The 115343-nt window shown below is 52.4% G+C and carries 109 protein-coding genes, 3 tRNA genes and 1 pseudogene (1 of these 113 running past the window's edge); 53 read left to right on the forward strand and 60 right to left on the reverse strand.

The window, feature by feature from the left end:
- Positions 1-817, reverse strand: a pseudogene (locus PSCS_RS16005) (transposase); the annotation flags it as partial.
- A gap of 34 nt (positions 818-851) precedes the next feature.
- Here PSCS_RS16005 and PSCS_RS00015 point away from each other — a divergent pair.
- Entirely contained in the window at positions 852-1658 is an 807-nt protein-coding gene (locus PSCS_RS00015; protein WP_068809751.1) for a substrate binding domain-containing protein, read from the forward strand.
- A 37-nt stretch (positions 1659-1695) separates the two neighbouring features.
- Here the strand turns inward: PSCS_RS00015 and hslO are convergent, their stop codons facing one another.
- Positions 1696-2562 (reverse strand): Hsp33 family molecular chaperone HslO, encoded by an 867-nt coding sequence (gene hslO / locus PSCS_RS00020; RefSeq protein WP_068809752.1) that lies wholly within the window; start codon positions 2560-2562, stop codon positions 1696-1698.
- A 32-nt stretch (positions 2563-2594) separates the two neighbouring features.
- Complete coding sequence (locus PSCS_RS00025) at positions 2595-4919, reverse strand: anthranilate synthase component I (RefSeq protein ID WP_068809753.1); 2325 nt, start codon at positions 4917-4919, stop codon at positions 2595-2597.
- A 387-nt stretch (positions 4920-5306) separates the two neighbouring features.
- Here PSCS_RS00025 and PSCS_RS00030 point away from each other — a divergent pair, with 387 nt between their 5' ends.
- Positions 5307-6557 carry an epoxide hydrolase family protein gene (locus PSCS_RS00030; RefSeq protein WP_229694586.1) on the forward strand — a complete coding sequence of 417 codons (1251 nt, stop codon included), beginning with the start codon at positions 5307-5309 and terminating at the stop codon, positions 6555-6557.
- Positions 6558-6576: 19 nt separating this feature from the next.
- On the opposite strand, the gene PSCS_RS00035 is transcribed toward PSCS_RS00030, so the two are convergent.
- The gene (locus PSCS_RS00035; RefSeq protein WP_068809754.1) at positions 6577-7266 is read right to left on the reverse strand and encodes an SDR family oxidoreductase; all 690 of its coding nucleotides are present in this window, start codon (positions 7264-7266) and stop codon (positions 6577-6579) included.
- A 229-nt stretch (positions 7267-7495) separates the two neighbouring features.
- On the opposite strand from PSCS_RS00035, the gene PSCS_RS00040 reads away from it, so the two are divergent.
- Positions 7496-7750 carry a hypothetical protein gene (locus tag PSCS_RS00040; protein WP_068809755.1) on the forward strand — a complete coding sequence of 85 codons (255 nt, stop codon included), beginning with the start codon at positions 7496-7498 and terminating at the stop codon, positions 7748-7750.
- 16 nt (positions 7751-7766) lie between these two features.
- Here the strand turns inward: PSCS_RS00040 and PSCS_RS00045 are convergent, their stop codons facing one another.
- The 4 genes from PSCS_RS00045 to PSCS_RS00060 form a co-directional block, all read right to left on the reverse strand.
- The gene (locus PSCS_RS00045; RefSeq protein WP_068809756.1) at positions 7767-8657 is read right to left on the reverse strand and encodes a DMT family transporter; all 891 of its coding nucleotides are present in this window, start codon (positions 8655-8657) and stop codon (positions 7767-7769) included.
- A gap of 229 nt (positions 8658-8886) precedes the next feature.
- On the reverse strand, positions 8887-9927 hold the full coding sequence (locus tag PSCS_RS00050; protein ID WP_068809757.1) for an alcohol dehydrogenase: 1041 nt from the start codon (positions 9925-9927) through the stop codon (positions 8887-8889).
- The gene (locus tag PSCS_RS00055) at positions 9924-12029 is read right to left on the reverse strand and encodes a 3-hydroxyacyl-CoA dehydrogenase NAD-binding domain-containing protein (RefSeq protein WP_068809758.1); all 2106 of its coding nucleotides are present in this window, start codon (positions 12027-12029) and stop codon (positions 9924-9926) included. The genes PSCS_RS00050 and PSCS_RS00055 overlap by 4 nt, the downstream gene beginning before the upstream one ends.
- Positions 12030-12095: 66 nt before the next feature.
- Positions 12096-13310 carry a 3-oxoadipyl-CoA thiolase gene (locus PSCS_RS00060; RefSeq protein WP_068809759.1) on the reverse strand — a complete coding sequence of 405 codons (1215 nt, stop codon included), beginning with the start codon at positions 13308-13310 and terminating at the stop codon, positions 12096-12098.
- A 270-nt stretch (positions 13311-13580) separates the two neighbouring features.
- On the opposite strand from PSCS_RS00060, the gene PSCS_RS00065 reads away from it, so the two are divergent.
- From PSCS_RS00065 to fnr, 8 genes are all read left to right on the forward strand, one after another.
- On the forward strand, positions 13581-14729 hold the full coding sequence (locus tag PSCS_RS00065) for an acyl-CoA dehydrogenase family protein (RefSeq protein ID WP_068809989.1): 1149 nt from the start codon (positions 13581-13583) through the stop codon (positions 14727-14729).
- Between the two features lie 269 nt (positions 14730-14998).
- Positions 14999-15493, forward strand: coding sequence for an adenosylmethionine decarboxylase (speD, locus tag PSCS_RS00070; RefSeq protein ID WP_068809760.1), 495 nt, complete (start codon positions 14999-15001; stop codon positions 15491-15493).
- Between the two features lie 9 nt (positions 15494-15502).
- Positions 15503-16360, forward strand: a complete 858-nt coding sequence (gene speE / locus PSCS_RS00075; RefSeq protein ID WP_068809761.1) for a polyamine aminopropyltransferase — start codon at positions 15503-15505, stop codon at positions 16358-16360.
- Between the two features lie 171 nt (positions 16361-16531).
- A complete protein-coding gene (locus PSCS_RS00080; RefSeq protein ID WP_158662883.1) occupies positions 16532-17455 on the forward strand; it encodes a universal stress protein in 924 nt (307 codons plus the stop codon).
- Complete coding sequence (locus PSCS_RS00085; RefSeq protein ID WP_068809763.1) at positions 17452-18198, forward strand: endonuclease/exonuclease/phosphatase family protein; 747 nt, start codon at positions 17452-17454, stop codon at positions 18196-18198. Before PSCS_RS00080 ends, PSCS_RS00085 begins: the two co-directional genes overlap by 4 nt.
- A 53-nt stretch (positions 18199-18251) precedes the next feature.
- The gene (locus PSCS_RS00090) at positions 18252-19673 is read left to right on the forward strand and encodes a phospholipase D-like domain-containing protein (RefSeq protein WP_068809764.1); all 1422 of its coding nucleotides are present in this window, start codon (positions 18252-18254) and stop codon (positions 19671-19673) included.
- Positions 19674-19816: 143 nt separating this feature from the next.
- Entirely contained in the window at positions 19817-20254 is a 438-nt protein-coding gene (locus PSCS_RS00095) for a universal stress protein (RefSeq protein WP_068809765.1), read from the forward strand.
- A 34-nt stretch (positions 20255-20288) separates the two neighbouring features.
- Positions 20289-21083 (forward strand): fumarate/nitrate reduction transcriptional regulator Fnr, encoded by a 795-nt coding sequence (fnr, locus tag PSCS_RS00100; RefSeq protein WP_082866712.1) that lies wholly within the window; start codon positions 20289-20291, stop codon positions 21081-21083.
- On the opposite strand, the gene PSCS_RS16190 is transcribed toward fnr, so the two are convergent.
- Positions 21080-21973, reverse strand: coding sequence for a spermidine synthase (locus PSCS_RS16190; protein WP_068809766.1), 894 nt, complete (start codon positions 21971-21973; stop codon positions 21080-21082). The genes fnr and PSCS_RS16190 overlap by 4 nt on opposite strands.
- Positions 21970-22674: a fused MFS/spermidine synthase gene (locus tag PSCS_RS16195; protein ID WP_068809767.1), complete on the reverse strand. Its 705-nt coding sequence runs from the start codon at positions 22672-22674 to the stop codon at positions 21970-21972. Before PSCS_RS16195 ends, PSCS_RS16190 begins: the two co-directional genes overlap by 4 nt.
- Positions 22675-22878: 204 nt before the next feature.
- Here PSCS_RS16195 and PSCS_RS00115 point away from each other — a divergent pair, with 204 nt between their 5' ends.
- Positions 22879-24258: an MATE family efflux transporter gene (locus PSCS_RS00115; protein WP_068809768.1), complete on the forward strand. Its 1380-nt coding sequence runs from the start codon at positions 22879-22881 to the stop codon at positions 24256-24258.
- Here the strand turns inward: PSCS_RS00115 and PSCS_RS00120 are convergent.
- The 4 genes from PSCS_RS00120 to PSCS_RS00135 form a co-directional block, all read right to left on the reverse strand.
- Positions 24239-25318, reverse strand: a complete 1080-nt coding sequence (locus PSCS_RS00120; RefSeq protein ID WP_068809769.1) for a phosphotransferase family protein — start codon at positions 25316-25318, stop codon at positions 24239-24241. The genes PSCS_RS00115 and PSCS_RS00120 overlap by 20 nt on opposite strands.
- A 13-nt stretch (positions 25319-25331) precedes the next feature.
- Complete coding sequence (locus PSCS_RS00125) at positions 25332-26036, reverse strand: histidine phosphatase family protein (protein ID WP_068809770.1); 705 nt, start codon at positions 26034-26036, stop codon at positions 25332-25334.
- A gap of 221 nt (positions 26037-26257) precedes the next feature.
- Positions 26258-27394 carry an acyl-CoA dehydrogenase family protein gene (locus PSCS_RS00130; protein ID WP_068809771.1) on the reverse strand — a complete coding sequence of 379 codons (1137 nt, stop codon included), beginning with the start codon at positions 27392-27394 and terminating at the stop codon, positions 26258-26260.
- Between the two features lie 41 nt (positions 27395-27435).
- Complete coding sequence (locus tag PSCS_RS00135) at positions 27436-28635, reverse strand: acyl-CoA dehydrogenase family protein (protein ID WP_068809772.1); 1200 nt, start codon at positions 28633-28635, stop codon at positions 27436-27438.
- 234 nt (positions 28636-28869) lie between these two features.
- Between PSCS_RS00135 and PSCS_RS00140 the strand changes: the two genes are divergently transcribed.
- Positions 28870-29667, forward strand: a complete 798-nt coding sequence (locus PSCS_RS00140; RefSeq protein ID WP_068809773.1) for an undecaprenyl-diphosphate phosphatase — start codon at positions 28870-28872, stop codon at positions 29665-29667.
- Between the two features lie 42 nt (positions 29668-29709).
- Here PSCS_RS00140 and PSCS_RS00145 read toward each other — a convergent pair whose 3' ends face one another.
- Positions 29710-31050 carry a lipoprotein N-acyltransferase Lnb domain-containing protein gene (locus PSCS_RS00145; protein ID WP_068809774.1) on the reverse strand — a complete coding sequence of 447 codons (1341 nt, stop codon included), beginning with the start codon at positions 31048-31050 and terminating at the stop codon, positions 29710-29712.
- Positions 31051-31356: 306 nt separating this feature from the next.
- Between PSCS_RS00145 and PSCS_RS00150 the strand changes: the two genes are divergently transcribed.
- The 3 genes from PSCS_RS00150 (at position 31357) to PSCS_RS00160 (ending at position 34425) form a co-directional block, all read left to right on the forward strand.
- Positions 31357-32910 carry an acetolactate synthase large subunit gene (locus tag PSCS_RS00150; RefSeq protein WP_068809775.1) on the forward strand — a complete coding sequence of 518 codons (1554 nt, stop codon included), beginning with the start codon at positions 31357-31359 and terminating at the stop codon, positions 32908-32910.
- Positions 32911-33094: 184 nt separating this feature from the next.
- Entirely contained in the window at positions 33095-33370 is a 276-nt protein-coding gene (locus tag PSCS_RS00155; RefSeq protein WP_068809776.1) for a PLDc N-terminal domain-containing protein, read from the forward strand.
- Between the two features lie 26 nt (positions 33371-33396).
- Complete coding sequence (locus PSCS_RS00160; RefSeq protein WP_068809777.1) at positions 33397-34425, forward strand: amidohydrolase family protein; 1029 nt, start codon at positions 33397-33399, stop codon at positions 34423-34425.
- 15 nt (positions 34426-34440) lie between these two features.
- Here PSCS_RS00160 and PSCS_RS00165 read toward each other — a convergent pair whose 3' ends face one another.
- The 3 genes from PSCS_RS00165 to PSCS_RS00175 are packed head-to-tail and all read right to left on the reverse strand — an operon-like array spanning position 34441 to position 36251.
- Complete coding sequence (locus PSCS_RS00165) at positions 34441-34863, reverse strand: PaaI family thioesterase (RefSeq protein WP_068809778.1); 423 nt, start codon at positions 34861-34863, stop codon at positions 34441-34443.
- A 25-nt stretch (positions 34864-34888) separates the two neighbouring features.
- Complete coding sequence (locus PSCS_RS00170) at positions 34889-35113, reverse strand: NF038104 family lipoprotein (protein ID WP_068809779.1); 225 nt, start codon at positions 35111-35113, stop codon at positions 34889-34891.
- Positions 35106-36251 (reverse strand): patatin-like phospholipase family protein, encoded by a 1146-nt coding sequence (locus PSCS_RS00175; RefSeq protein WP_068809780.1) that lies wholly within the window; start codon positions 36249-36251, stop codon positions 35106-35108. The genes PSCS_RS00170 and PSCS_RS00175 overlap by 8 nt, the downstream gene beginning before the upstream one ends.
- Before the next feature lie 253 nt (positions 36252-36504).
- Here PSCS_RS00175 and PSCS_RS00180 point away from each other — a divergent pair, with 253 nt between their 5' ends.
- Positions 36505-37245 carry a tetratricopeptide repeat protein gene (locus PSCS_RS00180; protein ID WP_068809781.1) on the forward strand — a complete coding sequence of 247 codons (741 nt, stop codon included), beginning with the start codon at positions 36505-36507 and terminating at the stop codon, positions 37243-37245.
- Here the strand turns inward: PSCS_RS00180 and PSCS_RS00185 are convergent.
- Together PSCS_RS00185 and PSCS_RS00190 are read right to left on the reverse strand one after the other, a co-directional pair.
- Positions 37242-38270 (reverse strand): aminopeptidase, encoded by a 1029-nt coding sequence (locus tag PSCS_RS00185; RefSeq protein ID WP_068809782.1) that lies wholly within the window; start codon positions 38268-38270, stop codon positions 37242-37244. The genes PSCS_RS00180 and PSCS_RS00185 overlap by 4 nt on opposite strands.
- Positions 38267-39094 carry a glutaminyl-peptide cyclotransferase gene (locus tag PSCS_RS00190; protein ID WP_229694587.1) on the reverse strand — a complete coding sequence of 276 codons (828 nt, stop codon included), beginning with the start codon at positions 39092-39094 and terminating at the stop codon, positions 38267-38269. Before PSCS_RS00190 ends, PSCS_RS00185 begins: the two co-directional genes overlap by 4 nt.
- Before the next feature lie 175 nt (positions 39095-39269).
- On the opposite strand from PSCS_RS00190, the gene PSCS_RS00195 reads away from it, so the two are divergent.
- Positions 39270-39617, forward strand: a complete 348-nt coding sequence (locus PSCS_RS00195) for a histidine triad nucleotide-binding protein (protein ID WP_068809783.1) — start codon at positions 39270-39272, stop codon at positions 39615-39617.
- Between the two features lie 15 nt (positions 39618-39632).
- Here PSCS_RS00195 and mtnA read toward each other — a convergent pair whose 3' ends face one another.
- The 11 genes from mtnA to PSCS_RS00250 all read right to left on the reverse strand — a co-directional run bounded on the left by mtnA (position 39633) and on the right by PSCS_RS00250 (position 52891).
- Positions 39633-40760 (reverse strand): S-methyl-5-thioribose-1-phosphate isomerase, encoded by a 1128-nt coding sequence (mtnA, locus tag PSCS_RS00200; RefSeq protein WP_229694588.1) that lies wholly within the window; start codon positions 40758-40760, stop codon positions 39633-39635.
- A gap of 213 nt (positions 40761-40973) precedes the next feature.
- Positions 40974-41390 (reverse strand): ExbD/TolR family protein, encoded by a 417-nt coding sequence (locus PSCS_RS00205; RefSeq protein WP_068809784.1) that lies wholly within the window; start codon positions 41388-41390, stop codon positions 40974-40976.
- A gap of 179 nt (positions 41391-41569) precedes the next feature.
- Entirely contained in the window at positions 41570-42154 is a 585-nt protein-coding gene (locus PSCS_RS00210; RefSeq protein WP_068809785.1) for a TetR/AcrR family transcriptional regulator, read from the reverse strand.
- A gap of 213 nt (positions 42155-42367) precedes the next feature.
- On the reverse strand, positions 42368-43108 hold the full coding sequence (locus tag PSCS_RS00215) for a hypothetical protein (protein WP_068809786.1): 741 nt from the start codon (positions 43106-43108) through the stop codon (positions 42368-42370).
- 58 nt (positions 43109-43166) lie between these two features.
- Positions 43167-44042 (reverse strand): carbon-nitrogen hydrolase family protein, encoded by an 876-nt coding sequence (locus tag PSCS_RS00220; RefSeq protein WP_068809787.1) that lies wholly within the window; start codon positions 44040-44042, stop codon positions 43167-43169.
- A gap of 10 nt (positions 44043-44052) precedes the next feature.
- The gene (locus PSCS_RS00225) at positions 44053-48174 is read right to left on the reverse strand and encodes a YhdP family protein (RefSeq protein ID WP_068809788.1); all 4122 of its coding nucleotides are present in this window, start codon (positions 48172-48174) and stop codon (positions 44053-44055) included.
- A 20-nt stretch (positions 48175-48194) separates the two neighbouring features.
- Positions 48195-49673 carry a ribonuclease G gene (gene rng / locus PSCS_RS00230; protein ID WP_068809789.1) on the reverse strand — a complete coding sequence of 493 codons (1479 nt, stop codon included), beginning with the start codon at positions 49671-49673 and terminating at the stop codon, positions 48195-48197.
- 21 nt (positions 49674-49694) lie between these two features.
- Positions 49695-50306, reverse strand: coding sequence for a Maf family protein (locus PSCS_RS00235; RefSeq protein ID WP_068809790.1), 612 nt, complete (start codon positions 50304-50306; stop codon positions 49695-49697).
- 6 nt (positions 50307-50312) lie between these two features.
- Positions 50313-50801, reverse strand: coding sequence for a rod shape-determining protein MreD (gene mreD, locus PSCS_RS00240; protein ID WP_068809791.1), 489 nt, complete (start codon positions 50799-50801; stop codon positions 50313-50315).
- A 2-nt stretch (positions 50802-50803) separates the two neighbouring features.
- Entirely contained in the window at positions 50804-51826 is a 1023-nt protein-coding gene (gene mreC, locus PSCS_RS00245) for a rod shape-determining protein MreC (RefSeq protein ID WP_082866708.1), read from the reverse strand.
- 24 nt (positions 51827-51850) lie between these two features.
- Complete coding sequence (locus PSCS_RS00250; protein ID WP_068809793.1) at positions 51851-52891, reverse strand: rod shape-determining protein; 1041 nt, start codon at positions 52889-52891, stop codon at positions 51851-51853.
- A 342-nt stretch (positions 52892-53233) separates the two neighbouring features.
- On the opposite strand from PSCS_RS00250, the gene gatC reads away from it, so the two are divergent.
- From gatC to PSCS_RS00270, 4 genes are all read left to right on the forward strand, one after another.
- Positions 53234-53521 (forward strand): Asp-tRNA(Asn)/Glu-tRNA(Gln) amidotransferase subunit GatC, encoded by a 288-nt coding sequence (gene gatC, locus PSCS_RS00255; RefSeq protein ID WP_068809794.1) that lies wholly within the window; start codon positions 53234-53236, stop codon positions 53519-53521.
- An 11-nt stretch (positions 53522-53532) separates the two neighbouring features.
- Complete coding sequence (gene gatA / locus PSCS_RS00260; RefSeq protein ID WP_068809795.1) at positions 53533-54981, forward strand: Asp-tRNA(Asn)/Glu-tRNA(Gln) amidotransferase subunit GatA; 1449 nt, start codon at positions 53533-53535, stop codon at positions 54979-54981.
- 4 nt (positions 54982-54985) lie between these two features.
- Entirely contained in the window at positions 54986-56422 is a 1437-nt protein-coding gene (gene gatB, locus PSCS_RS00265) for an Asp-tRNA(Asn)/Glu-tRNA(Gln) amidotransferase subunit GatB (protein ID WP_068809796.1), read from the forward strand.
- 72 nt (positions 56423-56494) lie between these two features.
- Entirely contained in the window at positions 56495-56821 is a 327-nt protein-coding gene (locus PSCS_RS00270; protein WP_068809797.1) for a PA4642 family protein, read from the forward strand.
- 148 nt (positions 56822-56969) lie between these two features.
- Here the strand turns inward: PSCS_RS00270 and rhlB are convergent, their stop codons facing one another.
- From rhlB to hemA, 5 genes are all read right to left on the reverse strand, one after another.
- A complete protein-coding gene (rhlB, locus tag PSCS_RS00275) occupies positions 56970-58697 on the reverse strand; it encodes an ATP-dependent RNA helicase RhlB (RefSeq protein WP_068893809.1) in 1728 nt (575 codons plus the stop codon).
- Between the two features lie 66 nt (positions 58698-58763).
- A complete protein-coding gene (locus tag PSCS_RS00280) occupies positions 58764-59561 on the reverse strand; it encodes a HesA/MoeB/ThiF family protein (RefSeq protein WP_068809799.1) in 798 nt (265 codons plus the stop codon).
- A 9-nt stretch (positions 59562-59570) separates the two neighbouring features.
- Positions 59571-60431, reverse strand: a complete 861-nt coding sequence (gene prmC / locus PSCS_RS00285; protein ID WP_068809800.1) for a peptide chain release factor N(5)-glutamine methyltransferase — start codon at positions 60429-60431, stop codon at positions 59571-59573.
- Position 60432: 1 nt separating this feature from the next.
- The gene (gene prfA / locus PSCS_RS00290) at positions 60433-61515 is read right to left on the reverse strand and encodes a peptide chain release factor 1 (protein WP_068809801.1); all 1083 of its coding nucleotides are present in this window, start codon (positions 61513-61515) and stop codon (positions 60433-60435) included.
- The gene (gene hemA, locus PSCS_RS00295; protein WP_068809802.1) at positions 61512-62822 is read right to left on the reverse strand and encodes a glutamyl-tRNA reductase; all 1311 of its coding nucleotides are present in this window, start codon (positions 62820-62822) and stop codon (positions 61512-61514) included. Before hemA ends, prfA begins: the two co-directional genes overlap by 4 nt.
- A gap of 130 nt (positions 62823-62952) precedes the next feature.
- Between hemA and PSCS_RS00300 the strand changes: the two genes are divergently transcribed.
- The 8 genes from PSCS_RS00300 (at position 62953) to ychF (ending at position 70088) form a co-directional block, all read left to right on the forward strand.
- Positions 62953-64731 (forward strand): tetratricopeptide repeat protein, encoded by a 1779-nt coding sequence (locus PSCS_RS00300; RefSeq protein ID WP_068809803.1) that lies wholly within the window; start codon positions 62953-62955, stop codon positions 64729-64731.
- Positions 64728-65348, forward strand: a complete 621-nt coding sequence (gene lolB / locus PSCS_RS00305; RefSeq protein WP_068809804.1) for a lipoprotein insertase outer membrane protein LolB — start codon at positions 64728-64730, stop codon at positions 65346-65348. The genes PSCS_RS00300 and lolB overlap by 4 nt, the downstream gene beginning before the upstream one ends.
- The gene (ispE, locus tag PSCS_RS00310) at positions 65341-66213 is read left to right on the forward strand and encodes a 4-(cytidine 5'-diphospho)-2-C-methyl-D-erythritol kinase (RefSeq protein ID WP_068809993.1); all 873 of its coding nucleotides are present in this window, start codon (positions 65341-65343) and stop codon (positions 66211-66213) included. Before lolB ends, ispE begins: the two co-directional genes overlap by 8 nt.
- Positions 66214-66319: 106 nt before the next feature.
- A tRNA-Gln gene (locus PSCS_RS00315) sits at positions 66320-66395 on the forward strand.
- 246 nt (positions 66396-66641) lie between these two features.
- The gene (locus tag PSCS_RS00320; protein WP_229694590.1) at positions 66642-67598 is read left to right on the forward strand and encodes a ribose-phosphate pyrophosphokinase; all 957 of its coding nucleotides are present in this window, start codon (positions 66642-66644) and stop codon (positions 67596-67598) included.
- Between the two features lie 100 nt (positions 67599-67698).
- Positions 67699-68346, forward strand: coding sequence for a 50S ribosomal protein L25/general stress protein Ctc (locus tag PSCS_RS00325; protein ID WP_068809806.1), 648 nt, complete (start codon positions 67699-67701; stop codon positions 68344-68346).
- A 12-nt stretch (positions 68347-68358) separates the two neighbouring features.
- Complete coding sequence (gene pth, locus PSCS_RS00330; protein WP_068809807.1) at positions 68359-68946, forward strand: aminoacyl-tRNA hydrolase; 588 nt, start codon at positions 68359-68361, stop codon at positions 68944-68946.
- A gap of 50 nt (positions 68947-68996) precedes the next feature.
- Positions 68997-70088: a redox-regulated ATPase YchF gene (gene ychF, locus PSCS_RS00335; RefSeq protein WP_068809808.1), complete on the forward strand. Its 1092-nt coding sequence runs from the start codon at positions 68997-68999 to the stop codon at positions 70086-70088.
- A gap of 82 nt (positions 70089-70170) precedes the next feature.
- On the opposite strand, the gene PSCS_RS00340 is transcribed toward ychF, so the two are convergent.
- Positions 70171-72234 (reverse strand): TonB-dependent receptor domain-containing protein, encoded by a 2064-nt coding sequence (locus PSCS_RS00340; protein ID WP_068809809.1) that lies wholly within the window; start codon positions 72232-72234, stop codon positions 70171-70173.
- A 198-nt stretch (positions 72235-72432) separates the two neighbouring features.
- On the opposite strand from PSCS_RS00340, the gene PSCS_RS00345 reads away from it, so the two are divergent.
- Positions 72433-72509, forward strand: a tRNA-Met gene (locus PSCS_RS00345).
- Between the two features lie 118 nt (positions 72510-72627).
- Complete coding sequence (locus tag PSCS_RS00350) at positions 72628-73698, forward strand: DUF748 domain-containing protein (protein WP_068809810.1); 1071 nt, start codon at positions 72628-72630, stop codon at positions 73696-73698.
- 15 nt (positions 73699-73713) lie between these two features.
- Here PSCS_RS00350 and PSCS_RS00355 read toward each other — a convergent pair whose 3' ends face one another.
- The 4 genes from PSCS_RS00355 to PSCS_RS00370 all read right to left on the reverse strand — a co-directional run bounded on the left by PSCS_RS00355 (position 73714) and on the right by PSCS_RS00370 (position 78415).
- Positions 73714-74178: a hypothetical protein gene (locus tag PSCS_RS00355; protein ID WP_068809811.1), complete on the reverse strand. Its 465-nt coding sequence runs from the start codon at positions 74176-74178 to the stop codon at positions 73714-73716.
- A 90-nt stretch (positions 74179-74268) separates the two neighbouring features.
- Positions 74269-74730: an MgtC/SapB family protein gene (locus PSCS_RS00360; protein WP_068809812.1), complete on the reverse strand. Its 462-nt coding sequence runs from the start codon at positions 74728-74730 to the stop codon at positions 74269-74271.
- Positions 74731-74879: 149 nt separating this feature from the next.
- Positions 74880-75521: a ShlB/FhaC/HecB family hemolysin secretion/activation protein gene (locus tag PSCS_RS00365; RefSeq protein ID WP_157885571.1), complete on the reverse strand. Its 642-nt coding sequence runs from the start codon at positions 75519-75521 to the stop codon at positions 74880-74882.
- 20 nt (positions 75522-75541) lie between these two features.
- On the reverse strand, positions 75542-78415 hold the full coding sequence (locus PSCS_RS00370; protein ID WP_068893808.1) for an MBG domain-containing protein: 2874 nt from the start codon (positions 78413-78415) through the stop codon (positions 75542-75544).
- A gap of 145 nt (positions 78416-78560) precedes the next feature.
- On the opposite strand from PSCS_RS00370, the gene PSCS_RS00375 reads away from it, so the two are divergent.
- Genes PSCS_RS00375 through PSCS_RS00380 form a run of 3 tightly spaced genes read left to right on the forward strand, consistent with a single transcriptional unit; the run spans position 78561 to position 80314 of the window.
- Positions 78561-79439 carry a helix-turn-helix domain-containing protein gene (locus PSCS_RS00375; protein WP_157885572.1) on the forward strand — a complete coding sequence of 293 codons (879 nt, stop codon included), beginning with the start codon at positions 78561-78563 and terminating at the stop codon, positions 79437-79439.
- On the forward strand, positions 79424-79528 hold the full coding sequence (locus tag PSCS_RS16370) for a hypothetical protein (protein ID WP_397387137.1): 105 nt from the start codon (positions 79424-79426) through the stop codon (positions 79526-79528). The genes PSCS_RS00375 and PSCS_RS16370 overlap by 16 nt, the downstream gene beginning before the upstream one ends.
- Before the next feature lie 24 nt (positions 79529-79552).
- A complete protein-coding gene (locus PSCS_RS00380) occupies positions 79553-80314 on the forward strand; it encodes a VC0807 family protein (protein ID WP_229694591.1) in 762 nt (253 codons plus the stop codon).
- Between the two features lie 10 nt (positions 80315-80324).
- Here PSCS_RS00380 and PSCS_RS00385 read toward each other — a convergent pair whose 3' ends face one another.
- Genes PSCS_RS00385 through PSCS_RS00395 form a run of 3 tightly spaced genes read right to left on the reverse strand, consistent with a single transcriptional unit; the run spans position 80325 to position 84150 of the window.
- A complete protein-coding gene (locus PSCS_RS00385) occupies positions 80325-81392 on the reverse strand; it encodes an ABC transporter ATP-binding protein (RefSeq protein ID WP_397387138.1) in 1068 nt (355 codons plus the stop codon).
- On the reverse strand, positions 81385-83103 hold the full coding sequence (locus tag PSCS_RS00390; protein ID WP_317621766.1) for an ABC transporter permease: 1719 nt from the start codon (positions 83101-83103) through the stop codon (positions 81385-81387). The genes PSCS_RS00385 and PSCS_RS00390 overlap by 8 nt, the downstream gene beginning before the upstream one ends.
- An 18-nt stretch (positions 83104-83121) precedes the next feature.
- Entirely contained in the window at positions 83122-84150 is a 1029-nt protein-coding gene (locus PSCS_RS00395; protein WP_068809817.1) for a Fe(3+) ABC transporter substrate-binding protein, read from the reverse strand.
- Positions 84151-84370: 220 nt separating this feature from the next.
- Between PSCS_RS00395 and PSCS_RS00400 the strand changes: the two genes are divergently transcribed.
- The 3 genes from PSCS_RS00400 to PSCS_RS00410 are packed head-to-tail and all read left to right on the forward strand — an operon-like array spanning position 84371 to position 86255.
- Positions 84371-84880: a hypothetical protein gene (locus PSCS_RS00400; protein ID WP_068809818.1), complete on the forward strand. Its 510-nt coding sequence runs from the start codon at positions 84371-84373 to the stop codon at positions 84878-84880.
- A 27-nt stretch (positions 84881-84907) separates the two neighbouring features.
- The gene (locus tag PSCS_RS00405; protein WP_082866706.1) at positions 84908-85645 is read left to right on the forward strand and encodes a HupE/UreJ family protein; all 738 of its coding nucleotides are present in this window, start codon (positions 84908-84910) and stop codon (positions 85643-85645) included.
- 31 nt (positions 85646-85676) lie between these two features.
- Complete coding sequence (locus PSCS_RS00410) at positions 85677-86255, forward strand: hypothetical protein (RefSeq protein ID WP_068809819.1); 579 nt, start codon at positions 85677-85679, stop codon at positions 86253-86255.
- Positions 86256-86627: 372 nt separating this feature from the next.
- Here the strand turns inward: PSCS_RS00410 and PSCS_RS00415 are convergent, their stop codons facing one another.
- From PSCS_RS00415 to PSCS_RS00430, 4 genes are all read right to left on the reverse strand, one after another.
- The gene (locus PSCS_RS00415) at positions 86628-87074 is read right to left on the reverse strand and encodes a DUF6152 family protein (RefSeq protein WP_068809820.1); all 447 of its coding nucleotides are present in this window, start codon (positions 87072-87074) and stop codon (positions 86628-86630) included.
- Between the two features lie 164 nt (positions 87075-87238).
- Positions 87239-88198, reverse strand: a complete 960-nt coding sequence (locus PSCS_RS00420; protein WP_068809821.1) for a hypothetical protein — start codon at positions 88196-88198, stop codon at positions 87239-87241.
- 124 nt (positions 88199-88322) lie between these two features.
- Entirely contained in the window at positions 88323-89018 is a 696-nt protein-coding gene (locus tag PSCS_RS00425; RefSeq protein ID WP_068809822.1) for a 2OG-Fe(II) oxygenase, read from the reverse strand.
- 60 nt (positions 89019-89078) lie between these two features.
- Positions 89079-90179 carry a glycosyltransferase family protein gene (locus PSCS_RS00430; protein ID WP_068809823.1) on the reverse strand — a complete coding sequence of 367 codons (1101 nt, stop codon included), beginning with the start codon at positions 90177-90179 and terminating at the stop codon, positions 89079-89081.
- Between the two features lie 193 nt (positions 90180-90372).
- Between PSCS_RS00430 and PSCS_RS00435 the strand changes: the two genes are divergently transcribed.
- The 5 genes from PSCS_RS00435 (at position 90373) to PSCS_RS00455 (ending at position 95105) form a co-directional block, all read left to right on the forward strand.
- Positions 90373-90618 carry an exodeoxyribonuclease VII small subunit gene (locus PSCS_RS00435; protein ID WP_068809824.1) on the forward strand — a complete coding sequence of 82 codons (246 nt, stop codon included), beginning with the start codon at positions 90373-90375 and terminating at the stop codon, positions 90616-90618.
- Positions 90619-90667: 49 nt separating this feature from the next.
- Positions 90668-91570, forward strand: coding sequence for a (2E,6E)-farnesyl diphosphate synthase (gene ispA / locus PSCS_RS00440; RefSeq protein WP_068809825.1), 903 nt, complete (start codon positions 90668-90670; stop codon positions 91568-91570).
- 68 nt (positions 91571-91638) lie between these two features.
- Positions 91639-93540, forward strand: a complete 1902-nt coding sequence (gene dxs / locus PSCS_RS00445) for a 1-deoxy-D-xylulose-5-phosphate synthase (RefSeq protein WP_068809826.1) — start codon at positions 91639-91641, stop codon at positions 93538-93540.
- A 21-nt stretch (positions 93541-93561) separates the two neighbouring features.
- Positions 93562-94173 carry a cob(I)yrinic acid a,c-diamide adenosyltransferase gene (cobO, locus tag PSCS_RS00450; protein WP_068809827.1) on the forward strand — a complete coding sequence of 204 codons (612 nt, stop codon included), beginning with the start codon at positions 93562-93564 and terminating at the stop codon, positions 94171-94173.
- Positions 94174-94187: 14 nt separating this feature from the next.
- Entirely contained in the window at positions 94188-95105 is a 918-nt protein-coding gene (locus tag PSCS_RS00455) for a cobalamin-binding protein (protein WP_082866704.1), read from the forward strand.
- Positions 95106-95108: 3 nt separating this feature from the next.
- Here PSCS_RS00455 and ribA read toward each other — a convergent pair whose 3' ends face one another.
- The 10 genes from ribA to glyA form a co-directional block, all read right to left on the reverse strand.
- Positions 95109-95699 carry a GTP cyclohydrolase II gene (ribA, locus tag PSCS_RS00460; RefSeq protein ID WP_068809828.1) on the reverse strand — a complete coding sequence of 197 codons (591 nt, stop codon included), beginning with the start codon at positions 95697-95699 and terminating at the stop codon, positions 95109-95111.
- An 89-nt stretch (positions 95700-95788) separates the two neighbouring features.
- Positions 95789-96262, reverse strand: a complete 474-nt coding sequence (locus tag PSCS_RS00465; protein WP_068809829.1) for a phosphatidylglycerophosphatase A family protein — start codon at positions 96260-96262, stop codon at positions 95789-95791.
- A gap of 27 nt (positions 96263-96289) precedes the next feature.
- Positions 96290-97297, reverse strand: a complete 1008-nt coding sequence (gene thiL / locus PSCS_RS00470; RefSeq protein WP_068809830.1) for a thiamine-phosphate kinase — start codon at positions 97295-97297, stop codon at positions 96290-96292.
- Complete coding sequence (gene nusB / locus PSCS_RS00475) at positions 97284-97799, reverse strand: transcription antitermination factor NusB (protein WP_308426183.1); 516 nt, start codon at positions 97797-97799, stop codon at positions 97284-97286. Before nusB ends, thiL begins: the two co-directional genes overlap by 14 nt.
- A gap of 3 nt (positions 97800-97802) precedes the next feature.
- Positions 97803-98270, reverse strand: coding sequence for a 6,7-dimethyl-8-ribityllumazine synthase (gene ribH, locus PSCS_RS00480; protein ID WP_082866717.1), 468 nt, complete (start codon positions 98268-98270; stop codon positions 97803-97805).
- A 48-nt stretch (positions 98271-98318) separates the two neighbouring features.
- Complete coding sequence (ribBA, locus tag PSCS_RS00485) at positions 98319-99446, reverse strand: bifunctional 3,4-dihydroxy-2-butanone-4-phosphate synthase/GTP cyclohydrolase II (protein ID WP_068809832.1); 1128 nt, start codon at positions 99444-99446, stop codon at positions 98319-98321.
- A 58-nt stretch (positions 99447-99504) separates the two neighbouring features.
- Positions 99505-100158, reverse strand: coding sequence for a riboflavin synthase (locus PSCS_RS00490; RefSeq protein WP_068809833.1), 654 nt, complete (start codon positions 100156-100158; stop codon positions 99505-99507).
- A gap of 65 nt (positions 100159-100223) precedes the next feature.
- Positions 100224-101321, reverse strand: a complete 1098-nt coding sequence (ribD, locus tag PSCS_RS00495) for a bifunctional diaminohydroxyphosphoribosylaminopyrimidine deaminase/5-amino-6-(5-phosphoribosylamino)uracil reductase RibD (protein WP_317621773.1) — start codon at positions 101319-101321, stop codon at positions 100224-100226.
- Between the two features lie 114 nt (positions 101322-101435).
- Entirely contained in the window at positions 101436-101888 is a 453-nt protein-coding gene (gene nrdR, locus PSCS_RS00500) for a transcriptional regulator NrdR (protein WP_068809835.1), read from the reverse strand.
- A 33-nt stretch (positions 101889-101921) separates the two neighbouring features.
- Entirely contained in the window at positions 101922-103181 is a 1260-nt protein-coding gene (glyA, locus tag PSCS_RS00505) for a serine hydroxymethyltransferase (protein ID WP_068809836.1), read from the reverse strand.
- A 163-nt stretch (positions 103182-103344) separates the two neighbouring features.
- Here glyA and ettA point away from each other — a divergent pair, with 163 nt between their 5' ends.
- Both ettA and PSCS_RS00515 read left to right on the forward strand, forming a co-directional pair.
- On the forward strand, positions 103345-105021 hold the full coding sequence (ettA, locus tag PSCS_RS00510; protein ID WP_068809837.1) for an energy-dependent translational throttle protein EttA: 1677 nt from the start codon (positions 103345-103347) through the stop codon (positions 105019-105021).
- A gap of 153 nt (positions 105022-105174) precedes the next feature.
- Positions 105175-105567 (forward strand): PilZ domain-containing protein, encoded by a 393-nt coding sequence (locus PSCS_RS00515; protein WP_068809838.1) that lies wholly within the window; start codon positions 105175-105177, stop codon positions 105565-105567.
- A gap of 93 nt (positions 105568-105660) precedes the next feature.
- Here PSCS_RS00515 and PSCS_RS00520 read toward each other — a convergent pair whose 3' ends face one another.
- Positions 105661-106302 carry a replication protein P gene (locus PSCS_RS00520; protein WP_157885573.1) on the reverse strand — a complete coding sequence of 214 codons (642 nt, stop codon included), beginning with the start codon at positions 106300-106302 and terminating at the stop codon, positions 105661-105663.
- Entirely contained in the window at positions 106256-107431 is a 1176-nt protein-coding gene (locus PSCS_RS00525) for a DnaT-like ssDNA-binding domain-containing protein (RefSeq protein ID WP_068810000.1), read from the reverse strand. The genes PSCS_RS00520 and PSCS_RS00525 overlap by 47 nt, the downstream gene beginning before the upstream one ends.
- Positions 107432-107770: 339 nt before the next feature.
- Between PSCS_RS00525 and PSCS_RS00530 the strand changes: the two genes are divergently transcribed.
- From PSCS_RS00530 to PSCS_RS00565, 8 genes are all read left to right on the forward strand, one after another.
- Positions 107771-108733 carry a hypothetical protein gene (locus tag PSCS_RS00530; protein WP_068893806.1) on the forward strand — a complete coding sequence of 321 codons (963 nt, stop codon included), beginning with the start codon at positions 107771-107773 and terminating at the stop codon, positions 108731-108733.
- Positions 108730-109629: an HAD-IIB family hydrolase gene (locus PSCS_RS00535; RefSeq protein WP_082866701.1), complete on the forward strand. Its 900-nt coding sequence runs from the start codon at positions 108730-108732 to the stop codon at positions 109627-109629. Before PSCS_RS00530 ends, PSCS_RS00535 begins: the two co-directional genes overlap by 4 nt.
- Position 109630: 1 nt before the next feature.
- On the forward strand, positions 109631-110854 hold the full coding sequence (locus PSCS_RS00540; protein ID WP_068809840.1) for a glycosyltransferase family protein: 1224 nt from the start codon (positions 109631-109633) through the stop codon (positions 110852-110854).
- Entirely contained in the window at positions 110851-112632 is a 1782-nt protein-coding gene (locus PSCS_RS00545; RefSeq protein WP_068809841.1) for a sugar phosphorylase, read from the forward strand. Before PSCS_RS00540 ends, PSCS_RS00545 begins: the two co-directional genes overlap by 4 nt.
- Before the next feature lie 106 nt (positions 112633-112738).
- Positions 112739-112815: transfer RNA gene (locus tag PSCS_RS00550), tRNA-Pro, on the forward strand.
- A gap of 69 nt (positions 112816-112884) precedes the next feature.
- Positions 112885-114108: an RNA polymerase sigma factor gene (locus PSCS_RS00555; protein WP_106387061.1), complete on the forward strand. Its 1224-nt coding sequence runs from the start codon at positions 112885-112887 to the stop codon at positions 114106-114108.
- Positions 114109-114214: 106 nt separating this feature from the next.
- Positions 114215-114598, forward strand: coding sequence for a DUF1428 domain-containing protein (locus tag PSCS_RS00560; RefSeq protein WP_068810002.1), 384 nt, complete (start codon positions 114215-114217; stop codon positions 114596-114598).
- Positions 114588-115343: the 5' portion of a VOC family protein gene (locus PSCS_RS00565; protein WP_068809843.1), read on the forward strand. 45 nt of this gene lie beyond the right edge of the window; the window shows 756 of its 801 coding nt (coding positions 1-756); it begins with the start codon at positions 114588-114590; the stop codon falls past the right edge of the window. The genes PSCS_RS00560 and PSCS_RS00565 overlap by 11 nt, the downstream gene beginning before the upstream one ends.

The following is a 115343-nucleotide window of genomic DNA, read 5'->3' on the forward strand; positions in this document are numbered from 1 at the left end:
AACGAGGACTCCGATGCCACATATACGCCCTGGTCCATCAATGCCGGTACGATCTGCGTCGGTGCCAGGTCTACAAAGGCCGTCAGGTTGCACAAATTTACGATCTGCTCTTTTTCCTGGTCACTGAGCTTGTTCGTCGGCGCTGGCCTCATGGCTTCGGGGCGCTGATCGGCCTGAACCTGACCGTCCTGATACCAGCGTCGGTAGGTACGAAGGCCGATCTGCGCCTCAGCACAGGCCTTGTGCAGTCGCGCGCCGCTGCCTACTGCTTCGTGTATCAATTCTATAATAATCAGGCGCTCTGGCAGCGCGGTCAGTCGTCCGCGTCGTTGTTCTCCCAGAGCGCATCCAGCTTTTTTCGCAGCACCAGCAGCGCCGCGGTTTCTGCCAGTGCTTTCTCTTTACGGCGCAGCTCCTTCTCAAGCTTTTTGATCTGCTGCTTATCCGCCTTTGACTGCTGCTTGAGCGTTTTATCCTGCTGCTCGGCACTTTGGAACCCGGCCAGCGAAGCTTCTTTCCAGGCCTTTACCTGCTCGACGAACAGACCTTTCTGGCGACAATACTCATTAAGCTGAGCCTCGCTCATCGTGGCTGTTTCTATCACCGTGGCCAGCTTTGCTTCAGCTGACCACTGGTCTGTGTTATTTGGTTTGGGCCCCGGCACGGCGCGTCCTCTTAATCTGGCTTGCTTGCGCCAATTATAAAGGGTTGCTTCGCTGATGCCTTCAACTTTTGCCAGATCCGATACCGTCATGTTGTACGGCGGCAGTAACCGGCTCAAAACTGCTTCCTTACGCTCCTGTGAAAATCGCGCCACTCATATTCTCAATCCGCCCATCTGGTAAAAGTAGATGGTGTCAACTATCCTGCCAGAGCGGGACCGTAATACGCGGAAAATTGCACTGACAGAAGCCGGCGAGGTTTTCTATCAGGGCTGCAAGGACACTCTGGCGACGCTGGAAAAGACGCAGCAGCAACTCAATGACCTGAAGCGTACTTCCACCGGCGATCTGCGTATTGCCAGCCCGGCCGGGATTTCCTGCTGTGGCATGCTCGGTGCTCCTTTGAAAGGACTGATCGAATCCAACCCGACGTTAAATGTACAGCTGATCGTCAAGGATGAGCCGGTCGACCTGGTCAGTGAAAGAATTGACCTGGCATTGGTGGTTAGAATCGGGTCCCTGCCTGACTCCAGACTCATCGCCAGAAAACTGGTGAACTGGCAGCAGTCCCTGGTGGCAACACCTGAATTTCTTGAGCGAAACGGACTGGATCCGGCAGTGGCCATCAATGACCCGGCAGCGCTGGCGCCATTGAACTATCTTTGTCATGAAATCCTGCTCAGCGAAAACTATCTGATCAGTCGTGGAGACACACAAGCGAAACTGTCATTGTCACCAAGACTAGTGGTCAATAACATGCAAACGCTGATTGGTCTGGTCAAGGAAAGTGTGGGCATGGCACGTCTGCCCCAACCTGAAATTCATCAGGAGTTGCGCACAGGCAGATTGATTGCCCTGTTGCCGGATTGGGATATGCCGCCGGCAACCGTGTACGCAGTCACCAGTCAACGTGAGTCGCAACCGCTGAAAGTACGCGCGGCGCTGGAAGCATTGAGCCAGGCTTTCCAGGACCATGTTGCACGAACGGCCAGCTAGTGCTGGCTATTGCTATTGCCTGCCTGAAAACTGCCAGTCAGTGAACCGTATTGTTTTCCGGATTCAGTAACAGATTCGCTTCAGAGGCATCAAACTGATACTCGGTTCCACAGAACTCACAGGCGACATTTACAGCCCCGTGCTCGGCAATAATCGAGTCTACTTCTTCCTTGCCAATAGAGACCAGTGCCTGTGCCGTGCGCTCGCGTGAACAGCTGCAGCGATAGACAAATTCCTTGGGCTCAAACAGTGACACCTGTTCCTGGTGAAACAGGCGATGCAACAGCTCTTCAGCCGGCAAGTCCAGCAGTTCCTGTTGGGTCAATGTTTTCGCCAGGACCATCAGGTGCTGCCAGGTGTCAGCCCGTTCTTCGGTTGTCTGCTTATTGGCTGGCAGTTGCTGCAGCATGATACCGCAGGCTTTTTGCCCATCCACGGCAAACAGGAACCAGCTCTGCAATTGCTCGGACTGTTCAAAATAGCCTTCCAGTGACTTGCCCAGGCTCTCCTCGGAAAGTTGTACAACACCTTGGTAAGGCTCACTGCGACGCGAGTCCACGGTAATGGTCAACACACCCTGCCCGGTCAGCTCACTGAACTTGTCACTGGCGGGTGGTTCCTCGAAGCGGGCAATTCCTCTGACCTCTCCTTCGCTGGTGCACTCCGCCATGATCAGGCTCAATTCACCATCACCACGAACCTGTAACACTAACCGGCCCTCGTACTTGATGCCCGATGCCAGCAGCACTGAAGCGGCGAGAAACTCACCCAGTTGCTCTTTTACAACGGCTGGGTACTCATGATTACCGACGGTTTGCTGATAACTGTCTGTCAGATTGACAATTTCGCCACGCACATCCACATCGGCGAACAGAAATCGCTGGCATTGATCGGTATTAGACATGAGACTCTCCACTATCGGTTTGAATGGCTATTTTACGCTGCCCCTCGTCGGATTGCATCACTGCCGCTGTCATTCCTTATATAGCTGTTTTTGCATCCTGTTCTGGATTGCGAGTCCAGCGACGACGCCAGGCTGCGCAAAAGATTCGCCACTACCTTTTGTACAAAGGCATTGCCATCAGCCGCCACATCACTACTGCTGCTCAGGATCGACTCAGGGTGAAACTGCACTGCTGTCCATGGCAGCGCCCGGTGCCGTATGCTCATGGGAATACCTTCCGCCAGAGTACGCGAGGTCACTTCAAGTACTTCAGGTACCTGGCTGGCAATCAGAGAATGATATCGCCCTGCCAGAAACACGCTCTCCACGTCCGTAAACAAACTGTCGCCCTGATGACAGACTTGCGAGCTGGCGCCATGCACAGGGCGTGGCAGCACTGTTAACGAACCTCCACAATAGCTCACCATGGCCTGCATGCCCAGACAAACACCGAACACCGGCAGCCCATACAGCTCACACAATGCCAGCGTCTCATGACAGGAAAAATCTTCCGGTGTACCCGGGCCTGGGGACATCACCACCAGATCAAATTCATGCTGCTGTAATGCTCGTCTTGCCGAGTCGGGACGACGCGTTTCCACCGTCATTCCCAGGGCACGAAAAGCGGCTGACAGGGAATGAATAAAGGAGTCTTCGTGATCAACCACGAGAACCCGCCCAGCAAACTGATTGTTAGTTGTCGTGAGTTTATTGCGCTGCTGACTTTCCAGACCTGCTCCCGAGGCATTGACGCCATGGCTGTCAGGCGTCAATGCTGACAGCAAGGCCAAGGCTTTCAGCCGGGTCTCTGCTTCTTCTTCCTCAGGCGAAGAATGCGCCAGCAGCGTGGCACCGGCTCTGACATGAGCCAGCCCGTCCTTAACCTGAACTGTGCGAATCGTCAGTCCGGTATCAACATCGCCATTGGCCGAGAGAAAGCCAAAACAGCCGCCATACCATCCTCTGGCACTGTGCTCATGTTGTTCAATAAATGACATCGCCGCACGTTTCGGTGCGCCCGTTACCGTGACAGCCCAGCAGTGTGATAACAACGCATCCAGGCCATCCAGGTCGTCTCGCAGCTGACCTTCGACATGATCCACGGTATGAATCAGCCGTGAATAGGTTTCAATCTGACGCCTGCCCAGCAATTTCACACTGCCCGCTTCGCAGACCCGGTTCTTGTCATTGCGATCCACATCGGTACACATGGTCAGCTCGACTTCATCCTTGTGCGAGTTCAACAGTCGCTTGATCTGTTCAGCATCCTCGATGGGTGTGTTACCGCGCTCGATTGTCCCTGAAATCGGACAACTTTCAACCCGCTTGCCTGACACACGCACAAACATTTCCGGGGAAGCTGAAATCAGAAACTCGCCAGCACCGAAGTTAATCAGTGCCGCATAAGGGGAAGGGTTCTCTGTGAGAAGTTTCTGGAAGACAGTGGAAGGTTTGACACGCAATGATTGCGTAAATGTTCGAGATGGCACAACCTCAAACAGATTGCCTTTGGCAATCTCTGACAAAGCAGATTTTACGACATCCTGATAAGCCATTGCGGTGTGATCATTGATAATCCCATCTTCACCAGACAAAGCACCCTCTTGCACCGCTGGTTTCTGCCTGGCTGTTTGCCGACGCAATCCGCCTGTAGTCTCTTGCCGCCCTGTTTTATCCGTAACAATAAAATCATACTGATAAATTTTGCCCTGCCCGGTGACAGGGTCGACCTGCAAAATTTCATCAGGCAAATAAAAGGTGAGATCCTGTTGTTTGTCACTTCGTTGCAGGTGGCGTTGAATGGCATCAAACTGAAAGGCCATGTCATAGGCGAAAGCGCCATAAAGCCCCAGGCAGCTTTCTTCAGGATGCTGAAACAACGCTAGCAAATGTCTTAACAGTGGCACTGCGCCGGCCGTTTTGCTTCGCTCCTCTTCAATCACATCCTGTTTGAGCTGTGGTTTGATGGCACAACGAAGGGAATCACTCCGAACCTCTAGCTGATCTACATGCGCCGCCAATACCATCTGGATAGCGGGCAGCAACACGACACCGCGTTTGTTCAGTGCTGCTACGGTCAGCGTTTCCGCATTGGCAGTCACCATCAGCGGCGGGTTGATAAAGGCGAGATCGCGTTTTCGGTATCGCCCGGGGAATTCCATGGCGCAGGTAAAACGCATGCCACGCTCATGATCGAGCTGTTTTGTTAGTTGTGAAATTTTTTGCTGCCCATCGCAGACCTGTATCCGGCGCTCGACCTGCAAACACGGGTGGGATCGATAGCGAAAACAGTCTGATTGATGGTTTGAAACATTCATGATCAAAATCTCCAGTCTCGGCTGCACCGAATCTCGGAAAGCGTTCTGATCAATGACTGTCTGGGAGGTGTTGCGAAGGTTTTTCAGACATGAAGCAGGCCGCCTACCGGATGCGGGCAGCCTGAAAAATGTGTGTTCAGGTTTTTAAAAGATCTGTCGCTGAGTCAGCAAGCAGACATCAACCTGATGTTGTTTACATGTTTTCTGACGGCCCTAGTTGAAGTACCACCAGAAAAACACGGTATTTAGTCTGTTCATGGGGCGCGATTTTGCGCCTGCAATGTCAAGCTGTCAAGTGTCATGGATCACCTGCTGCATTGCTCTGAGCTCAAAGATCGATTTAAATAGACAGCTCATAACAAGAACAAACTGTCAAAAGGTAATGCCATGCCATCGTTCAAGTCCATGCTAATCCTGCTTGTCACAGTCATGCCTGTCCTGGCCCCAGGCACTGACGCGCAAGCTCAGTCCGCCGCTGGCACAACGATTACTCCCTTCGAGATTGCAATTCCAGAACAAGCTATCACGGACTTGCACCGGCGCCTGGAGATGGCACGCCTGCCCGCACAGATTCCTGATACCGGCTGGGAATACGGGACGAATTCGCAATACCTTAAAGAGCTTGTTGAATATTGGCGTAACGAGTTCGATTGGCGGCAACAGGAAGAAGAGCTCAATGCTTTTGATCAATACATGACCATCATTGATGGTGTGGCGATTCATTTTATCCATCAGCGCTCCTCTAATCCGGATGCCACTCCATTGATGATCACCCATGGTTGGCCCGGCTCCATCGCCGAGTTTCGTCATATCATCGGCCCTTTAACGGAGCCGCAAAATTATGGTGGTAACGCTGAAGACGCCTTTCACGTCATCGCACCCAGCCTGCCCGGATTTGGTTTCTCCGGTGCCCCACAGGAACGTGGCTACAACCCCGAGCGCATGGCGCAAACACTGGCCGCATTGATGCAGCGACTGGGCTATGAACGCTACGGGTTGCAAGGCGGAGACTGGGGAGCCATTATCAATCGCATACATGCCGACCAGTTTGCTGAGCACGTGATCGGTCTGCACTCCAATTTTGTTCTGGCCAGCCCACCGGAAGATCCGGCCGTCCGTGACGCGGCTACTGAAGCCGAAATGACAGCCCGCACCGCCCGTCAGGCCTACATGGCCAACGAAGTCGGTTATCAGCAGATCCAGGGGACGAAACCACAAACCCTGGGCGTCGGGCTGAACGACTCTCCCGCCGGACTGGCTGCCTGGATCGTTGAGAAATTTCACGGTTGGAGTGATATTGACCAGCAAAGCGTGCATGGCCTGGACGCCAAATTCAGCAAGGACGACATGCTCACCGACATCAGCCTGTACTGGTTTACTGCCAGCATCACCTCCTCGGCGCGCATTTACTACGAAAGCCGGCACGTCGCCATGCAGGAGCCGCTCGGTTATGTTGATGTTCCCACCGCCGGTGCCATTTTTCCGAAGGAGATCTATCTCACTCCCCGGCGCTGGGCAGAGGAGCAATACAATATCGTTCGCTGGACACCGATGCCCCGAGGCGGCCACTTCGCGGCCATGGAAGAACCCGAATTGTTACTGGAAGATATTCGGGCTTTCTATCGCAGCCTGCGCTAGCAGGCTCAGGATAGGTGACCTACCAGGGGATGCGTTTGCCATCGTAGGCAATGAACTGACCACTGTCGCTTGGCACTGCCTCAGCGATCACATTGAGCAACCCTGCCGCGCTTGTTGCCGTATCAATCAAACCGTTCGGCCCGCCCATTTCGGTACGTACCCAACCCGGATGCAGGCTCAGGGCAATAATATTCTGTTCACGCAAGTCCATCGCCAATGATTTGATTGCCTGATTGAGTGCAGCCTTGGCGGTTCGGTACATATACGAACCACCACTGCTGTTATCAGCAATTGAGCCCATTTTGGAACTGAGGAAAGCAATGTGCTTGCCCTCTCCGGCCAGCACGAACGGCAGCAATGCCTGTGTCAGCATCATGGGCGCCAGCAAATCAATTTCCATGACTTCGCGCCAGGGCTCTCTGCTCAAATTGCCCAGGACCGCATCGCGAGGCCCGTAAATTCCGGCATTATTGATCAGGACATCGATCGTACTGCCATGCAGGCTCTCTACCAGCGCAGCAATATCATCTGGTTTACCAATATCACACTGCACGACCTGTAGCTCACCCGCATTAGTCAGCGTATTCAGTTCACCCGCCTCGCCAGGATTGCGGCAGGTCGCGACGACCTGGTGACCTTGCGCCAGTATCTGGCGCGTTAACTCCAGACCAATGCCGCGATTCGCGCCTGTGATCAGATATCTGGACATGTAATAACTCCCCTCGCCTTAAAACCGTTGGTATTCCGTTTGTTCGTTTAACGGAATCGTCTCAAATCAGCGTGATATTGCAAGTCTGATATATGAACTTGCTCGCCTGATGCGGATGCTCAGATCGGCTGAAATTGCAAAAATGCGTAATAATTACTTTACGTTTTAAATGGTAATGATTATCATTACCATAAAATAAAGCCATCATCATTAACCAGGAGTCCTGATTATGTCCGGATATTTTATCTACGCCAGCCTGCACCAGGGTCGCCCTGCACTGGAAATTGTTGATGCGGACTCTCGTCAGGTTTGTTTGCAATGGGAGTATGGCCATTCCGCTTCCCAGCAGACCCTCCCTGAGCGTGACAACCCAGCAGTAGATGAACTCAGCGAGTCCGAAATACAGCGCCTGTTTCGACGACTACTGTTGCTGAGCTGCCGCCAGTCATTGCACGGTCAGGATGAGCCTGAACAGAACAGCTAGGGTCTGATAACAGGCCCTAACGCATCTGCCACCCCAGCAGTCGGGGCAGTCGACCGTCAATGAAGGTCAGCCCCACAAAAATGATCGCCATACCCAGCAAGTGAGATGGCAAAATCACCTCGTCCAGAAAGACGGTACCCAAGATGATCGCCGAGACCGGTGCGATAAGTGTTGTGGTAGAAAAATTGGTGGCCCCCACCCGCGGTAGAAGCCGGTACATGACCTGAAACGTAAAAGCGGTAGATACCAGACCTATCGCCAGCGCAGCCAGCCAGGTAGAACCCAGCTGAATCTGAGGCAGCCCCTCAAATATAAACGCAACAGGGATGGCAGCAACCGCCGACCCGGTCAGGGCAATGGATGTCAGGGCAGTGGCTTCAACCTCGCGAAACTGTCTGGCCACATTCAACGCCAGGGCATAGCACAGCGTGGCCAACAGGCAGGCCGCGATGGCCCAGACCTGACTGTCACCGCCGCCAGTTAAGGCGGGTAATGCCAGCACGGTAACACCAGAAAAACCGGCCACCACACCGACTGATTTGCTCCAGCTTATGCGCTCTCCGCCGCGCCAGAAATGGCTGACAATCACCGTCATAATGGGGGTCAGCGCATTGACAATGGCAGCCACGCCACTGGCCAGGCTTTTCTGCGCCATGGGAAACAGTGCAAAGGGAATGGCGTAGTTCAGTACGCCCAGCAATCCCAGTGCTAGCCAGAGCTTCCAGTGAGTGGGCACTTTTTTACCCCGGGCGAACAGAAACACCCAGCAGCCCAGGGCACCAATGCCAACCCGTATGGCTGTCACCCACAAGGGACCCAATTCTCTGATCAGCAACGCATTGAAGATAAATGAGCCGCCCCAGACAGTGCCTAACAGAATAATCCAAAACCATTCACGTAACGTCATTACTACTTACTCAACTTAAATTTATTCAGCGCAACGCTTAATCGCAGGAACTCCCGCCAACACCTACAACGCAGGGCATCATAGACCCGATTTGTGTGCTAAGCGTGGCCTGACTGCCTGCAATCGGGTCTATGATGCCCTGCTCATGAGCCTTGTCAGCTGGGTTTTAGACACTCCCAACAAAAAAGAGCGCCAATCGGCGCTCTTTTTATGAACGGCTGAGCGTTGCTTAGCTTGCTTTCAGTACCACGCGCCCCGTCACATTACCAGATTTCAGGTCTGCCAGCGCCTGGCTGACCTGCTCCAGTGGACGTTCCTCAATCCGGATCGGCGCAATCTTGCCTGCACGCACCAGCTCCATTAATTCACCCATTTCAGCCAGACTGCCCACATAGGTTCCCTGGATAATCCGGGCACTCATGGGGATAAATGGCAACGGCATGTTCAGTGCGCCACCATAGAGCCCGACGATAATGAGTTTACCGCCTTTTCGTAAGCAACCCAGACCAAAGCCAGTCGATGCCTCTGAACCTACAAAGTCGATAACGGCAAAGGCACCGCCTTCACTTTGTTGTTTGATGGCTTTGACTGAAGCACGATCACTGGCATTGTAGACTGCTTTGGCACCCAGTTCTTTGGCCAACGCCAATTTGCTTTCGTCCACATCTACCACAATCGGCGAAAACCCTTGTGCGAGCGCAATCTGTAAAGCCATGGAACCGACTCCACCAGCGCCTATCAGAATCACTTCATCTCCGCTGGTCAGTTCGCCAACTTTTTTCAGCGCACTGTAAGCCGTCAAACCGGAACAGGCATAAGTGGATGCCAGGGAGTCATCGACATCACCTTTATCAAACAGGTAGCGGCTGTGTGGCACCATCACATGATCGGCGAAACCACCCTGGGTAACAGTCCCCAGCCCGCGACCTGGCGTGCAAAGGTGTTCTTCCCCGCGACGGCAACTGGCACACTCGCCGCAACCGATCCAGGGGTAAACTACGCGTCGATCACCGACACTGACGTCTTTGGCATCCGGCCCGATGGCCACTACCTCACCAAATATCTCATGTCCCAACACCAGGCCAGGACGACCCACATCCAGCGTTTTGTCATTGCCCAGGTTGAACTCGCCATCATGCAGATGAATATCTGAATGACAGACGCCACAGGCCACCATACGCACCAGCACCTCGGTTCCCTGAGGCGCTGGGGTGGCAGACTCAACCCGTTCCAGTGGTGCACCAGGATCGGCAGTCTGATAGGAAATCATGCGTTCTCCTGCGCCCAGTCAGCGAAGGTCTTGCCTTCTTTGGCCAGTTTTTCCAGCAACGGCGCTGGTTGCCAGGAATCTGCATCCAGGGTATCGCGGAATTCGCAGATACGATCATAAACGCGCTGCAGACCAACCTGGTCGGCATAGAACATGGGTCCGCCCTTGGCAACCGGGAAACCGTAACCGTACAGGTACACGATATCGATATCTCCCGGGCGCTGGGCAATGCCTTCTTCCAGAATACGGGCGCCTTCATTGATCAGCGGGAAGAACAGACGATCCAGGATTTCTTCGTCGCTTATCTCTCGCTGCTCTACGCCAAGTTCCGCCGCTTTCTGCTTAATCAGTGCCTCTACTTCAGGGTCAGACTGACGAGCACGCGTTTCCGGATCATATTTGTAATACCCGGCACCTGACTTCTGTCCCAGGCGGTCCATTTCCACCAGCGCTGTCGCGACACAATGGTTTCTGGGGTCATGTTTTATGTCGGTTCGAGCCTGACGCGCTTTGTAGCCCACGTCCAGGCCAGCCAGATCACCCACTGCCAGTGGCCCCATGGCCATGCCGAACTTCTCTGCCACTGCATCCACCTGTGCTGGTGTTGCGCCGTCGAGTAGCAGTCTGTGTGCCTGACGCCCGTAACCTTGCAACATGCGGTTACCAATAAAGCCGTAGCAGACGCGAGACAGTGCGCAGACTTTGCCAATTTTCTTGCCCAACTTCATGACTGTGGCCAGGACATCGTCAGCCGTCTTGTCACCGCGAACCACTTCCAGCAGTTTCATCACGTTAGCTGGACTGAAGAAATGCATACCGACAACGTCTTGCGGACGTTTAGTGGCTTCTGCAATCAGGTTCACATCCTGATAGGAGGTATTCGTGGCCAAAATGGCACCGGGTTTACACACACTGTCCAGTTTGCCAAAGACTTCGAGTTTGATATCCGGGTTTTCAAAGACAGCCTCGATAACCAGGTCCACACTGGACAGGTCATCGTAGCTGGTCGTGCCGCTGATCAGCTCCAGGCGTTTGGCCATGTCAGCTTCTGACATGCGGCCTTTCTTGACGGTGATGGAGTAATTCTTGCGAATAATACCCAGACCACGCTCCAGCGCTTCGTCACTGATTTCCAGCAGTTTTACCGGAATACCAACATTGGCAAAGCACATGGCAATACCGCCCCCCATGGTGCCGCCACCAATGATGGCCACTTCGTTGATATCACGTAGTGGCGTATCTTTGGGCAGCCCCTTGATCTTGGCTGCTTCGCGCTCAGCAAAGAATGCGTGGCGCATGGCTTTGGACTCTGGCGAGCTGATCAGCTTGGTGAATTCCTCACGCTCAACGGCCAGGCCTTCATCAATAGGCTTGTTCACCGCTGCTTCAACGCAAGTCACAATCGCATCAGGGGCAATCTGGCCGCGGGCGCGACGTGCCAGCTTCTTGCGGTACTGTTCAAAAAAGCCCGGCTCCACACTGGCTGGGTCGATACTGATGTCGCGAATGCGCTTCAACAGCGCACCGGACTCAACCAGGTCTTTGGCATAGGTCAGTGCAGCTGATTTCAGATCATCTCCGGAGAGGACTTCATCGATCAGGCCCATGTCACTGGCCGCAGCAGCCGGGACCGGATTGCCAGCCGTGATCATATCCAGGGCAGCTTTGACGCCCGCAATTCGAGGCACTCGCTGCGTACCCCCGGCACCTGGCAGAATGCCCAGTTTCACTTCCGGCAAACCGACTTTGGCACTGGGTACGGCGCAACGGTAATGACAGGCCAGCGCGGTTTCCAGACCACCGCCCAGTGCGGTGCCATGAATGGCCGCAACAACCAGCTTGTTGGAACTTTCGATCGCTGCAATCACCTCTGGCAGCGAAGGAGACAGTGGCGGCTTACCAAATTCGGTAATGTCTGCACCGGCGATAAACGTGCGGCCTGCGCAAAGCAGCACAACCGCTTCAGAGTCATCGTTTTGTGCCGTGGTTACTGCATTGAGTATCCCTTCGCGAACAGCCTGAGACAGTGCATTGACCGGGGGACTGTCGACTGTGATAACACCGATTTTATCGACAACTTCATAACTGACTACATTAGACATGATTGCATCCTTTTCTGTTCTCGTCTTAATTGTTCTGATTGCTGGTACCAGCGACTGGCACCGGGATTAGTCCAGCCGTTCAATGACGGCGGCAACACCCTGACCGATACCAATGCATAAACTGATCACGGCATAACGTGCCCCTGTGCGCTCCAGTTGGCGCAACGTCGTCAACGCGATACGTGCACCCGAAGCACCCAGAGGGTGCCCCACGGCGATTGCACCACCATTGGGATTCACACGCGGATCCTGGAAGTCGACTTCCAGCATTTTCAAACAACCCAGTACCTGTGTGGCAAACGCCTCGTTAATCTCAATGACATCCATCTGATCGAGCGTCATACCGGCCCGGGCCAGTGCCTTGCGAATGGCAAATACCGGCCCCAGTCCCATAACACGCGGTTCAACACCAGCAACGGCGCCGGCAATGATACGGGCACGCGGTTTCACACTGTATTTTTCACCGACCGCGGCATCACCAATAATCAATGCCGCAGCGCCATCGTTAATGCCCGAAGCGTTGCCTGCGGTGACGACACCCCCTGCAAACAGCGGTCGCAGACCTGACAGTACATCCTCAGTGGATGTCGGCCGGGGATGCTCATCGGCATCCACCAGGCGCGGTGGCTTCTTGCGCCCCTGTGGCACTTCAATCGGGATAATCTCGTCGGTAAAAAATCCGGCTTCACGGGCCGCTTCATATTTGGCCTGCGAGCCAGCGGCAAAACGATCGCTGTCGTCCCGACCGATACCCAGGTCAGAAGCGATGTTATCAGCCGTTTGTGGCATTGAGTCGTCACCGAAATGACTGGAAATCTGCGGGTTCGTGAACCGGGCACCGAGCGTGCTGTCGGCTATTTGCTGGCCACGATCAAAAGCGGACTGGGCCTTGGATAGAATTAAAGGTGCACGACTCATGGATTCGACACCACCGGCCAGGAATAAATTCCCCTCGCCCGCTTTTACGGCTCGACTGGCATCCAGCACAGCCGCAAGACCTGAGCCGCACAACCGGTTCACAGTCAGGCCTGCGACCGACGTGGGCAATCCGGCCAGCAATGCAGCAAAACGGCCTACGTTGCGACAGTCTTCACCCGCCTGGTTGGTGTTGCCCATGACGACGTCTTCGTAATCGTCCGGACTGAAAACATTTCGCCCCACCACGGTTCGAATCACGTGTGCCAGCAAATCGTCTGGCCGCACCGGCGATAAAGCGCCACCATGACGCCCGAACGCACTGCGGCCGCCATCATATATATAGGCTTGATGTAACTCACTCATAAGTCCAGTCCTTATACTCTGGTTATCTGGTTCCCTGTTCCCCATTACATTGTGACCTGCCCGGGCAGATTTTCTGATACCGTATCTGCCAGGCGTGCCTCGATGTCATCTGATCGCCAACAGTGGGTGACATTGTCGACGCCGGACGAACGTTCGGGTTATTATGTCGAACTATCGCTCGATAATAAAATCCTTTTCGTTTTACAGGCTATTATCCCGGCATGCAACAGGGTGTTCAAAACCGGGAATATACTTACCAAGAGGTTCAGCATGATCCGAGACCAGGAAACCCTCAATCAACTGATCGATATCGTTGATCGTTTTGTCCGTGAACGCCTGATGCCCATAGAGCAGCAGGTGGCCGAGAACCATGAAGTCCCCGAAGAGGTCATTCAGGAAATGAAAGACCTGGGCTTGTTCGGCATGACAATACCAGAGGAGTATGGCGGCCTCGGCCTGACCATGGAAGAAGAAATTCACGTCGCCATGGCGCTGGGGCGCACCTCGCCGGCATTCCGCTCCATTCTTGGAACTAATAACGGTATCGGTTCTGCCGCCGTTGTCTTTGATGGCACGGAGGAGCAAAAACAACGTTTCCTGCCCAAATATGCCAGTGGCGAGTGGGTGGGCTGTTTCTGTCTGACCGAGCCCGATGTCGGTTCTGATGCCGGGTCATTGAAAGCGACAGCGGTCAAAGATGGCGACCATTACATTATCAATGGCACCAAACGCTATATTACAAACGGCCCGGTCGCGGATACGTTCAATGTCATGGCGCGCACCAACCCTGACATCAAAGGCGCTCGTGGTATTTCTGCCTTCATTGTCGAAAAGGGCACGCCCGGCATCACACTGGGTCCGGTCGACAAGAAGATGGGGCAGGCCGGCTCGCTGACCTGCGACGTCATATTTGAGGATTGCCGGGTGCCAGCCAGCAACCTGATCGGTAAAGAAGGCGACGGTTTCATCACCGCGATGAAGGTACTGGACCGGGGGAGACTGCACATTGCCGGATTCAGTGCCGGCGTTGCCGAACGCTTAATCGACGATGCCCTGCACTATGCCATCGAGCGCAAGCAGTTTGGCAAGCCCATTGCCGAACATCAGTTAATTCAGGCCATGCTGGCCGATTCCAAAACAGAAGCCTATGCGGCCAAATGTATGGTGCTGGATGCCGCACGCAAGCGGGACAATGGTGATAACGTCAGCACTGAATCAGCCGCCTGTAAACTATTTGCGACAGAAATGGTTGGCAGGGTGGCTGATCGTGCGGTACAAATACATGGTGGGGCCGGTTATATATCAGAATATGCCGTGGAGCGATTTTACCGCGATGTCCGGTTATTCCGCCTCTATGAAGGTACGTCGCAAATCCAGCAAATTATCATTGCTCGCAATATGATTCGCGAAGCGCAATAAACGGCATTGATACCTGATGAACCGGCACTGATTTGGTGCTGGTTCAGCATGGTAAAAAAGTCGAAAAAATGCTTGTATTTCCAAAAAAAATCACTAAACTGCGTGCCTCTGTCGCTTCATGCGCCTGATTCCACTGGCGCCGCATCAGAATTCATCCTTTTTCGTCAACCACGCGTGGTGTGGAGGCTTATAGTCCAGACGGCATCTGATTTTCCAATCTGACCGAACAGCTATGAGTTCACCGCCATCTTTTTTTAGGACCGGGAATTATGAGTACAATCTCCTCCTTTAAAAAAGAGTCACTCAATCCGATCGACACTAGTGCGAATGAGAGTGAATGGCCGACTTTTACAGCAGAGGCTGATGCCGAAGCCAAAGATCACTTCATTCAGCGAAACGGGCTGGAATTTGCCGGCACTCACCTGTTGATTGATTTTTGGGGTGCCGAGCATCTGACTGATCTGGAGCTAATGGAAACCAAGTTCCGCGAATGCGTGGAAGCCTGTGGTGCCACTCTGCTTCACATCCATCTGCATCACTTTACACCGAATGGCGGTATTTCCGGCGTCGCCGTCCTGGCGGAATCGCATATTAGTGTACACACCTGGCCAGAGCGCGGTTATGCAGCATTCGACATCTTCATGTGTGGTGATGCCGCTCCCGAGAAAGCCGTGCCGATTCTGAAAAAAGCATTCCGCCCAACCCGCGTCACAGTAGGTGAGCAACTGCGTGGCCTCACGCAGCCGGAAGAAACAGAAGAATAACTGCCTGCCATGAGTGAACAACGCTGGATTGAAACGCTGTACCAGGGCTATGGTCAGTCATTTACCGTCGACAAACTGCTGTTCGAGTATAAAACCGACCATCAGCACCTGATGATCTTCGAGAACCAGCAGTTTGGCCGGGTCATGGTGCTGGACGGCGTGGTTCAGACCACCGAACGCGACGAATTCGTCTATCATGAAATGCTGACCCACGTTCCGGTCATCGCCCACGGCAATGCCAAACGGGTATTGATTATTGGCGGCGGCGATGGCGGCATCTTGCGCGAAGTCTGCCGGCACTCATCAGTGGAACACATCACCCAGGTTGAAATCGACCAGTCAGTGATCGACATGGCCAAGGAGCACTTGCCCGGTCACAGCGATGGCGCTTACGACGATCCGCGAGCCAATATCGTTATTGGTGATGGTTTCGACTTTGTGCAGCAATGTCAGGAAACGTTTGATGTGATCATTTCCGACTCCACCGACCCGATGGGGCCAGGGGAAGTTCTGTTCACCAAAGATTTCTATGCCGGTTGCCAGCGCTGTCTCAATCCCGGCGGCGTGCTGGTTACACAAAACGGTGTGGCCTTTATGCAGACCGATGAAGCAGCCAACACAGCCAAACGGCTAACGCCATTGTTCAAAGACTGGCATTTCTACAGCGCTGCCGTACCCACCTATGTCGGTGGCATTATGGCATTTGCCTGGGCCAGCGACTCCGCTCAGCTGCGCCAGCAGTCGCTGGAGGTCATTCGCCAGCGCTGGCAGGCTACAGGCATTAAAGCCCGTTTCTATACCCCAGAGCTGCACCTCGCAGCATTTTCGCTGCCTCAGTACTTACTCGAAGCGATAGGAAAAGCCTGAAACCGAGCCTTAACAACGCTTGTTAACAGGCCCCCTGCTTGTTAAATCCCCCCTGATTCCCTGTTGCCCCTGCCCGCGCCTTGACAAGGCGCCCTGTCTTTACCGAATATGACCAGCGTAGCCAGGGCACTGGATATCCAGACGAGGCAGAAAAAAGGGACTATCTTAATCGTGCAAACTTTCAAGCGGCTGCTGGTCATTGTCGACCCTGACAATGAAGCAGACTATTCCGTCGAACGCGCCATACTGCTGGCATTCTATTACAAAGCTTCAGTGCGTCTGATTATGCATAAACCCAATGCGCAGACGCAGCAGGATATGCTGGTCAGAGAAAGAACCCGACAGTTGCTGGCAGAGCAACATCAGCGCGTTGACGAATACTACCAGTCGCAGTTAGACAAGTGCCTGAATCGCTTCTCCACCCAGGGCATCGAAGCCCAAGCAAGACTTGGGCATGATAAAAACGGCGACGCCTGGATGCAGGCGCAAATTCAGGACTACCAGCCTGACCTGGTGATCAAAAGCATTCAGGACCAGAGCCGTCTGTCGAGAATTCTGATTACCAGCACTGACTGGAAACTGGTCACCAGCTGCCCTTGCCCATTACTGCTGGTGAAAGCACAACCCTGGCATGACAGTGGCTGCATCATGGCAGCTGTCGATCCAATGCATAGCAAAGCCCAGCAGAGTCAGTTGGACCACTTGCTGCTAAACACGACGGTTAACCTCGCCAACCGGGTCCAGCTTAATGCCAAAGTCTTCCATAGTTACTTACCCGACATCAGCAATATGTTCCCGAAAGTCATCAATGCCGATGAATACATCCAGGAAATTCGACAGCAGCATTTGCAATCATTACGACCATTGCTCGCAGAGCACGGGCTGCAAGAAGATGCACTGTGTTTAAAAAGAGGCAACCTGATAAGAACACTGAGCCAGGTCATTCGCCAGGAAAAAGTGAATATTCTGGTGCTTGGTGCGCTGTCTCGAAACTTTGTGGAAAAAGCCATCATAGGCAGCACCGCTGAAAAGATCCTGCACGACACCAGTTGTGATGTCCTGGTCATGAAACACATTACTGGCAGCAAGGCATGACTCACGAGTTCCGTGTCTTAACCCTGAACATTCACAAAGGCTTTTCGATGTCGTCGCGACGCCTGGTTCTGGCCCAGATCAGGGAGCAGTTACGAGCAAGCCGGGCAAACCTGGTGTTTTTGCAGGAAGTCGTCGGTGACAATGAGAGGCATCGTCGCCGACATAAGCACTGGCCAGCAGATACGCAACTGGAGTTTCTGGCTGACACAGTCTGGACACACCATGCATATGGCAAAAATGCGATCTATCAACATGGCCATCATGGCAACGCCATCCTCAGTGAACAGCCCTTCGTTGCCTGGGATAATATTAATGTCTCTGTGCATCATTTCTCTCAGCGCGGTTTTTTGCACGGTGAGCTGGCCGGAGGCATTCATCTGGTCTGCCTGCACCTGGGGTTATTGGAGAATGAACGCAAACGCCAGACAGAACAGCTTGTTCACTATCTGCAACACAATATCGACGAACAGGCACCTCTGATTATTGCTGGTGACCTGAACGACTGGCGCAAACGCTGTCACCGCCGCCTCACTGAAGGACTGGGTCTGCAGGAAGCTCACGAGGTCATTCACGGTCAATGTGCGCGGACTTACCCCTTGATCTATCCTGTGCTGCCTATGGACAGGATTTATTTACGAGGCTTTAAAGTCAGGCATTGTGAACGTTTACATGGTGCCGGATGGCGCCAGTTCAGTGACCATTGTGGTTTGATGACAGACTTGACGCTAAAACATGCTATCTGAGAACCCGCTGCCGGTTTTCATGACAACAGCACGGATTGAGCGAGGATAACGATATGTGGCAAATACAGAATACCCTGTTCGGGTTGCTACCACTGCTGGTCCTGGTATGGGGTCTGCTGACAGCCAGCCATGCTTTGTTGCACAAACAGGACTCCAAAGCAGCATTTGGCTGGATCGCCTTGTGCATTATCCTGCCTGTCGCCGGACCAATCCTGTACCTGTTATTCGGTATTAACCGGGTGCGCTCCAAGGCGCAGCGCGACTACATCACCAAGATGAACCGTGATGCCCTGGACACGCTCTCTATGCCACCGGGCAAAAACTTTGTCCCACATGCCATGATTGGCCAACGCCTGACCCGCAAAGGGCTGACTTCCTGCCATGAGATCCAGATCTACGAGAATGGCGAAGCGCTGTATCCAGCCATGCTGGAAGCTATCGAGCAGGCAGAAAAGCGTATTTTGCTCGCTTCTTATATTTTTGACAGCAAGAAAACCGGCAAAAGCATTGCTGCCGCGCTCGACAGGGCTCAACGACGCGGCGTTGAAGTCAAAGTGATCCTGGACGGTCTGGGCGAATATATGTACGTGCCCAGAATCGGACATACGTTAAAGCGCCTGGGTATTGATTTCGTGCGTTTTAATCCAATATCAATTTTGCCGCCCTCCCTGAACATTAATATGCGAAATCACCGCAAAATGATGATAGTGGATAGTAAAGTTGGGTTTACCGGCGGACAGAATATTGGCGACCATCACCTGGCCGATGCACCTGAAAATTTACACTCAGTGAGGGATGTACACTTCTCCCTGACAGGCCAGATAGTTGATGAACTGGAGTGGGCATTCTGGAAAGACTGGCACTATTGCACCGGGGATAATCAAACGCTTGCCTTTGAAGGCAATCACCAACTGGACCTGGAGAGTGAGACCTGGACGCGCTTGATTGTCGACGGCCCCAACAAGGACCTGGACAAGCTCAACCATTTGATTCTTGGTCAGATATCTGCGGCCAGCAAACGCGTCTTTATTATGACACCGTATTTTCTGCCGACACTGGATCTGATGGGCGCCCTGATTGCCGCAGAGCTTCGCGGTGTTGAGATCACCGTGTTACTGCCTCGCAACAACAATATCAAGCTCGCCGACTGGGCTTCACGCAGTATTATTCGCGAACTGCTGGAGGCGGATGTCGACATCCGCTATATCGAAGGTAAATTCGTCCATTCCAAACTGTTATTGATTGATGACCAGTACAGCTTGATTGGTACCGCCAATATTGACCCTCGCAGCCTGCGACTTAATTACGAACTTGCTGTCGAAGTGTTTTCCGCGGATTTCAATGCACGCATGGAGCGCTATTTTCTGTCTTTTTGCAAAGATGCCAAACCTTGTACGCTGTCGCAGCTGAACAGCCGCTCTTTGCCGATCAGATTGCGTGATTCTCTGGCCTGGCTGTTCAGTCCTTACCTGTAACACCGCCCTGACCACTGCCACTACCTGATGGCAAACACCTGCTACAGCGGTAGCATGAGCCTTTCTCTCTGGTCGCTTCTCATTTATACCTGTCTCGGTTACACTGAAATCACAGGTGTCTAATACCATTCGGAGGCTTTACCATGGCTTACAAAACCATTTTGGTCGCAGTAGATTTATCCAATGAGTCTGACAAGGTCATAGAGAAAGCACTTGCCCTGGCAGGGAGCGACACAGCACGCATTTGGCTGTCACACGTTGTCGAGCCTGTCGCTGCTGCGTACCCGATTGATGCCTACGCAATTAACATGACCAAGCTTCAGGAAGAAGCTATGGCAATCGCTGCCGAGCGGCTTGGCAATATTGCCAGCAAGTTCAATATTCCGGAAGACCACCAACTGGTGCTGGCAGGAGCTGCGGCGGCAGAAGTCAGAAATAAGGCTGAGGAGCTGGAATCTGACCTGATCGTGATCGGCAGTCACGGCCGCTCTGGCTGGAAACTACTGCTCGGATCAACAGCCAACAAGGTGTTGCACGGCGCAACTTGCGATATCATGACAGTACGAGTTGGTGACGAATAACCCTTCACCAGATACGAATACCGGAAACTATTAAATGACTCATCAGGCATATCGCGATCACACAGACATTCTTGCTGCGTCTCCTGGTACAGAAGATAAAAGCGGCGAAGCAGTTCGCCCCTGTCCGCAAAACCCGGCCATCAGCTGCAGTGGTTGCCGCCTGAGTGATCTGTGCCTGCCCATTTCCCTGAACAAGGGTGAGATTCGCCAGCTTGATGACATCATTGAACGTAGCCGCCCGATGCGCAAAGGGGAGCACCTCTATCGCCAGAAAGATAACTTCCGCTCCATCTTTGCGATCCGAACCGGCAGTTTCAAGTCCTACGTCCTTGGCCCTGATGGCCAAAGCCGTGTTACCGGGTTTTACATGCCAGGGGAAATCATGGGGATGGATGGTATCGCTGATCGCCACCATAGTGTCTCCACGGTTGCTCTGGAGCATGCATCAGTGTGTGAGATTCCATTTTCACAGCTGGAAAAGCTGGGGCAGCAACTGACTAACCTGCAAAGCCGTTTCATTGCCATCATGGGTAATGAGATTGTCAAAGATCAACATATCCACACCCTGCTGAGCAGCTATTCAGCAGAGCAGCGGCTATCATCGTTTCTGCTCAGCCTTTCAGCCCGCTACGCAAGATGTCAGCTGTCACCTGACCGCTTCATTCTGCATATGACCCGCAGTGACATTGGCGAATATCTGGGACTGACACTGGAAACCGTCAGCCGGATTTTCTCAGCCATGCAGAAAAAAGGCCTGATCAATGTCCGCAACCGGGAAATCGACATCCTGGACATGGCACGATTGAAGGCGATTGTGGGTGAGTCCTAGTTCAACAAATTGGCTGGGGAGTACTGATCTGTCAGCACTCGCGCCTCTGTGTCCCAGTCAGGTTCATCACTGAGCCGGGGCGGAAACTCAAGTATGTTGATACCGTAAGGTTCGAGCCGGTCATACAAATCCCTGGCCGGGGCCCGCAAATCGCCGACATGCGGCAATGTATCACCCGGCGTGGCCAGAATGATGCGGTTACCACTATCGGGTAGTTTGAAGTTATAAAATGGCCCAAATACATCGCGATAGGTGACTGACTCGTGATCGTACAAACGGCTGGATGAAAACGTATTCGCCACCAGTATGCCATCGTCGGTAAGCAATGTTTTCACTTCCTGCAAAAATTCCCGACTCAGCAGATGCTCAGGGATGTACTCTCCTGAAAACGCATCCAGCATGATGAAATCGTATTTCACACCCCGAAGCCCGGCACGCTTAATAAATACCCGCGCATCAACAACATGCACCTCATGTTTGTCGTCTTCCTGATAGTTGAACCAGTCTTTGGCAACAGTCACTACCGCTGGGTCAATTTCAACCACATCCATCTCGGCGTCCGGGTATAACTCTCTCAGCGTCATCGGGATAGTGCCGCCCCCCAGACCGGCAATGAGGATACGCTCAGGCTGCGGATTGAACAGCAAACCGGCAAAACTCATCTTGGTATAGGTAAATATCAACCGCTCGGGATCACTCAAGTCCATGCAGGTCTGATTCATATCTCCCCGAACAACATTGAAAAGCATGCAGCGCTGACCGTTGAATTCGGTCACTACGACATCCCGGTACTGGGACCTTTCTTCATGCACGACATTTCGTTGTGCACTTGCCTGCTGAGTACCAGTGGTCACAAGCAGCAAACTAATTAGCCATGTGGCGAACCTCATGAATGACCTCCACGTGCGTCAACCGCTGCTGAAGCAGGCGCTGGCGCTGTTGTATCTTTGTCTTTTCCGGAGCCAAGCTGTTCTCGAAAGGCAATGGCTACCACCGTCCCCGACAATAACTGCGCCAGAATACATACCCAGATTATCTGGTTAATCTCAAACCAGACGACAAAATAAAATGACGTTCCCAAGGTACCGAGGGCACTGCCCAATGTCGACACAAAGTAGAGTTCACCGGCTATACCACCACTGTGTGACTGCCTGGCAACCAGCATCCTGACGGAGTAAGGCGATACCATGCCCATTAGACAAATAGGCAGAAAGTACAGCAGAATGGCGGAAAGCAAAGAACCGTAGCGCGGATCCTCTATCACCAGAAAGACTTCCGTCATCAACGGATCAGCAAAGAAAATGATAGGCAGACATAAGACAGCTGAGCCAAAAAAGAACAACACGAAAGTCCTGGGACCTGGGTTATTCAGCGACAGTCTGCCGCCCCAGAGGTAACCAAAAGACAGGGAAAGCATAAACACCGTAATGATGCTGCCCCAGACATAAACGCTGCTACCAAAATACGGCGCCATAACGCGCCCGCCCAGCAGCTCAATCGACATGATGACAAAACCGTTGACGAATGCAGCCAGCAGGATGATCCAGCGTTTTGCTGCTGTTGGCGATAAGGATTGGTATTCGTTCTGCAAGGTAGCCTCCCGGCCATCTGTCGTGAAAGTGCGACAAGAGTATCACAGCGCTCCGAATATTTGCCAAATCCTGTCAACAGGGGTATTCTCATCGCCCTTCCTGTCCCGCCAGTTTTGAGTCAACGCAGCCATAACAAAAAGCGAAATACTGAGACGCCTCAACTCACTGGCACTTCTTTGATCTTGATTGCTACCGGAAATTGCATGGCAACTTCTCTTGCTCAGCCTCCTAAACGCCTTAGCCTGCTCAAGCTCGCCGGCCCGACTATCGTCGGGAACCTGCTACTGTCCCTGGTTCACCTGGCAGCCATCAAAATTGTCTCGGCACTTGGCGCAGAGGCTGTTACGGCGGTTATCGCCGCTGACCGAATCTACATGGCGGTGCAACTGGTGATCATCGCCATCACCGCGGGTACCACAACAATGGTGGCCTATGCCTGGGGAGCGCAGACGCCAGAGGAAGCTGACAGGGCGGTAAAACTCTCAGCTACGTTATGTGCCGCTGTGTCTTTGCTGCTCTGTGTTGCCATACAGTGGCTGGCCACGCCATTAGTTGCCATTTTCGGACTCAGTGGAGACACCTTGCAGGAAGCCGCTACCTATCTGAAGGTACTCATCTACTTCAATGTCTTCTTTTCCTTCCTGGCCGTCATCAGTGCTGGCTTAAGGGCCGCTGGAGATGCCATGACACCTGTGCTGATCGCAGCAGTTGGTAATGTCATCAATGTCGCATTGGCCTATGCCCTGGTCTACGGCTATATGGGTATGCCGTCACTTGGCATACTGGGTGCGGCCATCGCTACCGGCATTTCCTACATGCTGGTGGCAATCATTTTCATGCTGCTGTGGAAACGTCAGCATTTACTGCTAAAACCCCTGCCTCAGGCTTTCTGGAGTGTTGAGCGAGTCCGGCGCCTGGTCAGAATTGCAGTCCCTGCCGGCATCGAGCAAGGCATTCAGAATTTCTCGATCATTTCTTTTATGTGGGTTGTCTCCCTGTTCGGCACAGAAGCCTTTACCGCCTATGGCATCGGCGTGAACATACTCTCGGCCTCTATCGTGATTGGTGTCGGTTTCGCCATCGCGACAGCAACCATGGCCGGTCAGAACCTTGGTGCCGGTCAGCCCGAGGAAGCTGAAAAAGCTGCCTGGCGCAACTTGCGCATTGCTTTCGTCATTATGGCGGCTATCGGACTGACCATCGGGCTGAATGCCAGAACGATTGGCAGCTTCTTCATTAGCGACAGCCAGGTACTGGATTACCTGACGGCATTGACCATTATGGTCGCAATCGTTCAGCCATTAATGGCCATTGAGTTTACGCTGGGAGGGGCTTTGAGAGGTGCAGGTGATACCAAAGCGCCAGCGAAGATCTCCTTTTCAGGGTTCCTGTTTGGCCGGGTTCTGCTAACGGGTATCTTTTTTGCGTTGGGGCTGAACGTGTATTGGGTCTACGCAGCCCTGATCGCCGATTACGTAATAAAGTGCAGCCTGTATATCCGCACATTCCGGCGAGGAAAATGGAAAACAGCCATGTCTGCCCCGCCGAAACCGACCACCAATATTACAGCGACGACTGAGTGATCACTCGCTCACACATTTTGCGCAAACTGTAAGTCTTGTCGATCAATGCAGCAAAGCGGGTATCTTTGGTCAGTCCCTGAACGTAGCGATAATAAATCTGCTGCCCAATGACCGCGAGGCGAAACAGACCGAAGCAGAAATAGAAGTCGATATTGTTGACGTCGATGCCAGTCTGCTGACTGAAACGCGCTACAATTTCTTCGCGGGTCGGAGCGCCCTTTGCGTCGCTGGGCATGTTTCTGAACTGACGGAAATAGTCCGGGTCTCCTGCTTCTGCCCAGTACCCCAGTGTGCATCCCAGATCCATCAGCGGGTCACCCACCGTTGTCATTTCCCAGTCGAGCACACCAATCAGTTTCATTGGGTCATCAGGAGACCAAATGACATTATCCATTTTGTAATCATTGTGGATGATTCCCACCACACCGCTCTCGCCAGGCATTTTATTCAGCAACCACTCCATGACGGGATCAAAATCGGCAGCATCATCAGTCATGGCTGCCCGATAACGCTTGCTCCAGCCTTCAACCTGCCGGGTCACATACCCCGCAGGACGACCAAAATCTGTGAGCCCGGCTTTTACAAGATCCACTGAATGCAGCTCTCCGAGCACATCAAACAAGGTAAAGAACTGTTGCCTGACTTCTTCCGGTGAGAGGTTCATTCCATCCGGATACTGTTTGCGAATCACCAACCCCTCAATATAGGACATCAGGTAAAAGTCACACCCCATCACGTCATGATCCTGGCAAAAATGCACAGGTTGCGGCGCATAGGGGAATATCCCGTCCAGGGCGCTGAGTACTTTGTACTCGCGACCCATGTCATGAGCTGACTTTACTTTACTGCCAAACGGGGGGCGCCGCATAACCCACTTTTCATCACCACTGCTCAGCAAGTAGGTCAGATTGGAATAGCCACCGGGAAACTGTTTAATCTCAAGGTCGTCCGCCGCACTACCCAGCACAGGCTGAAGGTAGCTGCGTAATCGATCCATATCAGGCAACTCACCTTCCCTTACCTGTTGAGGTTTATCGATTAAGGCTTCTTGCTTGCTCATAAGGGAAGTCTCCTTAACGGAACGTGATCAACGAACGCAGCTGCGGGGTATCCAGATGCGCCAGGTTATTGAATGCGCCCATGGAAACACGACTACCAGAGTAAACCAGACGTGTCACCGAGCTGTTATGAATCATCCAGTTACAGGCAATGACCTGCTCATCAGGCAAGGATAGAGCGCGTTGCAATGCCACGGCAATAACACCACCCGAGGTTGAGAGAACCACACGGCTGCCGCTGGTATGCGTTTGCATGATCTCTTCGAGTGCAGACATGACGCGATAGCGATATGTCCTCCATGATTCAAACGTGGTGTCGGAGTCGTTTGCTTCCAACTTGCCTTTAATCCAGCGCTCACAGGTCTTTTCAAGCGTGCGCTGAAAGGCTTTCCTGTCATTCCTGACAGAGGCTCGTTCCTGCGCCATACCATCATTGGCAGCATGGTCTCGCCAATAGATATTCAGCAACGCATCAGCGTTATATTCGTTAAGACCCGGATGGATGTGGGTAATCTGGTCGGCTATATTGGGGAGTAAAATTTCAGCAGTTTCCTGTTGGCGCTGGAGTGTGCCGCTGTAGATAGCATCAAAGCGATCACCCAGTTTTTCCCAGTGTTTGGCAAGGCAGGTAACTTGCTGACACCCTTGTTCGCTTAATTTATCGTAATTGTCTTGCCCGAACGAGGCTTGACCGTGCCGAACCAGAATCAGTTCACTCACAAACTTACTTCCTCCCGCAATCCTTTGCTGATGTTATTGTTGCTTTCACGAAGCCCTTACTGCCAGGCCCCTTGTCCACTAGGTCTTTGTCACCAGGCCTCTGTCACTAGGCCCGTGTCATTATGCATACAGAATATGACAAAGCAAAAGGATAAAAAGAAACGGGGCCCAGGCCCCGTTATCCCCCCCTTAGCACTGTCATTACCTGCGCTGTGCAGGTATCAGGCTAATCTTGCATATCGTCGTGTATGGTAATCGGTGGTACCAAACTGGTGCTCGATAGCAGTGACACGCTTAAAATAATGTCCGACATCAAGCTCATCAGTCACAGCAATACCGCCGTGGATTTGCACGGCTTCCTGCCCCACTTTACGAATGGCACGGCCAACCTGGCTCTTCGCTGCCGAAACCGCTTTGGCTTTTTGTTCTGCAGACTCATTACTGTCCAGCTTCATCGCTGCCATGATCACAATAGAGCGTGCTAACTGACAGTCAATAAACATTTCTGCCATGCGGTGCTGCAATGCCTGGAATGTGCCAATTGGCACACCAAACTGCTTGCGCGTTTTGGCATATTCCACAGTTTTGCTCAGCAGACTGTCCATTGCCCCAACAGCTTCCGAGCAAATGGCAACGGTTGCCTGGTCTATTGTCTGTTCCAGCGCAGGTAGCGCCTTTCCTTCCTCACCCAGCAGGTTGGCGGAAGTCACTTTTACGTCCTTCAGGTGAACTTCGGCGGCCTGTTGTCCGTCTACCGTCGCATAACTTCGTAACGTCACTCCGGCAGCCTGGCTATCCACCAGGAATGCAGATATGCCGTCCCGGTCACCGGATTCACCCGATGTTCTGGCAGTCACAATTATTTGTGCAGCGTTAGGTGCATTGAGCACAACCACCTTGTCGCCATTGAGCACAAACTCTTCACCCTGCCTGACTGCTGTCGTTTTTACCGAGGCCAGGTTATAACGGCTGTCTGGTTCAGCGTAAGCTGTTGCCAACTGTGCTTTACCCTCCATGATCGTCGCAAGCAGTTCGCTCTTTTGTGCATCTGATCCCAGTGCTGAAATCAAGCCGCCAGCGAGCACCGCTGTGGCAAGGAAGGGTTCAACTACCAGTCCGCGCCCGAACTCTTCCATTACGACCATCAGGTCAACAGCAGAACCACTGAAACCGCCATCTTCTTCTCTGAATGGCACAGTCAACCAACCCAGTTCTGCAAACAGCTCCCAGTTAGCTTTGTCATAGCCACCTTCTTTCTCTAAAACCTTGCAACGGGTTTCAAAGTCGTACTGGCTGGCCACAAATTTCTGGACACTGTCCTGCAGCATCTGCTGCTCTTCACTGTAAGAAAAATCCACTTTCTTGTCCTCGCAATCTGTTCAATTCAACCGACCAGCCCTTAAAGGCCCAGCACCGCTTTACTGATAATATTTTTCTGAACCTCATTGGAACCACCGTAAATCGACTTTTTTCGGTGATTGAAATATTTATCCGCGCTTGCTGCCAATGAACCCGTGCCGACATGTTCACCCGAGAAACCCTCTGTGAACTGATCTTTAACATGAGGCATGCTGTGGTATGCCGCGACTTCCATATACAGCTCATCGATGAACTGGGAAGCCTCGGTACCAACAACTTTCAGGATAGATGATTCAGGGCCAGGTGCTTTACCCACACTCACTGCCGCCAGGGTTCGCAGTTCGGCAAATTCCAACGCCGTAATCTGAATTTCCACTTCGGCCAGCTTGCCGGCAAAGACAGGATCATCCAGCAAGTTTCCACCGAAGCCATCAGCTGTTTCGCTGGCTATTTTACGTAAACGACGCAGACGCAGTTTGGAGTTAGGCACCTGCGCAATATTGGTCCGTTCATGAGTCAACAATACCTTGGCGTATGTCCAGCCTTTGTTCTCTTCACCAATCAGGTTCTCTGCCGGTACGCGCACATCATCAAAATGCACCTCGTTCACTTCCGGCTCACCATCAAGCAGGACAATCGGAGAGACAGTGATTCCCGGGGTTTTCATATCAATCAACAGGAAACTGATGCCTTCCTGTTTTTTCACGGTGGAGTCTGTTCGCACCAGGCAGAATATCCAGTCGGCATGTTGTCCCAGAGTCGTCCAGGTTTTTGTGCCGTTGACTACATAATGATCACCATCCCGAACAGCCGTGGTTTTCAGTGACGCCAGATCAGAACCGGCATTGGGTTCCGAGTAGCCCTGACACCACCAGACATTACTGGCCAGGATATCAGGCAAAAAACGCTGTTTTTGCTCTTCACTGCCAAAGGAGTAAATGACCGGAGCAACCATTTTCATGCCAAACGCAACTGGCTCCATGGCTCCGTACAGGCCCATTTCCATGGCAAAAATATACTTCTGAGTCGGCGTCCAGCCAGTACCACCATATTCAACCGGCCAGTTGGGCGCAGCCCAGCCTTTGTTGTTCAGAATTTTCTGCCAGCGGACGTAGTCATCCTTTTCCAGCGCAATGCCATTGTCGACCTTGTGCTTGATATCAGATGGAAATTCAGATTCGAGAAAGGCTTTTACGTCCTTCTGAAAGGTGAGTTCTTCGGCGGTAAAATCGGCGTTCACTTTTGTTCTCCTGCTAGGACCTGCTAACACTATGCGGGTCATCGCTATTCGGCTCTGATTTCAGGGACTTTATCACTTTTATTTTACCTTGAGAATCATTTTCGAGCAGTTGTTCTATAAAATTCAAACCTGCGCTCTATCCTGCCGGGAACGAATAGTCAGCTTGCCCCTGTCAGCCCGATACCTGATAATGCCTGCCACCTCATGGCCTGAGATACATGGACTTTTATCGCGATGGACTGGTTGCAAATAGTTGTTCTCTCCCTGATTCAGGGGCTGACTGAGTTCCTTCCCATCTCCAGCTCAGCCCACCTGATCCTTGTGCCCGCCCTGACTGACTGGGATGATCAGGGGCTCGCCTTTGATGTGGCATTGCACTTCGGGAGTCTGTTGGCAGTTATCTGGTACTTTCGCTCCGCACTGTCAGCGATGGTGGTGAGCTGGCTGAATTCGATTCGTTTCCGGAAACTGGATGACGATGCTCGCCTGGCCTGGGGCGTTGGTTTGGCTACCATTCCGGTTGGTCTGGCAGGGCTTCTGCTGAACGACTGGATATCCACCACAATGCGCTCGCCACTTTACCTCGCCGCGGGCCTGATCGTGTTTGGAGTTGTGCTGGCCTGGGCTGACTGGCGCCCACACGGTCAACGTAGTGAGTACCAACTGAACTGGCGGGATGTCGCTTTAATTGGCCTGGCACAGGCACTGGCATTATTTCCCGGCACGTCACGCTCCGGAATCACTATCACTGCGGCTCTATTGCTGGGTTTCAACCGTGAAGCTGCCGCTCGTTTTTCGTTCCTGCTTTCCATCCCGGTTATTGTTCTGGCTACCGGGCTGGAGTCGGTCGAGTTGCTGGGCAGCGGGAATGCTTTCGATTGGCAGGCCATGCTGGCGGGGACGGTTTTATCGGGAATCACCGCCTATGTCTGTATTTACTTTTTCCTGGCCTTTATCCAGCGCATCGGCATGCAACCTTTTGTTGCCTACCGGCTGATACTTGGGATCATTCTCCTGCTGATTTACTTGTAACGACCCACCAGTTTACTCGTCACGGCCCACCGGTCGGGCCAATCAGTAAAAGCGCATACCCCGCACCGGCCGCATGCCGGAAATCATGGTTAGCAGGAAAAACAGTAACATGGTGGGCAAGGCGGTAAGCAACAGCATATTGGTCTGCTGACTACTCACATTAAACAGACAAACCACCAGGTAGGCCAGCAGGCTCAGGATGCGTAACAGAAAATAAAATGTCCAAAGCTGGTGGCGCCCTGGCGTCATATCTTTCACCCGGCCTTTCCAGAACCAGGTAAACACCATACCAAGCAGCAATAAATCCGTTGGCCAGAACAACAGCAAATTGATATTTCCATGCAGGTCAGCATGACCTGACAACCACCAGCCCAACGCCATGATCATACCCAGACCACCACTTACCAGAACCACGCATAACGCAAGCAATCCCAGCAACCGATAACTGAAACCCGAGACAGCAAATGAGAAACCAGGCTGACTGCCAAACGCAGCTATAGGTGATTGACGCACCAATGCCGTCAACAACACAAGCGGCACCAGAAAGCCAGCCAGCACCCAGTATGGATTGACTTTATCCGCAGGTGGCGCGAACTCCATCAGCGTCTCCGGGTCTGCCAGCAGCCCTTTGCGTTGCAGCTCGCTGCGCAGGTTTGCTGGTAGAAACAGCGACTCCCAGCGCGTCATACGCTGGTCAATACGCTCGCTCATCATGACATCCAGGCCAAATGCTATCACTGGCCTGGAGCGATAATGTTCAAATACCTCATCTCGGAAGGTTTCCGGCATGAGTGAACCACTATTTTCACTGAGCTCTCCCTGAAGCGCCTCATCCAGGTAGTCACGTAACCGGGTTGTGCAGTTATCAAAGAAGTAATCGTAATCGTAATCGATATTTTCTGCGCCCAGGTTCCAGGCCAGCCGGGTATAAAGTCGAGCCTTCTGCTGACTGTTTAACACCAGCCGGTCTTGCCAGACGGTGCGCTGCTCTCGTCGATAGCGGTTGAACTCCCAGGCTGGCGGCACCACGCCAAGCTGATACACCATTTGACCACGAACAAAGTTTCTGGCGAAACGGATATTGCCGCCACTGGTATCAAACACACCCCAGTTAAATATCAGGTCAGTATCAGAAGATGAGTCCACCACGCGCAGAGCCGTATGGCCAAAATTATCCCAGACATGATTACCGGTATCGACGGTGATGAGGTAAAACTCAACCCCTTCCATATTGGCAGGCATTTCCACCTCGGGTGCATCCGGCAATGCATCTGACAGGGCAGGCTGCGCCAGTAACAGTGGTGCCGTCAATAAAAGTAATACAATACAGAGCAATAGCCTGAGAACCAGGCTGGTCAAGGCCTTACGTTTCGGTATGGCCATTCTTGTCGCGTCACCTGAATGAGTAACGGATTGAGTCAATGAGGAGTTCAAGGATGCCAGGTCTATTCTGTTGTTGCTGAAAGCGTTGCAGGCCCGAACGGCGACGACGCTATAAAAGAGCATCATAACAGAGTGATACATTCGTTCAAGCGCAAGGAGTGAACGAACACTCGCAATCTGTCTTGCTCAGAAGATTTTGACTGCCTATGATAAACAATAAACTGATAAACCAAAGTCCAGGCACGGGCACAACGACTGACAAGGCAGGTCCGGGCAAACACAAAATCACAAACATGGGGATGAAGCATGAATGGTGCACAGGCGTTAATCGAATCACTGGCCGATTGTGGCGTGGAGCTGTGTTTGGCCAATCCGGGAACGTCAGAAATGCACCTGGTCCAGGCCCTGGACCAGGTCCCCCGGATGCGCAGCGTACTCGCCCTGTTTGAAGGAGTCTGCACCGGTGCCGCTGATGGCTACGCGCGCATGTCAGGCAAACCAGCAGCCACATTGCTACACCTGGGGCCGGGCCTGGCCAACGGTATCGCCAACCTGCACAATGCCCGCAAAGCGGGCTCACCCATTATCAACCTGGTCGGCAATCATCCTCATTATCATATGGGGTACGACGCTCCCCTGACGTCTGACGTTGATACATTGGCACGAAATTTTTCCTGCTGGATCAAATCCAGCAGTACCGCACAAAGCCTGGCCGGTGACGGTGTCAATGCCTGGACAGCCAGCATGCGCGCCAATCCCGATTCGCAAGGGCAAATATCTACTCTGATCCTGGGCGCTGACGCGGCCTGGGGTGAGAGCAAAGGCAAAGTCAGCCCTCCAGCCATACCCAAACGTGCCACTGTAGACGAAGCCGCTATTCGCGACGTTGCAAATGTACTGGCTCTGGGTGAACCCACATTATTCCTGATGGAACAACAGGCCCTGTCAGCGGATGCCCTGGAGTTTGCCGGCAAGCTTGCTGCACAGCATGGCTGCCGGATTATGAGTGGAACCTTCCCTGGCCGTGTCGATGGCGGCGCAGGTCGCGTCAAGCTGGAAAGGCTGCCCTATTTCCCGGAACAGGTTGAAGCTTCTTTAGCCGGTATCAAACACCTCGTTCTGGTCGGCGCCAAACCACCCGCAAGTTTCTTTGCTTACCAGGGCTCATCGAGTTTGCTGGTGCCGGACGGGTGTCAGGTTCATACGCTCGCCCGTGTCGAAGAGGACGCTGTCGATGCACTGGCGCGACTCAGTGACCTGAGCGGCGCTGATAACGCAACAATCTCCCGATTTGAATTGGGCGACATGAGCCTGCCAACCGGTCCGTTAAAATCACGTCACATGCTGCAGGTGATTGCCGCTTCACTACCGGAAAATGTGATCGTTGCCACTGATTCCGGCGCGGGGAATGCGGCCCACCCGGTTTGTCAGTCCGCCGCACCGCACAGTTGGTTAAGTCTGACCGGCGGATCTATCGGCCAAGGCGGCCCGGTATCCACCGGTGCTGCACTCGCCTGTCCGGACCGGCCCGTATTGGCCTTGTTGGGAGATGGTGGCGCAGCGTATACCATTCAGAGCTTGTGGACTCAGGCACGTGAACAGCTCAACGTAACGACAGTAATTTTCGCCAACCGCAAGTACAATATTCTCAATGTGGAATATGCACGCTTAGGCGTAACAGAAGTCGGCCCGATCGCGGAAAGCCTGTTTGATATTGGCAACCCGAATATAGATTGGGCCAGCCTGGCCCGCGGCTTTGGAGTCGAAGCTATCACCGTGGACAGCTGCGAGTCCCTGGCGGATGCCTTGCAGCAATCCTGGAAGACCCCGGGCCCGGTGTTGATTGAGGTACTGTGTTAGCAGGACACAGGTGGTGAATTTCACCAAACAATCGCCAAAGCCGTTATCCTTTTCTCATCAGAGGCCTTATCAAAAAAATAAGCTACTGAAAAACAACAATAATTTTTATGGCATGGTTTTCGCTTTAACATAAGTAGTTAAGCAGCGTTGTTTCATTATTATTGATATGCAAGGAAACCTGTATATGGACCTGATCAAAAACCTTTGTACCATTGTTGTTTTCATTGTGCTGGCTTGCCTGGCATTACCACTGCTGGGTTTAGGGTTCGGACTAATTGTGATGTTGGCAGCCGCTCTGATCTGGTTGCTGCCAATATTGATTATTCTGAATTCAGATAAAACCACCGGCGGTGAGAAGCTGGTCTGGATTCTGGCCATTATTTTTCTATCCTGGTTCGCCTGGATCTTCTACTTTCTGCTGGCCCCGATCAAACCAAAGCGTGACTACTGGTATCAGTAAGTTAAATGTAAATGCCAGGGAGGTATATGAAGACAGTAACCGCCAAACCGGACTCATGGCTGCATCAGCAAAACGAAGCAGTGGTAGAACCCGAACGGCGAATTATTGATCCTCACCATCACCTGTGGCGCAAACGCTTTGGCCAGGATTACCTGCTCCCCGAGCTGTGGCGGGACACTGATAGCGGTCACTGCATTGAGCAGACTGTGTTCATTGAATGCCATGCTTTTTATGACAAAGGGGCCACACCGGAGCGCCGCTCTTTGGGTGAAACCACCGTCATAGCCGACCTTGTTCGCTCAAGCCATGACTCGGGAAACACTCCGGTTGGCGGCATGGTCATCAATGTTGACCTGCGCCTGGGTAACGATCGGGAGCAATTGCTGGACCTGATACATGCGCACCAGGAGATTGCCGGGCAATGGATAAAAGGCGTTCGCTTCGCCAGCGCCCATGATCCCACCCCTGACAACCTGGTCATACAGTTACAGGCGGATCCGGATCTTTACCACCAGCCAGGTTTTCAAAAAGGTGTGCGCTTGCTGGGAGAGTTAGGACTTACTTACGATACCTGGCACTACCACCACCAGATGGCTGATTTTATCAGTCTGGCTCGAGCTGTACCGGATACCATACTGGTGCTTGATCACTTTGGTACGCCTCTGGGGATCGGCGCCTACCGCTCGCAACGCCAGCAAATATTCCACCGTTGGCAACAGGACATCGCCAAGCTTGCCGAGTATGACAATGTCTACCTGAAACTGGGTGGCCTGGCGATGCCTGATAACGGCTTTGACTGGCATCATCAGGATGCTCCTGCTGATGCATCGCAACTGATTCGCGAACAAGGTAAATATTACCTGCATGCCATCGAATGCTTTGGCCCGCAACGCTGCATGTTTGAAAGCAACTTTCCGGTAGACCGTCTTTCGATCAGCTACCGATCGCTTTGGAATGGCTATAAAAGACTGGTCGCTGATTTTTCCAATGCCGACAAAGACGCCCTGTTTTATGGAACTGCTGCTAATGTTTACCGGCTGAGTGCAATTGACTGAAGCCTGGGCAAGGAATCAGTCTTTACGTGTCACCCGCTTTAATACCGCACTACTGGTCAAAATCACCTCTTCGCCAACCAGAAGCTCAGCTCGGACAAACACCAGTGACCGGGTTTTGCGGATGATTCGACCCACTCCCGTTACCAGATCCCCGGCCCTGGCTGGTGCCAGAAACTCATTATTGCAACTCACTGTCACTACCGCTTCGCGTCCACCACCGATGGCCGTGACGCATAGCGTGTAATCAGCAAACATCATAGATATACCACCGTGCACTGTCAGGTGGGAGTTGCAGTGTTCAGGTCGCACACGAAAGGCAGTTTGTATTTCATGTGCATTTTCAACCCGAAAGAAAAAGGGGCCGACGAAATTTTCCGCTTCATCCCCAGGCCAGTGTTGAAATGTCTTCGCTATACCGTAATCCACAGGATCTGGCATCAAGACTACTCCTGTATTTTTGTTCTCAGTCCTCATCCTCGTCATCGCCTGCGGCAATATCCACTACCGCGCCACCAACCTTGAACGGGACTTTGGCCACCTCAATTGTCGTATCCACGGCAGTGCCAACAATGGTACCCAGGCAACCGGGTAGTAACCCCATAAGCAACAGCAATGTCAGCAGTCGCCATTGAGTTGGTCGTTGGGTGTGATGTTTGACATGACCAGACTGGGATTGCGGGTTAAACATGGGACGCTCTCGTTATTTGAAAAGGTTGCACATACTGGCTGATTGCAGGGCCAGCGTCTACCAGCGTTGCCAGATCATCAGCCAGCCACTGACTGTCTTCCAGCGACTTTTGCCAATACTTTACACGATCATCGTCACTCATACGGCGAAAATCGTTCCGATCCGGAATTTTCCCATAAGGCAGACGACTGACAAAATCGCGGTTCGGCGCCAGCAAAATCACATTATCAAACCAGCCTGGATTCGCATGCCGCCAGGGCGTAAAGCGATCAAACCAGCCGGGCGTCACCCGGGAATAAAAATGCGGATACAGAACCAACCCTTGCTGCGTATGATAGGGAAGGTTCAAGTGATAATCGGTCATGCCGCCATCTCTGAGCACCTGCCCCAGCAACTCACCCTCACCCTGCACTCCTTCCATGACACCAGGAATTGAACCGCTGGCCATCAGGGCCGAGGTCAATGTTTCGGGCTGCAATGTCTGATAACGGGTAGGCAGATCCGTGAGTGCCAGCGCCGACTTTTTATCTGCAGCACTATGGAAAACAACACGCTCAAAGAACCAGCGCAGGTTTCGTCTAGAGGCCAGATTGCCCAGTGCCGCCGCGACCAGCATACTGTTACGGGGTAACTTCTTCTCTGAACGCAACCAGCCTCGCATTCTGTCTGCAATGATATAAAGCCGGCGCTGGCTGTGACGGGTCATGCTCGAGGCAATACCGGATAAGTGCGACTGCGATGACGCTGATGCACCGGGCTCACCGTTAAGCATATACGCAAGCATTTTTCGTGCCTCTGTACTGATCTCTCTCGCCCTTGGCTGAGCAGAATAAACCTGGGTACTGTATCGTTCTGCCAGCCTCTGCAAGGCCTGCAAAGGCTCAGGGTGAGCATAACAGGCCATTCGCCAGGCACCTGCTGAACTGCCCAGCAATCGCAATGGCTCCTGCTTATGTCGAAAAAAATCGCCGGCCAGGTATTGGTCCAGACCATATAAGACAAACCACTTCGGTCCACCCGAGGCACCCACCAGCCAGCTCACATCACGAGCGTTCAGGCCGCGCTCTGCCAGAATAGAGCGGGCAGCCGGGCCTGCCATAATGTTCAGGTGCCTCAAAGGGACCAGCGGTTGCGTCATTTAAACGTCCTCGAAATGCGGCTGATCGCATTCATATGTCGATGAGCTGTCTTGTGAATACGGTTCTCTTCATAATGCCAACAGACACTATCAATACCAGTGATATTGAGCACCGAACACCTTGTCACAATTTATCACAGCTTACCTGCGCCTCAACATAGTTCTGATAGCGCAGGCTGGTTAACATACCAGTACTATTATTTTTCATCACTGCATAATGATCATTTGCAACAAGCACAGAGAGAGACAGATCGTGAACGTAAAAAAAGTTAACCTGCCTATCATGCTTTCCTGCCTTTTAGGTGTGTTTGTACTGGCACAAACACCGATCACTGTGGCACAGCCGGCAAGCACGCAGCAAGGACAGGCGATCGCCTCTACCTCATCTGAGCTGGCTCAGCGACACTATCGGCGTGGCAACACCTATAGCAACCTTGAGCGTTTTGATGAGGCTGCGGAAGAGTATCGACTGGCAGTCGCCGCCGATCCCAACCTGGCTGACGCCTACCGCAACCTGGCTAATATTTATCTCTCCCAGGAGAATACCCAGGAAGCGATTCCCATGCTGGTCCGGTTCATCGATTTACATCAGGGCCCTGTCACCACACCGCTGGTGGTATCTTTGAAAACTGCCGGCCAGCTGCTTCGTGGGGCCGAGCGCTTCAATGAAGCCATCACTTATGACCTGCGTGCGATTGATGCCGACCCTGAGGACGACTCCCAGGTCCATATTATGGGTAACACCTATAACAATGCAGGCGAGACTGACAAAGCCATCATGATCTACGAAAAAGCCGTTGAAGTGATGCCGCAAAATGCTTTCATGTACCGCACACTGGGTCGCTTGTATGAAGATGAAAACCGCCTGGAAGACGCCCTGGCCCTGTACCGTAAAGCTGCAGAAATAGATTTAAGCTCGCAGTTCTATCGTGAGCTGGTGCAAAATCTGGAAGCCCGCATCAACGGCACCATGGAACCGGTGCGTAACGGCTAATCAGCCTTTAATTGCATCAACTCATTCAGCGCCTGCCTGCGTTTATCATCGGGCAGGCGCATGAGATGCTCCACACGCGCATAAAATCGTCTTAAACTGCCACTTTCCTCGGCCAGCAATTGCTCAAAAGCTGGCACCCAGTCGAAGTAAGATCCAACTGTTGAAAGCTGGGCATTATTCAACGGCCCTGCAAAGAAACCCTGATAACCTGCTGATTCGCCCCGACCTAGCCATTCTTCTCGCATCTCAGTCTGCAACGCCTGTTTTCTGGCCGCACTGGGTGCATCAGAGGCGTACATCTCAGCAAACCGGTTCCGGTAGCCCAGCACGAAGTCAATGAATTCTCGTTGCCGCTGCTCCTGCGCTTGATACTGTGTCATCGCCGAAGGTTCACCCCTGGCTTCGTGCCATCGGTACAACCCCTGCTGCTCAATAAAACTTGCCAGGCTTTCATTAAAAGCAGTATCACCCGGTAAATAATAGTGCTGATGAACCAGTTCATGAAACACCAGGGCACGTAACTGATTATTATCGCGCCACAGAACGGCCGATGTTAACGGATCGTTGAACCAGCCCAGTGTAGAATAAGCTTCCGCTCCAGCGACAAAAACATCATAACCATCGCTGGCCAGTTGCCCGGCAAAACCGGTTGCCGCTTCTTGCGAAAAATACCCCCGGTAGCTCACGCAACCTGCAACGGGAAAACACCAGCTCAACGGCGTCAGTGAGTAGCGCGGCGCGGCAAATACGTTCCAGACAGGAAAGGGCTGATCAAGTGACACATAGGAAGTAAAACTGCCATTAGCAGGGAGGAACAGATTGGCTTCAGCAAACTCTCGCGCCTGGGACACCACCTGGAGTTGTTGCGCAAGTTGAGGGTCGAGTGTGGGGCTGGCCAGAATCTCCGGTATCGGCTCCCTGCTGGCCATCAATCGAGCATGCCCCAGTGCCGCCTGACCGACATAACCCAACGTCTGGCAACCACTCATCATCAAGAGGGCAAAAATGACCCACAGTCGCTTCATTGCCCGATAGCATCCATCCCGGGAATGCGAATCTCAAAGAGTTTTGGCCAGAGTTTTCCGGTGACGAACAAGCGATTGTTATCTTCATCCCAGGCAATGCCGTTCAGCACCCCGTCTCGCTGACGAATGCCAGCCTCTTCACGTAAACCGCGCAGGTCGATGACGGCGGTCACCTGCCCGGATTCAGGGTGGATGGTGACGATTTGCTCAGACATCCAGACATTGGCCCAGACCTCACCATTAATAAACTCAAGTTCGTTGAGATTGCGAACTGGCTGGCCGTTTAGCCTGACGGGTTGAACCCGCTCCGGCACCAGGGTATCCGGATCAAGGAAGAACAGCCGATCCGAACCATCACTGACAATCAGGTGCTGACCATCCCAGGTAGCGCCCCAACCCTCGGTCGCCAGATAATGACTGTTGACCCGCTCCAGCGAAGCCACGTCGTATTCAAAAATAGTATTCTCTCGCCATGTCAGCTGGAATAACCTCTCGCCAGCAACAGCAATGCCTTCACCAAAAAAACGGGCCGACAAAGGAATACGCTGCTTCACCTCACCACTATCCAGGTCGAGTTTCATCAGCGCAGACTCACCATAGCGACCGGTGCCTTCATACAACTCCCCCTTATGCCAGAGCAACCCCTGAGTGAAGAATGCAGGATTGTGAGCATAAGATGCCACCACTTCATACCCGTACACAGCCACCTCGGCTCGCGGAGCCGTGCCAGCAGCCGAACTTTCACCACTCTGCGCCCGGGCAATCACTGCACAAAGCAACATTGGCAACATCCACAAAAGCGCTTTTACAATCGCGCCCGGCATACACTGTGACCTTCTATTACTTCGCGTCTGACATCTGTATGCTCGCACATGATTCATAGCTGATAACTTCCTGACATGACTATGCTGAATTACCCTCATCGACGGGCCTGGCAAGCACTGTTAAGATGATATCAGTGCATTGCGAATTGATTGAGTTTAGGGAGGATGCCCTGCCATGACAAGTGACTGTCTTTTTTGCCGCATCATTGCCGGCGAGATACCATCAACCTCAGTTTACCAGGACGAGGATGTTTACGCGTTCAGGGACATTAATCCTGCCGCCCCGACTCATGTTCTGGTGATTCCCCGTGAGCACATTAGCGGCATCAGTGCTGCAGAAGATGCTCAACAGGCGTTGCTCGGCAAACTGATGGTAAGCGCAAAGCACATTGCCAAAACATTGGGGCTAGAGGACAACGGTTATCGACTGGTTATCAATAACGGTGAACAGGGAGGTCAGACTGTCTATCACCTGCACCTGCATATTCTGGGTGGCCGGCAAATGACCTGGCCCCCAGGCTAGGGCATTCAGGGCATGTTAACCCTGGTCAGCAGCCATGGCCTCGGCTATTTTTGCCACCCCCTCTACATTCGCCGGATAAACTCCCAGCTCAGTAATCAACCCGGAAACCAGTCGTGCAGGTGTCACGTCAAAGCCGTAATTACTGACCCCGGTTGCTGGCGGGCTGATACGCACCCTCTTTACAGTGCCATCATCCGCTAAGCCCGACACATAATTCACCTCATCAGCACTTCGGGTTTCAATTGGTATCTCCCTGACTCCATCATTGACGGCAAAATCGATGGTTGAAGCGGGTAAGGCCACATAAAACGGCACGTCATTATCGAACGCCGCAAGCGCCTTGAGATATGTCCCTATCTTGTTACAGACATCACCCTGGCGAGTCGTGCGATCACTTCCGACAATACAGACATCTACCATACCGTGCTGCATCAAATGGCCACCGGCATTATCGGTTATCAGCGTATGAGGAACACCGCTACGCGCTAGTTCCCAGGCCGTCAGAGACGCCCCCTGGTTTCTCGGACGCGTTTCATCCACCCACACGTGCACAGGCAAGCCAGCCTGATGCGCTTTATAGATGGGGGCCAGCGCTGTCCCCCACCCACCTGTAGCAAGCCAACCGGCATTACAATGGGTTAATATATTCAGGCAGGCGTTCTCACCCGACTGCTCCGATGGCTGGGACTGCTGTTTTTGCTTAAGCAAGGCTTTGAGAATCTGCAAGCCATTATCACCGATAGCGCTACAAGCACCGGCATCATCGGCTAGCAGTTGCCGTGCCAGGCTTAGCGCTGAACCAATCTGATCAGCTGTATCCAAGGCTTGCAGCTCTTGCTGTATTTGCGTTAATGCCCATTGCAGATTAATGGCTGTCGGGCGCGTAGCGGCCAATTGCTGACAGGCGGACAATAAACATTGGGGATTTTGTTTCAGACTGAGATAAACACCAAAAGCAGCTGTAATACCAATCAGCGGTGCTCCGCGAACCTGCATGTCAGTAATAGCCCGACAGGCATCTGCCAGTGTTTCCAGCGTGATGATTTGTAGCGCATGCGGCAACTGCGTCTGATCGATAATGCAGACCTTGTCACCTTCAGTTTCGTACCAGATAGTTCGCATGCTTTCGGCATGTTCGCTCACAACGCTTCCCCAGCCCTAACTACGCAGCCGAACAAAACCATTCAGCTGATACAGATATAAAAAAACGCACTGGACGTGTCGTCTGTCTATAGTTGCCATTTCTGGCGCCGACAGGAATCACATGCAGTGCGTTTCGTTTTCACTACCCTTTTACAAGACCAAGTAACAAGACTGTGTCGCTGAAGGGTATTATGTTGTGCCTAGTTTAAGCGCTTATGGCTCTACGACTGAAATATCGTAAATACCTGCCTGACGCGCAGAATCCATTACCATCACCATCGTTTCAACGCTGGAACGTGGGTTTGGTCGGATAATAACAGACGCAGCAGGGTTCTCTGCTTTCAAACGGTCAATGTTTGCCCGGATCTGGCTTTGAATGACAGGGCGCGGCTCACCATTAAATGTAATCTCATTGTTCTGGCTGAGCTCAATCAGAATATTCTTCTGCTCATCATCCGTTTCCGGCGGGGTTTCATTGTTGCTATCGTTACTCGCTGCATCAATCGCCTGCTCAGACAGGAATGTTGCAGTGACGACGAAGAAAATCAACAGAATGAATACCACGTCGAGCATTGGGGTTAAGTCGACGTTGGTTTCCTCGTCTTTTCTTTGACCTGCCAGCTTTTTCATTTCGTATACACCAACTTATGCTTTAATTATTAATTAAATATCTGTTTTTATTAGATATTTTGCAAAAATCCAGTTATGCACCAGAAGCCTGTATGACTGCCACCTAAGCAACAGTCAAGGCAATTCGTCTCAAGTATACCTGATATGAACGGAACCTCAATAGCCCCGCTGGAACATTTTTAACGCAAGGATTTGATGGTCAGATCAGTGATGGCTGCCAGCTGTTTGCCCGGCTTACCTTCACGGGAATGAACCCGCAGTCCGCTCAGCAGATTCATCAACGCATCCGTGGCCAATTCTGCCGAGACGTCTTTGTTAAGCTGTCCCGCTTTTTCGGCTTCTTTCATCCGTTTCAGGAAAGCTTTGCGAATATTGTTGTAATACCCTTTGACCAGCTTCTGAATGTCTTTGTTGTAGTTAATGCTCTCACAGAATGAGTTCACGAACAGGCAGCCAAGGCTGCGCTTCTTGTTGGTCAGGCCCAGAACAGACACTTGAAAATATTTTTCCACAGACTCCCAGGCAGATAATGACTCATCATTCAGAGAGGCCTCCAGGTCTGCGTTAACAGTCTGGTTATAGTACTCCAGGCAAGTCTTGAAAAACGTATCCTTGTCACCAAAAGAGTTATACAGCGTACCGCGATTGATGCCCGTCACGTCCAGCAGCTTTTGTACCGAGCTGGCTTCAAATCCTTCTCGCCAAAATTGCTCAGTCGCATTAGACAGGACATCTTCGTATACAAATTCAACAGGTCTGGCCATAATAAATCGCTTACCTTTAATGCTTGATAAGAAAAGAAGTAATCGAGAAGCTTACTCGATTGAGAACCTGCGCGATTCTATTGCAAGGCCAGCACCTTTTACATCTAATGATACAAAATGCCACAATTACACAAAGAAATACCGACACTTACAGCAGCTATTGCAAAAAGTGTCGGTAATATTCAGATAAAACGGCTTAATATTGACTGTTCATTAAAACAAAAACGAATCTCGCAGTGCAGCCACCAGTAAGCCTAACAGCCCACCAAAGACACCACCCCAAACAACCAGCCAGCCCAAATGCCGACGCATCATCGTCTGCACGATAGACTTGACCTGTTGCGGTGTTAATTCGGCCAACCTGGCATCGACCAATCTCTCAACCATTTCACTTAATGCATTTGGATCATCCAGCTCAGCCTGTTTTTTTAGCAGGGCTTGAAACTCTTCAGAGGTTAGATAGGTTTTGAGATAACTTCGCATCCGCTCTGCGAATGGCTCACGCAAGCTGTCCAGCGCTTTCACACCACCAACGAGCCCCAGCATACTCCCCATGGATGAAGTCATGATGGCATCGGTGAGTGAATCAAATGCTTTGTCGAAGTTCATATCATCGACCACCGATGTCAGTCGCTGTGACAAGGAGGCCGCAAGACCGCTATCACCCGAGGACATCACGCCAGCCAGCGCCTGGCCTGAAAAAAACTGCTCCATGATCACTTCACGGATCGCAATCTTAATCTCTTCGAAGTAAATAACAACGACACCCGACCCGTACAAACCCGGGACACGCTCAAACAGCATATGGATTGCCAGTGCATTGGTGATGGTTCCTGACAAGGCAAACAAACCTGCATTCAAAAAATAGGGGGCAGCAGCATGAGACCCCGCCAACCCAATCACAACAAACAGTGCTGCCAACAGATGACTGACAAGAGCTTTATCAACTTTCACAAATTTATCTCAACAACTTATTCAAATACTTAATTCATTTTTTTAAAATAACTTAACATTAACCGGGCATCTTGCGACGATGATCCCTGACCGGCATCTTGCTGCGAATCTCATTCAATAATGAAAGGTTAGCATCGGCCACTACAACACCTTCGCCTTGCGCCTGACTGGCCAGCACCCTCCCCCAGGGATCAATAATCATTGAATGCCCAAAGGTTTCCCGTCGCTCATTGTGTACCCCGCCCTGGCCTGCACCAATCACAAAGCACTGGTTCTCTATTGCTCGGGCCCGCAACAACACTTCCCAGTGCGCCTCCCCTGTGACCCGGGTGAAAGCCGCGGGTACTGTAATAAAGCTGACCTGCTGCTCAAAAAGATACCGATACAGCTCTGGAAAACGAACGTCATAACAAATCGTCATGCCGACCTTACCCAATGGCGTATCAACTGCAACCGGCTGCTCCCCCGCTTCAAAACTGTCGGACTCAGCGTAGCGGACCTGACGATCACTGACCTCCACATCAAACAGATGCATTTTGTCGTAGCGGGCCTTGATCTGACCGTCACTACCAAACATCAGCGATGCGGGCCGAACACGGCCGTCCGTTAACCGTGAGTCCGGGTCACCAGGACGGGAAATCAGTGGGATCGTGCCGGCCACGATGATCATATTCAGCGACTTCGCTTTCTCGGAGAGCATCCCTTGTAGCGGCGCAGTCAGATCGCCTTCCACCTCTGCCACTTCCGCTTGCGGCCCGCCATCCAGAACTGCAAAATTTTCTGGAAGCACGGCCATTTCAGCACCATTGGCAGCAGCCATATCCAGTAAGAAAGCGGCACGTTCCCGATTCACATCAGGGTTTGCCCCGCTTACCATTTGCACAGCTGCCAGGCGACAGCTGGTTCGCCCTGTATCTTGATTGTTGCTACTCATTTCTTGCCTCCTAGCTTCCACTGCTGAAAACCTGGTTCAACTCAGGCTCCAGACCATCCCAAGGGCCGTCCAGTTTATAATGCGCACTGGTCAGGTCATCAACCTGATCACCAAATATCTGGTCCACCAGGAAAACACCCACGGCCAATTGCCAGTTAATTAAATTGTTAAGCACCGCAAATCCACTTAGCCAGGGGATATTGTCACTGACCGGAAGTGTAATATAGAGATCACCGTCGATGGTCTGATTTGCCAGATCTATCTGACCGGCAATCTGAAACAGGCTGGCAGCACCAATAATCTGCAACCTGTCTTCTATCGTAACAATACCCTGACTGAGATTAATACGACCGCTGATCTCATCATACGAAAGCCCGGTTCTCACCAGATCATCGCTAAATCGCAAACGCCGCACCAGCGCGTCAAAATTGATAAAACTGATCAGACGCAAGGCACTGTTGGCCACACCTGCCCGTTGCCGGAAACGACCATCCTGAATATTGATGTCGATATCACCACTCATGGCCAGCGCGGAAAAATAAGCCGGGCTGCCATCCCAGTGCAGACGCGTATCAAAACGTGCTTCACTGCTTTCAAGGCTGGGGGCATAACCAAAATTGCTGAGTACCGGAGCCAAATCCCCTGCCAGAATAATACCGTTTAGCGCGCTGCGGTGCGTATTGCCATCATACACCCAGCGAAATTCAGCCGGCTCTTCTTCGCTGCCGATTTGTAAACCCCGCAATTGCATCCGCAGGTCGCGAAAAAGCGCACCGGAACCGTCAGCAGTGACATTGAAACGCCAGTTGCCGAAATCTGCCCCGGCCACATTCACCTGATCAATTTGCAAATTCATGTCCGGAATAATGCGCGGGTCAAAACTGGCCAGCGGGTCCTCCGGTGGCAATTCATACTCAACCGTAGGCAACTCATCCAAGGCCAACTGCTGCGCCTGGGACTCTGCCGCGGCGGCTTCCAGCCCAGCAGCCAGACCTGGCGGCTCAGCATCGTTCTGCTCTGCCTCATCTGCACGCAGGATCAAATGATCCAGATCCACCTGCCAGGGTTCACTGCCCGAGGTGGGGATAGCGATATCGCCCTCGATAACCTCGCTGACCATCCCCAGGTTCCAGCGCATAGGCAGTTTTTCCACTGAAAGGCTGAGATCAGTGATCTCTTCTCCATAGATATCCAGCGTACCGATGGTTAACGCTGCCGAACCAACCAGTGATTCAACACGCGATTGCGCCGAATCAACTGAAGCGGAAGCGCCCGGCAAGGACTGAATGGCGTCAGCCCAGGCTTCATACTCCAGATGTTCAACGTGACCGATAACATCAAGACCTGGCTCATCAGGATTCAGGCGGCGCACCCGCATATCAGTCGACGGTACCCCCAGATACAGCAGTCCACCATAGGGTGTTTCAGCATCGCTGTCTGTCTCGACAGAAAGGTTCAACTGCGCCAGCTCCGCCAGCCTTGCCTGTATTTGAGTCTCTGCACCGTCAAAGGTCATGTTTAACTGCAACGGCCAGCTTTCTTCCCGACGCTTCTGGAATGGTGGTGGAAAATCCACTGACAACCCTTGCAATTCTGACGTTATCGCCAACTCCGGTGTACCGCCAAGTGTTAGCGACAATTCATAGGGAAACTCACCTTCGGCCCGCCCAAGAGCGGTACGCACCACGTCAGGCATTCCGCTCCATTCGCGCAAGGAGGCATCATCCACCATGCCTGTCGCCTCCAGTCGCGTTTGCGTTGACGGTTGCGATGGCTGGGCTTCTCCCTCGCCCACATTACTGGGCACCGGCAGCACATCCGAGCTGACTGCCAGATCAACCTCTCGGCCCCAGACATTAGCTGTCAGGTTATTGCTGCTAAGACCCGTTGCTGCGGAGTATCGCATAGTGCCGTTGACGTCAGCCGCCTGCAGATCAAAATCAGGAATATACAGTTGATGGTTTTCAAAGTTCATGTCCAGAACGACATCAGGGCTCGCTGAGGCAATGCCCAGTGGTAATGACAGAGACAGTGTAAATTTGGTTTCCCCTTCGGCCTGCCAATCGTTCAAATATTCTGAAACATCCCGGGTCACTGGTGTTTGCTGCAAATACAACAAACCCTGCGCAGCACTACCCTGCCCCTCACCACTCACTGTGAGCCATTGTCCTCCGCCCGGGTTTTCGCGAACAGTGGCACGCGCCTGCTCAAAGGCAATATCCAGACTCTCTCCCGCATTGGCAAACACATCGACTTCACCATTTCGAATGGTCAGATAACCATCTATGTTCTCCAGCACCGGCCAGGCAGGGTCAAACTCCAGTTGCCCGTCGTTAACATGGAAAAACATCTGCAGATTACGATCAGTATGGGAGGAGCCCGACTGCACTTCACCCCGAAAGATAAAGCCGCTATTGGCAATGTTGCCCGATTGAACCGACCTGGCTACCCAGCTTAGCGCAGCCTGAGCCAATTGTGGTGCTTTGGGGCCAGTGGGCAGATATTGTGATTTATGACTGGCATCGCCGGAAAGTGCTCCGATCATCAGATCAAGCACAATTTTACGTTCATCACCATTCTGGATATCGACAGCAAACTGTCCGCGAGCGTTGATCTGATCGGATTCTGCCGATATGACTGAACTGGATAGTCGCACCTGCAAATCCTGCGAAAAGTCAGCTTTAAACCCGACCCGTCCATTGGCTTTATCATACTCCCAGATATCTTCGAAGAGATCCGGAAACTGAACTGCCAGGGACTGGCTGTCCAATTCAAAAAAACCACTAGCCTGCTCTGTCACCATGTCCAGGTCAAACTGCAGGTAGCCATCCAGTCCCCACAGTGAGGGTGCATTTCGATGCGCACTCATGGCGCCTTCTTGAACATTGGCTTTCAGGCTGGCAGATTGCAATTCCCGCTCATTCAGAGCGGCATTGAAGACCAGATCCTGATACTGCCCCCGAACATTGAAACCATCCACTTCAGCCCGGGCAGCACCACCAGGGAGAAAAGCAGTCAGCAACCGGGTCACCAGTCCCGCATCTATCACATCAACGCGAGCATCCAACTGTCCCTGGTCACTGTAACGCAGGCTCATCCCACCTTCTGGCCAACTGACTCCGTTGTATTGAAAACCGACTTCTTCAGCGTCCAGCTCCCAGCCAGACTGAGACTCGTTGCGACTTAACTGCAACCAGCCTATCTGCACCTCATTAAGTTCCACATCGTCATTAGTGCCACTATCGCCATCACTGACCTGCAGGTCACTGCGCCCCCCGGCGCGTAGCGTCAACTCTTGCAGACTGCCACCCTGTAAGGTTAACCAGAATTCGCCAAAGGCTGATAACGATTGCGTCTGAACCCGGCCTTCCTGCAACGCTGGTACCAGTGATTGCAGCACGTCGTTATAACTGCCCGGCGGTAAACTTAAATAGGCGTCACCTGCCAGGGTTTCCAGAGACTGCCCTGCAAGATCTGCTTCCAATATTAACGGCAACTCAACATCATCCTGCTCGCCTCGCAGGCGCAGGGTATAAATATCGTTGTCACTGCGAAAATCCAGGGCGACCTGTCGCAAGGTTCGGCTTTCACCCGTTCTGGAGGTAATGTGAACGGTCGCCTCCCGCAAGCTGACATCAGCTACCCCCCGGGCGAGATCAAAAAGCTCAGCCAGTGTCGGGGGATTATTGCCCGGGGAAAAGCCTGAGAGATGCCAGCGACCATTATCGTGCTGTGACAATTGCAGAGACAGGTCATGAATCGTCAGGTTGCGAATGACAGGCTGCTGCTGCCAGAGTGATTGCAGGATATCGGGTTCCAGCGACACGCGTGAAAATGCCAGGGATGTGGTCGTTTCAGGTCCTTCTGGCGCCCCTGTCTCAGCCTGGGTCTGTACCTGTAGATCCGTGACTTCAAAGCGTGGATGAAACCTGGCCCAGAACCCTTCTATCTCACGGGAAGTAACAGAGGCATCCAGTTGCTGAGATAACCAGTCGTTGATAGGTTCGCGATATTCACTGACGCGCGGCACTATCTGCCGCCCTACACTGACATAGAGAGCAGTGACAATCAGCAGCACCAGCAACAGCCAGAATGTGACCTGTAATACTGTGCGCAACAATCTGCGAGCCATCAGCAGCCTTTAAATAATAATTAAAACAGCACGACATCGTACTGTTCTTGAGTATACATGGGTTCGACCTCAAATCGGATCGTTTTACCTGTCAGCACCTCAAGATCGGCCAGGGTACTGGACTCTTCGTCCAGCAAACGGTCAACAACGCCTTGCGATGCCATTACCAGCAACTCATCATTCTCGTAGGCCCGGGCGACTCGAACAATCTCGCGGAAGATTTCATAGCAGATGGTTTCAGACGTTTTGACACGCCCTCGCCCAGAACAGACCGGACAGGGGCAGCACAGAATTTGCCCCAGGCTCTCGCGGGTCCGTTTGCGGGTCATTTCTACCAGACCCAGTTCTGAAATTGAGGTTACCATGGTTCGCGCATGGTCTTTTTCCAGCGCTTTATTCAGCGTGCGCAGTACTTGTCGCTGATGCTCTGGATCTATCATGTCAATGAAGTCCAGAATAATAATACCGCCCAGGTTACGGATACGAAGCTGACGCGCGATAGCCGTTGCCGCCTCAAGGTTGGTTTTCAGCACCGTTTCAGCGTGATTTTTACTGCCCAGGTAAGCACCGGTATTCACATCAATGGTGGTCATCGCTTCGGTCTGATCGATAATCAGGTCCCCGCCTGACTTAAGCTTGACCTGACGACCCAGTGCTTTCTCTATTTCGTCATCAATGCCATAGACATCGAATATAGGCCTCTCACCCTGGTAAAGTTCGACACGGGTCTGGCAATCAGGGATAAAGTCCCGCATGAACAGTTCAACTTCATCAAAAGCCTCCTGGGTATCCAGGCGGATTTTTTCGATCTGAGGGGTAATCAGGTCACGTACTGCCCGCAAATACAGGGGTAAATCGCGATACAGCACCCTGACTTCTTCACTTTTCTCGATACGGCGCTCTACCGCAGCCCACAGCTTGTGCAGGAAGCGAACATCCTCCTTCAGTTCATCCGAAGATGCACCTTCTGCCGCTGTGCGGATAATAAAACCGCCCTGATCCTGGCGAGCATCCTCCTCCAGGCATTTGTGTAACAATTGCTCCAGCCGCGCTCTCTCTGCTTCATCTTCCAGTCGCTGCGATATACCGATATGGCTGTTTCTGGGCAAATACACCAGGTGCCGGGAAGGCAGTGTCAGATGTGTCGTCAGCCTCGCCCCCTTGGTGCCGATCGGGTCTTTGGCGACCTGTACAACGATAAACTGGCCTTCACGCAGTTGACGCTGAATATCAACCGGTGTTTCTGAACGCACCTCCATTCCATCGGCATCAATCGGCAAAATGTCAGTGTTGTGCAAGAACGCTGCACGCTCCAGGCCAATATCGACAAACGCCGCTTCCATGCCCGGCATGACCCGGACAACTTTGCCAAGATAGATGTCACCAACATGGCCGCTACGGCTCCGGCGCTCCAGAAATATCTCCTGCAGCAAACCGTTTTCAATCAACGCCAACCGGGTTTCCCGGGGCGTGACATTAATCAGTATTTCTTCACTCATCTTCGGTTCCGTTGAGTTCACCTAGCGCGGACGCAGGCGAGTGGGCACAGCAAAGGACTTAAGCAATTGATCCGTTTGATACAGCGGCAGGCCGACTATGCCGCTGTAACTCCCTTTCATGGCGCTGACAAATGTCGCTCCGAGACCCTGTATCGCGTAAGCACCTGCTTTCCCCTCAGGCTCTCCGCTTTGCCAGTAGGCTGAGATCTCAGCCTCAGTCAGCTCACGAAATGTTACATCACTCACCACGACAACCACTTCATGACGTTCTCTGTTTCTTACGCAAACAGCAGTCATGACCTGATGCTCTCTGCCAGACAGCGCGGTCAGCATACGCGTGGCATCAGCCTCATCAACAGGTTTCCCAAGCAACTCACTCTGACTGACGACGATGGTGTCGGACCCCAGAACCGGAATATCACCACCGACCTCAGCCATCACAGCTGATGATTTAGCCTCTGCCAGGCGAGCGACATAAGCCGCTGGGGATTCTTGCTGAAAGGGCGTTTCATCAATGTCACTGGCGTGCACATGGAAATTAACACCCAGTTGTGCCAGCAGTTCCTGCCGACGGGGAGAAGCGGAGCCCAGAATCAGGTCGTGATCTGATTGTGTTGTTGTCGCTTGTTTCATTCGCGGCTACTGCACGTCAAAGCCACGTCGCAACTGACGGAGCACTACAAACAACCATGGCCAGATGAAGGCACTGGACACGGCACTGAGCAGGTAAAGCATGCCGACCGGGTCCGACTGTTCAGTACCCACTTTAATCCAGTGCACCAGAATCAGACTCAGACCAACCATGACAAGAACAAGGGCACTTTGCTGCAAATACGAGAACATTCGCAACCGATGATGGATATTTAACGTCAGATATGCGATCAACGTATAGGCCAGAGCATTCAGTCCGAGCATTGAGCCTTCCAGAATATCGACGAATGCTCCAACCACCCAGGCTGTGCCCATGCCAACGCGGTAAGGCAGTGCAATCATCCAGTAGATCAGCACCAATGCAACCCATTGTGGCCGGTAGTGCATGGCCCAGTCAGGAAACGGTACGATTGCCAGCAGGAATGCCAGCAAAAAGCTAAGCACAATGACCCAGATACCATTAGCTTTCGGTGTCATGGTTATTGTTCTCCTGCTGCATCATTCACAGTCTCGACTGCAGTATCACTCGCTTCGCCAGCTGTCGCTTCCACAACGTCCGGCGATGCCTCATTGTCAGAAACAGCGGGATTTTCTTCGCTGCCAATACCTGCTGACACTTCTTCAACTGGCTGCGGCTCACCATCGCTTTGCGTATCAGGCAATCGTTCAGGTGTTTCAGGCAATTCCGGCTCCACCAGCATCACCAGTCGTGTTCTATCCAGTTGCGCCATAGGTCGTGCAGAAATGATAGCAAATGCCTGTCCCGGGTCATGAACAACATCAGTCACTTCAGCCACCGGGTAGTCTTTAGGGAAACGTTGCCCCAGGCCAGAACTGACCAACAGGTCACCGATCTGGATATCAGCCGTATCAGGCACGAACTCAAGCACCAAACCCGGTACCTGGCCGCGCTGACCTCGTGCAATTGCCCGCTCACCATTGCGATTGACCTGCACTGGCGTGCCATGACGCGAATCAGTAATCAGCATCACCCAACTGGTAAACGGGAGCGCCTCGACAACCTGCCCCATTAAGCCGTGTGCATCCAGGACAGCATAGCCTTCACGCACACCGTCGTGCACCCCCTTATTAATGAGGACACGGCGCGACCCGGGGTCATTGGATACATTGATGATTTCAGCCGTTTCGACTTCGCCCTGAATACCTTGCGCCGCAGCCTGAAGCTCTCGCAAGCGATTGTTTTCACTGGCAAGACCAGCCAGCAATTGCAATTCACGCTGAGCAAACAGGAGCTGCTGACGCAGCTCTGCATTTTCTTCAATCAGGTCACGATGAGAGACGAAGACATCATCCATCCAGGAAGATGTACGCGCAGGAATATCCGCCACCCAATAAACAGGCGTCGTCAGGTAAGCGACTGTAAAGCGCACCCGATCCATGTAATCGAACTGGCGATCGGCAAACATCAACAGAATTGACAGAACTACGTAGCCAATCAGACGATACTCGAGTGATGCACCTTTAATAAATAAGGTTTTAATACCGGCACCTCTGTCTGTTCAGCGTCAGTCGAGGGTCAGCGCATCCATCTCGTTAAGATCCATGAGTTCCATTGCCTTGCCGCCACCACGGGCCACACAGGTCAAAGGATCGTCAGCAACAATCACCGGCAGCCCGGTTTCTTCTGCCAGCAGTTTGTCCAGATCTTTCAACAATGCACCACCACCAGTAAGCACCATACCACTTTCGGCGATATCAGATGCCAGCTCCGGTGGAGACTGCTCCAAAGCACTTTTCACTGCCTGCACAATCGCAGACAACGGCTCTTGCAGTGCTTCAAGGATTTCATCACTGTTCAGCGTAAAACTGCGAGGCACACCTTCGGCCAGGTTGCGACCACGTACATCAATTTCGCGTAGCACGCCGTCTGCCGGATAGGCACAACCGATTTCTTTCTTGATCCGCTCAGCTGTAGCGTCACCGATCAAGCTGCCGTAGTTACGGCGCACATGAGTGATAATGGCCTCATCAAAGCGGTCACCGCCAATACGCACAGACTCGGCGTAGACAACACCATTCAGTGAAATAATGGCAATTTCTGTTGTACCACCACCGATATCAACCACCATGGAACCATTGGGCTTTTCAACCGGCAACCCGGCACCGATAGCGGCGGCCATAGGCTCTTCGATCAAGCTGACTTCTCGTGCCCCGGCACTGATGACCGACTCGCGAATCGCACGGCGCTCCACCTGGGTGGATTTGCAGGGTACGCAAACCAGCACACGCGGGCTCGGCGGGAAGAAACTGTTTTCATGCACTTTGGAAATAAAGTGCTGTAGCATTTTTTCTGTTACCTGGAAGTCGGCGATCACGCCGTCTTTCATAGGACGAATTGCGGTGATGTTGCCTGGGGTTCGACCCAGCATTCTTTTAGCATCAGCACCGACTGCAGTCACTGTTTTCTGTCCGTTATGATTACGAATGGCAACCACCGACGGCTCATTCAGGACAATCCCCTCTCCCCTGACGTAAATCAGAGTATTGGCTGTTCCCAAATCGATGGATAAATCGTTGGAGAACATTCCTCTTATTTTTTTGAACATTGAATTCCTGCTAACCTCAATATACTAATATATCCACGACCCGCACGCCCTGGAACAGCGGGTCTGCAACGCCGTCATTTATCAGCAGACAGATAAATCGACCGACAGTTCCTGTCTTAAACTGACGTTTTTAGCCAGTGCGACAGGGCTCGAGCGGAAACCTGGAAGGAAACTGTTGCCTCAGACCGGTTATAATCCCGTATAATCACGGCTTCTCCAGCAAATCAGATACGCACTCTAGCAACGCTCATACGCTAGAGCAAGTGTCATTAACATTCCGGCCACGAAACATGCTCAGCGTTCTGAGCAACCGGTATTATTGCACAACAAAGAGGTTCATGAATGGCTTTGGACAAATCAGATGTCGAAAAAATTGCCCATCTGGCCAGACTCGAGATAAACCAGGCTGACACACAAGAAGTCACTCAGCGTATTTCCAATATTCTGGCCATGATCGACCAGATGCAGTCTATTGATACGGACTCGGTCGACCCGATGGCACACCCTTTTGATGCGACACAACGACTGCGCGAAGATGAGGTAACCGAGACCAATCAACGCGAGCGACTGCAGCGCATCTCACCAGCGACCGAACAAGGTCTGTTCCTGGTCCCCAAAGTAATAGAGTAAGGATCCACTCCATGTTAAGCAAAACCGTGACCGAGCTGGCCAGCGCGCTGGACCGCAAGGAAACTTCTGCCGTTGAACTGACACAGGCCTTTCTCGACCGCATCCAACAGCTCAACCCATCGATCAACGCGTATATCACTGTGACCGCCGAGCAGGCCCTGGCGCAGGCGGCCAAAGCCGATGCGATCCGTGCTGACGGAAATGCCGGCCCTCTGACCGGCATACCAATCGCTCACAAAGACATTTTTTGTACCACTGATGTATTAACTACCTGTGGCTCCAAAATGCTGCACAATTTCATATCGCCCTACTCGGCTACTGTGGTTGAGCGACTGGAAGCGGCTGGCGCGGTCATGCTGGGTAAAACCAACATGGATGAATTCGCCATGGGCTCCTCCAATGAAACCAGTCATTACGGCGCAGTCCGTAACCCCTGGGATCAGGAACGCGTTCCGGGCGGCTCTTCCGGCGGCTCGGCTGCAGCGGTAGCTGCCGACCTGTGCGCCATGGCCACTGGCACCGATACTGGCGGTTCGATTCGCCAGCCAGCCTCTTTTTGCGGCATCACTGGACTGAAACCGACTTACGGGCGCGTTTCTCGTTTTGGCATGATCGCCTTTGCCTCCAGTCTGGACCAGGCTGGGCCGCTCACCAAGAGCGCCGAAGACGCCGCCTTGATGATGAATGCCATAGCTGGCACTGACCAGCGTGACTCAACCAGCCTTGACCTTCCGGCCGAAGACTTCACAGCGATGCTTGGTGACAGCCTGCAGGGCCTGAAAGTGGGCTTGCCAAAGCAGCATTTCAGCAAGGACCTCAACCCGGCAGTCAGTGATTTACTCCAGGGTGCCATCAAGGTGCTGGAAAGTCTGGGCGCAACGGTTAAAGAAGTCGATCTGCCAAACAACCATTTGTCAGTCCCGTCTTATTACGTTATCGCACCAGCAGAAGCCTCAGCCAACCTGTCTCGCTATGACGGCGTGCGTTACGGATACCGTTGCGAAGACCCGGTCAACCTGGAAGATCTCTACAAACGCAGTCGCAGCGAAGGTTTTGGCGACGAAGTGAAGCGACGCATTCTGGTTGGCACCTACGCACTTTCTGCTGGCTACTATGACGCCTATTACAAGAAGGCACAAAAAATTCGCCGCCTGATCAAACAGGATTTTGATGCTGCATTTGAAGATGTTGACGTCATTCTTGGCCCAACATCACCGCACACTGCTTTCAAACTGGGCGAGAAAAACAGCGACCCGGTGACCATGTATCTGGAAGACATTTACACCATTGCGGTTAACCTAGCCGGCCTGCCTGGCATGTCTCTGCCAATCGGACAGATCAATAACCTGCCAATTGGCATGCAGTTGATCGGCCCTTCATTTGGTGAAGCCCGATTGCTCAATGTTGCCCACCAGTACCAGTTGAACACTGACTGGCACCAACAGCGACCGGAGGTATAACGACATGACATGGGAAACTGTTATCGGGCTGGAAGTTCACGTACAGCTGGCCACTCAAAGCAAACTGTTTTCAGGCAGCCCCACTAAATTCGGGGCAGAGCCAAACACCCAGGCCAACATATATGACCTGGCGCTTCCTGGAACTTTGCCAGTCATGAACAAGGAAGTGCTGCGCATGGCTGTCTCATTCGGCCTGGCCATTGATGCCGAAATCGGCAAGCGCTCCGTGTTTGACCGGAAAAACTATTTTTACCCTGACCTTCCCAAAGGGTACCAGGTCAGTCAGTTGGACTTTCCGACCGTGGGCAAGGGGTCACTGACCATCGAAATGGAAGACGGCACGGAGAAAGTCATTGGCGTGACTCGTGCTCACATCGAAGAAGATGCAGGCAAGTCATTGCACGAAGACTTTCAGGGCATGACAGGCATCGATCTGAACCGTGCCGGCACACCTTTGCTGGAGATTGTCTCCGAGCCGGACCTGCGCAGTGCCAAGGAAGCCGTTGCCTACCTGAAAAAACTGCATTCGATCATACTCTACCTGGGCATTTCTGATGGCAATATGGCACAGGGTTCGATGCGCTGTGACGCCAACGTCTCGGTTCGCAAAAAAGGCGAAACAGAATTTGGCACTCGCGCTGAAATCAAGAACATCAACTCTTTCCGCTTCGTGGAAAAGGCCATCAATCATGAAGTGGAAAGACAGATAGACTTGATTGAAGACGGTGGCAGGGTTGTTCAGGAAACCCGCCTCTACGATTCCGAGCTCAATGAAACCCGCTCCATGCGCAGCAAGGAAGTCGCCAATGACTACCGCTACTTCCCTGAGCCTGACCTGTTGCCTGTTGTCATCGACGATGACTATATTGCGGCTGTCCAGGCAACCATGCCGGAACTACCCAATGCAAAACGGGCCCGTTTTGTCAGCGAACACGGACTCAGCGATTATGATGCCGGCGTACTGACAGCAGACAGAGCCATGGCGGAATATTTTGAAACTGTCGTAACCACATGCGGCGATGCCAAACTGGCCGCCAACTGGGTCAGTGTGGATCTGCTTGGCCTGCTCAACAAGGCTGACAAGGGCATTGCTGAGTCTCCTGTTTCGCCTGAGCAACTGGGCACGCTGATTGCCCGCATCAAGGACAACACCATATCCGGCAAGATTGCCAAAACTGTGTTTGAAGCCATGGCAGAGGGCGAAGGTGATGTTGACCAGATCATTGAGAACAAAGGTCTGAAACAGGTCACCGACACTGGCGCTCTGGAATCCCTGGTTGATGAAGTAATTACCTCTAATCCGGACCAGGTCGAACAGTTCCGCAGCGGCAAAGAGCAGGTATTTGGTTATCTGGTTGGACAGGCGATGAAACTATCTAAAGGTAAAGCCAACCCCGGCCAGGTCAATAAACTATTACGCGAGAAGCTGAACAACGGCTAACACTGCCTGTCACTCTCGTCACGCCTGACCAGCAGCATTTGCTGGTCAGGACTACATAATGGAAGAGATACTATGATTGAAGAGAAGAAAACCGGCAAAGACCGTGTCCAGCCGGCAACGCGAAATGAAGAATGGTCAGATGAACGCGTAAAAGCCTTTCTGGACCTGGAAGCCCCAGAGGGCACGCCTGCTGATTACCATGTACTAAAGAAAGCCTACCGCAGCATGCTGCCGGAACAGTTCAGCCGGTTCATCCCGTTCTTTGTGGAAGCCGGTCGCGATATTAATGTGAAACTGGAAAACGGACAGACTTTCCTGGATCACCTGAAGCAGCATCGCAAAGCCGCTCCTTATATCAAAGTGATGCAAAACAATGGCGCGGAAACCAGCCAAAGCTAATAGCCTGGTTTAATAGTTATCATTGTTCCGCAGTGTGACTTACAACTGAAACCGCATATTATCGCCACAAAAAAAGGGAGACAGGTATATCACTTGTCTCCCTTTTTTGTGCTTCATCTGTATGTTTCAGTGTTAAGTTTGAGGCTTATTAGCTACGACGACTCCTTGAGCGTGAACCGGAACGGCTACGCGGAGCGCCCTTGCCTGATGATCGCCCTGATTTCCCTGCTTTATCGTCTTCTTTAAAATGAGAAGCGCGGCTATACTCAGGCGCATCCGCCAGCAAACGATGATCAGGGTGAACACAGCGAAGCTTCTCTCCCAACTTTTCTTCAATATTGGGCAGAAGGAAAGAATCCTCTTCACAGGCAAAACTGATCGATGTGCCACTGGCACCCGCACGACCAGTACGACCGATACGATGAACGTAATCTTCAGCTTCTTCCGGCAGGGTATAGTTGATCACGTGGGTGACATCATCGATGTGCAGCCCCCGACCAGCGACATCGGTCGCGACCAGCACTTTCGTTTTACCGGTACGGAAATCTTCCAGTGTTTTGATGCGTTTTTTCTGCGCGACCTCACCAGACAACATACCGCACTCAATACCATTGCGGTAGAGGCTATCGGCGAGCTTACGGACCTGGTCACGCCGGTTGCTGAAAATAATCACTTTTTCTGAGCCCTGCAGACTGACCAGATTGTAGAGCAGTTTGTACTTGTCCTCTGACGTGACCAGATAAACAATTTGCTCAACCATGTCAGTCGCAACACGTTCCGGTTCGATTTCGATCATCACCGGATCCATCGCCCAACGCGATGTCAGCTCAAGGATCTCTGGTGTAAATGTGGCACTGAACAGCAGCGTCTGACGACAGTCTTTATGTGGCGTTCGTGCCACGATATTCCTGACCTGAGGGATAAAGCCCATATCCAGCATACGATCCGCTTCATCAATGACCAGCAACTCAACCAGCCCCAGATAAAGGTGTTCATGTTGCAGAAAATCAATCAGCCGTCCCGGTGTGGCAACAACAATGTCCACTGGGCCTTTATCAACCGCCTTTAGCTGCTTGGCATAATCCTCACCACCCACCATGGTAATGACATTCAGTCCACTGCCATGACAAAGCAAATCTGCATCACTGGCAATCTGAATCACCAGTTCACGTGTTGGCGCCAGAACAATGGCTCGCGGCTCACCGGAATAGCGCTGCTCCTGGATCGGATTTTTAAGCATGTCATTAATCAGCGTAATCAGAAATGCGGCTGTTTTCCCCGTTCCCGTTTGCGCCTTGCCTGTGACATCGTACCCTCGCAGTGTGTAACGAAGGCTTTGTGCCTGGATCGGGGTACAGTGAGTGAACCCCATTTTTTCGATTGCCTTGGCCAGCTCCGGCTGCAAATCAAATTCACTGAATGCCACTTTTGGGGCTATGACTTTTTCTTCAAATGCTGGCTCAAGCTCGCTGGCACTGACTGTTGCTTCAATATTTTGCTCGGGCTGCGCATCAACTTGAACGGCGGGTTTAGCCACAGCGACTTCTTCTTTATTCACATCAGCAGTTGCATTCACATCTGCAGCTTCATCCGCCACCTCAGCGGCAGAATCTGCCACAATGGGTTGTTCCGGTTGTTCCGGTTGTTCCGGTTGTTCCGGTTGTTCCGGTTGCTCTGTTTTCTCTGCAACCGGCTCACTATCAACGACAGGTTCTTCTGCCCCGGCTTCTGGTTGCGGAGCTTCAGGCGGGGCCTGTTCCTGGATTTCGTCTTGCTGTTGTGGCTGCTGGGTTTGCTGAGTCTCTTCCTGCAAGTCCTGTTTCACGCTCTTGTCTTGAGCGTCATTATTACTCGAATCATTATCTGAATTTGGCATTGAGATTAACCTTGTCGGTTTAGCAATAGGCCGCATCATATCGTCAGGCTGAGCGGCCATTCAAGCTTATAAATTCTGTCCGGACACCGGACGATTGGCGCATGCCGGGCAAGCCGGATCACGCGATAATTTCAGTTCCCGCCACTGCGAGGTCATCCCATCAAATAACTGCAGGCGCCCACAGAGACTTTTTCCTACACCAGCCAGAACCTTGATCGCTTCCAGAGCCTGATAACTTCCAATCAGGCCAACCAGTGGTGACATCACACCATTTCTGGCGCAGCTCATTTGCTCATCATCTCCTTCCTGGTACAGACACTGATAGCAGGGGCTTTGAGCGTGCCGTGTATCAAACACAGCAACTTGGCCCTCCATCCGTATGGCGGCACCGGAGACCAGTGGCAGTCCGGCTGCAATACATGCACGATTAATCATGAATCGTGTACTGAAATTGTCGCAGGCATCTATTACCAGGTCGATTGCCGTGTTTTCATTGCCACTATCATCCACACTATGCAGTATTGACTGCAGATTGTCTTCCGTCAGACGTATCGTATGTGTTTCGACCTCTATATCACTATTCAATGATCTCAGCGAGTCACGGGCTGATATCACCTTATCCCGGCCAATATCAGACTCCTGATGCAGTATCTGGCGTTGCAGATTGCTTAATTCCACCTGGTCATCGTCGACAAGAATCAGTTTGCCCACACCTGCGGCGGCCAGGTACATTGCAGCAGGACATCCCAGCCCGCCAGCCCCAATAATCAGTACGGTAGCATTCAGCAATGCCTGCTGGCCCGCCACATCAAATGCCGGCAGCATGATTTGTCGACTGTATCGCAACAACTGCTCATCATTCATGGAGACACCTTAATTCTTTCCGCTGCCTGGCATTTTTCCGACCGTTACACGATCCAGGCCAGCCAGGTCCTGAATGGTCCTAATGTCTGCAAATTTTGCCTGGTCAAACAATGTTCTCACCGCACTGCCCTGCTCACAACCGTGTTCGACCAGTAACTGCCCACCATTGACAAGATAACCTGGCGCTGTGCCAATAATGGTTTTGAAATCACCCAGACCCGCATCAGTAGCCACCAATGCGGAAACAGGCTCAAATGGCAAAGCACCCATCCCAAGGTGCGAATCATCATCGGCAAGGTAAGGCGGGTTACTCAGTATAAGATCAAACCTGTCACTGCTAGCAACTGGATCAAACCAGTTACCGGCTATCCATGTGACCCTGTCTGACAAACCATACTTTTTTGCATTCTGATTAGCCACTGCCAGGGCTCTAGCACTGGCATCAGTGGCACAGACAGTCCAGGCAGGGCGCTCACTGGCTAACGACAACGCAATAGCACCGGAGCCTGTGCCCAGATCCAGCACCCGACATTGCCGATCGGCGGGCAACGCGTCTAACGCAATTTCAACCAATAGCTCTGTTTCAGGTCGCGGTACCAGCACATCTGGCGTGACGGTCAGCTCAAGTGTCCAAAAACCCTGTTTACCGGTAATGTAAGCCAGAGGCTCACCCTTCACTCTACGATCAATCAAGCTAAGAAAGCGCCCCTGCTGCTCATCAGACAACACCTTCTCCGGGTACATCATGATGTGGGTACGCGTCACACCCAGCACTTCGGCGAGCAACAGCTCTGAATCCAGCAACGCCGTATCAGAACTTCGCAGCAAAGCCGCTGAAGACTGAATGAGTTGCTTGACTGTGCAAGCCATATCAGGCGGCAAGCTCCGCGAGCAAGTCAGCCTGGTACTCGTTGATCAGGGGTTCTACCACCAGTCCCAACTGGCCACCGGTGATTTCTGACAGCTTGTACAACGTCAGGTTGATGCGATGATCAGTGACCCGCCCCTGAGGGTAATTGTATGTCCGGATCCGTTCGGAGCGGTCACCCGACCCCACTAACACCCGGCGTGTGTCAGACTGTTCTTTTTCAGCGGCGGCCTGGGCCATATCATTGAGGCGCGCGCTTAGCAGTGACATCGCACGAGCGCGGTTTTTATGCTGTGACCTTTCGTCCTGGCACTCCACCACAATGCCGGAAGGCAAATGCGTAATGCGGATAGCAGAGTCCGTTTTGTTAACATGCTGACCACCTGCACCACTGGCGCGAAAGGTATCAATTCTCAAATCTGCCTTGTTAAGCTCAATATCCCCTGCCTCATCAGCTGCCGGCAATATGGCAACTGTACAGGCCGACGTATGTATTCGCCCCTGGGTCTCCGTTTCAGGGACCCGCTGCACACGGTGAGCGCCTGATTCAAATTTCAAATGACCATAGACCTGGCGCCCTTCAACACGGGTAATGATTTCTTTATAACCACCGTGCTCACCGTGCCGAGCACTGAGCACCTCAACCTTCCAGCCTTTCGACTCAGCGTAAAGCGAATACATACGGAACAAGTCTCCCGCAAACAGTGCCGCCTCATCACCACCGGTACCTGCCCGGATCTCAAGAAAAACATCCATGGTGTCTTTCTCATCTTTGGGCAACAACAGTTTTTGCAGAGACAGTTCAAGATCTGCCAGCTGCGTTTTCAGTGTTTCGCTTTCTTCGCGAGCCATTTCCCGCATATCAGGATCACTGTCTTTAAGCATGCCCTGTGCTGAATCCAGATCCTGCTGTGCGCCCTGGTATTGCGCAAACTCCAGTGCAATAGGCTCCAGTTCAGCAAACTCCTTTGACAATGCGCGAAACCGATCCTGGTCGGCAATAATTTCAGCATCACTCAGCAGAGCCTGGACTTCCTGGTAGCGGTCACTGAGATGCTCCAGTTTTTGCATTATCGACGCTTTCATGAATCACCATTCAGATCAAACAGCTCACGTGCCAGTTGAACAACATCATCACGCCCATCGGCACTGGCCTGTTTCATTTTAACACTGGGGGCATGTATCAACTTATTCGTCACACCTCTGGCCAGCGAAGCCAGCACTGCTTCAGGCTCAGCTCCCTTGGCAAGCATCTTCATGGCTTTCTCCAGTTCGGCCTCGCGAATCGTATCAGCATGCTCACGGTATTCCCGCAAGGTTGCCACCGCATTGCGCTCACGCTGCTGACGCAGATAATCTTCCACGCCACGTTCAATAATAGCAGCAGCCTGCTCAGCCGCCTGGGCCCGGCTTTTTACGCCATCCTCGATGACATCCCGGATGTCATCGACACTATATAAATAGGCATCGGCAATTTGCCCGACTTCCGGCTCAATATCTCTTGGCACCGCCAGATCGACCAGCAGCATGGGTTTATGACGACGAACCTTCAAGGCCCGTTCAACAGCCCCCTTGCCTAACAGAGGTAACTGGCTGTTAGTCGAAGACACCACGATATCAGCAGTTTCCAGTTCTTCCGGAATATCTGATAACAGCACGCCGCGCGCGCCAAACTTTTCGCCCAGGTTAACGGCGTTGCCCAGTGTACGGTTGGCAATGACGATTTGACTCAGGCCACGCTCCGTCAAATGCCTGGCCACCAGCTCAATGGTATGGCCGGCACCTATCAACAGGGCATTCAGGCTGCCAAAATCTGAAAAAATCTGTTCCGCCAACGTGACAGATGCATAAGCAACAGAAACCGGGTTTTCACCGATGGCAGTATCCGTCCTGACTTCCTTGGCGATTGAGAAGGCTTCCTGAAAGGCACGTCCCAGCTGGCCTTTGGCAGCACCCAGCTCTTTGCCCACCGCATAAGCGGACTTTATCTGACCCAGTATCTGCGGTTCACCCAGTACCATCGAGTCAAGGCCACAAGCCACTCTCATCAAATGGCGGATGACATCCTCATACCAGGAAAAATAGCTACACCCGGACAGCTCTTCAAAGTTGACATCATGAAAATCACTCAGCCAGCTCAACAGTTGCTGCTGATGGGCATGCTGACTGGCATCGGACACAGCGGTATCCTGCGCCTGAACTTCGTCATTGCAGTCAACATCCACATACAGTTCGGTTCGGTTGCAGGTTGAGACAATGACGGCCTCATTAACCCCCGCCAGTGCTTCCACCTGGCGCAAGGCGTCATTGAGCCGCTCAGGTGGAAACGCCACCTGCTCCCGCAGTGATACATTTGCTGTGTTGTGGTTTATGCCAAGCAGAACCAGCGCCATAGCCAACCTTGAATGGAAAAAGTGCGCTATATTACTAGAATTCGCCAATGTTTTCCTGCCCAATTATGTATCATGGCCGACACTTGCTACAATCCGGCAATACTCGTGGGACTTGGACCACCCAATTATCATGATGAAGTACAGAAATTTCACACTCAGCATTGCCTGCCTTGTGCTATGGCAATGCACCAGCACAGCAACAGATGCCCCTCAAGAAACTGCTTCCGAAGCGTCTGACAGCGCCTCTGTCGTTGTCGCAGACGATCAAACCGCGGCCGAAACCACACCTCCCGAACCAGAGGAGAATTACGGCAATTTCACCCGCGACGAGTTGGAAACGGCACTACTCGGGGAGATTGGCGGCATGCGCGGCTATATGCCACAGGCAGCCGAATCCTACTATCATCTGGGTATGGAGACCGGTGACCCCGGCATTCTTGGCCGCGCTCTCGAGTTCGCCTCTGCTGTTGGCAACGCCCGGGCGATGCAGGAAATCGCCAACCGCTGGCTTGAAGTGGAACCCAATGCCCGCAACCCCCACCTGGTGATTGGCTACCAATATATTGAACAAGGCCAGTTTATCCGTGCGATACCGCATCTTGAGCAGGTACTGGAACTGGGCGGCGATATTGATTTTGCACTGATATCTGCCCGCACATTTAACCTGGAGGATCGCCAGCGAAACATTATTATTGAACGGCTGACAGCGATCCAGAGCCGTTATCCCGAACAAACATCGCTATACCTGGCCCTGGCTCAGCTTCATGATCAAAGTGGCAAAACCGAATCCGCACAGGCACAACTGGACCAGGCCCGCGAGCGTTTTGGCGACTCACCGCGGATATTGCTGATCGAGGCACAGATACTGCAAAACTCTGACCGTAATGAGGAAGCAGAGAGTTTGCTGGCACTAGGGGTCGAGAGATACCCGCGCCACCGCTTACTACGCTACAGCTTTGCCCAGTTACTGGTCGAGAACAGTAAGCTGGAGGCCGCTGCCGAGCAATTCGACGCACTCATGGCCGCTCGCCCCGGCGACGTTGAAACCCTGTATTCGCTTGCCCTCATCAACCTTGAACTGGAACGCCTGACTGTGGCCGAGAGCCAGTTCCGCGAACTGATACAGGCACGTCACCGCAGCGATGAAGCTCACTATTACCTGGCATCCATTCTTCAGGACAGAGGGGCGACCGATGAAGCACTGCGCCATTTTGGACAGATCAACAGGCAATCTAATGCCTGGTTGAGCGCGCAACGCCAGCGCCTACAACTACTGGTTGACGAACAGCGCTACCAGGAAGCCAGTGATACCGCCGGAGAAATTGCCGAGGCACGCCCCGAACTGGCTCCCGTGGCGGCCAACCTGCAGGCCCAGGCACTCATATCGGCGCAAGAATACGAACGCGCCGCTGTCGTCCTCGACCAGGCTCTGGCTGTCGCCCCTGAAAATATCGACCTGCTGTTTACACGGGCGCGCCTGAATGAAACGCTAGACGACTTCCCTGCCACCGAAGCAGACCTGCGTGCAATTCTGTCAATACAACCTGACAATGCACAGGCACTGAACCATCTGGGTTATTCACTGACTGTGCGCACGGATCGTTACGAAGAGGCGCTGACTCTCATCGAACAAGCCATCACACTGATGCCTGACGACCCGGCCATCATAGACAGCCTGGGCTGGATCCAGTTCAAGCTGGGTTATCTGCAGGATGCGCTGGTCAATTTGCAACGCGCTTATGACGCGTTTCCAGACCCTGAAGTCGCAGCACACCTTGGTGAAGTACTCTGGTCGCTGGGCAGACAAGGCGAGGCGATGATGATCTGGCAGGAAGGGCTGGATAAAGACCCTGACAGCGAATTCATCCATGATGCCCTGGAACGCCAGGAGATTGAACTGCCACTATGAGCGGGCTGCGTCTTCTTTCTACCCTGCTTGCACTGACCTTGCTGGTCGGATGTGCAGGCACTGACCGTATGGACGCCCCGGTAAACGCTGCCTGGGAGCAGCGCCAGCAGGTTTTGAACCAGTTACAAGAGTGGTCAATACAAGGTTCTTTGCACGTTCGGGATAACCAGGATTCACAATCGGCCCGGATTCGCTGGTGGCAGCAACAGGAAGAGTTTCAGGTCAATCTCTGGGGCACTTTCAATATCGGCGCAACCGAAATCAGCGGCACAGCCGAACGGGTCACCGTCATACAGGCAGGAGAGCCCCCCTTTATCAGCGAAGAGCCGGAAATGCTCTTCTACGACCAGCTTGGCTTTGAGTTACCCATTCATTATCTGCACTATTGGATCAAAGGAGCGCCTTTTCCGGGTATGGCAGCCGAACTCACTTTCGGCGAACTCAACCAGGTTTCGTCTCTTAATCAGAACGGCTGGCAAGTGCAGTACCTGGCCTACACTAACTACGGCCTGGCATCACTGCCCACTCGCATCAGACTGAGCAAGTCACCATTGCGACTGGACCTGGTCAGACTCAACTGGACGTTGACAGAAACTGGCGATGACAGCGATGAGTGAAAACAGCACCCGTCCCCTGAGACTTCCTGCCCCGGCAAAACTGAATTTGTTTTTGCACATAACAGGCCGGCGACCTGATGGCTACCATGAGCTGCAAACGTTATTTCAGTTACTGGATCATGGCGATGAGCTTGAGATCAGCATACAGCCGGACGGACAAATCACCTTTGAATGCCAGGACCAGACACTGGGCGCCCCCGATAACAACCTGGTTGTTCGTGCCGCCAGGCAATTACAGCAGCACACCCGGACCGGGCTGGGAGCCCATATCACATTGTACAAACATCTCCCGGCAGGCGCCGGGCTGGGTGGTGGCAGCTCCGATGCCGCAACAACATTGATCGGTCTCAATCATTTATGGCAAACGAACCTGACGCTGGAAGCGTTAGCCGAACTGGGTGTATCACTGGGCGCAGATGTACCCGTATTCGTGATGGGGCATTCAGCCTGGGCTGAAGGAATTGGCGAAAAACTCACCCCGGTAACATTACCAGAGCCTTATTTTGTTGTATTAAGCCCTGCCTGCCACGTCAATACCGGTGAAATTTTTTCACATCAGCAATTGACACGAGACTCCTCTCCCATCAAAATAGCCGCCTTTCTGGCAGGGCAGTCCCGAAATGACTGTGAACCACTGGTCAGACGCCTGTATCCCGAGGTTGATTCAGCCATACAATGGCTTTCGAAATTTGGCCCGGCAAGACTGACAGGCACTGGCTCAAGTGTTTTTGCTCCGATGGCATCAGAGCAGGCCGCCAGAAACGTGTTGCAAGCACTGAACACGGCAGAAGACCCCGCTTTGTCCGGCACGAAAGGTTGGATAGCGAAAGGCGTTAACCGGTCCCCGGTACTGAAATGCCTGTAATTTTCTGTCAGTGACATCTAGGCAACCCGAACTGAATAGTGCATAATACCGCCCCCCTAAAGGGCTGTAATTTTCAGTTCGATAGCGTAAAATAACGCAGTATTACTGGGGTGTCGCCAAGTTGGTAAGGCACGGGGTTTTGATCCCCGCATGCGTAGGTTCGAGTCCTGCCACCCCAGCCATTTTCCCTAGGAGTCCGCCTGATCTCCGACTGAGCCCAAAAGCCCGGTTGGTCGGATTCCGACAAGTCGGTTCGGTTCGCATTAGGAATGACGGTTCTCACACCATAGCGAACCCAGTCGTCAAACCCTGACCAGGAATGCACAACGACACAACAGGCGGAATTCACCATCAAACGTCCACTGAACAAAGCGACGCTGTCCCGATTTCGTAGCAATATCGGCGGCAAACCTGAAGGTAATCAGCACATGGCTAACAACTTAATGGTATTCACCGGCAATGCGAACCCTATGCTGGCGGAAAAAATTGCCCGGTACATTGGTATCCCGGTTGGTGAGGCCCAAATCGGCAAATTCAGTGATGGCGAAGTTGCCGTTGAAATTCTCGAGAATGTTCGCGGTAAAGATGTTTTTATCATTCAGTCGACTTGTGCGCCGACCAATGACAGCTTAATGGAGCTGCTGCTGACGGCAGATGCCATGCACCGCGCCTCAGCAAACCGCATCACAGCGGTTATTCCCTATTTTGGTTATGCCCGCCAGGATCGACGTGTTCGCTCTTCTCGTGTTGCCATCAGCGCCAAAGTCGTTGCTGATATGATTTCAGCCGTGGGTATCAACCGAGTGCTGACAGTTGATCTTCACGCCGAGCAAATCCAGGGCTTCTTTAGTATCCCGGTAGACAACGTTTATGGATCTCCGGTTTTGACAGAGGACATTGTTCGTCAGAACTATGAAAACCTGACGGTAGTGTCTCCCGATATCGGCGGCGTTGTCCGCGCCCGCGCCGTAGCCAAACAGCTCAACGTTGACCTGGCTATCATCGACAAACGTCGGCCTCAGGCGAACGAAGCCCAGGTCATGCATATTATCGGTGAAGTGAAAGGCCGTACCTGTCTGATTGTTGACGACATGGTCGATACCGCCGGTACTTTGTGTAAAGCAGCGGCGGCGCTAAAAGAGCACGGGGCCGACAAAGTAATTGCCTACTGTACGCACCCGGTTCTGTCAGGCAACGCCGCAAGCAACATTGCCAATTCGCCATTGGACTCACTGGTCGTCACTGACACGATTCCACTGAGCGATGAAATCAAGAAATGTAAAAAGGTGCGCCAGTTAAGCATGGCACGCCTGTTGGCTGAGTCAATACGACGCGTCAGCAATGAAGAATCCATCAGCGCCATGTTCGATGCAACAGAGCTCTGATGCTTAACGGGTAGCGGCAACAACTGCCACTGCCTCATCACTGGCCTGGATAATAATTGGTCGCGAATTATTATCCAGCTTTAGAAACTGGAGGGACACCATGTCCAATGAGTTTAAACTAACTGCAACTGCCCGGAACGACCTGGGGAAAGGTGCGAGCCGCCGCCTGCGTCGTCTGGCACACGAAGTACCTGCCATTGTCTATGGCGGCAAACAGAAGAAGCCACAATCAATCGCTATTGAGCACCGTGTGATCGCCAAGGCTGTTCAGAACGAAGCGTTTTTCTCGCACATCATCACGCTGGAAATTGACGGCAAAGACGAACAGGTAGTTATCAAAGATCTGCAACGTCATCCGTCCAAGCCACTGATCATGCACGCTGACTTCCAGCGCGTTAGCGCCAAGCAGACTATTAACGTCAAAGTACCTCTGCACTTCATCAACGAGAGCAAGTGTAAAGGCGTTAAACTGGGCGGTGGCAGCATCCTGCACACCATCACGGAACTGGAAGTTACCTGTCTGCCTAAAGACCTGCCTGAGTTCCTGGAAATTGATGTTGAAAACCTGGATGTGGGTGAAGTTATTCACATCTCCGAGATCAACTTCCCGAAAGGTGTTACCAGTGTTGACCTGACGCACGGTGAAGATGCTGACCACGCTGTTGTAACAGTTAAAGCACCTCGCGGCGGTTCAGATGATGCAGCTGATGATGCCGAAGGCGAAGCAGCTGAGTCTGGCGACGAGTAAGCCGGAAGCTGCATGAGCGATAACAAGCTCAAACTGATTGTGGGTCTGGGGAACCCCGGCCCACAATATCAGTATAATCGTCACAACGTCGGCGTCTGGTTTCTCGACGCCATCTGTCGACGCTATCAGGGCGAACTCCGCGCTGAAGCCCGCTTCCACGGCATGACTTGCCGCCTGACCGCAGAAGGTCAGGATCTGCGTTTACTCTTCCCCACCACTTTCATGAACCGCAGCGGTTTATCTGTCGCCACAATGGTGAACTATTTCAATATAGAACCATCAGAAGTGCTGGTTGCCTATGATGAGATTGATTTCCCGGTTGGTACAACACGACTGAAAACCGGCGGTGGCCACGGCGGCCATAACGGCATGCGGGACATTATCAACGCCCTGGGTGGAGAAAGAGGTTTTCATCGTCTGCGCATCGGTGTCGGTCACCCGGGCGATAAAAGCAAAGTGGCTAATTACGTACTTAGCAACCCCGGCAAAGACGACACGATTCAGATCGAACATGATATTGACCAGGCACTGTCAGTACTGCCTGAGTTACTCACTGGCAAACTCGAACCGGCGATGCAGAAGCTGCACAGCCAGGCATGAGCAGCGCCAGTTGCGCCAATTAACAGAACATATTTACAGGATCTAGCGTTATGGGATTTAAATGCGGCATCGTAGGCCTGCCCAATGTCGGCAAATCGACCTTGTTCAATGCCTTGACCAAGAACGGCATCGCAGCGGAAAACTTTCCTTTTTGCACCATCGAGCCCAATGAAGGCATCGTCGCCGTCCCTGATCCGCGCCAGGACAAACTCGCCGAAATCGTCAAACCAGAACGTGTGGTTCCCACCACCATGGAGTTTGTGGACATTGCGGGCCTGGTTGCTGGCGCATCCAAGGGTGAAGGCCTGGGCAACAAATTCCTCGCCAACATCCGTGAAACTGACGCCATCGCTCACGTGGTGCGCTGCTTTGAAGACGAAAACGTAGTGCACGTGGATGGCCAGATCAACCCTGCCAGTGACATCGACATCATCAACACTGAACTGGCATTGTCCGACCTGGAAACCTGCGAAAAAGCCCTGACCCGCAACGCCAAACTGGCCAAGGGCCAGGACAAGGATGCCAAGCAAATGGTGGCACTGCTGGAAAAAATCCAGCCTCATCTGAACGAAGCTCAGCCACTGCGCAGCTTCGATCTGGACAAGGACGAGCTGAAGCTGTTGCGCGACCTGAATCTGCTGACACTCAAGCCGACAATGTATATCGCTAACGTTGATGAAGACGGTTTTGAAAACAACTCCTTCCTCGACACTGTGCGCGACATCGCCGAGAAAGAGAACGCCGTCGTCGTTCCCATCTGCAACAAACTGGAAGCGGAAATCGCCGAACTGGACGATGATGAAAAAACCGAATTCCTGGAAGACCTGGGCATGGACGAACCCGGCCTGAACCGAGTGATCCGCGGCGGCTACAGTCTGCTCAGTCTGCACACCTACTTCACGGCAGGTGTTAAGGAAGTGCGTGCCTGGACCATTCCCGTGAACTCCACGGCGCCCCAGGCGGCCGGCAAGATCCACACGGATTTCGAGAAAGGCTTTATCCGTGCCGAAGTGGTCAGCTACGACGATTTTGTGGATAACAACGGTGAGCAAGGCGCCAAAGATGCTGGCAAATGGCGTCTGGAAGGCAAGGACTACATCGTCAAAGACGGCGACGTGATTCACTTCCGCTTTAACGTATAAAAGATATCGATTGAAAAAGCCGGGGACTTCCCCGGCTTTTTTGTGCCTGAATTATAAGAAATGAGCCCCGTTTGACCGTGGGTTAAAAATCGTAATTCAAACTCATGTTTATACGACGCCCATCAAGCACAACACCATAAGTGTCATTCGTGATGGTTTTATCAGCGACGTTGTAAACACCGGCCATCACTTTCAATTGATCACTCAGGTGGTAAACCCCACCCAAATCAACCAGAGTATAGCCAGGCGTGCCAGCACTCATACTGGTACGCCCCAGAAAGTCACTGGTTTCACCACGATAGTTGACCCGTCCCCAGACATCCATAGACATACCCGGCTGCCAGTCGAACCCGACATTGGCCATATTTTTCGGCATTTTGTTCAGTGGTTCGCCCTCAAAATCTCCAGTCTTCTGCTCGGAGTCAGTGAGCGTGTAATTGACAGTGACTTCCAGGCTGTCGGTCAAATTGTAGGACACGGATGCTTCGACACCTGTCATCACAGCCTCATCAATATTCTTGCGACTGCTCAGGAACTGATAGGTATTACCGCCAAAATCACAGGTATAGTTCTGGTAGTCATCACGATCAACACCATCGGATACGCAATAACGATCTTCAGCAATTTTGTCTTTGAATGCTGTATGGAAAGCCATGACAGTGGTATTGAACCCCAGGTCCTTATCGTTATAGATAAAACCGGCCTCATAATTAACACTGGTTTCGGGCTTCAGGTCCGGATTACCGACAATCAGGGCGCGAGAAATAGGATCGCCATTCGGTGACAGATTAGGTGAACCCGGGCCACCTGTACCCCGACCAAATCCGGCAGTGGCTGCTGGTAGTGAAGGCTGTGAATAACCGGTAGAAATACCACCTTTGAATGTCAGTTTATCGCTGCTGTGCCAGTTAGCATAAATACGGGGAGACACATGACCGCCAAACAGCTCATCATCGTCGTAGCGCAGACCCGTGGTAATGCCCAGGTTTTCAATGAAGCTCCACTCTGCCTCAGCAAACAGCGCGCCTATCCAGCGCTTCACATTCGCGGTTGCACCTTGCACGTTGGCGTCCAGCAGACCGTTGGTTTCATCAACCAGATCTTCCAGTTTGTAGCGCCCACCCAACGTCAGAATGTAGTTGTCCCCGACATAGTTGGACTGCGTGTTAAGGGTGGTGACCTCTTCTTTCTTGGTAGATGTCTGTACCTTGTCTGAAATGTCATGTTGCAGAAATGAGTTGACTGACCAATCACCGTAACGGCCTTCATGAGAGAGTGTGAACAACTGTTTTTCAAACTCATAAGATGATGGATCGTCCGTGATTTCAATCGACCGCCCCGGCGTTCTTGTGTACTCCATATTAGATGTATTGGCTGCCAGAGTGACTCGGTTTTCCGTATTAATCTGCCATGTCAATTCACTGCCAAAGCGCTTGGTATCGGACTCCGGCTCACTGGAGGCATTGTCGCTGCCACCATTGAGGTCGCTTTCATCGGTGTGCAGTAGTGCGCCATTAAACTCAAGACCGATTACATCAGAAACAATCGGGCCACCCAGATAAAACTCCGTGTTGTAGGCGTCGTTGCTGACATCATTCTGGGAAGCCGTATAGTCTGCGGCCACACTACCCCCCCAGACCTCAGGTGTTACCCGGGTAATTACATTGACAACTCCGCCCATCGCCTCTGAGCCATACAGTGAAGACATCGGACCACGAATCACTTCAACTCGCTCTATCATGGCCAACGGTGGAAGACCTATCTGTTTGCCACCGTCATTACCATTGGTGTTAACGCTGCGTCCGGCAGAAATGGGTCGGCCATCTACCAGGTACAGCGTGTAATCATCGCTCATCCCTCGGACGCTGATGTCCTGCATGTTCGAGCCACCCGTCACATAAACACCAGGTATGTTAGCCATGGCATCAACAATTGTAGTGTATTGCTGTTTTTCCAGTTCATCGCGAGTGACAACCGAAATTGAAGCCGGAGCATCGATGATACGTTGCTGATAACCAGCGGCGGTGATTACGATTTCTTCAACATCGTCTTCCTGAGCAACAGAGAATGACGTTACCAGCATGGCGGGAATAACAAGGGATAATGCCTTGCAGGTAAAGCCGGCATCTAAAGGGCGGGGGAACATAGGGCACTCCAGTCAACTGCATAATTGTGAAACGCAAATGATATTGATTCGCCTTCTCTGTATCAATTAAGACACTTTACACTTTTTCTGGAGGTCGGTTAGTCAGCTCTAACAGGTAATGAAAGGAAGAATGCAAAATCTTGCGATCTGAATCTTGACAAAAGCATGATAAATGGACAGAATTCGCACCCTCGATGTGGCTACGTAGCTCAGCTGGTTAGAGCACAGCATTCATAATGCTGGGGTCGGTGGTTCAAGTCCACCCGTAGCTACCACTTCTTCTCTTCATGCTCCCTGAATAATTCATCCACGGCACATCTGCCCGTGTTCGCTTAGTTTATACCTGGCTCGCGTAATATTGATTGTAGCTCCGCGCTCAACTACTATGCAGAAATGCCTCATATCAAGAGAGCGGCCAGGATATTGTTATTCTGCGCGTTGGGATTACTGCTCCTGCGCGCCGCACTGCCTGTGGCACTGCAGTCTTACGTCAATCGCACCCTGGATCGCGCCGAAGATTACGATGGCCGGGTTGGCAATGTCGACCTCTCCCTCCTGGCTGGTAGCTATTCCATAGAGAATATCGAGATCGTCAAATCAAACGGCCTCGTCCAGCAACCTTTATTCAGCACACAGCAACTGCGCTTTTCACTGTTATGGTCTGCATTACTGGGCGGCACAATCGTTGGCGAAGTCGATTTGACTCAACCAGTGCTGAATTTTGTGGACAGTACCGCAGAAGAAGAGCGTCAGTCCGGGGCTGGTGAGCCCTGGCTCAATATTGCTAATGACCTGTTTCCTTTGCGTATCGATCATCTGCAAATTCGCGATGGGCGTGTTGTTTTTCTAAACTCGAATGCCTCTCCCCCGATTGATGTCTCTTTGCAGGACATTAACCTGATCGCCCTAAACATAGCCAACAGTCGCGACCTGGCCAAAGAGCTTACAACGCTTGTTAGTGCTACAGCCAATACGACTGGCAGTGGCAATCTGGCCTTCGATGTTTCCCTGACCCCCAACACACAGTTACCAACTTTTGATATCAATCTTGAAGCAAGTGATATTGGCCTGACTGACTTTGAGAACCTGCTCAATTATTACGCGCCTTTCGACCTCGAAGCCGGGGAGTTAGATCTGGCGCTTGAAATGGCCAGTGATGCAGGGGAGCTGACCGGCTACATGAGACCCGTACTGCATAATATTGATGTCTTTTCCTGGAAGGGAGATGTCGAGGAAGATGGGGACGGTCTGTTCCGCAATCTGGCCGAGCTATTTACCGGTGCGATAACGGAAATTTTCGAGAACCAGGCCAGCAATCAGTTTGCCACCGAAGTTGAGTTCTCAGGAACACTTGATGAGCCGGACATTGATACATTCGCCGCAATAGCCGCAATATTACGTAACGCCTTCGTCGATGCACTGGAGGCCCGGATCGACAACAGCATTAATCTGGAAGCAGACTGAGTAATCGACAACCGATCAAATATCACGCATGGTCGTATGGGTCACAGAAATGCGCCGACACAATGTCTCAGCATCACGCCAGAGTGTATCAAGCTCTTCAGCCACATCTGGTGCAATAACATTGTTGATCTGCTCGCGCAGGTTCTCTACACCAGCCCCGTTGATTAGCTGTAAGTACTGAATCGCCTCACCCACTGAGCTGGAGTCAGGGGTTTCGGGTAGCTGCGGGAAAAACTGAACACGCGTAGCAAGTACCTTTTCCGGACCCTGACTGGCGTAATCAGCCAACAGCTGAGCCAGTTCGTGTTCCGTACTGACCATTCGCGACAGGGCTTCCTGATAAGTCGGGTTCACCTCGTTGAGGTGATCCTGCAGGTCGTCTGCAGCGGCACGACATATCACGGCAGTTTTCTCCAGGCACGCTCTGATGGAACGGAAGGTGTCTTGACTGGAATCTGTATTTCCGCTGGCTCTGGACATATATTCTCCATGAAAACGCACGACACACTGGCACTGTAACATAAACCGGCAGGTGCTGTTTCCACTGGCAGCATGTAGCGCAGATCGCTGTTAATGCTGGGTGAGGAACTTTCTGGCAACCCTGAGCAGTATCAACGTCAGTGCCGTCACCATCACTGCCAGATATATCTGATCCAGGGCTACGGCGATTCCGACGCTGGCCACAAGCAGCATGGACGCGGCTGTCGTCAGGCCTTCAACATTATTGTTGCGATGGCGAAAAATTGTACCGGCCCCCAGAAATGCGGTCCCGGTAATAATGGCTTCAACAACACGAACAGGATCTGTACGCATCACCGAAAGAACAGATTCGCTGGAAAAAAACGAGATGATGACATCGGTTAGCACAACGAGAAGGCAGGCCGCACCGCTTAGAATGGCGTATGTACGCACCCCAGCTGGCCGGCGCACCGCCTCCCTTTCCATACCGACCAGTCCACCAAGAACGACTGCAATGAGCACGTGCACGAACATTTCCAGCTGGGCTTGCCAGTTGGGGTCTACAATTTCCATTTTTCATCCTTTGCTTGCCAGGATCTACATTAGTACCCTATATAAGATACCAACGTACAGGCGACGCCTTAAATTCCTGACATGGAAAAGCTAATTCCCCCTTCATGCTCAGGCTGCATTTCAGAAAAACGAAAGCGTAGTACCAGGCCCTAAAGGGTAAAACGCAAAGAAAAATGCATTCTGCGATTATCACCTTCATTGCTACTACCACTGTCCTTAAGCTGCCACCCATAACTAAACGAAGCACTCAGATAAGGCTGGTACTGATAACGAAACCCAATACCCACACTGGCAATCTCAAACGCCTTCTCGTCAGGTAGTTTGTCCTGGTTCCAGGTGTGGGCATAGTCCTGAAAGGCGAACAGGGTCAGCGCATCAGTCGAGCCCGGCTGTAAGCGCCCTGGATCCAGCAACGACAGCATGGGCAGAACCAGTTCCTGATTAAAGTAAAACGCATTATCACCAAGCACCTCCTCTTCTTCGTAGCCGCGCACTGTCGCATTACCACCCGCCGAGTACTGCTCGCTACCCAGCAAGTTACGGTTGGACAACTGTCCACCAGAGTTAACCAGCCATCGCCAGCCATCCGGGGCTTGCTGCAAACGTGTTTCCCGCCTTAAATCGAACGTGAGGTAGGTATAGTCAGCACTGGCATTGAATCGGGTATTGGTAAACGCTTCATCTGAATTTTTTGCTAACAATCCTCCTGGAGAAGCAGTCAAACCAATATCTGCCTGTGTATAACCTCGGCTGTCGCTCAGTGTTGCCTGATACGCGACACGCGCTTGCATGATTTCCGTTTCCGTATTAGTTACTGCAAAAACAAAAGGCGGCAGCACATAATCCAGGTTGTTATCGCTGTATTTATAGTCGGCACTGTATTACTGGCACGTAAACTGAAAGTCGGATTATCCTGTCCATAGCGGCGGGAAGTGTCCCGCACCGTGAGCGTCACAGGCCGGGGGTTTACTTCCAACGTACCGTGCTGATATTGAATGGTATAGTTACTGTTCGACGCGCCTCGTGCGACTATGTCAAAACCGCCCACACCAGAGTAAGCAGCATCATCAATAACCAGACCACTGATATCTGAAGCACTATCAAAACTGGCAAGGCCGCTGTAGGTCACCGAATAGTCTGGTTGACTGTCCAGGTAGTCGATACTCGCATCCTGCACCCGAATGTTCAGCAACCGGGGGCTGATGCTAAGTGTGCCATTACGATAGTTGATGTCATAGTCACTTAATGAATTAGCGCCAGATGGAACAATATTGTAATTACCTACTGGTGAATTTACCTGGGCTGTTGTGCTGTAGTTGATCGTAAATCCATCAAACAGGCTGTCATCATCACTTCCCACAAAACCAGAGTAAGAGGAAGTAAACGCCGGGTTTGCCTCGCCGTATACACGAGACAGGTTATCTGCAGTGACCAGCAACTCCTTGTTCGGTCCGACGGTCAATGTCCCATCCTGCAGATTTAGACCATAGCCAAAATCTGACAGCACAACACTGCCTGTGGCGATATCAATATTGTAATCACCATTTGCAGAAGAATTGCCAGCAGTGGTCGATAGCGTTGGCGTGCCGGTAAAAACATCAGCCTGGCTGTCCCCTCCCACCAAACCGCTGACACTGTAGCTCAGGGTCGGGTTTGCTGCCCCCTGGGTACGACTGACATTATCCGCCGTCAGTGTCACTTCAGGTGCCAGTGAATATACGAAACGGTTGCCTGATTCAGTGATGGATGAAGGCAAATCAGCAGCGTATGTGTGATTGTATAGAGGCGAAGCCGACAACCCTCCCTTGCTGATATTGTCAGGCGTGTCGGAATAAATTAAAAAGCGACCATTACTGCCTGGCAGTACGGCATTGGCACCAGCCTGATTGGCAAATGCGCCACTACGAGATGCTATGATGACATTGGCATTCGTGCCCGATGACAACTGAGTGCCCGCCAGAAGCTGAATGTTATTGTCAGCAAGAAATGTTATCGCCCTGCCGGGGCCCATATCAGACAAATCAGCAGCCACTGCTAATGCAGAGTTACCGGCATCAATCAGGATATCACCTTCGAAACTCGCTGATGCGGACAAACTGTCAGCAGTCGTCTGAAACCTGGCAATCTGATTGGTAGTATTATTAATATTGATCGCACTGCCCCAACCCGCATTCTGACGAAGAATATCCAGGGTTCCGGCCTTTATCGATCCAGCCAGGGTTATGCTCCCAAGTTTACGTTCAACAGCTGGCGGTAACTGCACCCCAAAAGGCTGTGCGTCATTATTTTGTTGAATCTGCAGTGTTGATACATTTATTTCACTTCCCGCAGTAGAGCTGATGTCCCCCCCTTGATCTGCAGGATCACCAACGCCCGCACTTAATACCAGTTCACCATTTGCTCCGCTCAGGTTGTTTTCAATCGAGATAGCGCCAGCTGACTTTAATGTAAGGCGGCTATTCGATGACCAACTAACCGGTGCTGACACCAGGATACTGCCAGGGCTAAATGAAGCCGTTGAATAATTTGACGCCTCAACGACAACATTCGCTGTTGCCAGGTTCTGTTCTATCACTGCGTTATTGAACACACCGTTCGCGGTATCATTGGATGCTGTACTGATCACCGCCTGCGCTGGATCCAGCCAAAGCGTACCCGTTTCCCCGCTGGTTGAGCGCAGATCAGCATTACCTGTGTAATTCAGTATTTCTCGCCCGGAGATCTCAACAAAAGCACCATCACCAGAATCACTGCCACCCTGACCATAAATATTACCCGCGAAATCGGTTTGCCTGTCAGACCAGACAATGGCTGTCCCGGCATCAGCCTTCTCAGCTTTGGCTGACACATCAATAAGGGCGCTGTCACTCACATTGACATTGGCTGCATTGGCCAAATCAGGGTTCTGGCCCGCACGACCACCACCGACATTTATCTGCCCACCATCGCCAGACGCTGATCTGGCCTCTAATGTGCCAGAAACATCAATATCGCTACCCTGTGACGTTAACAGGATGCGACCTTCCCGTTGCGTGACTCCGGTCGCACGGACGATACCGCTCTGGTTGATGGCCAACTCGTAAGCGTTGCCCCCGGCGGCCAGCCCTACCGTGCCATTTTCAGCATTAAGTTCACCCGCGTTTTCAACCACTTGTGCAATTAAAATGACATCACCGTTGTCGGCCGTAATCTGCCCAAGGTTGATCACGGCAGCATCAGACTGCCCCGCAAACGTCAGATCGCCACCATCAAGAAAATCAGAATCGGCAACATCCAGCGCCGATGCGATAAACTCTGCGGTATTGATATTTGCTCCTTCGCCGACCAGCACCCCATTCGGGTTAATCACATAAACGCGCCCATTGGCACTCAACTGGCCTAACAGTTCAGAAGGATTAGCACCCGTAACGCGATTTAGAACGGCGGCATCCAGGTTTAATTGCGAAATATCAACGCGTTGATCCGCATCAATTGAGAAACTGTCCCAATTAATCACACCAAACTGGCTGAGTTGCTCTATCAACATCGATTGTTCGGCCGCATCAATCTGGATATCACCATATTGCATATTGGCACCTATCGGCAGAGCCAGTGCCGTGTATGAATTGCCCAGACCGAGGACAGCACTGACGGAGTAACTGATCACACGACGACTGAGACTGGCTTTGGGGTTATTTACATCCATGACGAAACCTACCAACTGCAACGAATATACCGACTAATTATCCGGCTCACAGAACCAGGGACAATTTGCAAAAATTATGAATTTTGCCCAATATTATGGATAAGCAAAAATATCGGCCTCAAAGTGCAAAACAACCGGGATACTAGTGAGCCAAAATCAGAGGAAGAAAGCATCAAACTCCATCCACAGGTCACAATGGAATTTCGAAGCCCCTGATTTCCCCCTACCTAACGGCGCTGGCATTGGCCGATTGCAGATGTTGCCATTCCCCAGCGGCGTGACACTTTATCGTTCGGAGCTCAACGTCGAGAAGCGCTGCGAAATTGATGCGGCATCTGACCCGAACGAACTGCGCAATTTGATCTGCAGCCAAATCCACCTCAGCGGCGAATCGCAATTACTCACACCGGATCAACACCTTCACAGCACGGATCCAGACACCGGCCTGATTTTCCGACTGAGTGAAACAGACACCCGGATTCTGCTGCCACCCAAGCAAATTATTCGCCATATCGGAGTTTCCTTTGAGATAGGCCAGTTAAGCGAACGGGTGCAGGATCTTCCAGAGGCGCTGTTACATCTATCCAGAAGCTCGCCCACGCAGGCATCACAGGTGCTTCCTGTTAACATCACACCACGGTTACGACGCCTTTGTGCCGATGTATTTCCTATTGCGGCCAATAACAAAGCGAACATGCTCATGCTGGAGGGGTTATCGATGGGCATCTTTGCGCAGATAATCGAAAATATCCTGCCCGCAGATAAAGACGCCTTTGAACCGACCTTCCGTGAATCAGAGCTGATTGAAGATATCACCAATTTCATCACCCACAATTTGGGCGACAAATTACCCGGCGAAGATATTGCCAGTCATTTTTCGATCAGCAAAAACCGGTTGAACTCGCTTTTCAATCACATGCATAACCAGAATATTAATGAATATGTGCGTAACCAGCGGATGTTGAAAGCTCACCAGCAAATCAGTGAAACCGATGCCCTATCAAAGCTATTGCTGCCGCAGTAGGCTATAATCACGTCAGTAATTTCGCTATAGCCTATCGCGACCATTTCGGAGAGACGCCCGGGAAAACACAACGCCAGTACCGCAGCTAGAGAAGCAAACAGGAAATCAGTGATATGAGTTCGGAAAATCAGACGCAGTCAAAACAGTCCGACCCGGAAATTCAGACCGAACTGGATCAACCGGTTACACCACAAAAACGAGGCGGTTTTCTCGGCAATCTGGCTTTTAACATTCTGATTCCGGTGATTGTGCTGAGCCGGTTCAGCGGCGAGGACAGCCTGGGGCCAAGCTGGAGCATCGTAGTGGCGCTGGCATTTCCCATAGCCTACGGACTGTGGGACTTGAGAGAGTCAGGCAAAGTTAACGCCTTTTCAGTCATCGGGGTAATCAGCGTATTTTTGACCGGAGGCATTAGCTTACTGGAGCTTGATCCTCAGTACATAGCCATTAAAGAGGCTGCTGTGCCTGGTGCCATTGGCCTGGCGGTGCTAGGCAGTCAGTTTACCAAATACCCCCTGGTTCGCGTGCTGATACTTAATGCCCAGCTGATTCGCGTGGATGCACTCCATACCGCGCTTTCCACTAAAGGTAACACCGCCTTGTTTGATCGACGCCTCTCCCAGGCTTCCTGGATTGTGGCTTCATCGTTCTTTCTGTCATCGGTGCTTAATTATGTGCTGGCTCGCATGATACTGACTGCGGCTCCTGGAACTTCAGAATTCAGTGAGCAGTTAGGTCGCATGACGGCCTTAAGTTACCCGGTTATCGCCATCCCCAGTATGATCGTTTTGCTAATCGCCATCTGGTTTGTGTTCTCGCAGATACACCGATTAACGGGCAAGAAACTGGAAAGTTTTTTAGTCGATGCCGGTTAATTCAGCCTTGTCAGGCTTGGGGAAAAGTTACCAGGTGATCCATATCCAGCTTAATGCCGATATGGCTATCCACATCATGATTATGGTGACTGGGAACCAGGCTCAGGATCTGCACACCACTGGGTAAGGCCAGCGTATAAAGGTAAGCCGCACCACGGAAGGCTTTACTAACAACTTTGGCAGTAAATTCACTGTCATCATCATGCAGCACATCATCCGGTCTCACCAGTACAGACTTTCGTTGTCCGGCTTCTGGGATCTTTGCAGAAGTCACCGTATCGGAAGTACCGGACAAGATCCCCAATTCAGTGCTGATATCTCCATTATCCAGAACCGTGCCGGGTAGAAAAACGCCCTCACCGATAAAATTGGCGACGTACGCTGAGACGGGTTCGTGATAAAGGGCAAAGGCATCTCCCCACTGCATCAGTTTACCGCTACGCATCACGCCTATCACATCAGCCATGGCAAACGCTTCCAGCTGATTATGGCTGACAAGAATGGTTGTAATGCCATCAGCTTTCAGGATTTGCCGAATCTCTGCTGCGATTTGCTCTCGTAACTCCACATCCAGACTGGCAAAAGGCTCGTCCAATAACAAAATGCGCGGCCGGGGCGCCATTGCCCTGGCGATTGCCACACGTTGCTGCTGCCCACCAGACAACCGGTGAGGGTAGGCATCCAATAAATCATCTATATGCAACATGGCAGCCAGTTCATTGACGCGTTTCCGCTTGGCAGAGCGCGTCCAGCCCTGCAGGCCGAAGGATATGTTGTCCTTGATACTTAAATGGGGAAATAACGCATAATCCTGGAAAACCATGCCTACCTGGCGCTTTTCTACGGGTAAAAGCTTGCCTGGCTCACTGACCGCATTGCCAACAATCTGTATCTGTCCCTGAGTCACTGACTCAAAACCGGCGATGGCGCGTAACAATGTTGTTTTGCCACAGCCACTGGGGCCCAGCAAACAACCGATATCTCCTGTTTCCAGCTGCAGGCTGATATCGTGCACAATTGCAGTCCCGCCGAGTGACACCGAAATATTATTTAGCTCAAGGGCCTTGGTCCTATCGATTGTCATGACGCTTCTCTTTCTCAGACGATTTTCCGGGACGGGATGATGAAATCGACAAGCTGATCAGTATGACGGGGATAATACCCGCCAGTACAATCATCAGTGCGGAGGCTGCTGCCTCCGTCAACCGTTCCTGATTGGCCAGCTCATACGTGCGAATAGCCAGGGTGTTGAAATTAAAGGGCCGCAATATCAAGGTTGCAGGCAACTCCTTCAACACATCAACAAACACCAGCAAGGTGGCAGTCAGCAAGCTGGTTCGTAACATGGGCACATGGATTCGCCGCAGGATTTGCCATGACCCCATCCCCATGGAGCGCCCGGCATCATCCATGGTTGGCTTGATCTTGCCCAGTCCGGCATCAATTGTGTTCATGGATACCGGCAAAAAGCGCACTACGTACGCAAAGACCAGTGCTGTCAAACTGCCACTTAGAAGCAGCCCGGTCGAGATACCGAACTGCGCCTGCATCCAGGCATCGAATGTATTGTCCAGCCAGGTGAAAGGTATCAGCACACCGACCGCAATCACCGTGCCCGGTACAGCATATCCCAACCCCAATACCCGGACGGACGAGCGCATAGCCAATCCTGGCTGCAACCGCTTTGAATAACTGATAAACAACCCCAGACCCAATGCGATCAATGCAGCGATAAACGCCAGCTTCAGGCTGTTCCACATCAACTCACCAAAATTGCTGAAGTCGACCAGGGCGCGTGTATCCCATGCCCACCAGGCGAGTTGCAAAAACGGAATCACAAACCCCAGCAAAACAGGTAAGCCGCAATAGATCATCGCCGCCCAGCATTTCCAGCCACGCAGTCTTGGCCTGGGAAGTTGTGAGTACTTGCTACTGGTGTGGTGGTAACGCGACCGCGAACGCGACCATTGCTCCCCTATCACCAGACAGAAAATAAAGATCAGTAACACGGCGGATAGCTGGGCGGCAGCAGGAGCGCTGCCCATACCAAACCAGGTCCGGAAGATGCCGGTTGTGAATGTCGACAGGCCAAAATATTGCACCGTGCCGTAATCAGCCAGCGTTTCCATCAGCACCAGCGACAACCCGGCAAAAATAGCGGGCCGGGCCAATGGCACGGCTACCCGGCTGAATGAGCGCCACGGCGAAGCGCCCAGGGTTCTGGATACTTCCAGCACACACACGGATTGCTCAAGAAAAGCGGTACGGGATAACAGATAGACATAGGGGTAGAGAACCAGCGCCAGCATTGTCATGGCCCCTCCGCTGGAACGGATACTGGGAAACCAGTAATCCCCAAAACGCAGGTCGAAGGTCTCGCGAATAAATCCCTGTACCGGCCCGGTAACATCCAGCATGCCGGTATAGGTGTAAGCAATAATATAGGCAGGCATGGCCAGCGGCAGGACCAGTGCCCACTCCAGTATTCGGCTACCGGGAAAGCGCGTCATGGTTACCAGCCAGGCCGGAGCCACACCAATAAGCAGCACCAGCAGGGCAACACCCAGCATCAATAACAGGGACTGACCGATATAGGACCAGAGCAACGTATCCGCAAGATGCTGCCAGGCACCATCACTATCCTGGCCAATGGAGGAGAACACCGTCAACACAGGCGTACTAAGCAGCAGGCACAGCAATAGGATGCCAGCCAGCGTGATATGTCGGGCGTTAATACCAGAAGGGAGATACCCGCGCGGGGTATCTCGAATTGATTGCGGTAGGCTCAAAATAAAACCAGCTAAGGACTATCTCCAGCCGGCTCTGTCCATCAGTCGCACGGCTTCGGCATTATGGATACCTAACTGTTCCAAAGCAAGGTCATCCGCCTTGAAAGCCCCCCAGGAGGCGAGCGTATCACTCACCGGCACGCCTTCTCGTACAGGGTATTCATTATTGGTTTCAGCATACCACTCCTGCGCCTCATCGCTAACCAGGTATTCCATCAGCTGTACAGCTTCCTGACGGTTGGGAGCATGTCGGGCAACAGCGGCGCCACTGATGTTGATATGCGCACCACGACCTTCCTGGTTTGGCCAGAACACGGCAACACGTGAGGCCTGCTCACGCTGATCGTCCATCGTTGAGTTAATCATGCCGGCAAAGTAGTAAGTATTAACTAGCGCCAACTGGCACTGTCCAATAGCCACGGCTGCAATCTGGTCACGGTCACCACCCTGAGGGGAGCGAGCAAAATTCTCTACCAGACTCTGCGCCCATTGCTGGGTATCATCCAGACCATTATGTGATACCAGTGATGCGACCAGTGACTGGTTATAAATATTGGAAGAGGATCGCACGCAAATATCGCCTCGCCATTTTGGATCTGCCAGTGCTTCATAAGTAGAGAGCTCAGACGGGTCGACGCGCTCTTTGTCATACACAATAACCCGTGAGCGCAATGAGGCGGCAAACCACTGATTATCAGAGTCCCGGTATTGACTGGGCACTTGTCGCATCAACACATCTGAATCGACAGACTGGAGCAAATCGGCTTCTTTGGCACGCCACAAACGCCCGACATCAACCGTCAACAACACATCAGCCGGTGAGTTGGCTCCTTCCAGTTCCATACGGGTGGTCAGTTCATCTGCGCCAGCCGTAATCAGATTGACACGAATACCGGTTTCATCCGAAAAGCGGTCAAGCAGAGGCTTGATCAGGTTTTCTTCCCGTGCCGAATAGACATTCACTTCAGCTGCACTGGCTTGCTGACCAGATAAGGTTGCAAGCACCATAATGGTAAGTGTAAACAAGCCAGATAATACTTTTCGCATGGTCGCCTCCCGGCAGCTGATTCATGTATCTGAGAACGTATGATTCCTGAGAACAAATGATAATTGCTCTCATTTATACTTTCAATGAATATCCAGTGAATATCGCAAAAAGATAAGACAGATAGAACCTTAGTCGCCGCTAGTTGCCCTTTGCACGACCACCAACTGTGACATAATGCGTACATCAGGCGCCCCGAACCAATGAAAAGGATAATAACGCATGAAGTTTACTTGCCGCTTTCCTACCCCATCTCTCCTCATGACATTCTTAACCCTGTCCACACTCGCGGCTTGTAGTGGTGGCTCGGAAAATGCAGACAATCATCCGTCAACAACCGCTGGCGACTACAACCTGACCTTGAGCATGTCTGAGTACATGGCTCATGTACTGGAGCCGACAGCTGATGAGCTCTGGGGTTCTGCCGGGTGGATCAACGACAAGTTTGAAGGCTATTACGAGTTATACCCCACTGATGACGAAGGTTGGCAACGGGTAGAAAACTTCAGCGCCATGATTGTCGAGGCCGGCAATACCCTCTTGCTCCCTGGGCGTGTACAGGAGGGCCCCTGGAGCACGTATGCCCAGGCATTAAGCGACGTTGGACTGCGTGCCATGCAAGCCAGCGAGACCCAGAACGAGGAGGATTTTTTCCAGGCAGGCGCACAAATTTATAGCGTCTGTACAGCCTGCCACCAAGCGTACAACCCGGATATTGTGTCTAGATTTTGAAGTTAAGATCCTGCCCGGTTCATTGATATGAAGATTTTTTTAGCTCCGACCACCCGTTTTTCCCGAGCGCACGAAACCCTGCGGTGGCTTGGCGGGGTTCTGATGATGTTTGGGCTGTTTTTGTTTTGCGGGTCGGCTACAGCTCATGACTTGACCGGCGGAGACGCCAACTTCGTCGGCAACAACAGTGGCGCGGCTATAGCACCATTTATCTACCTCGGTGCCAAGCACATGATCACCGGATATGACCATATCCTGTATCTGGCTGGCGTCATATTCTTTTTACGCCACCTGAAACACGTCGTACAGTTTGTCACCCTGTTTGCCGTTGGTCACAGCCTGACCCTGATCCTGGCTGTCGCCGCGAACTGGCATGTCAGCGAAGTCCTGATTGACGGAATCATCGCCCTCTCCGTAGTGTATAAAGCCCTTGAAAACATGGGCGGGCTCGACGGCCTCGGTCGTTGGAAGCCGGACAGCCGCGTCGCGGTTTTTGTCTTTGGCCTATTCCACGGCCTGGGACTGGCCACCAGCCTGCAAGCCATGGCACCAGCGGAAGACGGGCTGCTTATCAATCTGCTGAGCTTTAATATTGGGGTGGAGATTGGCCAGTTGCTCGCGCTGAGCTTACTATTTTTACTGTTTACGCTGCTGCGACGCCAAAGCACTTTCGAGCGCTATGCCTTTGCCAGTAATACGGTGATTATGTGTGCAGGTTTTATTTTCCTGCTGATACAAATCGGCAACGGATTGATTGCGGTTTAACATCGGCACGATGAAAGTTGAGGACGATTAAATGACAACCACCCGCAGCAACAAAAGCCCGGAAAGAGTCCGGAAAATTGCCATCGCCAGCACTGGCGCATTTGTCCTCGCGCTGGTGATCTTCATTGCCGTCGTCCTGCCAGCGGAATTTGACCGCGACCCACTGGGAACCGGGGCATTACTGGGTCTGGATGCGCTCAATAGTGAAACAGTAGCGGCCTACCAGCCGCATCTAGTTCCTCACAAGACAGATGAGGTCGAGCTGATTCTCGAGCCTTTCCAGTCACTGGAATACAAATACCGACTGGACGCAGGTAGTGGCATGGTCTTCAGTTGGGAGTCCAGCGGCCCTTTATATGTAGACATGCATGCTGAGAACACGGGGACGGAGAACGGTGGCGAAGCCAGCTTCCGCATAGAGGAAGAGGCTCAAAACGGTATGGGCGTATACACTGCCCCCTTCATTGGCCTGCACGGCTGGTTCTGGGAGAACCGAACACTGGAAACAGTGGTATTACGGATTCATGCCGCTGGCTTCTTCATTGATGCGACTGAATTTCGTAGTGGTGGGTCGACTACCTCGGCGCCAGAGGCTGTTTTTGGGAATTGAGTATGAGCGGTCAGGGTATCATTTCACGCACCTCAGCCGACCACTGCCTAGCGCCTCTCACCCGGCAGCCGAAAACTCGCCAGAGGAGCGAGTCAGGGCACCATAGATCAGGTGGCAAACGACCGCAGCACATCGGGACGGCGCTCGGCGGGCGGAAACTCAGCACGAGGCTTCAGACAGTCCGCCCGCTTTTTCGAGCGACGTCCCGATGTGCTAGACGCGGTCTTACTGTCTGCCACCTGATCTATGGTGCCCTGACCTTGTGCCATGCTTGCTGTGCTGGGAGCACAAACAAAAATGCCCCGGAGGGTTGCTCTGGGGCATTTTATTTACGGCCGGGGTTTTTGCTTTATTGGCCCGGTTTGAGAGCGCTTACTCTGTTGGATCTGAACCATCATCTGGTGCGCCGGTACCTGATGAGCCCATGAAGAGTTTGCGGCCATCCGGGAAAGTAATATCACGGCCATTGGCTCGGCAGGCTGGTGAGCACAGTTGGTCTTTACTCTGGTAACCGGTCACCACAATCTCGGTGCCGATCTGCAGTGAGTTACGCGTGATGCCACGACGCAGTAATGTATTAGGCGTACCACCTTCTGCCATCCAGGCTTGTGTGCTGCCATCTTCAGTCTGGTGATCCAGATGAATCCAGGAGTGCGGGTTAATCCACTCAACGCGTGTGATCGGACCACGTAGTGCGACTGGCAAATCGGCATCGAACTCTGCTGAAAACGCATGGTGAGCCGTTGCTGGCGTATTTACGGTCATTGCAGCGGCGCCGCCGATTACGGCAACTGCTGCCGCGAACAATTTCATTTTCATGCCTTATCACCCCTTATTTCGTGAAATCTTCGTTTTAAATCGTGTCAATCATATAATGCTATAGTAATTCTTAACTAAACCTGAATCCAGCCATCCTAACGAGTGCCTGTGTCTGTCTATCTCAGCCTGGGAGTCGCTGGACGATGTTCAATCGAAAAGCCCTATCAGAATGGCATTCTCATGTCTTCGATAGGCTCCCCTTTACGGAAGCTGCCATACATCAGCTCTTCCACAAACTCGACACACTTGAATTGAGGCAGTTCAAAGCCCTCCTCCAGGCGACGATAAATCGGCATACTGATTGTCCAAGGCTCAGTATAAAGCTGAGGATCAGTGATGGTGGCTTCGTACTGAATGACATTTTCCCCCGTCATGGTATAACGCTCTACCACCGTGGATTCCCAGGAGCGATAATTACCGGCACGGTCATACCAGGTGGAATCCAGCAGCCCTGTTACTTCAACAACGAAAGTATCGCCTTCCCAATAACCGTAAGATTGTCCCATCCATGAGTCCAGTGGAGGCTCACCGGGATCTTCAAGAAACACATTCCTGACCGCACCGGCAAATGAATAGGCAATAAAGAAAGCGCTATCGCTTTGGAAAATCTGGAATGGATGGGGCAGGTAGGTCGCACGCGGCACGCCGGGCATAAAGCATTTGATTTCCGGATCACTGGTCAGCCAGTTTTCGCGGTTTTCATCACGCTGAGCCAGCGCTTCGGGCTTGTAGGGTATATAACCATCATTGGTCGTAATCACGCCCTGACTGGCTGGCACAGCACCAACAGCGCCCATGGCGACCACTTCCGGCGCGGGAACAGGAACAAAATCGCCAGGCACCAGAGCAAAGGCAGATTTCGGTGCAGCCGGCTCCAGGTTGTTATTGGCATTGGACATAACCTGCCAGATACCATTCATATCTGGCTTGCCATCTACCCGGCGAGGAATACCACCATCACTGTTCATGTCCGTGTCAGCAGCTTCCATGGCGTCACCCGTTTGCGCAGACATGTTGTCAGGCGCACAAGCCGCCAGCCCTGCAAGGCTGCCAATCACAACCAACGGCAGGAGATTTAACGCATTTACAGTATTTTTTATTGTTCTTAATACGTTGTTTTCCATGCTTTTTCGTATCCCCAATCACTCAATCTGAATCTGTCACTGATATAAACACTTCGCTATTTTACTGTCAAGGCTCCCAAGAACAATCGTTCGACAACATGCGTATTCCTGGGACGAATGACACTTAACTGGGTGGATCAGGCCGGTCTTCCTGACTGCCATTCAAACGAAACCATCCCGCGATACTATACCTGTCCCTTTTTGCAGGCAGCACTTCATGGGGCACTTCTGTGCTGAGAAAGACGACCACAGTACCTTGCCTGGGCAGCACCCGCTCAACAACCTCTTGTCCGCTGGCATCATAAATCAGCAATTCACCACCGTCTTCAGGCTGCCAGGCCGGATTCAGATACGTCACCAGCGATACCTCTCTTCTGGCCCCTCGCTCAATCCCGTTGGGCCGGAACGCATCGACATGCTTCTTATAGAAATCACCCGAGCCATAATGAGCATAATGAGACTCAAACGAAAAAAGGCCCAGAAACAGCCTGCGATTCAGATAATGCTGCAGGCTGCTCGCCCACTCCAGCCAGGCCTGCTCGGTCAGGTTTTCCCCGTTAATCCAACGAATCCGGTCACGTCTGACAAACGGGTTAATCTGGTGATCGCGACTTCGTCCGGTCCCCGCTTCAGTAAATTCAGCCTCATTATGTTGCTGAATTGAAGATAACAACCCCAGGCTCATATCAGGTGGCAAGGCAGCATTGATGACAGACCAGGACCGGTTCGCCAGATCATCAGCTATTTTTGCAAAATACGGATTGTCGTCACTGACCGCCGAATCGGCGCCAGCGCATGAGGTAAGACTTAAGGCAGGCATGACAGGTTTCTCCGCATATGCCCCTTCCAGGTGAGGGCTGCAAATTATGCGGCTGTGCGGTCACCTGCGCAAGTATTTATGACCGGAAACTTTTGGGGCAGTCAGTAACTCGATTTGCTCTTCCAGTTTCCTGCATATCTCCGCATTTGCAGTTTCCGGGTCTTCTATACGATGCTCAGCGGCATAGTCTTCGACACGTTCTCGCATGACTGGCAATTTCCTTAAGAACTCGCCCAGCACCCTTGGTGTCATTTGCCTGGCATTAACCCCAAACCCCAGCTCTTCCAGGCACAACGCATTCAGCTGTTGCTCAAACTGGCCGTGCATGGGTAACGACAGGTAAGGTTTACCCAGATAAATCGCTTCGCTGATCAAGGTAAAGCCTGCCGTGCCTATCACCGACTGACAACTCTCCAGATCTGCCAGAAAGCCCTCTGCACTAAACCCCTTGAACGTCAGGTTACCTTCCTGGCCAGTGCGGTTGCTGCCGTAAACAATAAAGCGCTGATCAGGAAATTGCGTCAACACCGTCAACAGGTGATCGAAGTGATTGGTTACATACACCAGATGATGCGATTCCAGTGATGCCTGCCGGGATAGCACCTCCCGTCGCAATATCGGAGGAAACAGAAAGGTACGGTCATTTTTTACCGGCCCGAAAAAGTACGTGGTCGCCAGTGCCGCATCGGGTGGTGGAATCATAAAACGGATGACTGTCGATGTAATCAGCCGGGAAAGTGCCAGGCGCCATGGCGATACAATTTTCATATACCGCATACGATGCTGGTTATCGACACTGATCAGCGGCACTCCTTTCCAGCGTGCCATCCAGGCTGCGCTGGGTTCAAAGTCCGTCAGCACCACGTCAGGTTGAAACGAATCAAACAAATTCGACAAGGCTCTAAGCTTGCGAATGGCTGAACGACTGCGGCAGAGATTATGCCAGATCGTCTTCAAAGGCCTGACCCGGTTGTTTTCACTGCAAATATGCAGGCCTTCAATTTCCGAGACAGTAAAATGCGGAGCCAGGTTGCGCAGACCGCGATCATAACTCACCACATGCACTTCATGGCCTTGTGACTGCAGATAACGACCTATTTCCAGCGCACGCGAAGAATGCCCAGATCCCTCGCCGGATACCCCGTACAACACTCGACTCATGTGCATCTCCCAGATAGCAGATTGTCAGCAATTTCATACGACTATACGTAACATATGTGACATTCATGTTAATTTTCCGTCTTATTACTTTCTGATTAGATCCCCTGCAATTGCTATCGTGAGCATTAACGCCGATAATTCGCTCTTTAAGTGCCGCTTATTTTATTAGTGCCTCTGATTATTGGAGATCAGGATGTCGGAAAAGTCACCGGACAATTTTGAGACCGCCCTGGCTGAACTGGAAACCCTGGTCAGCCAGATGGAAGACGGGGACCTGTCACTGGAAGAGTCTCTGAATGCCTTTGAATCAGGTATTAAACTGACCCGCCAATGCCAGCAGGCCCTTCAGCAGGCTGAGTTGAAAGTACAGAAGCTCAGTGAGGCTGAAGATGGCGAACCGGTGTTAGAGCCACTGGACCCTGAGTCCGGGTCAAACTGACACGCTAATTTATCCAACCCGCAAGCTAACCGGTTTATCTGACAGGAACATGACGCAGCTACAGCAAGATTCCCTTTCCCCATTCATGGCCGAATGCCGTGACCGCTGTGACAAGGCAATGGCTTCCCATCTGGACAGCCTCACTGTCATGCCGGAAACACTGGTATCCGCCATGCGCTATAGCGCGCTATTAGGTGGCAAAAGACTCCGTCCCTGCCTGGTTTACGCCTCAGCCCTGGCAACCGGCCAGACGATCGAATACGGCGACGATGCCGCCGCCGCCATTGAGCTTCTGCACTGCTACTCCCTGATTCATGACGACTTGCCGGCCATGGATAATGACGACCTCAGACGAGGGCAGCCCACGTTGCATGTTGCCTACGATGAAGCAACTGCGATCCTGGCCGGGGACGCCATGCAGGCGCTGGCATTCCAAATTCTGAGCGAATCCTCACGGTACAGTGAGAGTGTCCGCCTGCGCATGCTGCAGTGTCTGACCCGTGCAGGTGGCTGCCATGGCATGGTGGCAGGACAAGCCATCGACCTTGCTTCTGTGGGACAGCCAATCAAGCTGCCTGCACTGGAAAACATGCACCGTCTGAAAACAGGGGCGTTGATCATGGCCAGTGTAGAACTGGGTGCACTAAGCGCAGCATGTGTAGACGAATCCATATTATCTCACCTGCGCGGCTTTGCTGGCTGTATCGGACTGGCATTTCAGGTTCAGGATGACATTCTGGATGTCACCGGCGACACGGCAACGCTGGGTAAACAGCAAGGGGCAGACCAGGCACTCAACAAGCCAACCTATGTCAGCCTGCTTGGGCTGGACGAAGCGAAATTGAAGGCCAGCCGGCTGATTGAAGATGCACACGGCCACCTCGACCAGATAGACGGAGATACCCGGTATCTGGCCGCACTGGCGGATTACATTACCGGGCGGTTGTACTGATTTGACGACGACTCCTGTAACGATTACCGTAGCCTTTTGCTACGAAGAGAATTCGGGCACCAACGTACATGCTTACTGAAATACCACTAACTCGCCCAGCGACACCTTTACTGGATCAAATACAGTCGCCTGACGACCTGAAAAAGATGGATCCGGATCTGTTTAGCGACCTGGCCAGGGAGCTGCGAAACTTCCTGTTGTATTCGGTTGGCCAGACAGGCGGTCATTTCGGTGCTGGGCTGGGCGTTGTCGAACTGACCATAGCACTACACTATATCTTTGACACCCCGGACGACAGACTGATCTGGGATGTCGGGCACCAGTCTTATCCGCACAAGATTCTCACCGGACGCCGGGAACAGATGCTGACCATGCGGCAGGCCGGTGGTCTGGCCGCATTCCCCAGCCGGGATGAAAGTCAATACGATGCATTCGGGGTTGGCCATTCGAGCACGTCGATCAGTGCGGCGCTGGGCATGAAAGTGGCGGCACGCCATACTGACCAAGACCGACAGGTGATTGCCGTCATCGGCGATGGCGCGATGACGGCCGGCATGGCATTTGAGGCACTTAACCATGCTGGTGAGCTGGATGACAATGTACTGGTGATACTCAACGACAACAACATGTCCATTTCCAACAATGTGGGCGGTTTGTCGAGCTATTTCGCCAGAATGTGGGCCAGCCGCCCCTATAACTTTATCCGCAGTGGCAGCAAACGCGTGCTGTCCCGTATCCCGCCAGCTCTTAAAGCCGCCCATCGCGCCGAAGAATACATGAAAGGTATGGTGTCACCGGGAACGCTGTTCGAAGAAATCGGTTTTAATTATATCGGCCTGGTTGATGGCCACGACACTGATCGCCTGATCGAAGTGCTGGGTAACATCAAAAAGTTACGCGGCCCACAGTTGCTGCATATCGTCACGCAAAAAGGCAAAGGCTATAAAGCTTCCGAGAATGATCCTTTCGGCATGCATGCACTCAGCAAAATCGAAGCCGAACCCCGAAAACCCAAGGACATCCAGCCAAGCACGCCAACCTACTCCAAGGTCTTCGGCCAATGGCTTTGCGATCTGGCCGAATCGGATAAGGACATGGTCGCCATCACCCCGGCAATGAGCGCCGGATCAGGCATGGACGATTTTGCCGCCAAGTACCCTGAGCGCTTTTTCGATGTTGCCATCGCCGAACAACATGCCGTGACGTTTGCTGCCGGCATGGCCTGCGATGGTGTAAAGCCTGTGGTTGCCATTTACTCGACTTTTTTACAGCGCGCTTACGATCAGCTTATCCATGATGTCGCCCTGCAGAACCTGGACGTATTGTTCGCCATCGACCGGGCTGGCCTGGTCGGCGAAGACGGACCCACACACGCTGGCAGCTTTGACCTGAGCTACCTGCGCTGCATCCCCAATATGATCGTCATGGCACCAAGCAATGAAGACGAGTGCCGCCAGATGCTATACACCGGCTATCACCACCGGGGACCGGCAGCAGTTCGTTACCCTCGCGGCAAAGGTCCTGGCGCTGTGATCAATGAACAGATGACACAGCTGCCAATTGGCAAGGCACGTCTCAAACGCCAGGGCAAAGCGGTCGCGCTGCTGGCATTCGGCAGTATGGTCGAGCCTGCGCAGAAAGCAGCTGAATCGTTGAATGCCACCGTCATCGACATGCGCTTTATCAAGCCACTGGATGAAGAAATGATCGAAGAGATGGCCAACCAGCACCAGATCCTGGTAACGGTAGAGGAAAACACCGTCATGGGTGGTGCCGGGTCTGCGGTCAATGAGTTCCTGCAACGCCGCGATGTGCTCATACCGGTCCTCAATATTGGCCTGCCGGATCAGTACCTGCCGCATGGCAAACCGCCACAGATGCTGTCTGATGTTGGCCTGGATTCAGAAGGCATTGTCACAGCCGTTAAAGACAAGCTGTCCCGTTGTAACATTCAGCTGAAAGTCAGCTAAACATACAGGCCTCTCCCTAACATGACGCAGTCCAGTGAAGCACGCAATGCCCGACACAAACGCGCCATGCAGCGCAAAAAAGCGCATGTCGATGAGCGCATCGCTAACGCAACGATTGATAAGGGCCTGATAGTTGTGTTGACGGGCAACGGTAAAGGAAAAAGCTCCTCGGCCTTCGGCATGCTGGCCAGAAGTGTCGGCCACGGCCTTCGCTGTGGCGTTGTGCAATTTATCAAAGGTCAGTGGGAGTGCGGTGAGCAATTGCTGTTTCAGGACCATCCGCTGGTCAGTTTTCATGTCATGAACACGGGGTTTACCTGGGAAACGCAGGACAGGGAAGCGGATATTGCTGCAGCTGAATCAACCTGGCAGCAGGCAGAAAAGCTATTGCAGGATAACGCTGTCAATGTTGTGTTACTCGACGAGCTGACTTACATGCTGACTTACGGTTATCTGGACGCCTCGCGCGTACTCGATTGTCTGCGCAACCGCCCTGAAGGCCAGCATGTGATTATCACCGGCCGCAATGCCAGCCAGGCACTCATGGAACTGGCCGATACCGTCAGCGAAGTGCAAGACACCAAGCACGCCTTTAATGCTGGCATCAAAGTTCAGCCAGGCATTGATTACTGAGGCCCCGAGGGCACATGAAGCACAACATCTCTGCATTTATCAGGCAGACACAGAATTCTCTGACAATGCTGTGCGTCAGCGTTTTGTCCAGTGCTGCCCTGGCCCAACCTCAATCCAGCCAGATGCCACTAACAGTCATTGATGACCGCGACATAACGGTGACTTTAACAGAGCCTGCAACGCGCATCATTAGCCTGGCGCCATCGATGACTGAACTGCTGTTCAGCTTGGGTGCCGGTGAAAATATTGTGGGTGTTGTGGAATACAGTAACTTTCCGGAAGCCGCACAGGCCCTTCCCATCGTCGGACGTTATGATCGTCTGGACATTGAGCGTATTCTCTCCTTGCAACCCGACTTGATCATTTCCTGGCAAAGTGGCAACCCGCGCGGAGCAGTACAGCAATTACAGGAGATGGGGTACCCGGTATACACCGCAGAGCCCTCTACCGTGCAAAGTATTGCCGGAACACTGAACAGACTGGGCACCTTAACTGGTCGTAGCGAACGCGCCTCAGCACTCAGCGCCACTATCAACAACGCTGTTACCCAATACCAGAGCACATATAGCGATGCTGAACCGATCAGCGTTTTTTACCAGGTCTGGCACAACCCGATTATCAGCGTCGGGGGAGGCGAACTGATCAATGACATGGTGTCATTATGTGGCGGAGAAAATATTTTTGCGGATCTGCCAGTCGGCCCGGCAGTCAATCTTGAAGACATTATTACCCGTCGCCCCCAGGTTATACTCGCCAGTGGCGCCAGCCCGGAACGTCCTGAATGGCTGGACCTGTGGAAGCAATGGCCATCCATCCCGGCCGTGCAAGCCAATCACCTCTACTCGCTTCCGCCAGATCACGTGCAACGTCACAGCATGCGTGCACTGCAGGGTCTGGAGCAAATGTGCCAGCTGATTGATCAGGCCAGATAAGCGCTACTTCTCAAACAGATGACCGAGTTTGCTCATTTTGACTGCCAGGTAACTTTCATTATGCGAGTTCTGTCCGGTTTCAATGGGCAAACGTTCAACCACATTGATACCCAGAGACTGAAGTGCATCTACCTTTCTAGGGTTATTGGTCATCAACCGAAGTGACTGGACACCAAAATGCTCGAGCATGGGTTTGCAGATGTCGTATTCACGACCATCCGGTTCAAAGCCCAGCTTCACATTGGCCTCGACCGTGTCGGCACCCTGATCCTGCAGTGAGTAAGCACGAATCTTATTGAGTAGCCCAATACCGCGACCTTCCTGACGAAGATACAGAATCATGCCTCGCCCCTCTTCCGCAATCTTTTGCATGGCATACTGAAGTTGCGGACCGCAATCACAGCGCAAACTGAACAACGCATCCCCTGTCAGACATTCGGAGTGCACACGAGCCAGTACCGGCTCGTCTGCCGACAGATCACCCATGGACAAAACGACATGCTCTTTGCCGGTCACCAGATCTTCAAAGCCATGAATGGAAAACTCCCCCCAGGCACTTGGTAATTTCGCTGTTGCGATAAACTTGATTCTCACCCTACACTCTCACCTTACTCTCTCACCCTACGCTCATATTCAATACTCGGCCTGCCATCTGTGCGTGGCTAAAATCGGCACCATACCTTTTAGATGAATAATGCCAGCACCTGCAAACAAATCCAGGCAAATGCACCTGCCAGCACATCATCCATCATAATACCCAATCCACCACCGAGTTTCCTGTCCAGCCAGCCTATTGGCCAGGGCTTGGCGATATCAAAAATCCTGAACAGTACAAATGCCAGGCACAGCCAGAGCCAGCCTTCGGGTATCAACCAGAGTGTCAGCCAGATACCGACAAACTCATCCCAGACAATGCCACCATGATCGTGAACACCGATATCGTCGGCGGTTTTGCCACACAACCATATCCCAAGCAGTAACATCACCGCGATAAACGCCACATAGCTCATCGGCGACATTGCTGGCAGGCAAAGATAAATCAACAAACCTGCCAGGGTGCCAAAAGTGCCGGGGGCTTTTGGTACCGCACCACTGCCCAGGCCAAAAGCCAGAAAATGGATGGGATTTCGCCAGACTGAGCGCGGCGTTGTTACCATGTTAATTCACCAATCCTTTTACGATGGTCAGACACTGTCGGCGAAATGCTGATACCCCTGTGTATGGATCAACACCGCCTCATTTTGCTCATTGTGAAATTGTATACCTTCCCCGGTCACAATTTCCCCGATCCGAGAAAAAGGTACCGACAAATCTGCCATCAGTGACTCCGCCTGGCGCGCTTTCTCAGCCGGAACCGTGACACAAAGCTGGTAATCATCTCCACCGCTGACAGCTCTCTCAACCTGCTGCTGAAACTCAGGGAAAACCTGTTTAAATGCGGAGGACACAGGTAGTGCAGAAACGTTTACTTCAGCTCCCAGATTGCTCCGGGACCGGGCTGAACTCGCCGTAAGAATATGCCGCAAGTCAGAGATAAGCCCATCTGACAGATCCAATCCAGCTGTCGCCAGCCCACGCAACTGCATGGCTGCCTCAATCCGCATGGTCGGCTCGTAAAACGCGCGTAGCAATATATCTACATTCTCACTTGATAGCTGCGCACTTCCTGCTTGCATCACCTGCAAAGCTGCTGCGGCATCACCCAGCGTACCTGTTACGTAAATCAGGTCACCGACTTGCGCACCATCCCGCCGAATGGCCTGACCTGCCGGGACTTTACCAAGCACCTGAATAGTCATTGAGAGCGGACCGTGTGTGGTGTCTCCACCAATCAGCGGGCACTTTGCCTCTCTGGCCGCCGCTGCCAAACCCTGGCTGAATCCTGCCAGCCACTCACTGTCAACGTCAGGGAGTGACAAGGCCAGCGTAAATCCCACTGGCTCCCCGCCCATTGCTGCCAGGTCACTGATATTTACGCGCAGGCATCTTTGTGCAAGGCGTTCAGGCGGGCTGTCTGGCAAAAAGTGCACACCGACATTCAGTGTATCCACACTGACCAGTAATTGGTCAGTGGCTGACATCTGCAGTATCGCAGCATCATCACCAGGCCCCAGACAAAGCTCCGGGACTGGTGCCTGCTGCCAGGCACTGCTGAAGTAGCGACGGATCAGTTCAAATTCAGGAATTGCCACGCTCTAGCGTCCGTAAGGTTTTCGATGCCCTATCCAGTACACCGTTTATGTACTTGTGACTATCGGTGGCACCAAACACTTTCGCTAACTCAACTGATTCATTGATTACCACTTTATAGGGCACATCGATCCGGTGGGCCAGTTCGTACAGCCCCAGACGCATCAGTGATATTTCTACAGGATCAATATCTTTGAGCTCCCGATCCAGCAGTGGCACCATCATGGTGTCGAGTTCAGCGGCATGTTTGACGACCTCGGGAAACACTTCCTTAAAGAAATCACGATCGATCTTGCCCTTATAGTAAACTAGATACTCCGCCATGATTTCATTCACGGGGGCTTTCGCCATTTCCCACTGATAAAGTGCCTGTAGCAACATACGCCGGGCTTTCTGACGCTCGCTCAGCTTCCTGGGCTTTTTGCTGGCCGCTTTTTCCAGTTCCTCTTCTACTGCTTCTGCGTTATCAGGCAGCGCACCACTTGTTCCGGGTATTTCAATCACCTGTCAGGCTCCCAGCTTGGCTAGTACATTAACCATTTCCAGGGCGCCGAGGGCAGCTTCCGAGCCTTTATTGCCCGCTTTTGTACCAGCACGCTCAATCGCCTGCTCAATGGTATCAACTGTCAGCACACCAAAGGCCACAGGGACACCTGACTCAAGGCTGACGTGGCTCAAACCTTTAACACACTCACCGGCAACGTACTCAAAGTGAGGCGTGCCGCCACGAATCACTGCACCCAGCGCGATAACCGCATCGCAGTCGCCTTTGGCAACAACGTGCTTGGTTAACACAGGCAGTTCAAATGCACCCGGTGCCATGACAACAGAAATATCCTTTGCAGCAACACCGTGGCGCTGCAGTGTGTCGATCGCACCTTCGACCAGTTTCTCTACGATAAATGAATTGAAACGGCCAACAACCAGAACGTACCGTCCTTTACCGGCAACCAGTTCTCCTTCAATGCGTTTAATCTCACTCACGTCTTATCCTCCTGGTCATTCCTGACCCTAATCTCAACATCAATCTTTAGCTGGTTCTTCGTACTGAACAAACTCAGTCACTTCCAGATCAAAGCCAGTTACCGCATTAAACTTGGCGGGGTAGCTCAGCAAGCGCATTTTGCCTACGCCAAGCTCGCGCAGAATCTGCGACCCGGTACCAATGGTGACATCACTGCCTGCATTACGATGACGGCGAGGGATGGCTTTGCGGGAATTCATCACACCCGCAATACTCTCATTGATATCCTCGTCGTAATCTTCACCGCTAAGCAGCACGGCCACACCGGCGCCTACTTTGGCTATCTTTGCCAGGGCACGACTGAATGACCAACTGGTTCGGCCAGGGACAATCACGTTACAGACATCGCGCAGCGTGCTGGCAATATGCACGCGAACCAGGGTGGGCTCATCCTGGGAGATTTCACCTTTGGTGAAGGCCAGATGAGTACCACCTGAAATCGTATCTTCAAAAGTATGTAACTCAAATTCACCATATTCTGTCATGACCGTTTGCTGGCTTTTCTGTTCTACAGTATGCTCATTGGCGATACGGTAGTGAATCAGATCAACAATGGTACCAATTTTAATACCGTGCTCTTCGGCAAACTTTTCCAGATCCGGCCGGCGTGCCATGGTGCCGTCTTCATTCATGATTTCAACAATGGCGGCTGAGGGTTCAAATCCAGCCAGGCGAGCCAGGTCACACCCTGCCTCGGTATGCCCGGCACGGCGCAGTACACCACCGGGCTGCGCCATAATCGGGAACACGTGACCAGGCTGGACAATGTCCTCCGGCTTGGCATCGCGTTTTACCGCGTCCTGAATGGTCTTGGCACGATCAGCCGCTGAAATCCCCGTTGTCACACCGGTTGCCGCCTCGATAGACACGGTAAAGTTAGTGTTATACGGTGTATTATTGCGACTGACCATGAGTGGCAAGGCCAGCTGTTCACAGCGTTCACGTGTTAATGTCAGGCAAACCAGGCCACGGGCATAACGCGCCATGAAATTGATATCGCTGGCAGAAACCTTCTCTGCCGCAATGACCAGGTCTCCTTCATTTTCCCGATCCTCGTCATCCATCAGGATGACCATCTTGCCCTGACGAATGTCTTCGACCAGTTCTTCAATGGTATTGAGTTTCATAATGTTCGCTGCATTCCTGTTTTTCATCAGTTCACAATTGGCCAACCGGGTTGGCGTGTCAGGCAAATCCGTGCTTGCGTAAAAAGTCCTCATCCAGCGCCGTGCTGGGTTTAGCGGCATCGTCACCGAGCATTAGCCGCTCAAGGTAACGTGCTATCTGATCGACTTCGATGTTGACATGCTGACCGACCTGATAGCGATGAATAATCGTTTCCTGCTGCGTGTGAGGAATGATATTAACACTGAAACAGGCGCCATCCACTGCGTTCACGGTCAGGCTCGTCCCGTCGATACAAATCGATCCTTTTGATGATATATATTTCGCCAGCGGGTCAGGGACGCGAAAAACCAGGCGCTCACTGTCACCATCTGGCGCTTTGGACAGTAACTCACCCAACCCATCCACATGGCCGCTGACCAAATGTCCGCCCAGCCGCGTCCGGGGTGTCAGTGCTTTCTCCAGATTCACCAGAGAACCTGCTGCCAGTTGCCCAAAGGATGTCAGGTCGATCGTTTCATTCGACACATCGGCAACAAAATGACTGCTATCAAATGATGTAACTGTCAGGCAGCAACCATTCACGGCAATACTGTCACCCAGCTGAACATCGGACATATCCAGCCCGGGGCAGTTGACCACCAACTGCCATTGCTGACCTTTAAGTTTGAAATCAGCGACTGTGCCTGTTGCTTCAATGATTCCTGTAAACATTCTATTCTCCCGGCCCCGCAATTTTCAGTTAACTGACTTGCAGACACCCAATCTACATTCTGTACCTAGACGGATTTAATTCGCGCCGAGATACAAAAGTCCTCGCCAATCATTCTCATGTCACTCAAATGTAACGCGATGTGATCCTGCATTCGCTGTATCCCCGGCAGGTGGAACAACGGCAACGCATCACTGCCCAGGAAACGTGGGCCAATATAGATAACCACTTCATCAACAATGCCGGCCTGGATGGCAGCGCCACTCAAGGTCGGCCCAGCCTCAAGCATGACCTCATTGCACTGGTACTTTTCCGCGAGAAAGGCCATCGCTACGGCCAGATCAAGTCGATTAGCCGGTGTCGAAGGCAGTTCGTGGATGTCTACATCAACACCCGCAAAACGATCTTTTTGCTGCTGGTGTGGCTGTCTTGTCAAAAACACGGTTTGTCCCGGCAAACCAATTAATCGTGAGTCCGGCGGTGTGCGCAAGGCGGAGTCCAGTATGACCCGCAACGGTTGGCGCCCGGTGTATAACGCCCGAAACTCCTCCGGAAGCTCTTCCTCGCGAACATTAAGACCCGGATCATCACTTAAAATCGTATTGACACCGGTAACCACTGCACAGTGACTGGCTCGCATGCGCTGCACGTCAGCACGGGCATCAGCACCAGTGATCCACTTGCTTTCTCCAGATGCCATGGCGGTCCGGCCATCAAGGCTCATCGCCATCTTGCAACTCACCCAGGGCATACCCTGCGTCATGCGCTTGATAAATCCCCGGTTAATCTGTCGACATTGTTTTTCCAGCACCGGGCCTTCAACCTCAATGCTGGCTTCACGCAACTTTTGCAGGCCCTGCCCGGCCACTTTTGGATTAGGATCCTCGCTGCCATACACCACTTTGGCTATACCAGCTGCAATCAGGGCATCCACACAGGGTGGGGTCTTACCGGTATGGGAACAAGGTTCCAGGGTGACATAGGCCGTCGCACCTCTGGCTTCATCGCCAGCATCGCGAATGGCATTGACCTCAGCATGCGCCTCTCCGGCCCGAACATGATATCCCTCACCAACGATGCGATCATCATGCGCCAGTACACAGCCAACACGAGGGTTGGGGGTCGCACTTAATACTGATTGCGCCAATGTCACAGCACGTTGCATCATTTGCTCTGACGTCACTGTTAAGCACTCCTGATTTCAATATCCGGGATTTGATGTACACGCACTGCTCACTGCATTCGCGCATCGCGACGGAGCAAAGTGACCGGGCTGGTCTTATTCTTGTGAGAGCCGATCAATTTCGGCGCGAAACTCGTTGAGATCTTTAAAACTGCGATAGACCGAGGCAAAGCGAACAAAGGCCACTTCGTCCAGTTGACGCAGTTCTTTCATTACCTCTTCACCCAGTAATCGTGAATTGACTTCGCGCTCGCCGGTGGCGCGAATATTATGTTTGATGCGGTTCACGGCCGACTCAACACTCTCAATGCTGACCGGCCGCTTCTCCAGCGCCTTCATCAAACCTGATTTCAGTTTGGGCTCATCAAAAGGTTCGCGATTGCCATTTTGCTTAATGATGCGCGGCATGACCAGTTCAGCCGTTTCGTAAGTGGTGAACCGCTCGGCGCAAGTGATGCACTCGCGCCGACGACGAACCTGGTCACCTTCGGCAACCAGGCGTGAGTCAATCACTTTCGTGTCAAGCGCACCGCAAAAAGGACAATGCATACTAAAAATGCCTCCGAAGGCAGAGTCAGGTTATCAGGCCTGACGGTATACCGGGAAGCGAGCACATAGCGCTTTGACTTTCTCTCTGACGCTATCAATCACGGTCTCATTATCGATATCGGCGAGAATATCACACATCCAGTCGGTCAACTGCGCCACTTCAGCCTCTTTCATGCCACGGCGCGTAACCGCAGGTGAGCCGATACGCAGGCCACTGGTCACGAACGGTGGACGAGGATCGTTGGGGACAGCGTTTTTGTTAACAGTAATAAACGCTTTACCCAGCGCTGCATCAGCGTCTTTACCCGTGATGTCCTGTTTGACCAGGCTCAGCAGGAAGAGGTGATCGTCAGTACCGCCCGACACCACATCAAAACCACGCTTGATAAACCCTTCAGCCATGGTTTGTGCGTTTTTCACAACCTGCTGCTGGTAGACTTTAAAGTCATCCGCCATGGCTTCTTTGAAACATACTGCTTTGGCGGCGATCACATGCATCAGCGGGCCGCCCTGGCTTTCCGGGAATACCGCAAAATTTAGTTTTTTCTCAATTTCCGGATTGGATTTGGCGAGAATAATACCACCACGGGGTCCACCCAGCGTTTTATGGGTCGTCGTGGTAGTCACATCAGCAATTTGTACCGGGCTGGGGTAAACGCCGGCAGCAACCAGGCCTGCGATGTGAGCCATATCAACCAGCAGGTAGGCACCCACTTTATCGGCAATTTCGCGGAACTTGTTCCAGTCAATGATGCGTGAATACGCGGAGAAGCCAGCCACGATCATTTTCGGCTTATGCTCTACGGCCAGCGCTTCAACCTGGTCATAATCAATCTCACCCGTTTCTTCGTTGATGCCGTACTGAACAGCATTGTAGATGCGACCGGAGAAACTGACGCTGGCACCGTGAGTCAGGTGGCCGCCGTGCGCCAGGCTCATGCCCAGCACCGTGTCACCGGGCTTCAGCAAGGCCATATAAACAGCTGCATTTGCCTGCGAACCGGAGTGAGGCTGAACGTTGGCATAGTCGGCACCGAACAGTGCCTTGGCACGATCAATGGCCAGCGTTTCCACCACGTCCACGTATTCACAGCCACCGTAATAGCGCTTGGCCGGGTAACCTTCGGCATATTTGTTGGTCAGCACTGTGCCCTGCGCTTCCATAACGCGCGGGCTGGTATAGTTTTCCGAAGCAATCAGTTCGATATGCTCTTCCTGGCGCTGACGCTCACCTTCAATGGCTGCGTACAGATCCGGATCAAAGTCTTTGATATTCATGTCAGTGCTAAACATGCAAGTCCCCATGGCTGGATTTTCGATGGAGCGGTATTTTACATGATGTCAGGCCACTCGGCATCCGGAAATTCCGCACCTCTCGTGTTAGAATCGCCTTAAATTTCGCGGACAGGCCATTCCTGCCGCTTTTTATTGCTAGTTAGCCGGAGAATTCAACAACATGGCACAGTTCGTCTATACCATGAATCGGGTCGGAAAAGTCGTTCCACCCAAGAAAGAAATCCTCAAGGACATCTCTCTATCCTTCTTTCCTGGCGCCAAAATCGGTGTACTGGGTCTGAACGGTGCGGGTAAATCCACGCTGCTGCGCATCATGGCCGGTGTGGATCAGGAGTATCACGGTGAAGCGAGGGCGCAAAGCGGCATCAATGTTGGCTACCTGCCACAGGAACCCCAACTGAACCCGGAAAAAGATGTGCGCGGCAATGTTGAAGAAGGCATGGGCGAAACCATCAAACTGCTGGAAGAGTTCAACGCCATCAGTGACCGCTTTGCCGAGCCGATGAGCGATGACGAAATGAATCAGTTGCTGGAGCGCCAGGGCGAGCTGCAAAATGCCATCGACGCCTGTAACGGCTGGGAAATCGAGCGCACGCTGGAGCGCGCCGCCGACGCTTTGCGTTTACCCGCCTGGGACGCCGACGTGACCAAACTGTCCGGTGGTGAGAAGCGCCGGGTAGCGCTTTGTCGCCTGTTGCTGTCCAGCCCCGACATGCTGTTGCTGGACGAACCAACCAACCACCTGGACGCCGAGAGTGTCGCCTGGCTGGAACGCTTCCTGGTGGAGTTCTCTGGCACCGTGGTTGCGATTACGCACGATCGCTACTTCCTCGACAACGCCGCCGGCTGGATCCTCGAACTCGATCGCGGCTATGGCATTCCCTTTGAAGGCAACTACACCAACTGGCTGGAAGCCAAGGAAAAACGTCTTGATATCGAAGCCAAGCAGGAAGCGGCTCGCGAAAAAACCATCAAGTCGGAACTGGAGTGGGTGCGCAACAACCCCAAAGGCCGCCAGGCCAAGAGCAAAGCACGTCTGGCCCGCTTTGAGGAGATGAACTCCCAGGACTTCCAGAAACGCAACGAAACCACCGAACTCTACATCCCGCCAGGCCAGCGCCTGGGTGACAAGGTGATTGAAGTGAACAACCTCAGCAAAGGCTTTGGTGAGCGAGCGCTGATCAGCGACCTCAGCTTCGCTGTGCCCAAAGGCGCGATTGTCGGCATTATCGGCGGTAACGGTGCCGGTAAAACGACTTTCCTGCGTATGCTGACCGGTACAGAGCAGCCTGACAGCGGCTCTATCGAACTCGGTGACACGGTCGACATGGCTTATGTTGACCAAAGCCGGGACACGCTCGATGGCAGCAAAACAGTCTGGCAGGAAATTTCTGATGAGCAGGATATCCTGCAAATTGGTCGCTATGAAGTACAGTCGCGCTCATACGTGGGCCGGTTCAATTTCAAAGGTGCCGATCAGCAAAAATACATCAAAGAATTATCCGGTGGTGAGCGCAACCGGGTTCACCTGGCAAAACTGCTAAAGCGTGGCGCCAATGTTCTGCTGCTTGACGAACCGACCAACGATCTTGATATCGAAACACTGCGCGCACTGGAAGAAGGCCTGCTGAACTTCCCCGGCAGCGTTATCGTCGTATCGCACGACCGCTGGTTCCTGGACCGAATCTGTACTCACATCCTGGCCTTTGAGGGCGACAGTGAGGTGGTTTTCCATGAAGGTAACTACACGGATTACGAAGCGGATCGCAAAAAACGCCAGGGCGGAGATGCTCAGCCCACGCGGATGAAATACCGACGCCTTGGCAACCCATCGTGATATAAGTCACAAAACGACACATTCGGTGGCAGTACTCAGTTCAAGTCTGTCAGACTGCCGCCGATATTCTCGGATGACAATATTGTCGGACTGCACTGGATATTTCTGGGGGGCGATACCAGCGCAGCATCACAGCCGTAACGAGCAAAACTCATGACTGCACAAGATTCAGGCACCGCTGCCAACCAGGCACAACGCGCTTTTACCCGTATTTTCTTCGATGCTGAAACCGTTGCCACTCAGGAGGTAGCGGGCGAGCCCAGATTCTGGCCAGTAGAGTTGGTAGACATTTCCCTGCAGGGTATTTTGATTCGTATATTACCTGATCAACATATCGACCCGGACTCCCCTGTCGAAATCAATATTCACCTGGGCGGTGATGTGCAGATATGCATGGAAACCGAGGTCGTTAATCAGCGCGAGGATTGTCTGGGGCTGACATGCCGACATATTGACGTGGACAGCATGACTCACCTGCGCCGCCTGGTAGAACTTAACATTGGTGACACCAGCCTGCTGGAGCGCGAGCTGCACGCACTGACCTGATGACCTCCACCTCTAAACAAACACACCTGCATCTGAGCACCTTCACCTGACTGGGCCACTCAACTGAACAGAGAATCTCAGCCGCGAAGCGCATCAGATCGAAAGCTTCTTCCGTAACGCCTGCATATGCTCTTCCTGCTCTTCCGGTTCAGGCACTCGCACACTTCGTTCAGGCAGGCCATGCGCCACCGGCATCGATAAATCTTCACCATGCAGGACCCGCTTGCATAATTGACGGTAGCAATAAGCGAACCTTGGTAATACCTTTTCCTCAGGCTCCGTCGCAAGCACAAACCAGTCGGTTTGCTGCCCGGCATGATAGACAGCCGGATGCGACCAGTCGTAGCTGGCCTTGGGCGCCGAAGCACGGCAGGCTTCGACATAGGCCTCATATTCTGTCGGCAAGCCGAACAGCTCCATACCCTGCTCGCAGGCATTGACCACGGAAGACACCGTGGGCAGATAGGTCTGGGTTTTTACCAGGTGTCGGGCAGCAACTAGAATTTGCTGCGGATGGAAATCACTCAGACACTGAAGCCAGTATTTTTTGGCCAGCACCAGACGATCCGGATCTCCATAGGCTTTCTGGAACTGGTTATGGTAGGCCAGCTCAAATTCAGCAAACATCTGGTTCACTGCATCAATCAGATCCGGCCCCTCATGATTGTCATCACGAGAGCGTCGCTGTTTACTCTGCCCAGCTCCGGTCTGTGAGCCGGCGGAATGTGGCTTCAAGCCCTTGTCCATTCGATTGATTACCGTGTTGATCGACTGCATTGGCTGTGTTTAGTCCCGATTTCAGCGCCTCGGGTCGGCGTGCCCAGGCGTATTTTACATATTGCAGAAACCGCGTATTCCAGGATGCATGCGCCTGCCCGGAATCACGCCAGTACAGGACAAACTCCGGCACCTTCCGGCGGGCAAATGCCTCATCGATTTCCGCCATCTCCAGAATATCATAGACATCCGCACTGGGTTGCCAGTCTGCAGGAATCTGTCGTGGCAATCCGCCCTCGCCCATGGTTGCCCGGTACCGGGCCCACTGCCGGCGGATATGTTCGATGAAACGCGTACTCCAGGGCCCTTCTGCGGCACCACGTTCACGCCAGTAAAGCACGAACTCGGCAACCGCGTCCTCAATAAACGCCTGACTGACACCGTCGCGCATCAGTATCTGCACCGCATCCGGATCAGGCTGCCAGTCCGGGTGCATGATCGACGGTCGCTCACCACCGCGACGTGCCTGCTGATGTCGCCATTGCTTAAGCACATGACGATAAAACACATTCCCCCAGGAAAAACGGGACTCGCCACGCTCACGCCAGTACAGCACAAAGGACTGTACCTGATCTCTGGCAAACGTCTCAGGGATACCGTGCTGCCGGCACATGGCCAACCAGTCATCGCCAGGCTGCCAATCGGGTGCAATATAGCCTGCCTTACGCTGCGGCTGATTCCTGGCTGCAGCAGAAGGCACGGCAGCTGCAACCGGTGCCGAGGACTGATCAGCACCAGACACAGCCACTTCTGAAGCCGCTTGAGGTGATACATCATCCGGCTGCTCCTGATTGATCGCAAACCACCAGCTGTCACCGTTCCCGGTTCCGGCATCCACCTGAATCAGGCCAAGATCAGAAAGCTTGCTCTGCACCCGTTTGATATCAATCCAGGCCCAGAACGGGAACATGTCTATCAAGGTCTGCTGGTCAATCTCCACCCAGTCAAGACGCCCCCGGCGGCTCAATTTTCGGTGAGTCATACACTCACTTAAGACATGCAACATTACCGCCTCTTCCAGACCGATAGTCGCAGCCAGAGTAGGAGAAACAATAAGTGGACGCTCAGGGATCAGCGAAGATTGCATAATTGGATCAAACCTTGCATAACATTGCACAGACCACACAAAGGCACTGGGCATGACACGATGGTGTAAACGAAGAATCATGGCGCCTGTATTTGTAAGAGCAAATCAGGGCCTGAAAGCGGATAAGCTTAACACAGCAGGGAGAGATGCACCCAGCAAGCAAACGGCCATAAGAAACGACTGTCAAATACAGGACGCCCTGTTTTGGCGCCACCCATGATGCAATGCACTGCATTAGTGCAAAAACAGAATTTAAAAACACAAGGACAGCCGACTTTGCCAAAGAATGAGACGCTTAGAGCAGAGCCTTCAGCCTTATTGAAGGAGCCTTCAGCCTCAATGAAAGAGCCTTCAGCTTCAGTTAAAGAGCCATCAGCCTTATTGAAGCAGCTCCAGCACGATGAACAGTTACCCGTTCACTGGTTTGAGGATGCACTGGTTTGGATCGTCAAACTCTCTACCATGCTAGCGGAGTTGCACGAGCAACGTCGCCATCCGTTATGCATTGGCATCAATGGTGCTCAAGGCAGCGGCAAAACAACACTGTCTCTCGCGCTTGATATGTTGCTAACCAAGACCTATGGACTGCGCTGTCAGACACTCTCTATTGATGACTTCTACCTCAGCCGCCAGGACAGAGAAAAACTCGCCAGACAGGTTCACCCCCTGCTGCAGACCCGAGGTGTCCCCGGCACTCACAATTGCGAACTGGCCATCAATACCATCCAGCAATTAAAACAGGGAAAAACCTGCCTCATTCCGCGTTTTAATAAAGCAACCGACAATCCGCTCCCTACTAGTGCATGGTCCAGCAGTACCAGCCAGCCGGATATTATCCTGTTTGAAGGCTGGTGTGTCGGGATTCCGCCCCAGTATGAGAGCAAACTGAACACGCCTGTTAACTCACTGGAGCAACACGAAGATCCTCAGAAGCTGTGGCGCCAATATGTACAGCAACAGTTGTCAGGCTCCTATCAGACACTGTTTAAGGAACTGGACCTACTGGTTTTCCTCCAGGCTCCCGGATTTGAGTGTGTCCATCAATGGCGGCTGGAACAGGAAAACAAGCTGGCCGAACGAAACCAGCATAAAAACAACAACGCCATCATGAACGAGGCAGAAATCCAGCGCTTTATTGCGCATTACCAACGGTTGACGGAACATGCCTTGCAGTGCCTGCCGTCTCTGGCCAACGTTATTATTCCACTGGATGAAAAACACCGGTTGACTGGCTGCCACGTTAACCGTGAACTGGTAAAAGACATGTTAGAACGGGGTAAAAAAGAAGGCTTAACATCATGATGGACAGCAGTTGGCTGGTATTTACCGATTTGGATGGCACTCTGATTGACCATTACAGCTATCAGGCTGATGCAGCACTGATTGCCGTCAGGGCTCTGCAGGCTCGACAGGTGAGCATTGTTTTCAACACCAGCAAAACCGTGGATGAATGTGAAAGTCTGGCAACCAGGCTGGCTATTGCCGCCCCATTTATTGTGGAAAACGGATCAGCGATTTACCTGCCCAAGTACCGGCATTCCCGCCCGGCAGCCCTTGAGATAGTTCAGCGGGATAGCGCCAGCCACCCTCGCCGCGCCATCGTTGAAAACACCGGGCGCTACTGGTGTATTCAACTTGGCGCCAGCCACACGGAAATCACCGCCGCCCTGTCAGAACTGACGCCGCACTTCCAGTTCAAGCCGCTGAGCCAAAGCTCTTTAGAAGACATTTGTGAACTGACAGGACTGAGTATGAGCCAGGCAACAAGGGCCAGAAAACGCCAGTTCAGCGAACCCCTTATCTGGCAGGATAGCCAACCCGCACTGGACCGATTCCGCCTGGCATTATCTGCCCGAGGGCTTACCCTCTTAAAAGGGGGGCGGTTCTACCACGTACTGGGTCAGACCGACAAAGGCATCGCGCTCGAATACTTCAAACAGATGCATGAGCGGGAGCATCGGGGCAAGAAAGTCACAACCGTTGCACTTGGAGACAGCTACAATGACATCGACATGCTGGGAGCAGCCGACATTCCCGTGTGGATTCGCTCACCGGCACATGATGTGCCAACAGCAAAACACCTGACAACAAGCAGAGTCAGTCAACTGACCGGGCCAGCTGGCTGGCATGAATCCATCTTTGCGTTGATTGCCGAGCAATCCGCGAATCACCCCAATGCACCGAGCACGGAGAAATGACATGGGAGATTTTCATCAAAACGGTATCATTACCACGCTCCACAACCTCAACCAGCGCCCACTGGCTGAGATGGAATACGAGTTGCAGGTTTTTTCCCGCCTGAGACCGATGACACTGATACTCCCGTCACTGTACTCGGAGCTTCAGGGTCCGGCACTGCCGAATATCATCAATGAACTGAAGCAAGTGCCCTATCTGAATCAGATTGTCATCGGTCTTGACCGTGCTGACCGTGACCAATATTTGCATGCCCGGGAATTTTTCGGAGACCTGCCGCAACACCACCGCATCCTTTGGAATGACGGCCCCCGACTGCGCGCCATAGATGAAAAGCTTAAAGAACTCGGCCTGGCACCTACCGAACCAGGCAAAGGACGGAATGTCTGGTATTGTCTGGGCTACACTCTGGCTTCGCGCAAAAGCCAGGCTATCGCACTGCATGATTGCGACATCCTGACCTATAGCAGAGAGTTACTGGCACGACTGATTTATCCTGTCGCTAACCCGGCCTTTAACTACCAGTTCTGTAAAGGGTATTACGCACGCGTTGCTGATGGGAAAATCAATGGCCGTGTCTGCCGCCTGATGGTGACACCACTGCTCAGAGCATTAAAAAAGATGCTGGGCGAAAATGATTACCTGGACTACCTGGACAGCTTCCGCTACCCACTGGCCGGCGAATTTTCGTTTCGCACCGACGTCGTCCACGACCTGAGAATCCCCAGTGACTGGGGACTTGAAATCGGTATTCTGTCGGAAATGTACCGGAACTTTGCCACCAACCGTTTGTGCCAGGTAGACATCGCTGATGTTTACGATCATAAACACCAAAAACTGTCCCCGGAAGATGCCAGTGCCGGGTTGAGCAAAATGTCCATTGATATTGCCAAAGCGGTGTTTCGCAAGCTGGCCACCAATGGCGTCGTCCTTTCCAGTGAAACATTCCGTACCCTCAAGGCCACCTATTTCCGGATTGCTCTGGATTTCGTTGAAACCTATCGTAATGACGCGCTGATTAACGGCTTAACTCTGGATATACACCAGGAGGAACAAGCCGTCGAACTGTTTGCGCAAAATATCAAACTGGCGGGTGAACATTTCCTCGACAACCCGATGGAAACCCCGTTCATTCCCAGTTGGGACCGGGTATGCAGTGCTGTACCTGACATTCTTGAGCAAATCAAAAAAGCAGTAGAAGACGACACGGAAGAGTTTCTTAAATGAACCGATTGCAAGAGCGCGTACTCACGCACCTGGAGCAGATTTACACGTATTTGGCACCTACCCAGCGTCAGGTACTGGCTGAGCAGCTGCTGGAAGAAATGCAGCTGAACGACCAGGATATTAACACTGGTCGCCAGCCCGGGCAGTGGAACGAAAGTGACATCTACCTGATCACCTACGCTGACAGTATCCTGCCTGCAGATACACACCCATCCGGTCCGGGCAGTGAGAATAACAACGTGTCCCTGCAGTCATTACATTCATTTATGAATACGCATTTGCAGGAAAGTATCAGCGCTGTCCACATCCTGCCTTTTTACCCCTGGAGTAGTGACGACGGTTTCGCCGTCACCGATTACTCTCAGGTCGATCCACGCTTTGGCAACTGGGGTCATGTCGAATCTATTGCCAAAAATTACCAGCTAATGGCTGACCTTGTGATCAACCACTGCTCTTCTTCACACAGTTGGTTCCAGAACTTTATTGACGGCAAATCACCAGGCAAGGACTATTTTGTCACAGCTTCGCCAGAGGATGATCTCAGTGCAGTCATTCGCCCCCGGACCAGTGACTTGTTACGCGAGACAGACACCGTCAACGGCAAGCAATTCGTCTGGTGCACCTTTGGCCACGACCAGATTGACCTGAACTTCGCCAACCCTGAGGTGTTAGTCGCGATGGTCCGCATCGTCCGGCAGTATCTTGACCACGGTGTGCGGATTTTCCGCCTGGATGCTGTCGCTTTCGTCTGGAAAGAAACAGGCAGCAATTGCCTCAACCTTCCCCAAACACACGAAATTGTCCGCTTGTTAAGAACGCTGGTGGAACAGGCGGCCAGTGACGCCTTGTTAATCACTGAGACCAATATTCCCAAGCGCGAGAATTTAAGCTATTTCGGCAATGCCAACGAAGCGCACAGCATCTATAACTTTTCTTTACCTCCACTGCTGATTCATGCGTTGATCACCGGCCATAGCCGTCATTTAAAAAACTGGCTGATGAGCATGCCTCCCGCACAAATGGGAACGTTCTATTTCAATTTCATAGCCTCCCACGATGGGATTGGTTTGCGTCCCGCCGAAGGGCTGCTCAGTGATGACGAACTGGAACGAATGCTGACAGTCATGGATAAAGCCGGCGGGGAAATTTCCTGGCGAGCCAGCGATCACCTGACGCAACGCCCTTATGAAATCAACATCAGCCTCTGGGACGCCATGTCTCGGCACGCCGATCATGAGCAGGAAGGCGCAGACCAGTGGCAGCACCAGCGTTACCTGTGCGCGCACACAATCCTGCTTGCCCTGGAAGGGATCCCTGCTTTCTATATTCACAGCCTGCTTGCCACCGGCAACGACTACGACCGTCTCAAAGCCAGTGGCCATAAACGTCATATTAACCGTCATCGCTGGAATGCCCAGGCATTACAGGACGGCCTGGACAACCCCAGCAGCCGACATGCACGGATATTGCATGACCTTAAGAGACTCATTGCCACCCGGCGTAAGCAACCTGCTTTTCACCCTAATGCCACTCAGTTTACCCTGCACCTTGGCGATGCCATTTTTGCATTCTGGCGGCAAAGCCTTGACCGCCAACAAAGCATTTTTGCGCTGAACAATATCTCTGACCAGGTTCAACATGTACCTCTGAGTGAAATCAACCTGATCGATACTGATGACTGGGTGGACCTGATCACAGGCCAGGCACTGGACATGAAGACAGCCGATCTTGTCCTTGCCCCCTACCAGAGTATATGGTTGAGCAACCTTCGCCCCTGACACCCTGCCCCCAGACAAAAGAGGATCCAGATTCTTTCTGACTTGGAAATGACATTTTTTCTGAGATATTATCCGGTCTGATGAGTCGCATTAATGTTGCACACGTCGGAGTGTAGCTCAGCCTGGTAGAGCACCGCCTTCGGGAGGCGGGGGTCGGAGGTTCAAATCCTCTCACTCCGACCAATTATGTCTCGGGTCCATACTGTGTTACATGGGAGCCTCTTCCTCATGTCTTTAGTCAGCCAGGTGTCCATTAACCGGAAAATCGAATCTGTCTTTCGTGAAGAGTCTCGCCCAGCCCTGGCAACGCTGCTTCGCCTGCTGGGAGGCAACTTCGATCTTGCCGAAGACACTCTGCAAGACGCGTTTATAGTTGCTGCCACGCAATGGCCTGAGCAAGGCATCCCTGATAACCCCAGAGCATGGCTGATTTCGACCGCCCGCTTTAAAGCCATTGATCAGTTGCGTCGCCAACAGCGACAGCAAGCACTCTCAGAGTCAGTGCTAGACGCACTGGTAACCGAAGATGAATTCGCCACCGACCCGGAAGACATTGAGGATGACCAGGTTCGCCTCATTTTTACCTGTTGCCACCCCGCACTATCGGAAGAGGCCAGGCTGGCCCTGACATTAAGGGAAGTGTGCGGAATGACAACAGAACAAATTGCGGCAGCGTTCCTGATTCCTGTGCCCACACTTGCCCAGAGAATTGTACGCGCAAAAAATAAAATTCAGGCGGCTAATATCCCCTACGAGGTACCTGATAAAGTGCAGCGAGCTGAAAGGCTCAATGACGTTTTATCAGTCATATTCCTTATTTTCAACGAAGGATACTCCCCCAGCGCCGGCCAACTCGTAGTATCCCCGGCACTTTGTGAAGAAGCCATCCGACTCTGCCGGCGGTTAGGGCAATTAGCGGCTGATTACGAAATCAAGGGCCTGCTGGCACTCATGCTTCTGCACGATTCACGACGCGATACCCGGATCGGACCAGATGGCGAGCTGGTACCTTTAGAAAAGCAAAACCGTCACTTGTGGGATCAGGCAAAAATACGCGAAGGATGCGACTTGGTAGAGGAAGCGCTTCGCGATGCCCCAGCCTCATCCTACGCTATTCAGGCAGCCATCGCTGCCTTGCATGCTCAGGCCAAGCGCCCTGAGGATACTGACTGGAAGGAAATTACTGGTTTATATACCGTTCTTTGGCACCTGCAGCCGACAGTTATTGTCGCACTGAACAGGGCTGTCGCGATCGCTATGCGTGATGGCCCGGTTACCGGACTGGGTCTGTTAGCGAATCTGGCAGACCAGCATCAGTTCAATAAATATCTACCCTTTCATGCAGCCCGAGCTGACCTGCTCAAACGTGCCGGGCAATCCAGGGAGGCAGAATTCGCATATCAGCAGGCGATAGAACTGGCTGGTGAAACGCCCGAAGGTGCTTATCTGCAGAAGCAACTGAGGACGCTACAATAATTTGCGAATACATTGTCGAATGCCGCCCACCTGAAACGACTAAGGGATGACGGCAGATAATAATGAACCTGCCAGCACCGGTAAAAACAACACCAAGGAGTCAGTCATGTCATATATCGACGGGTTTGTATTAGCAATCCCCAAAGCCAACCGCGACGCATTTATTAAACATGCCACTACGGCTGATGCCATTTTTTTGGAGCATGGCGCCATACGTGTTCTGGAATGCTGGCAGGATGATGTCCCAAAAGGCAAAACCACAGATTTCTACGGAGCCGTCAAAGCAAAAGAAGACGAAGCTGTCTGCTTTGCGTTTGTCGAATGGCCTGATAAAGACACTCGTAACTCGGCCATGGCTGACCTTGAAAAAGTCATGCAAACAGACCCCCGTATGGATCCAGAGAAGAACCCCATGCCATTTGACGGCGCCCGCCTGATTTATGGCGGCTTTGAAACCGTGGTAAACCTGGAGTCTGACCATGCAAAATAAACACGGTGATTTTGTCTGGTATGAGCTACAAACGTCAGACATTGATGCAGCAAAGCGGTTTTACGGACCTTTACTGGAATGGCAGTTTTCACTCAGCAGTGCGGAAGCCCCTCGCTATGAAACCTGTCTGGCCCAGGACAATCACATCCGGCAAACTCATGAAGTCGGCGGTATTCTGGAGCTGACACCTGAAATGCAGGAAGGTGGCTGCTCCCCAGCCTGGCTGGGTTATATCGAGGTCGATGACATGACCCAGGCCTGCAAGAAACTCACGGATGCTGGCGGCAAGATACTGATGCCTGTCAAATCTATCAATGATGTGGGCGACGTCTGTGTCGTCAGCGACCCCCAGAATGCCCCTTTTTACCTGATCTGCAGCAGTGGCGCGAAGAACAGTCTGGCCTTTGCCCATGATCGACCCCGCCCAGGTCACTGTGCCTGGAACGAACTGGTCACCAGCGATAAAAACGCAGCCCAGGCATTTTACCAGTCCCAGTTTGGCTGGACACAGGACGGCAGCATGGATATGGGTGACATGGGGAGCTATGATTTTATACGCCATCGAAACATGATCGGCGCCATGATGAACATTCCTGCCCCTGGCCTGCCGCCTTTCTGGAATTTTTATTTCAGGGTGGCCAATATCGATAAGGCCGTAAAGTATATTACTGACAATGATGGCACCATAACCCAGGATCCAATGGAGATCCCTGGCGGAGAATTCGTTATTAGCGCCCAGGACCCG

This window comes from Pseudohongiella nitratireducens, from assembly GCF_001642735.1.
GTDB lineage: Bacteria > Pseudomonadota > Gammaproteobacteria > Pseudomonadales > Pseudohongiellaceae > Pseudohongiella > Pseudohongiella nitratireducens.

Excerpts from the sequence above, each read along its gene's own strand:
- PSCS_RS00160 (WP_068809777.1), top strand. The coding sequence starts at position 33,397 with ATGAAGACAGTAACCGCCAAACCGGACTCATGGCTGCATCAGCAAAAC.
- ettA (WP_068809837.1), top strand. The coding sequence starts at position 103,345 with ATGGCACAGTTCGTCTATACCATGAATCGGGTCGGAAAAGTCGTTCCA.
- PSCS_RS00175 (WP_068809780.1), bottom strand. The coding sequence starts at position 36,251 with ATGACGCAACCGCTGGTCCCTTTGAGGCACCTGAACATTATGGCAGGC.
- PSCS_RS00030 (WP_229694586.1), top strand. The coding sequence starts at position 5,307 with ATGCCATCGTTCAAGTCCATGCTAATCCTGCTTGTCACAGTCATGCCT.
- prfA (WP_068809801.1), bottom strand. The coding sequence starts at position 61,515 with ATGAAAGCGTCGATAATGCAAAAACTGGAGCATCTCAGTGACCGCTAC.
- PSCS_RS00325 (WP_068809806.1), top strand. The coding sequence starts at position 67,699 with ATGTCCAATGAGTTTAAACTAACTGCAACTGCCCGGAACGACCTGGGG.
- PSCS_RS00140 (WP_068809773.1), top strand. The coding sequence starts at position 28,870 with ATGGACTGGTTGCAAATAGTTGTTCTCTCCCTGATTCAGGGGCTGACT.
- PSCS_RS00225 (WP_068809788.1), bottom strand. The coding sequence starts at position 48,174 with ATGGCTCGCAGATTGTTGCGCACAGTATTACAGGTCACATTCTGGCTG.
- PSCS_RS00360 (WP_068809812.1), bottom strand. The coding sequence starts at position 74,730 with ATGGAAATTGTAGACCCCAACTGGCAAGCCCAGCTGGAAATGTTCGTG.
- hslO (WP_068809752.1), bottom strand. The coding sequence starts at position 2,562 with ATGTCTAATACCGATCAATGCCAGCGATTTCTGTTCGCCGATGTGGAT.
- speE (WP_068809761.1), top strand. The coding sequence starts at position 15,503 with ATGAGTGAACAACGCTGGATTGAAACGCTGTACCAGGGCTATGGTCAG.
- PSCS_RS00195 (WP_068809783.1), top strand. The coding sequence starts at position 39,270 with ATGACAAGTGACTGTCTTTTTTGCCGCATCATTGCCGGCGAGATACCA.
- PSCS_RS00420 (WP_068809821.1), bottom strand. The coding sequence starts at position 88,198 with ATGGAAAACAACGTATTAAGAACAATAAAAAATACTGTAAATGCGTTA.
- ispA (WP_068809825.1), top strand. The coding sequence starts at position 90,668 with ATGACGCAGCTACAGCAAGATTCCCTTTCCCCATTCATGGCCGAATGC.
- PSCS_RS00155 (WP_068809776.1), top strand. The coding sequence starts at position 33,095 with ATGGACCTGATCAAAAACCTTTGTACCATTGTTGTTTTCATTGTGCTG.
- PSCS_RS00540 (WP_068809840.1), top strand. The coding sequence starts at position 109,631 with ATGGGAGATTTTCATCAAAACGGTATCATTACCACGCTCCACAACCTC.
- rng (WP_068809789.1), bottom strand. The coding sequence starts at position 49,673 with ATGAGTGAAGAAATACTGATTAATGTCACGCCCCGGGAAACCCGGTTG.
- PSCS_RS00170 (WP_068809779.1), bottom strand. The coding sequence starts at position 35,113 with ATGTTTAACCCGCAATCCCAGTCTGGTCATGTCAAACATCACACCCAA.
- nrdR (WP_068809835.1), bottom strand. The coding sequence starts at position 101,888 with ATGCATTGTCCTTTTTGCGGTGCGCTTGACACGAAAGTGATTGACTCA.
- PSCS_RS00435 (WP_068809824.1), top strand. The coding sequence starts at position 90,373 with ATGTCGGAAAAGTCACCGGACAATTTTGAGACCGCCCTGGCTGAACTG.
- PSCS_RS00090 (WP_068809764.1), top strand. The coding sequence starts at position 18,252 with ATGTGGCAAATACAGAATACCCTGTTCGGGTTGCTACCACTGCTGGTC.
- PSCS_RS00235 (WP_068809790.1), bottom strand. The coding sequence starts at position 50,306 with ATGAAACAAGCGACAACAACACAATCAGATCACGACCTGATTCTGGGC.
- PSCS_RS00280 (WP_068809799.1), bottom strand. The coding sequence starts at position 59,561 with ATGAATGATGAGCAGTTGTTGCGATACAGTCGACAAATCATGCTGCCG.
- PSCS_RS00145 (WP_068809774.1), bottom strand. The coding sequence starts at position 31,050 with ATGGCCATACCGAAACGTAAGGCCTTGACCAGCCTGGTTCTCAGGCTA.
- PSCS_RS00150 (WP_068809775.1), top strand. The coding sequence starts at position 31,357 with ATGAATGGTGCACAGGCGTTAATCGAATCACTGGCCGATTGTGGCGTG.
- fnr (WP_082866712.1), top strand. The coding sequence starts at position 20,289 with ATGACTCATCAGGCATATCGCGATCACACAGACATTCTTGCTGCGTCT.
- PSCS_RS00015 (WP_068809751.1), top strand. The coding sequence starts at position 852 with ATGGTGTCAACTATCCTGCCAGAGCGGGACCGTAATACGCGGAAAATT.
- PSCS_RS00270 (WP_068809797.1), top strand. The coding sequence starts at position 56,495 with ATGATTGAAGAGAAGAAAACCGGCAAAGACCGTGTCCAGCCGGCAACG.
- PSCS_RS00190 (WP_229694587.1), bottom strand. The coding sequence starts at position 39,094 with ATGCCGGGCGCGATTGTAAAAGCGCTTTTGTGGATGTTGCCAATGTTG.
- PSCS_RS00380 (WP_229694591.1), top strand. The coding sequence starts at position 79,553 with ATGAGTTCGGAAAATCAGACGCAGTCAAAACAGTCCGACCCGGAAATT.
- PSCS_RS00185 (WP_068809782.1), bottom strand. The coding sequence starts at position 38,270 with ATGAAGCGACTGTGGGTCATTTTTGCCCTCTTGATGATGAGTGGTTGC.
- PSCS_RS00535 (WP_082866701.1), top strand. The coding sequence starts at position 108,730 with ATGATGGACAGCAGTTGGCTGGTATTTACCGATTTGGATGGCACTCTG.
- PSCS_RS00365 (WP_157885571.1), bottom strand. The coding sequence starts at position 75,521 with ATGCAAGCGCGTGTCGCGTATCAGGCAACACTGAGCGACAGCCGAGGT.
- mreD (WP_068809791.1), bottom strand. The coding sequence starts at position 50,801 with ATGACACCGAAAGCTAATGGTATCTGGGTCATTGTGCTTAGCTTTTTG.
- hemA (WP_068809802.1), bottom strand. The coding sequence starts at position 62,822 with ATGGCGCTGGTTCTGCTTGGCATAAACCACAACACAGCAAATGTATCA.
- PSCS_RS00410 (WP_068809819.1), top strand. The coding sequence starts at position 85,677 with ATGACAACCACCCGCAGCAACAAAAGCCCGGAAAGAGTCCGGAAAATT.
- PSCS_RS00060 (WP_068809759.1), bottom strand. The coding sequence starts at position 13,310 with ATGAGTGAGTTACATCAAGCCTATATATATGATGGCGGCCGCAGTGCG.
- PSCS_RS00045 (WP_068809756.1), bottom strand. The coding sequence starts at position 8,657 with ATGACGTTACGTGAATGGTTTTGGATTATTCTGTTAGGCACTGTCTGG.
- prmC (WP_068809800.1), bottom strand. The coding sequence starts at position 60,431 with ATGGCTTGCACAGTCAAGCAACTCATTCAGTCTTCAGCGGCTTTGCTG.
- pth (WP_068809807.1), top strand. The coding sequence starts at position 68,359 with ATGAGCGATAACAAGCTCAAACTGATTGTGGGTCTGGGGAACCCCGGC.
- PSCS_RS00425 (WP_068809822.1), bottom strand. The coding sequence starts at position 89,018 with ATGCCTGCCTTAAGTCTTACCTCATGCGCTGGCGCCGATTCGGCGGTC.
- PSCS_RS00465 (WP_068809829.1), bottom strand. The coding sequence starts at position 96,262 with ATGGTAACAACGCCGCGCTCAGTCTGGCGAAATCCCATCCATTTTCTG.
- ribD (WP_317621773.1), bottom strand. The coding sequence starts at position 101,321 with ATGCAACGTGCTGTGACATTGGCGCAATCAGTATTAAGTGCGACCCCC.
- PSCS_RS00355 (WP_068809811.1), bottom strand. The coding sequence starts at position 74,178 with ATGTCCAGAGCCAGCGGAAATACAGATTCCAGTCAAGACACCTTCCGT.
- PSCS_RS00370 (WP_068893808.1), bottom strand. The coding sequence starts at position 78,415 with ATGGATGTAAATAACCCCAAAGCCAGTCTCAGTCGTCGTGTGATCAGT.
- PSCS_RS00220 (WP_068809787.1), bottom strand. The coding sequence starts at position 44,042 with ATGAGTAGCAACAATCAAGATACAGGGCGAACCAGCTGTCGCCTGGCA.
- PSCS_RS00025 (WP_068809753.1), bottom strand. The coding sequence starts at position 4,919 with ATGAATGTTTCAAACCATCAATCAGACTGTTTTCGCTATCGATCCCAC.
- dxs (WP_068809826.1), top strand. The coding sequence starts at position 91,639 with ATGCTTACTGAAATACCACTAACTCGCCCAGCGACACCTTTACTGGAT.
- PSCS_RS00320 (WP_229694590.1), top strand. The coding sequence starts at position 66,642 with ATGGCTAACAACTTAATGGTATTCACCGGCAATGCGAACCCTATGCTG.
- PSCS_RS00395 (WP_068809817.1), bottom strand. The coding sequence starts at position 84,150 with ATGCGAAAAGTATTATCTGGCTTGTTTACACTTACCATTATGGTGCTT.
- gatC (WP_068809794.1), top strand. The coding sequence starts at position 53,234 with ATGGCTTTGGACAAATCAGATGTCGAAAAAATTGCCCATCTGGCCAGA.
- PSCS_RS00055 (WP_068809758.1), bottom strand. The coding sequence starts at position 12,029 with ATGTCTAATGTAGTCAGTTATGAAGTTGTCGATAAAATCGGTGTTATC.
- PSCS_RS00095 (WP_068809765.1), top strand. The coding sequence starts at position 19,817 with ATGGCTTACAAAACCATTTTGGTCGCAGTAGATTTATCCAATGAGTCT.
- gatA (WP_068809795.1), top strand. The coding sequence starts at position 53,533 with ATGTTAAGCAAAACCGTGACCGAGCTGGCCAGCGCGCTGGACCGCAAG.
- PSCS_RS00115 (WP_068809768.1), top strand. The coding sequence starts at position 22,879 with ATGGCAACTTCTCTTGCTCAGCCTCCTAAACGCCTTAGCCTGCTCAAG.
- lolB (WP_068809804.1), top strand. The coding sequence starts at position 64,728 with ATGAGCGGGCTGCGTCTTCTTTCTACCCTGCTTGCACTGACCTTGCTG.
- cobO (WP_068809827.1), top strand. The coding sequence starts at position 93,562 with ATGACGCAGTCCAGTGAAGCACGCAATGCCCGACACAAACGCGCCATG.
- PSCS_RS00210 (WP_068809785.1), bottom strand. The coding sequence starts at position 42,154 with ATGGCCAGACCTGTTGAATTTGTATACGAAGATGTCCTGTCTAATGCG.
- PSCS_RS00430 (WP_068809823.1), bottom strand. The coding sequence starts at position 90,179 with ATGAGTCGAGTGTTGTACGGGGTATCCGGCGAGGGATCTGGGCATTCT.
- PSCS_RS00350 (WP_068809810.1), top strand. The coding sequence starts at position 72,628 with ATGCCTCATATCAAGAGAGCGGCCAGGATATTGTTATTCTGCGCGTTG.
- PSCS_RS00250 (WP_068809793.1), bottom strand. The coding sequence starts at position 52,891 with ATGTTCAAAAAAATAAGAGGAATGTTCTCCAACGATTTATCCATCGAT.
- PSCS_RS00415 (WP_068809820.1), bottom strand. The coding sequence starts at position 87,074 with ATGAAAATGAAATTGTTCGCGGCAGCAGTTGCCGTAATCGGCGGCGCC.
- PSCS_RS00085 (WP_068809763.1), top strand. The coding sequence starts at position 17,452 with ATGACTCACGAGTTCCGTGTCTTAACCCTGAACATTCACAAAGGCTTT.
- PSCS_RS00165 (WP_068809778.1), bottom strand. The coding sequence starts at position 34,863 with ATGCCAGATCCTGTGGATTACGGTATAGCGAAGACATTTCAACACTGG.
- PSCS_RS00455 (WP_082866704.1), top strand. The coding sequence starts at position 94,188 with ATGAAGCACAACATCTCTGCATTTATCAGGCAGACACAGAATTCTCTG.
- PSCS_RS00065 (WP_068809989.1), top strand. The coding sequence starts at position 13,581 with ATGATCCGAGACCAGGAAACCCTCAATCAACTGATCGATATCGTTGAT.
- PSCS_RS00205 (WP_068809784.1), bottom strand. The coding sequence starts at position 41,390 with ATGAAAAAGCTGGCAGGTCAAAGAAAAGACGAGGAAACCAACGTCGAC.
- PSCS_RS00560 (WP_068810002.1), top strand. The coding sequence starts at position 114,215 with ATGTCATATATCGACGGGTTTGTATTAGCAATCCCCAAAGCCAACCGC.
- gatB (WP_068809796.1), top strand. The coding sequence starts at position 54,986 with ATGACATGGGAAACTGTTATCGGGCTGGAAGTTCACGTACAGCTGGCC.
- PSCS_RS16190 (WP_068809766.1), bottom strand. The coding sequence starts at position 21,973 with ATGAGGTTCGCCACATGGCTAATTAGTTTGCTGCTTGTGACCACTGGT.
- PSCS_RS00490 (WP_068809833.1), bottom strand. The coding sequence starts at position 100,158 with ATGTTTACAGGAATCATTGAAGCAACAGGCACAGTCGCTGATTTCAAA.
- ychF (WP_068809808.1), top strand. The coding sequence starts at position 68,997 with ATGGGATTTAAATGCGGCATCGTAGGCCTGCCCAATGTCGGCAAATCG.
- PSCS_RS00340 (WP_068809809.1), bottom strand. The coding sequence starts at position 72,234 with ATGTTCCCCCGCCCTTTAGATGCCGGCTTTACCTGCAAGGCATTATCC.
- PSCS_RS00545 (WP_068809841.1), top strand. The coding sequence starts at position 110,851 with ATGAACCGATTGCAAGAGCGCGTACTCACGCACCTGGAGCAGATTTAC.
- PSCS_RS00515 (WP_068809838.1), top strand. The coding sequence starts at position 105,175 with ATGACTGCACAAGATTCAGGCACCGCTGCCAACCAGGCACAACGCGCT.
- PSCS_RS00405 (WP_082866706.1), top strand. The coding sequence starts at position 84,908 with ATGAAGATTTTTTTAGCTCCGACCACCCGTTTTTCCCGAGCGCACGAA.
- PSCS_RS00050 (WP_068809757.1), bottom strand. The coding sequence starts at position 9,927 with ATGATTTCCTATCAGACTGCCGATCCTGGTGCACCACTGGAACGGGTT.
- ispE (WP_068809993.1), top strand. The coding sequence starts at position 65,341 with ATGAGTGAAAACAGCACCCGTCCCCTGAGACTTCCTGCCCCGGCAAAA.
- PSCS_RS00530 (WP_068893806.1), top strand. The coding sequence starts at position 107,771 with ATGAAAGAGCCTTCAGCTTCAGTTAAAGAGCCATCAGCCTTATTGAAG.
- PSCS_RS00040 (WP_068809755.1), top strand. The coding sequence starts at position 7,496 with ATGTCCGGATATTTTATCTACGCCAGCCTGCACCAGGGTCGCCCTGCA.
- ribBA (WP_068809832.1), bottom strand. The coding sequence starts at position 99,446 with ATGAAACTCAATACCATTGAAGAACTGGTCGAAGACATTCGTCAGGGC.
- PSCS_RS00120 (WP_068809769.1), bottom strand. The coding sequence starts at position 25,318 with ATGAGCAAGCAAGAAGCCTTAATCGATAAACCTCAACAGGTAAGGGAA.
- PSCS_RS00400 (WP_068809818.1), top strand. The coding sequence starts at position 84,371 with ATGAAGTTTACTTGCCGCTTTCCTACCCCATCTCTCCTCATGACATTC.
- speD (WP_068809760.1), top strand. The coding sequence starts at position 14,999 with ATGAGTACAATCTCCTCCTTTAAAAAAGAGTCACTCAATCCGATCGAC.
- rhlB (WP_068893809.1), bottom strand. The coding sequence starts at position 58,697 with ATGCCAAATTCAGATAATGATTCGAGTAATAATGACGCTCAAGACAAG.
- PSCS_RS00525 (WP_068810000.1), bottom strand. The coding sequence starts at position 107,431 with ATGCAATCTTCGCTGATCCCTGAGCGTCCACTTATTGTTTCTCCTACT.
- PSCS_RS00300 (WP_068809803.1), top strand. The coding sequence starts at position 62,953 with ATGATGAAGTACAGAAATTTCACACTCAGCATTGCCTGCCTTGTGCTA.
- glyA (WP_068809836.1), bottom strand. The coding sequence starts at position 103,181 with ATGTTTAGCACTGACATGAATATCAAAGACTTTGATCCGGATCTGTAC.
- PSCS_RS00035 (WP_068809754.1), bottom strand. The coding sequence starts at position 7,266 with ATGTCCAGATATCTGATCACAGGCGCGAATCGCGGCATTGGTCTGGAG.